We start from the raw sequence: 112,666 nt of genomic DNA, 5'->3' as shown, positions 1-112,666 counted from the left end.
TGCAGGCATGTGGCGGAAGCTGCCGCGAGCGGCGTCCAGCACCGCCACGCCATCGCTGCCCGCCACCCAAACCTCGCCTTGCGGCGCCAGCATCAGCGTTTCGATGTCGCCGCTGCCCAAGCCGTGCGCCGCATCGGCGGGGATGTCGCGCAGCACGCGGCCACTTGCAGGGTCGCGCTGTTGCACCCCGCCGCCGGGCGCGGACAGCCACAAGCTGCCATCGGCCGCAATCCGCAGCTGGTCGACCTGCCCGCCGGGCGCCGCATCCCGCACATCGCCGACACCCCATTCGTCGATCGCGCCGTCATTGCCGATCCGGATCAGCCCGTTGCGATGCCCCAGCCACAGGCGGCCATCGCGATCCTCGGCGATGGCCAGCACCTTGATGCCGCGCAGGCGCTCGACGCTGTCTTCATCGAGCCCGTCGATGCCGCCGTCCGCGGCGAGGCGCTGCACCACGCCGTTGTAGCCGCCCAGCCAGAATCCGCCACTGTGCGAAGGCGCGAGCGCGCGATACATCGCGCCCTGCAAGCCGTCCGCAACACCCGAAAACTGCGCCAGCTGTCGCCAGTCGGGACGCAAGTAACCCAAGCCGAGGCCCGCGACCGGGGTCCACAACGCCCCGTCCGGATCCAGCTGCAATGCGTTGATGGGCCGCGGGATATCCGGCCCACCCAAGCGTACCGGCGCCGGCGGATCGGCGCCCTGTTGTCGCCACAAACCGCGCTGGCTGGCGATCCAGGAGGCGCCGTTGCGATCGTGGCTGATGGCGTTCATCGCATTCGGGCGCTGGAACATCGGCGACCAGTCCGGCTGCGACCACTCGCCGCCTGGATCGTGCCGCCACACCCCAGCCGCGGTGCCCACCCACAAGCCTTCGGCCTGCACTGTCAGCGAATACACCAGGGGCGCGGCGTCGGTGCCGGGCAACCGCACGCGTTCGATGCGGTCGCCCTGCAGGCGAGCAAGCCCGGCATCGGTCCCGATCCACAGCACACCGCCCGCGTCCACCGCCAGCGCGAGCACGGTATCGGATGGAAGTCCGTCCTGCGCCATCGTGTAGCGGCGAATGCGTCCCTTCAGGTCCATCCGATGCAAGCCGCCGTCGTAGGTGCCGAACCAGACCGCGTCGCCTTGGGACGCGAACGACCAGATATCGTCGCTGCCCAATTCCGGGCGGGTGGCCTTGCGGTAGTGGGTGAACGCCTGCCGCTGCGCATCGAGCACACTGATCCCGCCGCCCTCGGTCGCCACCCACACGCGGTCGTCGCTGCCGACCATCAGCGCCTGCACGTTGTTGCCGGGCAGCCCTTGCGGATCGCCCGGCTGGTGTCGCCAGACGCGCATGCCGAGGCCGTCGTACCGGGCCAGCCCGTCGGCGGTGGCGATCCACAGGTAGCCAGCGCGGTCGCGCGCGAGCGCCTTGATCTCGGTCGATGGCAGGCCCTGGGTCGCGCCGACGATGCGCAAACGCGGCCGCTCGGGCACCGCCGCCAGCGCGCAGGCGCACAGCAGCCACAGCCCGAGCAATGCACCCCATTGGCGAAGCATGCGGACCCTCCCCACCCGCATGCTGGCAACGCAACGTTGCGCGCGCAAGCGTCCGCGTTCATCCGGATCGGCCTAGAATCCCGGCATGCCTGCTTTCGTGCACCCGCACCTGCCCATGGCCACGGCCCTCGCGGTGCTCTGCGCCTGCCCGGCGGCGGGCGCCGGCGAACCCGTGCGCTACGCGATCGACCCGGTGCATACGCGGGTCCTGTTCGAGATCGACCATGCCGGTTTCTCCAAGGCCATCGGCACGGTTTCCGGCAGCGAGGGCAGCCTGCTGTTCGATGCCGACGACTGGAGCACCGCCAGGCTCGACGTGGTGGTGCCGATGCAGCGCCTGGACATGGGCGATTCCGGCTGGTCGGCATCGGTGTTCGCGCCGCGCTTCCTCGACGTCAAGCGCTATCCGCAGGCGCGCTTCGTCGCCGACAGGGTGACCCGCGGCGAAGGCAACCGCGGCAGCGCCTGCGGCCGGCTCACCCTGCACGGCACCACCCGCCCGTTCTGCATGGCACTGGCGCTCAACCGCATCGCGCGCTATCCATTGCCCCCGTTCCGCCGCACCGCGGGGTTCTCCGCGACGGCCACGCTCAAGCGCAGCGATTTCGGCATGAAGTCGTGGCGCTCGCTGGTCGGCGACGAAGTCCTGCTGCGCATCGAAGCCGAGCTGGTTCGCCGCGATGGCGACGACGGGAAGCCGGACAGCGCGCCCACCGAAACGACGGCGGCGGATGCCGAAGCCGCGACCACCGAACCCTAGCCACGAGGATCGATATGCCGTTCAAGAACACGCGCGCGGAATGGGGCAGCGTCAGCAAGCTGCTGCACTGGCTGGTGGTCGTCCTGATCCTGGTGATGGCCTGGATCGGCCTGCGCATGGGCGACATGCCGAACGGCCCGGACAAGATCGCCACCTATGCGATGCACAAGTCGATCGGCATCAGCATCCTGGCGCTGGTCTTGCTGCGCCTGTCGTGGCGCCTGTATGCGGGCGCGCCGGCGGCCGTGCCGGGCACGCCCGCATGGCAGGAACGCCTGGCGTCGCTCACGCACTGGGCGCTGTACGCCCTGCTGCTGGCGATCCCGCTGAGTGGCTGGGTGCTGAACTCCGCATCCGGATTCCCCCTGCAGTGGTTCGGCCTGTTCAACCTGCCGGCGATCGTCGGGCGCGACCACGGCTTGCACGAGCTCGCCGAAGAGGTCCACGAATGGCTGTTCTGGGCGATGGTCGCCCTGGCCGTGGCGCACGCGGCGGCGGCCTTCTACCACCATCTGTTCCAGCGCGACGCCACCCTTGCCCGCATGGTGCCGCGTGGCTGGTTGCGCACGGACGCATCCTCGGAGAACCAGGATGTCGCGTAACGCCATCGCCCTCGCCATCGCGCTGTTCGCGGCGCCTGCCTTCGCCGCCGACTACACGCAGGCGCCGGGTTCCAGCCTCGCCTTCGCCGGCAAGTACCAGGGCGAAGTGTTCACCGGCAAGTTCCCGGGCTTCGTCACCAAATTCTCGTTCGATCCCAAGCAGCTGGCCGCATCGAAACTGGACGTGACCATTCCGCTGGCCACCGCCGGCACCGGCAACGCCGACTACGACGGCGAACTGCGTGGCGCGGCGTTCTTCGACAGCGCGAAATTCCCGCAGGCGAAGTACAGCGCCAGCAAGTTCCGCGCGCTGGGCGGCAACCGCTACGCGGCCGACGGCGTCCTGTCGCTGCATGGCGCGAACAAGCCGGTCACGCTCGAATTCACCTGGACGCCGGGGGCCAAGCCGGTGCTCACCGGCAAGGCGACGGTGAAGCGGCTGGACTTCGGCGTGGGCGGCGGCGACTGGGCCGATACCGCGCTGATTCCCGATGCCATCGCGATCAGCACCAAGGTCGTGCTGGTCCCGGCGAAATAGTCAGCGCGCGGGCAGGAAAGCCCGCAGCTTCGCGGCATCGAACGGCCAATCGAGTTCGTCGCCGCTGGCGTCGTCGCGCAGCACCGGGACGCGCAGGCCGTAGCGATCCTCCAGCGCGTCGTCGCCGTCGATGAACACGCTCTCGAAGTCCGGCGTGCGCGCCGCGGCCAGCACTTCGAGCGCGAGGTCGCACAGATGGCAGTGGTCGCGCTGGTACAGGATCAGGGCCATACGCCTGCGTCGTTCGCCTGGGGACAGTTGCCCTAGAATAGTCGCCCCGCCCCCAAGGCAGCGCCGCATGGCCGTCTCCACCTTCGACCTCTACAAGATCGGCATCGGCCCGAGCTCCTCGCACACGGTCGGGCCGATGCGCGCCGCCGCGCGCTTCGTCGAGCACCATCTGGCCGAGGCCGGCCGCCTGCAGGACGTGGCGCGCATCCGCGCCGAGGTGTTCGGCTCGCTGGCCCTGACCGGCCGCGGCCACGGCACCGACAAGGCGGTGCTGATGGGACTGGAAGGCCACTGGCCGAACAAGATCGACCCGGACATCATCCCGGCCGCGCTGGAACGCATCCGCGGCGAGAAGAAGATCCGCCTGCATGGCCAGCACGAGATCGGCTTCAACGAGAAGACCGACCTGATCATGAACAAGCGGCAGAAGCTGCCGTTCCACACCAACGGCATGCGCTTCGCCGCCTACGACGCCGTCGGCAACGAGATCGCCACCCGCGACTACTACTCGGTGGGCGGCGGCTTCGTGGTCAACCAGGACGAGGCCGCGGAAGACCGCATCGTCGCCGACACCACCCCGGTCGCGCATCCGTTCGCCAGCGGCGACGAACTGCTGGCGCACTGCACGCGCTCCGGCCTGTCGATCTCGCAGCTGATGCTTGCGAACGAACGCGCCTGGCGCAGCGACGACGAGGTCCGCGCCGGCCTGCGCGAGCTGTGGCAGGCGATGCAGGACTGCGTGGCGCGCGGCATCCGCGAGACCGGCACCCTGCCCGGCGGCCTGCACGTGTCGCGGCGCGCGCCGTCGCTGCACGCGGAGCTGGCGGCCAAGCCGGAAGCGGCGATGCGCGATCCGCTGACCGTGCTCGACTGGGTCAACCTCTATGCCTTGGCGGTCAACGAGGAAAACGCCGCCGGCGGCCGCGTGGTCACCGCGCCCACCAATGGCGCGGCCGGGATCATCCCGGCGGTGCTGCACTACTACGACCGCTTCTGCCCCGGCGCCAACGAGGCGGGCGTGTTCGATTTCCTGCTCACCGCGGCGGCGGTCGGCATCCTCTACAAGGAAAACGCCTCGATCTCCGGCGCCGAAGTCGGTTGCCAGGGCGAAGTCGGGGTGGCCTGCTCGATGGCCGCCGCCGGCCTGACCGCCGCGCTGGGCGGCAGCCCGGGCCAGGTCGAGAACGCCGCGGAGATCGGCATGGAGCACAACCTGGGCCTGACCTGCGACCCGATCGGCGGCTTGGTGCAGATCCCCTGCATCGAGCGCAACGCGATGGGCGCGGTCAAGGCGATCAACGCCAGCCGCATGGCCCTGCGCGGCGACGGCAAGCACAAGGTATCGCTGGACAAGGTGATCAAGACCATGCGCGACACCGGCCGCGACATGCAGGACAAGTACAAGGAAACCAGCCGCGGCGGGCTGGCGGTCAACGTCATCGAGTGCTGAAAACGGCAAGCGGCGAGTAGTCGCGATGTAAGCGTTTTCGTCATAGACTCACCGCATGCAAGCCGGCATGGCAAGCGTGCTACGGGGGCACTGCTGACCGGCCTGTACCTGGCCGGAGCGGTGATCGCGGTGTTTTACCTGCGCACTCCGGCCGACGTCACCCTGTTCTGGCCGGCCTCCGGCATCGGCTTCGCGGCGACGGTCCGCTACGGATTGCGCTATGTCCTGATCGTCCCCATCGCGACCCTGTTGCTGCACTTGGCGGTGGTGCCGGTGCCGGCCGCGTTCCTGCCCTATTCGATCGGCAGCAATACCATCGCCACCCTGGTCGCGGCCTGGTACGTGCGCAGGCGCGCAGGCGGCCGCATCCACCTGCGCACCAGCGATGGCCTGCTGTTGTTGCGCGGCGGCATCCTGCTCAGCATCGTCAGTTCGAGCATCGGCACCATCGGCATGCTGCAGTCGGGGATGGCGCCGGCCGGCGATGCGCCACGGATCGCGCTGCAATGGGCGTTCGGCGACCTGCTCGGGGTGACCTGCATGGGTCCGCTGCTGCTGTACCTGTTCTTCGCCGACCAGGCCAGCCGGCGATTGCAGCGGGTCGCCGTGAGCCGGCTGGAAATGGCCCTGTGGGCGGTGTCGGTCGTGTTCACCCTGGCCGTGGTGTACATGATCGGCAAGCTGGGCAGCCAGTATCCCCTGGCCCTGGCCAGCCTGCCGCTGGCGCTGTTGCTGTGGTCGGCGGTGCGCTATCCGCCGCTGGTGACCCTGCTCTCGACCGCCTTGGTCATCGTCTGCGTGAGCCTGATCACCGGGCTGGGCATGGGCGGGTTCGATCGCCCGCAGACATTGCACGACAGCATGCTGATGATGGTGATGCTGGTGGTCTATTCGGTCACCCCGGTATTGCTGCTGGCTTCGCGCCAGGAGCATGCGCACGCCACTGCCGCGCTGCACCAGCGCGCAACCCGCGACACCCTGACCGGCCTGCTCAACCGCGATGCGTTCGAGGAGCAGGCGCGCGCCCTGATCGCCGGCAACAAGGACACGCTGACCCTGCTGTACGCGGACCTCGACCATTTCAAGCTGGTCAACGATTCCGCCAGCCACGTCGCCGGCGACGAGATGATCCGCGGCGTGGCCGGGCTGGTGCGCGACGTGTTCGGCGAGGACGCGCTGATCGCGCGCACCGGCGGCGACGAATTCGCGGTGCTGGCGGAGATGGACGAACGCACCGCCAGCGCGCGCGCGCGCCGCCTGCTGGACAACATCGAGCGCCTGCGGGTGGCCTGGCAGGGCCAGAACCTGGGCACCACCGCCAGCATCGGCCTGGCCACCAGCCAGGCGCCGCACCCGGCCTTCGACGAAATGCTGTCGCAAACCGACGCCGCCTGTTTCGCGGCCAAGGAACTCGGCGGCAACCGTTCGTTCGCCGCGGCCTCCAATCCCGACGAGATCCGCCAGCGCACCCGCGCGATGCACTCGGCCATCGCCGCGCGCGAGGCGCTCGACCAGCGTCGCTTCGCGCTGTGGTGCCAGCCGATCGTCGACCTGCGCAACCCGGGCCCGCCGCAGTCGCACTTCGAAGTGCTGACGCGCTGGCTGGACAACGAAGGCAAGCTGCGGCCGCCGGCCGAACTGGTCGCCGCCGCCGAACGCTACCGGCTCGGCCCGCGCCTGGACCGCTACGTGCTGGACGCGACCCTCACCTGGCTGGAACAGCACCCGGAAGCCGCCGCACAAGTCGAGCAGTGCAGCATCAACATCGGCGGCACCACCCTGGTCGACGAGGATTTCGGTGACTACTTCGCCGCCCGCCTGCGCCGCGGCCCGCTGCGGCCGGAACAGCTGTGCCTGGAGATCACCGAGACCAGCGTGGTGCGCGACATGACCCGGGCGCGCCGCTTCATCGGCCGCATGCGCGACCTCGGCTGCCGCTTCGCGCTGGACGACTTCGGCACCGGCTTCTGCTCGTTCGGCTACCTGCGCGACCTCGACGTGGATTACCTCAAGATCGACGGCAGCTTCGTGCGCGACCTCGACGACAGCCGCGACAACGGCGGCGGCCTGTCCGAAGCGGTGGTGCGCTCGATCACCGAGATCGCCCACGTGCTCGGCAAGCGCGCGGTGGCCGAGCAGGCCGAAACCGAACTGCAGCTGCAGCACCTGCGCGACCTCGGCGTGGACTACGCGCAGGGCTACGTGTTCCAGCGCCCGAAGCCGATCGATGAATTCTTCGCCGGGGCAACGGCCTAGGCTTCGCGGGCGATGCGCAGCGCGTCGTCCAGCAGCGCCGCCGCGGTGACGCCCGCGCCCGCGCCCGGCCCCTGGATCAGCAACGGCTGTTCGCGGTAACGGTCCGACCAGATCGCGACGCGGTTGTCGGTGCCGGCGCCGCCGGCCAGCGGATGATCCGCCGCCAACGCCTCCAGCCCGACCGTGGCCGGGCCGTCGGCCTGCAGGCGCGCGATGAAGCGCAGTTTCTCGCCGTTCTTGTACGCCGCGGCATAGCGTTCGCGCAGCGGCGCATCCAGCGACGGCAGCGCGCCATCGACATCGTCCGCAGCCAGCGCGGCCAGCGCCTCCGGGACCAGCGAATCGACTTGCACCGCATCGGCCTCCAATGCGTGGCCGGCGGCGCGCGACAGGATCAGCAGCTTGCGGCGCACGTCCTCGCCGGACAGGTCGTCGCGCGGATCGGGCTCGGTGTAGCCGGCATCGCGCGCGGCGCGCACGAAGTTCGAGAACGGGCGCAGTCCGTCGTAGTGGTTGAACAGCCAGGCCAGCGAACCGGACAGCACGCCGGCGACGGCATGGATGCGGTCGCCGCCGGCCTGCAGTTCGCGCAAGCTGCGCAACAGCGGCAGGCCCGCACCGACGGTGGCGCTGTCGCCATATCGGGTGCCGCCGCGCGCGCGGGCCGCCTGGATCGCGCGCCAGCGCGCCAGCGTGGTGCCCTGGCCCAGCTTGCAGGCGGTCACCACGTGGATGCCGCCAGCCAGCCACGAGGCATGCCGTTCCGCCACGGTTTCCGATGCGGTGGCGTCGATCACGATGCGGGTGCCGCTTCCCGACAAGGCATCGCCCACCGCATCCAGCGAACTGGCGCGCGGCGCGTTGCGCAACAGCAGTTCGCGGGTGTCGGCGGGAACGCCATTGCGGTTGCTGATCGCGAACCGCGAATTCGCCACGTGCACCAGCGACAACCGGCCATCCAGCGGCGTGTCCGCCCACGACGCCAACCGCGCCCAGGCGGCGCTGCCGACGGTGCCGGTACCCAGCAGGGCGACCCGCGCCGGCTGCGGCGCATGGCTGCGCAGCGGCGCGATGCGTGCATTCATCGCGCGGCCTGGCGTTTGCAGCCCGCCGCGTCCTGCGCGCGCTGCAATGCCGCCCGCAGGTCCGCGACCAGGTCGTCCGCGTGTTCGATGCCGACCGACAGCCGCAGCAGCCCATCGGTGATGCCGGCGGCGGCACGCGCCTCCGCCGTCATCGCCGCATGGGTCATGGTCGCCGGGTGCGCGACCAGGCTTTCCACGCCGCCCAGCGATTCGGCCAGGGTGAAGTACTGCAGGCCCTCGACGAAGGCGCGCACCTCGGCTTCGCCGCCTTCCAGTTCGACGCTGAGCATCGCGCCGAAGCCGTGCTGCTGGCGTGCGGCCAGCGCATGCCCCGGATGCGAGGCAAGTCCCGGGTAATGCAGCGCGCGCACCGCCGGATGGCCGTCGAGCAGCCCGACCAGCGCCTGGGTGTTCTCCTGGTGCACGCGCAGGCGCGCATCCAGCGTGCGCAGGCCGCGCAGGGTCAGGAAGCTGTCGAACGGCGAGCCGGTCAGGCCCAGGCAGTTCGCCCACCAGGCCAGCAATTCGTGTTGCGCCTGCTCCCTGGCGACCACCGCGCCGCCGACCACGTCGCTGTGGCCGTTGATGTACTTGGTGGTCGAATGCACCACGATGTCCGCGTCGAAATCGGCGATCGGGCGCTGCAGCGCCGGCGACAGGAAGGTGTTGTCGACCACCGCCAGCGCGCCGGCCTTGTGCGCGGCCTCGATCACGAAGCGCAGGTCGGTGATCCGCAGCAACGGGTTGCTCGGCGTCTCGATCCACACCAGGGTCGGCGCGTGTTCCAGCGCCTCGGCCAGCGCGCGCGGATCGGTGAGGTCGCAGGTGATCAGGTCGAACGCGTTCTTCTTCGCCAGCGCGTTGAACAGGCGCCAGCTGCCGCCGTAGCAGTCGTGCGGCACCACCAGCTTGTCGCCGGGCTGCAGCAGCGCGTTCAGCACCAGGGTGATCGCGCCCATGCCGGTGGCGGTGACCACGCCGCCGGCGCCGCCCTCCAGCTCCGCCAGCGCCTCGCCCAGCAGGTCGCGGGTGGGATTGCCGCTGCGGGTGTAGTCGTATTGCCGCTTCTGCGCGAAGCCGGCGAAGCTGAAGTTCGAGGACAGCACCAGCGGCGGCGTCACCGCGCCGAAGGCGGTATCGCGGTCGATGCCGGCACGCACCGCGCGGGTGGCGCGACCTGCGCCGCGATCGTTGGAGGCGGTGGGGGCAAGGCTCATACGGAAACTCCAATGCTGTCGGTGCTGAAATTCGGAATCGGTTCGGAAGCCGGCCTCGGGCGAAGCTCGGCGGCGAGCATGGCGTCGATGCGGTCGGTTTCCTTGAGGAAGGCGTCGTGCCCGTACTGCGAGCGCAGCACGCGCAGGCGGCCGTTCAGGCCCAGCCCCTCGACCAGCGACACCGCATCGGACAGCGGCACCAGGCGATCGCCTTCGACCGCGATCACCAGCGTCGGCACCGCGACCTGCGCCGGGTCGACCGCATGCAGGTCGATGGATTCGGACAGCCGCAACCAGGCGGTGGCCGGGATGCGCGCGACGAACTTGGCGCCGGCGGCATCCAGGTAGTCTTCGGCGGCAACGCGCACGTGCCCATTGCTCAGCGTCGGCGCGGCATCGAAGCGTTCGCCGAATTCCTCCGGCGTGCGGTAGCTGAGCATCGCGAACTGGCGCGCCAGCGACAGGCCCTGCTCGTCCGCGCATTGCAGCTGGCCCAGCGCGACCGCCTTGCGCTGCAGCGCGCGCCAGGCGGAGGCATACGGATGCGGGCGATGCGCGCCGCTGACCGCGACCAGCTTGCGCAAGCGCTGCGGATGGCGGGTGGCGAGCTGCAGGCCGACCAGCGCACCATAGGAATAGCCGACGAACGCCTCCAGCCTGTCGATGCCGAGCGCGTCCAGCAGCAGCGCGACGGCATCGGCCTGGTCGGCGGTGTCGATCGGCGCGTCGATGCCGCCGCAGGCGCCGACGTAGTCGAAGGCGAGGATGCGGGTGCACGACGGGTCCAGCGCGCGGCCGGCCGCGACCAGGCCCTCGGCCCAGCCGTTGCCGGCGTCCAGCGCATTCGCCGCCACGTGCCGGTGCGCGGAAATGCCGCCGGCGACGAACACCACCGGCGCATCCGCCGGGCCGACCAGTTCGTAGTTCAGGCGCAGCTTGCGGGTGCCCGCATGGCGGCTGGCGAGCACCGCATCGATGCTGCCGCGGCGTGCATGGTCCACATCAGAGCCCGCCGCTCGCGCCACGCGTTCCGCCTTCCCGGCCGGGGGAGGCGATGGACAGGCGAGGGCGGTGCGTTCGGCAAGGCTCACGGCGGGGCTCCGATGGGTGCGATGCCATCGGATCGTGCGGGGGTGCCGGAAGGGCCGACGCGCGTCGGCGGATGCGGGGCCCGCGGACTGCGCGGGTTCGCAACCATCTTCCGGTGGACGCCCAGGTCCCCGCAGGATTTGGCACCGCGAGGGAGCAGGCCGCGATTGCGGCGCGCTCCATCAGGTTGCCCCGGCTTCTTCGGGCCTGTCCCTCAGCCGGTCTCGATGGATGGCGCCAGTCTGGGCACGCGCCGGAATCGTGTCAATCGCTTTATCCGGATAAAGCGATCAAATAACCAATCGCCATAAGCCGGCGCGATCGGGAATACTTCCCGGCATCGCAGCTACAAGTCCCGGCATGCAGATTCGTCGCTTGAACACCTTGCGCGGCCTGGCCGCCCTGATCGTGCTGGTCGGCCATTACAGCAACAAGGCGCGGCTGTGGGATGCGCTCCTCGGCACGCGCGCGCCCCAGCTCGGGGTGATGCTGTTCTTCCTGCTCAGCGCCTTCCTGATGACGATCCTGTACCTGGATCGCGAACCCGCCCGGCAGGCGATGCGCGGCTACGGCGCGGCGCGGGTCGCGCGCATCCTGCCCCTGTATGCCGCGGTGGTCGTGCTGTCCTGGCTGGGCCAGCAATCGGGCCTGCCGTGGCTGATGAAGGTGCTGTACGACATCCCCACCGCCAAGTCGCTGGCCTCGCACCTGGCCACCCTGTACGGCGTGCAGGTGCTGTGGACGATCCCGGCCGAGCTGCACTTCTACCTGGTGTTCGCCGCGCTGTGGTGGTTGCGGCCGCGGTTCGCGTGGGCGATCCCCGCGTTCTGCGCGATCGTGCTGGGAACCTATGTCTCCGGGCACTGGCCGCTGGGGCCGAAGCAGCCGGTGCTGGGATTCCCGGTCGACCTGCCGCTGTTGCGCGGCCTGCCCTACTTCACCGTCGGCATGATGATCGGCATGCTCTACAACCGATGGCGCCCGCCCGCGCGCATCCGCCACCACGCCTTCGCGCTGGCACTGCCGCTGATCCTGCTGCTGTATCCGGCCATCATCGGCAAATTGACCGGCTGGACCTACGGGCAAGGCCCCGGCGAGAGCCCGATGTGGTTCCTGCCGCTGCTGCTGCTCGCGGTATCGGCCATCTTCTTCGTCCTGGTCTTCCTGGTTCCGGACGGCAATCCCGTGCTGGAAAACCGGGCGGGCGACTACCTCGGCAAGATCTCCTACTCGCTGTACCTGCTGCACTTCCCGGTGCTGCTGGCGCTGACCCAGGCGGGCCTGGCGAAGGGCGTGGGCGGACTGGCCCTGTTCCTTGCGCTCACGATCCTGGCCGCTTCCGCCAGCTACCGCTTCTACGAATTGCCGATGCGCTTGCGCATTCGTGCGATGGGAGCGCAGGGCAACGGCGGCAACCGCGCGCAATGAGCCTGCGCATGCGCGCATTGAGCGTCGCCTGCACGGCCATGCTGGCCGCCGCCGGCAATGCGCTGCCGGCGCCGGTGGAGCCCGCCCCGCTGGCGCGGCTGCGCATCGAACCCGCCGATGGCGAGTACCTGGCATGGGCGGACAACACACTGTCCGGGCCGGTCGAGGTGATGTTGCGCAGCACCGGCGGCAAGGCATTGCCGAGCGACCCGCCGCTACCCGCGCGCGCAAGCGTGCCGGCCGAAAGCAGCGTGCTGGTGGCGCGCCTGCGTCCAGCCGGCAGCGGCAACCTGCCGCTCAGCCTGGTCGGCGTTCCCGGCAGTTCCAACGCCCGCCCGCGCGACATCGACTACCTGCCGCCGTTGCAGCAGGCCCGCACCCGCATCGACCAGGGCTTCGAGGGCGGCTTCAGCCATGCCGACGAGGAAAACCGTTACGCGCTGGATTTCGCCGCCGATACCGGCACGCCGGTGACCGCGGCGCGCGCCGGTGTGGTGATGCAGGTCGAGGCGGGCTTCCGCGGCTCTGGGCTGGCATACGGCGAATACGCCAGGCGCGCCAACCTCGTCCGCATCCTCCACGACGACGGCACGATGGCGCTGTACGCGCACCTCGCCGCCGACGGCGTGCTGGTGCGCCAGGGCCAGCGGGTGCAGGCCGGGCAGCGCATCGGCCTGTCCGGCAATACCGGCTACAGCACGGCGCCGCACCTGCATTTCGCGGTGCAGGTCAATCGCGGCATGCGGCTGGTGTCGATTCCGTTCCGCATGCGCGGGGTGGCCGCTCCCCCGTGATCGTGGGGTGGGCAGGCCGCGCGAGGCGGGCGAGCATGGCCATGTCCGCCAGGGAGGCAGGGAGGGCGGACAGCCGGCCCCGATCGCCGGCAGCTGGCAGTGGCGCATCCCCGGGTCGCGAACCAGGCGCGGCTCAGGGAGCGACCAATCCGCGCCGCGCGGCCTCCAACGCGGCTTCGGCGCGCGTGCCCACGCTCAGCTTGCGGTAGATGTCCTTCAGGTAGCCGGACACGGTATGCCGGGAGATGCCCAGCGCCGCGGCCACCTCGTTCAAGGTCAGCCCCTTGGCGGTCAGCCGCAGCACTTCGGTTTCGCGCGGGGTCAGCGGCGCGCCCTCGTCCGCCTGCAACGGCATGGGCTGGAAATGGCGCAACAGGCGGCGCGCGATCGAGGACGACAGCGGCGGCTGGCCGACGGCGATGCCGCGCAGCATGTCGGCCAGGGTGGCGCGATCCCGGTCCTTCAGCACATAGCCCTGCGCGCCCGCGCGCAGCGCCGGGAACAGGTGGGCGTCGTCGTCGAACACGGTGGCGACGATGCACAGCGTGCCGGCGTCGCGCCTGCGCAGGGCTTCGATCAACCGCGTCCCGCTGCCGTCCGGCAAGCCGAGGTCGATCAACGCGATCTGCGGCGGCGCCTCGATCTTCGCCATCGCCTCCCCAAGGCTCCCGGCAAGTTCCACTTCGATTCCGGGGAAGGCCTCGCGCAGCGCATCCGCCAGCCAGGCGCGCACATCCGCAAGGTCGTCCACCACCAGCGCGCGGGAAAAAACGCCGGCGGCGCTCACGCTTCCGCATCCAGCGGCATGCGCAGCAAGACCTTGGCCCCGCCTTCGGTGCCCGGCACCCAGTCGATGCGGCCGTCGAGTTCGCCGGCGCGCGTGCGCATGTTGCGCATGCCGCTGCCGGCCAGCACTGCCGCGGGAACACCGCTGCCGTCGTCGGTGAGCTCGAGCAGGAGTTCGCCCGCGGCCGCACGTACCCGCACGCGCAAGTGCCGCGCCTGCGCATGGCGGATGGTGTTGCTGATCGCCTCGCGCACGATGCGGTGCAGGTGCAAGGCATGCCCGTTGTCCAGCATCGGATCCGGCAGGTCGTCGGCTTCGTCCCAGGCCAGGCCGATGCCCACCGCCGCCAGCCGCTGCGCGGCTTCGCCGCGGATGTCGGCCAGCACGTCGCCCAGCGTGCCCGGCGTGCCGCGCGAACGCGTCACCACGTCGCGCAGGTCCTGCAGGATCGCGCGCGCCAGGTCGGCCTGCACCGGCGATTCGGCGCGATAGACCAGCGACAGCAACTTCGCCCCGAGGTCGTCGTGCAGGTCGGAATAGATGCGTTCGCGTTCTTGCGATGCCGCCTGTTCGCGCACCTGCGCATCATGCGCGCGGGAACCGGCATCGGCCTGTGCAGCGCGCGTGCCCAGTTTCGCACGCAGCCCGCGCACCTGCAGCGCCAGCACGACACACGTCGTCGCGATGAGCAGCAGCGCAATGGCCAGCCACGTCGCCATGCCGGTGCGCTACTTCGCCTCGGCCGGGAATTCGCTGCGCAAGGCCGCCGCCTGGTCGCGCATGCCGAGCCGCTCATAGGTTTCGGCCAGGCGCTGCGCGGCTTCGCGCGTGCGTGGATGCTTCGGCCCCTGCTTGCCCTTCAGCGCGGCCAGCGCGGGCTCCAGCTTGCGCCGCGCGCCCTGCAAGTCGCCCAGCGCCAGGTCGGCATTGGCCGAACCGGCCAGGATCGCGGCGTAGTTCGGATGTTCGGTACCCATCGCCGTGGGTGCCAGCGCCAGCGCCTCGTCCCAGACGGCTTTTGCGTCGCGAACGCGGCCGGCCTTGAACATAGCGGTGGCCTTGGCATTGCGCGCGGCCACGGTGTCGCGGCTGGGTTTGCCGTGCTCCTGCGCGATGGCCGCATCGGCGGTGGCGATCGCTTCGTCGTAGCGGCCCAGCTTCTCCAGGGTGGTGGCCAATATCACTCGATCGACCAGCGCTTCCAGCGAATCGTCCTCGCCGCGTGCCTTGTGCGCAGCAAGCGATCGACGCAGCAATGGCTCGGCTTCGGCCGGACGATTCAGCGTGTTGTACGCGGACGCGAGCTGCCCGCCGGAGCCCAGGGTCAACGGATGGTCATCGCCATAACGCTTGCGGCGTTTTTCGTAGACCTCGGCATACAACACGACCGCCTCGTCCAGCCGGCCCTGGCGATGCAGCGACTGCCCCAGCGCCTTCTTGGTGTAGAGCGTCTGTGGGTGATCGGGGCCAATGCGTTTCGATTCCGACGCCAGCGTTTGCCGCAGTAGCGCCTCGGCCTCGGTAAAGCCGCCGGAGTTGTTCAGTGTGTAGGCCAGGTTGTGGCGCAGGGTGTCGGTCAGTTCGTCGGCTTGCTGCAACGCAGGCAGTGCCGGGTCGGCCAGCAACTCGCGGTCGAGCTTGATCGCCGCGTCCACGTCGCCGGACTCTTCCAGCGCCTGCGCGCGCAGTACCCGCGACTTGAACGTCAGCGCCTTCGCCCAGCCGGCATCGCTCGCCGACAAGCGCTTCTCCAGCACAGTCGCCCCGGCCAAAGCCTTGTCGGGTTCGCTGGCCCGCGCGAAATCCTCCATGCGGGTGTAGAGAACTTCCATCGCTTCCGGGCTGTCCGTGCCGAATCCCGCATCGAGCCAGTGTTGCGAACGATCCAGCAGCCCCTGCGCCCTCGCGCTTTCGCCCAAGCCGCTCCAGGCGCGGGCCAGCAGCAGGGCCACCTGGCCCTGGGTGCGCGTCGATCCCTTGCCGTCCGCCAAGGTCAGTTCGGCGCGCTCCAGCACTTCGCGCATCGGCATCTCGGCGGAACCACCGGCATCGGGATCCGCCTCGGTCAGCATGGTTTCGACGAAACCGTTCACCGCGGCCAGTTCGCTGGCGCGCGCCTGCGCCTCGGCCAACGCCGCGCGTGCGCGCTGCGCCGCCAGCGTGCTGACGACGGTCGCGGACAGCAATGCCGCGAACACGATGCCGGCCGCGATGCTCAGCGCGCGATGCCTGCGCACGAAGCGCGCAGCGCGGTACGCCAGCGTCGGCGCGCGCGCGCGGATCGGCCGATGTCCCAGCACAGCATCGAGATCGTCGGCGAAGTCGGCCGCGCTGGCGTAGCGCTGCACGGGCTCCGCGGCCAGCGCCTTCATCACCACCGTGCTGAGGTCGCCGCGCGCGCCGGGGGCCAGGCGTTCCAGTGTCGGCGGGTCTTCCCGGCGGACGATGTCCAGCGCCTCGAACAGGGTCGAGGTCGACAGCCGCGGGTGCGGCAGGCGGCCGGAAATCAGCTCGTAGCCGATCGCGCCCAGCGCATACACATCGCTGCGCGCATCGGCTTCACGGCCCTGTCCCGACAACTGCTCCGGGCTCATGTACGGCAAGGTGCCGACCACCTGCCCGGCCTGGGTCATGTCGCCGCCGGCTTCGCCGTGCAGGCGGGCGATGCCGAAATCGAGGATCTTCGGCTGGCCGTGTTCGTCCACCAGCACGTTCGACGGCTTGAGGTCGCGATGCACGATGCCGCGCTGGTGGGCGAAATGCGCCGCGCGCGCCAGCTTCGACAGCAGGGCGACGCGCGCGCGCAGGTCGGGCTGCGCGCGTTCCAGGTAACCGCGCAGGTCCGGGCCGCGCACCACTTCCAGCGCGAACCACGGCGACGGCAGACCGCCGACCGTGTCCTCGCCCGCGGCATACAGGCGGACGATGCCGGGGTGCTCCAGCTGGCCCAGCAACGCGACCTCGCGGCGGAAGCGTTCCAGCGTGGCCGAGGACACCCCGCGCACCACCTTCAAGGCGACGTCGCGCGGCGGATTGGCCTCGCGCGCCAGGTAGACGCGGCCCATGCCGCCCTCGCCCAGCAGACCGAGGATGCGATACGGGCCGATCGACCCCGGCAAGCTGGCAGCCGCCTGGGCCGCTTCGTCGAGCGCGTGCGTGGCTTCGTCGTGCATTTCGTCGCAGTCCCCCTGACTGCGGCCATGCTGCCCGCGCCGGTATAATTCCGCAATGTCAGAAGTCCGGCTCCCAGATATCTCGATCGAAGCCGCGCGCCGCCGCACCTTCGCCATCATTTCCCACCCCGACGCCGGCAAGACCACGCTCACCGAGAAGCTGCTGCTGTTCGGCGGCGCGATCCAGATGGCCGGTTCGGTCAAGGGCCGCAAGGCCGCGCGTCACGCCACCTCCGACTGGATGGCGCTGGAGAAGGAACGCGGGATCTCGGTGACCAGCTCGGTGATGCAGTTCCCGTACGAGGGCCGCATCGTCAACCTGCTCGACACCCCCGGCCACGCCGACTTCGGCGAGGACACCTACCGCGTGCTCACCGCGGTCGACAGCGCGTTGATGGTGATCGACGTCGCCAAGGGCGTCGAGGAGCGCACGATCAAGCTGATGGAGGTGTGCCGCCTGCGCGACACCCCGATCATGACCTTCGTCAACAAGCTCGACCGCGAGGGCAAGGACCCGATCGAGCTGCTCGACGAGATCGAATCGGTGCTCGGCATCCAGTGCGCGCCGGTGACCTGGCCGATCGGCATGGGCCAGCGCCTGAAGGGCGTGGTCCACCTGGTCACCGGCGAGGTGCACCTGTACGAACCCGGCCGCAACTTCACCCGCCAGGACTCGACGATCTTCCCCTCGCTGGATGCGCCCGGCGTGGAGGAGCGCATCGGCGCCGACATGCTGGCCGAATTGCGCGACCAGCTGGAACTGGTGCAGGGCGCCAGCCATCCGTTCAACCGCGAGGCCTACCTCGAGGGCATGCAGTCGCCGGTGTTCTTCGGCTCCGGCGTCAACAACTTCGGCGTGCAGCCGCTGCTGGATTTCTTCGTCGAACACGCGCCCTCGCCGCAGGCACGCGCGACCACCACGCGCCTGGTCGAGGCCGCCGAACCCAGGCTCACCGGCTTCGTGTTCAAGATCCAGGCCAACATGGACCCGATGCACCGCGACCGCGTGGCGTTCATGCGCGTCTGCTCCGGCAAGTTCGAAGCCGGGATGAAGGCCTACCACCCGCGCACCGGCAAGGAACTCAAGCTTGCGAACGCGCTGACCTTCATGGCGTCGGATCGCGAGATCGCCGAATCCGCATTCCCCGGCGACGTGATCGGCATCCACAACCACGGCACCATCTCGATCGGCGATACCTTCACCGAAGGCGAGAAGATCAGCTTCACCGGCATCCCCAACTTCGCCCCGGAACTGTTCCGCCGCGCGCGCCTGCGCGATCCGCTCAAGCTCAAGCAGCTGCAGAAGGGCCTCGCGCAGCTGTCCGAGGAAGGCGCGACCCAGTTCTTCCGCCCGCTGATGAGCAACGACCTGATCCTGGGCGCGGTCGGCGTGCTGCAGTTCGACGTGGTCGCCTATCGCCTGAAGGACGAATACGGCGTGGAAGCCAGCTTCGAGCAGGTCGCGGTCGCCACCGCGCGCTGGATCAAGTGCGACGACGCCAAGAAGCTCGAGGAGTTCCGCGAGAAGAACGCGATGAATCTCGCGCTCGACGCCGCCGGCCACCTGGTCTATCTCGCGCCGACCCGGGTCAACCTGCAACTGGCGCAGGAACGCGCGCCGGCGGTGGAGTTCCTGGCCACCCGCGAGCATGCGCAGGCGGTGGAACTGCCGTGACCGCCGCGGCGGCCGAGCATTTGCTCCACCCGCCGCGGCGATGCTGCGGCCATGCCTGAATCTCCGCCCGCCGCAACAGCGACCGCCGACCTGCGCGAAGAGCTGGCCAGCGCACTCACCCACGGCCTGGGCGCGACCGCGGCGCTGGCCGGCGGCGCGGTCCTGATCACCCTCGCCGCGTTGTACGGCGATGGCTGGCAATTGGCCGGCGCCATCGTCTTCGGCATCGCCCTGCTGCTGCTGTATGTCGCCTCGACCCTGTACCACGCGATCCAGCATCCGGTCGCCAAGGGCCGGCTCAAGGTGTTCGATCATTGCGCGATCTACGTGCTGATCGCCGGCACCTATACGCCGTTCACCCTGGTCGGCCTGCGCGGGCCGGTCGGCTGGTGGCTGTTCGCCGCGATCTGGACGCTGGCCCTGGGCGGCGTGGTGTTCAAGCTGTTCTACACCGGCCGCTTCAAGCGCCTGTCGACCCTGATCTACATCGCCATGGGCTGGCTGATCGTGGTCGCGGCCAAGCCGATGCTGGCCGCGCTGGATGCCTGGACGCTGGGTTGGCTGCTGGCCGGCGGCCTGTCCTATACCTTGGGCACCGTGTTCTACCACCGCCCGCAAATGCGCTACTCGCACGCGGTCTGGCACCTGTTCGTGCTCGGCGGCAGCCTCTGCCACTACGTCGCGGTGATGGCGCAGGTGCTGCCCCGGCGCTGAGTTCCGCGTTCCGCGTTACGACGCGATGTAACGCTGCAGGTGGTCCAGTTCCTGTCGCTGCTCCGCGATCACCGCCTTGACCAGGTCGCCGATCGACACCACGCCGATCACCTGCCCATCATCGACCACCGGCAGGTGGCGGATGCGGCTGTCCGTGACCAGTTGCATGCAGTGGTCGGTCGAATCCTGCGGGCCGACGCTGATCACCTCGGCGGTCATGATGTCGCGCACCGGCGTGTCCTTCGACGAACGCCCCTGCAGCACCACCTTGCGCGCGTAATCGCGCTCGGACAGGATCCCGGCCAGGCGCGGGCCCTCCATCACCAGCAGCGCGCCGATCCGGCGTTCGGCCATCAGCCGGATCGCATCGATCACCGGCGCGCCGGGCGCGATCGAATGGATCTCAGGCGACTTGGTTTCCAGCAGCTGCCTTACCGTGCGCATGGCTTGCTCCTTGCGGGATCGGGTGCCGTTGCGAGGATACTCCGGTCGCGGGCAGCCAGCTGTCGACGAGGTACAGCGGGCGCTGCTTGGACTCCTCGTACAGCCGGCCCAGGTATTCGCCGATCAGGCCCAGCGCGACCAGCTGCACGCCGCCCAGGAACAGGATCACCGCCATCATGGTCGGCCAGCCGGCGACCGGGTCGCCCCACAGCAGGGCCTTGGCGATGACCCAGGCGCCGTACACGAAGGCGACGAACGCGGTGGCGATGCCGAGGTAGGTCGCCGCCCGCAGCGGCGCGGTGCTGAAGCTGGTGATGCCCTCCAGCGCGAAGTTCCACAGCTTCCAGAAACCGAACTTGCTGCGCCCTGCCAGGCGCGCCTCGCGGTGGTAGGGAATCGCCACCTGGTTGAAGCCGATCCAGCCGAACAGGCCCTTCATGAAGCGGTGGCGTTCGCGCAGTTCGCGCAACGCGGCCAGCGCGCGCGGCGAGAGCAGGCGGAAATCGCCGGTATCGCGCGGGACCGGCGTCTTCGACAACATCCCCATCACGCGGTAGAAGCCGTGCGCGGTCGCCCGCTTGAGCAGGCCTTCGCCGTCGCGCTCGAGGCGGGTGCCGTGCACGTCGTCGAAACCTTCGCGCCACTTGGCGATGAACTGCGGCAGCAATTCCGGCGGATCCTGGCCGTCGGCATCGAGGATCAGCGCGGCGCCGCGTTCGATCCGGTCCAGCCCCGCGGTGAGCGCGGCCTCCTTGCCGAAATTGCGCGACAAGCGCAGCAGGCCGATCCGCGGGTCGCGCGCGGCGAGCCCGCGCAGCACGTCCCAGGTGGCGTCGCGGCTGCCGTCGTCGATGTACAGCACGCGCGCTTCCAGTCCTTCGCTTTCGGCCAGGTCCAGCGCGGCGGCGATCCGCGGCTGCAATGCAGGCAGCGCATCCGCCTCGTTGTACGCGGCGATCACCAGGGTCAGGCAGTCGTGTTGCGGCGCGATGTCCTGCATGCGGCGATGGTATGCCAGCTTGGGCCGACGATGTTCAGTCCAGCGTGCGCAGGTAACCGCTGCCGCCCATGTAGCGCATCTGCCGCTGGATGGCGCTGGTGCGGCGTTGCACGTAGGGGCCGGGACGCGCCGCGTCGTAGCGCTTCGGGCTGGGCAGCACCGCCGCCAGCCGCGCCGCCTCGGCCGCCGAGAGTCCAGAGGCGTCCTTGCGGAAGAAGCTGCGCGCCGCCGCCTGCGCGCCATAGATGCCGTCGCCGAACTCGGCGATGTTGGCGTACACCTCCAGGATCCGCCGCTTCGGCCACAGCAGTTCGATCAGCGCGGTGTACCAGACCTCCAATCCCTTGCGCAGCCAGCGGGTGGGGCCGACGCCCTGCCACAGGAACAGGTTCTTGGCGGTCTGCTGGCTGATCGTGCTGGCCCCGCGCAGGCGGCGCACCGGCTTGCCGCGCTTCTCCGCGCGCTCGATCATCTTCTCGTTGTGCGCCTGCGCCTTCTCGATCGCGGCGAAGTCGAAGCCGTTGTGCCTGGCGAAGTTCTGGTCTTCCGATGCCACCAGCGCCAGCGGCAGGTTCGGCGAGATCCGGTCGAGGTCGCGCCAGTCGTGGGCGATGCGGAAAGCGAAATCGCCGGCAAGCGCCGCGTCCAGCTGGCGGGCGGCCATGAACATCGAGAACGGCGGGTCGACGACGCGCAGCACCAGCACCTGCAACACGCTGAAGGCGATGAAGGCCAAGGGCAGCTTCCACAACCACGCACGCCAGCGCCTGCGTCGCGGCGCCACCACGGCTTCGTTCATGCGTCCATCGCCTTGCGAACCCCGCCTTCGCGCCCCATATCGCCGATCATCCCCATTCCTCCCGCTGGCCCGCGCATTATCCGCAGGCCGGGCGACTTACGGTATTCGACATGACCCAGAACCACGACATCCAGCTCCGTTTCCTGTTGCCGACCGCCGGCGTGCGCGGCGTGGCGGTGCGCCTGGACGACACCTGGCAGGCGATGGCCGCGCGCGCGGCCTATCCGCAGGCCGTGGCCGAACTGCTCGGCGAGGCCACCGCCGCCGCCGCGCTGTTCACCGGCCATGCCAAGGTCGAGGGCCGCCTGTCCGTGCAACTGCGCGGCCAGGGCGTGCTGCGCACCCTGTTCGCCGAATGCACGGCCGCCGGCACCCTGCGCGGCATCGCCCAGCTCGACGAGGACATGCTGGAAGGCGGCGGCAGGCCGCCTGCGCGCGACCTGCGCAGCCTCGGCGACGACAGCATGCTGGCGATCACCATCGAGAATCCGTCGCTGGGCGGTCGCGAACCGATCCGCTACCAGGGCCTGGTCGAACTCGATGCCGACAACCTCGGCGAAGCCTTCGAGGGCTATTTCCGCCGCTCCGAACAGCTGCCGACCCGCCTGCTGCTGGCCTGCGACGGCGGCCACGCGGCCGGTCTGATGCTGCAGAAACTGCCCGGCGACGAAGGCGACGAAGACGGCTGGAACCGGATCGGCGCACTGTTCGAGACCCTGGGCAGCGACGAATTGCTGGCGCTGGCTCCGGACGAGCTGGTCCATCGCCTGTTCCACGAGGAATCGCCCGAATCCATGGGGACGAAGCCCTTGCGCTTCGGCTGCTCCTGCTCGCGCGAACGGGTGGCGGCGATGATCGTCTCGCTGGGCCGGGATGAGGCCTCGGCCGCGATCGAAGCCGGCGGCGGCGAGGCACGGATCCGCTGCGAGTTCTGCGGCCAGGATTACCGTTTCGATGCGGGCGAAGTCGCCGCCCTGTTCCGCGAAGCCGGGGCCGAACTCCCCGCCGCGCCGGGCATCCAGTGATGCTTGCGCAGGCACGCCATCCTGCAGCTTCGGCCAAAGTGCGTATTGTTAAAGAATCATAAATCGACTAGACTCGGCTGACCCGGGGAAAGGAACTTCGCGTCTCGCGACCTGTCTTTAGATCCGACACGCCCGATCACACGCCATGCGCACGCGCCTCACGCCCATTGCTGCTGCCGTACTCGCCCTGGCCTTCGCCAGCGGCGCCGCGCATGCGCAATCCAAGGCCAAGCGCGATGCCGCATTGGTGCCGGTGTTGAACAAGGACAGCGGCAAGCTTGAAGCCTTCCTGTTGTTGGAACCGGCCACCACCGGAACCGGCGCAGGCGCCCGCTGGCGCTTCGGCAGCACCACCCTGGAAGCGACCTACGGCGTGCAGGCCGGTGACTCGCTCGCACTCGTCTGCGATCGCCAGAGCGGGATCTCCTCCGCCATCGGCCAACTCGCAGACAACTGCGTGATGGCCACCGTGAACGGCGATAACAGCGGCAACATCAGTCGCCACAGCAGCGCAGGCGCCAGCATCAGCCGCGGCGGCGGCAAGCTGGGCGTGGCGATCGGCAACGGCCGCGACACCCTGCCCGCCTGGCTGTCGCCGAACCTGCGTTCCGGCAAGGTCGAGTCCAGCGATTTCTCGCTGCTCGCCGAAAAGAACATCGGCCGCGAGGCCTACGTCAGCGTCGGCGGCACGGTCGCCCGCGCGCGCCTGGTCACGGCCGCGGAAGTGCCGCAGATCGCCGACCAGTGGAACACCCGCAGCCTGAGCATCGGCGGCGGCTTCGGTTCGTTCGGCGCGAACATCGTCGGCCGCGTCGTCAACGTGCCGGGCGAGAGCAACGTCTGGAAGGGCCTGGGCCTGGGCCTGACCTGGCGCACGCCGTGGAGCGGCCAGCTCAGCGTGGGCGCCGACAACGTGGTGACCAGTGGCAAGAACCCGTTCTCGGCCACCGGCACCCAGGATGGCGAAGGCACCGTGCCGTACGTGCGCTACCAGCAGGACCTGTAAGCCCTGCCCATCGCCGCAAACGAAAGGCCGCATCATCGATGCGGCCTTCGTGCTTTCGGGTCGGGGAATCGGGGCGCTGCGCTATTGCAGCCGCAGCGTCGCATCGCCGGAGAAGGTCTCGATCCGCACCTCGCCCTTGCCCGCACCGTAGCGGGTATGGAAGCTGGAACCGGGACCGAATTCCTCGCGCTCGATCTTCGCGCCCGGCGCGCTCAGTTCGCCGCTGAAGCTTTCGCCGGAGACCTCCGCGGACAGGTCGCGCGGCGCGACCAGGGTGAGGTCGCCACTGACGCTTTCCATGCTGACCTCGCCATCCGGGGCCAGCCCGAGCTTCAGTTCGACGTCGCCGGACACGGTGCTCGCGGACAACTTGCGCAGGCGCTCGCCCTTGCTGTCCACGCGCATGTTGCCGGACACGGTCTCCACCGATACCTCGCCGTTGAGGCGACCGCTCAGGCTCAGGTCGCCGCTGACCGCGCTGGCATCCACGTCGCCGCTGTTGAAGGTCAGCACCACGTCGCCGCTCACCGATTCCACCGAGGCGCGGCGCGGCGCGCCGTTGGCGACGATGTCGCCGCTCACCGATTCCAGCGACAGTTCGCGCGGGGCCACGCCGTGCACGTCGATGTTCGCCGAGACCGTGCTGACTTCCAGTTCCGCCTGCAGCGGCACCTGCACCACCAGGACGGTCGGCTCGGCGTTGTTCGAGCGGTTCGGGTACTTCACTTCGATGTGCAGCGCGCCCTTGTCGCCGTCCACCGAGAATTTCTCGACGCCGACGCCGAGGCTGCCGGTGATCTTCACTTCCGGCCGGTCCCAGGCACGCACTTCGACGCGCCCCTTCAGGTTGTCGATCTCAACGCGGCCGCGCGGATCCAGCGGGCGGCTCTGGTTGATCGGGGTGGCGGCAAGCGCCGGGAATGCGGCGATGCAGGCCAGGGCCAGGATCGACGCGCTGAGGATCGGGCGTTTGAACGACGGGGACATCTTCGGCTCCTTCAGGCGTAGAGCGCGCGGCGCGACAGGGCGAGCCGGCGGGTGTAGGTATCGCGCAACCGCTGCAGCAGCAGGCGCGAGTTCGGGTCGCGTCGCAGCGCGACGCGGATCTCGGCGGCGCTGCGGTCCAGCGCCTCCAGGCCAGGCTGCCAGCCGGCAGGCACCGCATGCGCGTCGAGCTCGCGCAGCGCCGCCTGGTACTGCACGGTCAGGGTGTCGGCCTCGCGCTGCACCAGCGGCGCCTTCTTCCCCGCCGCGGCGGCGGTCGTGGCGATGGCGGCGCCGGACACCGCCGGCGACGGAACATCCGGCTGCGTCTTCCAGCTCAGGCCGACGGCGAGCAGCAGCGATGCCGCAGTCGCCAGCGGCCACAACCAGCGCCGTTCGGGCCGCGCCGGCGCCGCTTGCGCAGGCCGCGGCAATGCCGCGATGCGCGCCGCGATGCCGGGCCACAAGTCGCTGCCGGGTTCGGCATCCCGGCGCAGGCCGCGCAGGGCCATCCGCAGCTCCGCTTCGCCGATGGGGTGCGGGGCCTGGTCGATCTGTTCGTTCATGCCGATTCTCCGATCCGCGTGCGCAGCAAGCCGCGCGCGCGATGCAACTGCGCCTTGGAACTGCCGACCGCCATGCCCAGTTCCTCGGCGATTTCCTCGTGCTTCCAGCCTTCCACGTCGTGCAGCACCAGCACCGCGCGGGCGCGCGGCGGCAGGCTCGCGACCGCACGCTCGAGGTCGCGGCCGAGCACGGCGCGGCCGGCGGTGTCCGGCATCGACAGCGATTCCAGCGCGTCCTCGTCGTCGTCCGCCAGCGGGCGGCTGCGACGCGCGCGCAACTCCATCAGCGCGGTGTTCACCGCCAGCCGGTGCAACCAGGTCGAGACCGCGCTCTCGAAGCGGAAACTCGGCAGCGCCTGCCAGGCGCGCACGAAGGCTTCCTGGGTCAGGTCCTCAGCCCGCGCGCTGGCCTGGCCGACCAGGCGCAGGATCACGCCATGCACGCGACGATGGTGGCGGCGGTACAAGGCCTCGAAAGCGGTGACGTCCGCCGAGGCCGCCCGACGCACCAGGATGGCGTCCTCGCCCGCATCGAACGGGGCGATGTCGCTTTCGACAGGGGGCGGCATCGGCATGGTCTGCATCAGCATATCCAGTCCGATGCGGGGCCGGGGCGAAGGGTTTAAGCGGGGATATCCGGAACCTCGATCCCGCCCTGCCGCAAGGCCGCTATCAGCGGCTGCAGGTGCTTCGCATACGGCGCCCACTTCGGGACTTCGCGGCGTACCACCCTGTCGCGCACCTGCACCGCGCTGGCGGTGGACACCGCGCGCGAGCTGCTGCGCGGATCGCTCATCGCATCGAGGTAGTCGATGCCGCAGAACGCCGCGACCCTGCGCATCACGGCCTCCGGGTCGCGGGTCAATTCCGCGTAATCCACGTCGAGGATCCGCCCCGGGTAGGCCGCATGCCAGTGCGCCATCAGGCGGCGGTACTGGATGAAGAAATCGGCGAGTTCCAGTTGGTCGTACGAATACGGATTTGCCTCGGAGAACAACTCGCGCAGGTTGGAGAAACAGGTCTCGAGCGGATCGCGGACCATGTGCAGGATCCGCGCCTGCGGCAACGCCTGGCAGATGAAGCCGATGTTGAGGAAGTTGGAGGGCAGCTTGTCGGTGAAGAAGCGCTCGCCGCCAAGTCGCCATGCCATGCCGTCCAGGTAGCGCCGGCCGGCATCGGCGAAATCGACGTCCGTAGCACGCTCGACGACGGTGCGATCGATCACGCCCTTGCAATGGTGGTCGGTCGCGTAGCGCATCGCGCTGGTGAAGTCGTAAAGCTCGCCGACGCCCTGCACCTGCGGGCTGCCGTCCAGCAATTGCTCCAGCAGGGTGGTGCCGGAACGGTGCATGCCGACGATGAAGACCGGAACATGCGCAGGCGCATCGAGCGCCGGCGCCGGAATCGCCGTGGGCAGCGCAATCAGGCCATCGACCAGCGAGCGGCTGTCGGCGGATGCGTACTTCAAGGTGGCGCGCTTGGTTTTGCAGGCTTGTTCGAGCGCCTGCCATGCGCCATCGATGTCGCCAAGATCATCGAGTTCCTTGTGCAGGGCGCTGGCAAGGTATGTCTGATCCAGCGGCTTCCGGCCCGGTTGCGCCAGCAGGCCGCGGATGGCGTCGACATGGTTCGAATCCACGGACTGCCGGCGGAGATTGGCCAGCAATGACCAGCCCAACGCGATCTGCGGGGCACGACGCTGACTGCGCACGACTTCGCGCTCCGCCTCTTCGAACCTGCCGAGGTAAGTGAGGATTTGCGCGCGCGCGATCAGGGTCGTGGGGAAATCCGGATCGGCGCGCCTTGCTTCGTCCAGCAAGGCAAGCGCCGAAGACTGGTCATTGAGATAGCTGAACTGCGCGGCAGCTGCCAGCAACAACGGGATCGGCATCCTCGATGGCGGACCGATCAGGCCAAGGTAATCGCGAAGCACTCTCACTTCATTGAAAGTCCGCAGGCGCGCGATGACGTCGGCGGCGACACTGGCCGTGGCCGCCCTGCTGCCGGCCGCCGAGAGCGCCGCTTCACGGGCATCGCGATACTTGCCCCGGAACGATTCTGCATACGAGAGTTGGATCCACGCCCCCGCATCAGCCGGGAAGCGCCTCAGCAACTCCCGCAAACCCAGCGTGGCCGCGTCCCAATCCTGGCGCTGCAGCGCCGCTTGCACTTCCGCGCGCAAGCCATCCGTTCCCGGATATTGCGTATCGCGGCCACTTGACGGTGGTCGATCATGCGTGGACATCTCAGTCGACCTCGATGCCGAGTTCCGTCAGCCTGGCGGCGAGCGGCTGCAGGTACTGCCGATAGCGACGCCATGCGCCCAGCCCGCGCCGGTTCAATGGCTCGCGGACCTGGGCGCTGCTTGCGGTGGAGACCGGCGATTTGTTGCGGGTGATGTCGACATATGCGGGGTCGAAATCCAGCCCGCAAAAATGCATGGCCCGTTCGAGTTCGCGCTCGGGATCGTCGACCAGAGCTTCGTAATCGACGACGTGGAATTGCCCGGGCAGTTGCCGTCGCCAGCATGCCACCAGCATCCGGAACCTCGCGAAGTGCTCGGCGAGTTCGCGCTGGTCATAGCTGTATCCGTAGGAAGCCGGGGCAAACAGTTCTTTCATGTTGGAGAAACACGCGTCCATCGGGTTGCGCGACAGGCACAGTATCCGCGCCTGGGGTATCGCCTTGGCGATGTAGCCAGCGTTGTAGATATTCTGGGGATTCTTGTCGAGCAAGTACGGTTTGTCCGGATGCCGTGCCGAGGTGGCCTCGACATAGCCCGTCCCGACTGCCTTCCAATCGCAATCGCGTGCGCGCCGCGCAATGCCCTCGCTCGGCGGCGGCTCGTAATAGGCGTCGATCTCCCAGCTCAGGCTGCGCGAGAACGAATTCAATTCACCGGCGGAACCGACCAGCGGATGGTTGCCGAACATGCGGTCGAGCAAGGTCGTGCCCGATCGCGGCAATCCGACGATGAAGACATGGCAGCGTCTCGACCCGACCGGCGCCCGATCCCCTGGCAATGGCGGCGCGTCCGCGAACGACTCGATGAGGGCCTCGAGGTTGCGCTGTTCCGCTGCGCCATCGAAAGCCACGATAGCGCGCTGCATGCGCGCGCCGGACTCGAGCGCGAGCCATGCGGCATCGATGTCGCCAGCTGCATCCTGCTCATGGAACATGGCGTAATCGAGCGTAATGCCGTCCTTCTCGGTGGATGCCGCGGCACGCGCAGCGCGGATTCGCCCAACGCGTGCGCCCGGCACCTTCGAGCGCCGGTTCTGCACCAGGGACAGATAGGCGTATGGATACGCAGGTTCGAGTTCCAGGCAACGCAGGTATTCGGTTTCGGCTTCCTCGAACCGGCCCAGGTGATTCAATACCTCTCCGCGCGCGCTGTGCAGCCGGAAGTTCGCGGGCTGGGAAGGCATCGCCCTGTCGAGCAGAGCCAATGCCGTCGCGGCATCATCCGCAAGCCAAAGACGTTGCGCCAGCACCGCCGCCTGGGCCAGCACCGCATCATCTTCCCAGTCCGCGGATGCGACCAAGCTGGAGACGAGTGCCCGCTCGTCGAAATGCAGCAATTGCATGGTGACATGGGGCAAGGCGCGCCAGCGCCGCGACAGCGATATCGCTTCCGCAGCGCGGAGCGCTGCGTTGCGCGCGTCGCGATACGAGCCATCGTGCAGTGACAACTGCGAAAGCTTCAACCAGGCCGCTGGCTGCAGCGGATCGATCTCGACGATCCGCTCGTAGACGCGACGGATGCGTTGCGGGTCCCGCTCCTGCTCGATCGCACGCGCCAGCACCCACAGGCGGCTGACTTCGTCTTGTAATGCGGACATCGCTCCCCTCGGTTTCGGTCGGGTGAAAACACGACGGCCGCCCGAAGGCGGCCGTCGCTTCAAGCTAGCTTCCGATTAAATCAGAAGTCGTACTGAACCATGAAGCGAACCTGACGCGGGGCCTGGAACGCGGTCGGGAGCAGATACGTATCCAGCGGCAAGCCGCTGACCGCGTCCTCGGCGACTTCGTTGACCGAAACCACCTTCTGGCGGTTGAACACATTGAAAATGTCGATCTTGAACTGCAGGCCCTCGGCCCACATCGGCTTGTAGGCCACGTTCAGGTCGAGGTTGCTGGTCCACGGCAGGCGACCGGCGGTGCCGCGCGGACGAGCCACGACGGTCGCGTCGTTGGTGGCACCGGCAGGCGTGGTGCCGCAACGCAGGAACGACGAACCGTACGGATGCAGGTTCAGACCTGGGCCCGGATTGCGATCGAGCACGCCGAAGCAGTTGAGCGGACGGCCGGACTGGACCAGCACGTTGGCGCCCAACGACCACTCATCGGTCATTTCCCAGTTGCCGAACAGCTTGAGGGTGTGGCGACGATCATTCGGCAGGTAACCGTAGGTATCGACCGTCAGCTCGAGGTAATCGAAGTCCTGGGTCGTGTTGGTGTTCTGCTGGCCGATATCCGACTTCACGCCACCTTCGGTGTTGCCGATGCTCTTGGCGAAGGTGTACGAGCCCTGCAGGAAGAACTTGTCCCAGCTGCCTTCGAAGAAGAATTCGAGCGCGGTGTACTTGCGCTTGGCCGGCGGCGACAGCGTCGCACCCGGCACCGTCACTTCGGTCAGCGTGCCGTTGTCGAGGAAATCGGTCAGGTAGACGGCGTCTTCACCCGGGTTGAAGATGCGGCAGTACGGGAAGCCGGAGCCTGGGATGACCGCGTGCTGGCCAGCACCGTTGATCCAGCCCTCGTCGGCATCGTAGTGGAAACCACCAGCCGCCATGATCGGCGTGTAATCGCAGTTGTCGTCGATCGCAGCCTTAAGGTCGCGATGGATGCCACGCACGCCCAATGTGAAGTTCTCGTTGAGCGCCTTCTGGAAGCCCAGGATGAATTCGTCCTGGTACATCGGCTTCAGGTTGGTCGCCGCGACGGTGGCCGGGTTCTTGGCATCGCCGAATTCACCATTGATGTATTGCAACACGCCGGTCGAGCCGACGCGCGGGGTCAGGCCCAGCGGAGCGCCGGTGACCGGATCCACGCCGGTGAAGGTGAACTGCTGGCGCGTGAACAGCGACGCGGACGCGGCGCGGGTGGCGACGTCGGCGGTCAGCGGCAGCGCGTAACGGCCGGCGTTGCCGAAGACCTTGAAGCTGGAGTCGCCGTACACGTCCCAGCTGAAGCCCAGGCGCGGGCCGAACTGGTTGTTGATCTTCACGAAGCTGTTGCCGAAACCGTCGCGGTTATCGAAGGTGTCCCAACGGCCGCCGACGTAGGCGATGAAGTTGTCGGTGATGTTCCAGCTGTCCTGGATGTACAGCGCGCGCTGTTTGACCTCGTTGGTCGAGCCCTGGTTCACGATCTGCTCGCGGACCACGTCGGTACCGTTGGCCAGCGTGGTGTAACGCCACACGCGGCCGCCTTCGGTGGAGGTGCCGTCCACCGACTCGAAGTTGTCGGTGTCGATGCCGAAGCGCAGCAAGTGGTCGCCCAGCTGCCATTCCGCGTCGATGCGGAACTGGTCGCGCTTGTCGCCGGAGTCTTCGCGCGCGATCGCGCCACCGGAGATGTTGCACTGGCTGGTGTAGAGGCCGGTCGCCTGGATGCGGGCGGCGGAACGCAGGTCGGTGATCACCGGGCAGCCGGTGGCCGGGTGGTTCAGATCGCCACCGTAGCGCACGTCGACGCCACCCGCGGTCAGCAGGTGCTGCGCGCGCGAGAAATCGCTACGGCCATACAGGGCGGACAGGGTGAAGTTGTCGGTGATGAAGCCGGTGTACTTCAGGACGTAGTTGTTGCCGCCCTGTTCCTGGAAGTTGGTGCCGATCAAGCCGAGGCGATCAAGCTTGCCGACATCCCGCTGCGCCCTCGGGTAAGTCGTATTGCGGTACACCTGGGTCTCGGTCTTCTGCTTGTCCGAGAACGCAGTGAACTCGAGGCGATGGTTGTCGGTGATTTCCCAGTCCATCTTCAACAGCCACGTCGGGGTCTTGATCGACGTGTTCACGTTGGTGTTGGCCACCACGCTACCCCAGGTGTCCTGCTCCTGCTTGCCGTACTGGATCAGGCCGTAGGCGAACAGGCGATCCTTGATCAGCGCGCCGCTGGCCCAGACGCTGCCGACCAAGTTGTCGGCGGTATCCTGGGTGTTGTCCTGGCGCAGTTCACCGATGTTGCAGTCGGTGAACGGAGCCGCACCGCAGGCCAGGGGGTTGGAGTAATAGGTGTTCTTGACGTCTTCGCGCAACGACTTCGGCGCATAGAAGATGTTGCCGCCGGCATGGAACTCGTTGGTACCGCGCTTGGTGATCTGGTTGATCACGCCGCCCAGCGAACGGCCGAACTCGGCGCCATAACCACCGGTCTTGATCTGCTGCTCCTGCACCGCTTCGAACGGCACTTGGGCGAAGTTCAGGCCGCGGAACGAGTTGGTGATGTTGAAGCCGTTGATGTAGTACTGGTTCTCGGCCACCGAGGCGCCGCCGAACGAAGCCAGGTTGCCGAACGCGGCGTCGCCACGCACGGTACCCGGTGCCAGCAGGGCAACGCTGGTCGCATCGCGCGCCACCGGGATCTTGGCGATCTGCTCGGCGGTCATGATGGTGGTCGATTCGACGGAGGACACGTCGATCGGGTTGATCGCGCCGGAACCGACGACGGTCACGGTGTCGAGGGTGGTCGCGTCGCCGCCTGCGTTCACGAAGTCGACGTTGGCCGCAGTGCCGACATTGACGGTCGCCGTGCGGGCGTTGGCGCCGTTACGGGTCACGGTGTACTGGCCGATCGGCACCTGCGAGAAGCGGTAGCCGCCGTCGCCACCGACAGTGACGGTGCGCGAATAACCGGTCGCGGAATTGGTGATGGTGATGGTGTCGCCAGCAGAAGCCCGACCATTCACCGCACCAGCGGTATTGGTCTGCGCTTGCACGCCACCGACGAAGCACAGACCGAGCGCAACGGTCAGCGCGCTTCGCTTCAGGCCTTTGGCAAGGTAATTAGAAGCCATGTTGTGTAACCCCCATAGGGACAGTTGTGACCAGTGATGTACATGTACGCCCGGCCTGGACCGGCCTGACTTCCCGACTATAGAACATGCAACGAATCCTTAACAAGTACCCTGCCGCTGCATTTTCGCGATCCGGCATCGCCGCACTGGAGCACGCCCCGCGTGCTGGCGGGCGCTGACCGGGAGCCCGGCATCGTTCGCAAATCCCGCCGCCAAACATCACAATCATCCGGCACGTCCCGCAGGATCCGAGATGGCTTGCTCCCCGTTTTTACCCGGATCTTTCTTTGCACCGCGTACTATCGGCGCCCTCTGTCTTGAATACTGATTTCGCAAGCCTCTGGCAGCAAGCCTCGCTCGCCCATGAGGCCGGCGACCATGCCCGTGCCCGGCAAATCTGCGAGCACCTGCTCGGCGACCCCGCGTCGGCACTGCGGGCACGTTGGCTGTTGGCGAACATCGCCCTGGGCGGGCGCGACATCGCTGCTGCATTGCAGCACGCGAAGCAGGCGGCATCCATCGCCAGCGCGTCTCCCGTCCACCAACGCGTGGCCATCAGCCGGTTGATGATCACCATGGGTGAATTCGAAGGCGCTTCGCACCTGCTGGACCGCATGCGTGCCGAAGCCCCGGCGGACGGCGTCTTGATCGCGATCGGGGAGCAGTTGTCGATGCTCGAACGGCATCAGGAAGCGCTGGATACCCTGAGGCTTGCGCAGGCGACCGGGCTACGGCATCCGATGTTGAGTTTCCTGCTGTCTTCCACCTTCCGCTACCTGGGTGATTTCGAAGGCGCGATCGAAGCCGCCGAGGAAACGCTGCGCTTGCAACCGCATTTCGCGCATGCGCACTGGGCGATGTCCCAGCTCGGCGGCATGGACGGCGCACCGCATCGCATCGACAGGATCCGCCTCTCGATCGCCGCGCTGCGCGATCGCCACGATGCGAGCACACCGCAGATGCAATCGGCCCTCTCGATGCTCTGGCACGCCCTGTTCCGGGAGCTGGATGCGATGGACGATCGCCGCGCGGCCTGGCCGGCGCTGTCGCGAGGCCTCGAGATCAAGCATGCAGTGCAACCGCATGATCGCGTCGCCGAGGACGGGTTGTTCGATCGGCTCTCGGAAACATACACGGAGGACTTCGTGCGGCCGCGGCCCCTGCGCGCCGAACGCACGACCACGCCGGTGTTCGTCGTCGGACTGCCGCGTACCGGGACCACCTTGGTCGAGCGCATCATCACCAACCATAGCCAGGTCGCCGCATGCGGCGAGCTCAATGAGCTGCAGCTGCTGACGAAGCGACGTACCGGCCGCTGGTCTCAGGAGTTCATCGATGCCGAGATCGTCGACCGGCTCGCAACCGCCGACCTGGATACCCTCGGCGAGGAATACCTCGATTCCGTCGCTTGGCGCGCGCGCGGCGCGCGCTTCATGGTCGACAAGCATCAGAGCAACTTCCTGCTGGCGGGCTTGATCCTGCGTTGCCTGCCGGAGGCAAGGCTCATCCATGTCAGGCGCGATCCGGTCGACGCGTGCTTCTCCAACCTGAAGGAGCCGTTCGCCGCGCATGCCTACGGTTACAGCAATACCCAACGGGATGTCGCCAACCACTACCGGAATTACGATCGACTGATGCGGCGCCTGCATGGGGTGGCCGGTGAACGCATCCTCGAGGTGCGCTACGAAGAGCTGGTGCGGGACCGGGAGGGGCAAGCCCGGAGGATGCTCGACTTCATCGGCCTCCCGATGGAGTCGGGACTCGAGGACATCAGCGGGAACCGGACGCCCGTCGCCAGCGCAAGCAGCGTCCAGGTACGCGCGCCCATTCACGACCGCAACATCGGAAGTTGGCGACGCTATGCGGCCGAGCTGGGAGAACTGCAGCAGGCGCTGGGCGGCTCGTAGACCCGGCCCATGGCCCGGATCGCGCTGGACGCGCGATCCGCAAAAAAAAACGGCCACCCGAAGGTGGCCGTTTCATGGGCTTGCAACCGATCCTTGGCTTAGAACTCGTAACGGACGGTGAAACGCACCGAACGCGGGGTCTGGAACGAAGTCGGGTTGCCGTAGTTCGGATTCAACTTGTTGCCGGTCGGCTGGTTCGTCGTCGCACGCGAGTAGTCGCGCACTTCGTTGTACTCGGTGACCGTGTCGCTGTTCAGCAGGTTGAAGATGTCGGCCTGCAGCGTCACCTTGCCGTCGAACACCTGCGGCATGTAGGCAATGGATGCATTGAGGGTCGTTGCCCACGGGGTCCGGCCCAGGGTGCCACGCGGAGTCAGCACGCTGGTACCAGCGTCGTTGAGGCAGTAGAAGCTCGATGCACTGCTGTAGGAGCCAGCGCCGCCCAGGCCATCGATCGATCCGAAGTCCGGCACGGAGCTCGGCACGTAGCCTTGGCAGTTGCGGGGACGACCCGACTGGATGATCAGGTTGCTGCCGACACGCCATTCATCGGTCAACTTGTAGGTGCCGAACAGCTTGAGCACGTGGCGGCGATCGTTCGGCAGGTAGCCGTACGTGCCGTCCTGGAACGAGGCGTAGTCGAACTCCTGGGTCAGGCCCGGATCTTCCTGGTTCAGGGTCGAGTTCACGTAGCCTTCGACGTTGCCGATGCTCTTCGAGAACGTGTAGGACCCCTGCATGCTCCAGTTTTCGCTGGCCTTCTCGAAGAAGAACTCAAGCGCGTGGTACTTGCGGGTGTACACCGGCAGGTTCCAGTAGCTGGCCGGGATCGTGACATTTTCGAAGTTGCCGGTACCGGTCAGGTCCACGGCGACGGTCACGTCGCGACCCGGGTTCAGGATCAAGCACGGCGCGGCGGAGTACACGTCATAGTTGGTGTAGCCGTGGTCCTGCGCATAGTTGTAGATGGCATACGGACTGCAGTAGTCGTCCATGCCGTCCTTGACCTGGCGGCTGATCGCACGCAGACCACCCGTCCAGCCATCACCCAGCGACATTTGCGCGCCCAGGATGAATTCGTCCTGGTACATCGGGTTCAGGTTCTGGTCGGCGATGGTGCGCGAGTCGGGCGTGGTGCCGGCCGTGGTGATGACGCGCGGGCCCAGCTGGGTCAAGGTGCCGGTCGGCGCACCGGTGACCGGATCCTTGCCACCGAAGGTGTAGTACTCGGTGTAGAAGGTTTCGGCCGAGGAGGCGCGGATGTTGGTGTTCGACGCAACCGGGATGTAGTAGCGGCCGGCGTTGCCGAAGACCTTCACGGTGCCATCGCCCTTCACGTCCCAGGAGAAGCCGAGGCGCGGGGCGATCAGCTTCTTGGCCTCGATGAAAGTGTCACCGTCGGCATTGGTGTTCTTGAAGGTCTCGTTGCGGAGGCCGGCGTACACCAACCAGTTGTCGTTCACCTGCCAGCTGTCTTCGATGTAGGCGGCGGTGTTCTCGACGCTGAAGCTGCCGGTGGTGGTCTGGTAGATGCGCTTGCGCACGTACTGGGCGGTGCCCACCGGGATGGTGCCGCCATTCACGCTGCCCGACGCCGGACGTGCGAAATAGCGCCAGTACACGCCGCCGGAATAGCTCTGGCCAGCGTTGTAGGACGTGTACTTCTCGGTGTCGTAGCCAGCGCGCAGGGTGTGGCTGCCGATGTGCCATTCGACATCCAGGCGGCCGGACTTGCGCTTGTCGTTATTGTCGTCCGCGAACGGATCCTGCACGGTGAAGTGGTTGACATCCCAGCAGCCGACGTAGGTCAGGCCGGGCGTGTCATAGACCGCCGGGCACTGCTGCGCCGCCAGGTCGCCACCCGTGGTCTTGCCGGTCAGGTTCTTCACCTCGCCGTACTGCGCCGACACCGTCAGGTTGTCGGTGAGGTAGCCGGTGTACTTGCCGATGTAGACGCTGCCGCCGGACTCGAACTCGCTTTCAGTCCCGGTGCCGTCGTGGTTGGTGCTGTAATCGGTGGCATTGGTGTAGGTCAGCGTCTTCTGCTTGACCTTGTTGCGGATGCCAGTGAATTCCAGGGTGTGGTTGTCCGTGATGTTCCAGTCGAGCTTCAGCATGCCGCTCGGCGTGCGATCGGTCGTCTTGAAGCTGCTGTTCTGGCCATAGGTGTCGAACTGATCACGCTTGGCTTCGAGCAGGCCGAACACGAACAGGCGATCCTTGATGATCGGGCCGCCGGCATACAGGTTCATGCTCAGCTGGTCGGTCTCGTTGGCGGACACGAAGCGGGTGTAGTTACCGGCATTGTCCGGATCGCGGTCGAGCACGTCCTTGCCCTCGGAGCGCAGCGAATCCGGGTTCCAGTAGAGCGATGCGCCGCCCTTCCATTCATTGGTACCGCGCTTCGTGACCAAGCTGATCACGCCGCCCAGCGAACGGCCGTACTCCGCACCGTAACCGCCCGTCTTGACCTGCTGCTCGCCGATCGCATCGAACGGGAGGTCGGCATACGACAGCAGGTTACGCAGGTTGGTGACGTCGAAGCCGTTGATGTAGTAGCCGTTCTCGGCCACGGACGCGCCGCCGAACGAAGCCAGGTTGCCGGCGCCGAGGCCGCTATCGCCGCGCACGGTGCCCGGGGCAAGCAGGGCGACTTCGTTGACATTCCGGCCCACCGGCAGCGCCTGGATCTGCTGCTGCGTGAAAACGGTGGTGGATTCGACCGACGAAACGTCGATCGGGTTGATCGCGTTGGACCCCCTGACGGTCACGGTGCCCAAGTTGGTGGCATCGCCATCAGCTGCGGTCAAGGCAACCTGGGAGCCGGTGCCGACCTTGACCTGCACTTCCCGCGAAACGCCGCCGGAGGTCACGCGATAGCGACCCGGAGCCAATTGCGAAAACGTGAAGTGGCCGGACGCATCCGAGGTAATCGAACGCGATGCACCCGTATCCAGGTTTTCGATGGTGACCGAGGCGCTGGCCGAGGTGTCACCGAAGATGGAGCCGACCGAACTCTGCGCCTGCACGCCGCCTGCGAAGCACAGACCAAGTGCAACGGTCAGGGCACTGCGCTTCAGGCCTTTGTTGAAATTAGAAGCCATGTTATTGAAACCCCCGTCTGGGACAGTTGACAAAATTGTGTAGACATAAGTCACAGCCCATGGGCTAGACGCCCCGATTGTAGTCAGAGAACAAATCCTTAACAAGCACATCAAATCAGGCTAACTAACGGCCCGCATTCATATTTCGGTCATTTGGCGATACCGGTAACGATGCGTTGCTGTTCGCTTTTTAAAGCTTCCGGCATCCGCGGCCCGTATTCATCCAGATAGTCACCGATGCTGGCGAACTCGGCCTGCCAGCCAGCCCGGTCGTAGCCGAACAGTCTGGCCCGCGCTTCATCGGACAGGTCGACGCCGTCCAGGTTGAGGTCGCTCTCGGCGGGCAGCTGGCCGATCGGGGTTTCCACCGCATCCGCCCTGCCCTCGACGCGCTTGATCATCCACTCCAGCACCCGCAGGTTGTCGCCGAAGCCGGGCCACAGGAACTTGCCGTCGTCGCCCTTGCGGAACCAGTTGACGTGGAAGATCTTCGGTAGCTTGGCGCCTTCGGTGTCGAACGACAGCCAGTGGGCGAAGTAGTCGGCGAAGTTGTAGCCGCAGAAGGGCTTCATCGCCATCGGGTCGCGGCGCATCACGCCCACCGCGCCGGTCGCGGCGGCGGTGGTTTCCGAGCCCATCGCGGCACCGACCAGCACGCCGTGGGTCCAGTCGCGGGCCTCGAACACCAGCGGCACCAGCGAGGCGCGACGACCGCCGAACACGATGGCGCTGATCGGCACGCCCTGAGCGTCCTCGGCCATCGGCGAATAGCTCGGGCACTGCTTCGCGCTGACGGTGAACCGCGAGTTCGGGTGCGCGGCCGGTCGCTTGGCCGGATCGTAGGGTTCGCCGCGCCAGTCGGTGGTGGGCTGCTGGCCGTTGTCGATGCCTTCCCACCAAGGCTGGTTGTCGGCGGTCAGGCCCACATTTGTGAAGATGGTGTCGGACTGGATCGAGGCCAATGCGTTCGGGTTGGATTTCTCCGAGGTGCCCGGGGCCACGCCGAAGAAGCCGGCTTCCGGGTTGATCGCGTACAGGCGGCCGTCGGCGCCGGGGCGCATCCAGCAGATGTCGTCGCCGATCGTCCACACCTTCCAGCCATCGCGGCGATAGCCTTCCGGCGGGATCAGCATCGCCAGGTTGGTCTTGCCGCAGGCGCTCGGGAACGCGGCGGCGATGTAGTGCGTCTCGCCCTGCGGGTTTTCCAGGCCGAGGATCAGCATGTGTTCGGCCAGCCAGCCTTCCTTGCGCGCCTGGTGCGACGCGATGCGCAGGGCGTGGCACTTCTTGCCGAGCAGCGCATTGCCGCCGTAGCCGGAACCGTACGACTTGATCGTGAGCTCCTCGGGGAAATGCATGATGTAGCGGCGGTTCGGGTCGAGCTCGCCGGTGGAGTGCAGGCCTTTCACGAAGGTGCCTTCGCGTTCGATGCGCGCCAAAGCGGCCGCGCCCATGCGGGTCATGATCCGCATGTTGGCGACCACGTACGGCGAGTCTGTGATCTCCACGCCGCAGCGCGACAGCGGCGAGTCGATCGGCCCCATGCAATAGGGAATCACGTACATGGTGCGGCCGGCCATGCAGCCGTCGAACAGGCCGTCCATCTGCGCGTGGCCGTCGGCCGGCGACATCCAGTGGTTGTTCGGGCCGGCATCGTCCTGTTCGGGCGTGCAGACGAAGGTCAGGTGTTCGACGCGCGCCACGTCGTCCGGATGCGAGCGGTGCAGCCAGCTGCGCGGATTCGTGTCCGGGTTGAGCGGAAGCAAGGTGCCGTCGGCCTGCATCTTCGCGATCAGTGCGTCGTTCTCGCTGTCGCTGCCGTCGCACCACTGGATCGCGGCGGGCCGGGTCAGCAGGGCGACGCTGGCGACCCAGTCGTTCAGTGCATCGAGGGCGCTGCGGGCGGCCATCGCGGCATGGTTCTGGAAGCTCTCGTTCGGAAGTGCGTTCATGGGATTCGGCCTTGGCCCGCGCGGGCAACGACGGAACGCGGGGCCATGCCCGCGCGCCCCGGTATCGGAAATCAGGGTTTCGGGATCAGCGTCGTCATCATGTGTTCGATGTAGCCATCGAAGCCGTCGACCGGCTGGCGCGCCTGGAACTTCGGCAACTCCAACTGGAGGAAGCCGACATAGACCGCATAGGTCATGCGGGCGCGGTTGAGCGCGTCCTTCTGGCTCAGGCCGGCCTGGCGGAAGGACCCGAACAGGAAGCCGATGCGGCGCTCCAGCACGTGGTCCAGCACGGCCTGCACGGCCGGGTGGTCGACCGCCTTCAGCAGTTCGGAATAGATGACGTGGGTCTTGTTGTGGTGCGCGATCAGGTGGAACAGCGCGCGCAGGCGCTCGGTCGGATCCGGGATCGACTCGAGCGCGCCGTAGGCGGTCTGTTCGTCCTGCTCCCAGCGTTCCAGCGCCGCCTGCAGCAAGGCGTCGCGCGAGGGGAAATGCCAGTAGAAGCTGCCCTTGGTGACTCCGAGGCGGCGCGCCAAGGGTTCCACCGCCACCGAGGAAACGCCGGCGTCGGCAATCTGCTCGAGCGCTTCGCGGGCCCAGTCGTCGGCGCTGAGGCGCCCGCTGCGTGGTGGGGCTTCGGTGGTCATCCTGATCCTGCGTCCATACGCTTGCGTGTGCGACAGTATGCTGAGTTTTTGCTCGCTTTTGCCGATTGACAGCGGAAATGCGAACGCCATACTTAGCCGTATGGTACGCGGCACTGCAATCGTATGCAATGCCGCTTGGTCTAGAACGCGTGATCGAACATCGCGGCACCCGGAGCCTGTCATGAGCGTCCTGCTTCCCTTCCTCGCCTTCCTCGTCGCCGGCGCCTTCGCCGCCTACCACCGCCTGCGCCTGGCCGTCTGGGCCGCATTGACCGGCACCTTGCTGGTCGCCTGCTGGCTGCTTGGCGCCAACCCGGCCGCGACCATCGCCGCCGCAGTGGTGGTGGCGCTGATCGCGGTACCGCTGCTGTTGCCGCAGATCCGCAAGCCGTTCATCACCGCACCGCTGCTGAAGTTCTACACCAAGCTGCTGCCGCCGCTGTCCGATACCGAGCGCACCGCGCTGGAATCGGGCACCGTCGGTTTCGAGGGCCAGCTGTTCTCCGGCAAGCCGGACTGGGACCAGTTGCTGGCGCTGCAGAAGCCGCAGCTGACCGCCGAGGAACAGGCCTTCCTCGACGGCCCCTGCGAAGAGCTGTGCAAGATGGCGGACGACTGGGACATCTGCCACGTCCGCGCCGACCTGCCGCCGGAGCTGTGGGAGTACATCAAGCGCAACAAGTTCTTCGGCCTGAACATCCCGAAGGAATACGGCGGGCTGGGCTTCTCCGCGCTGATGAACCACAAGGTGATCCAGAAGCTGGCCTCGATCAGCACCGTGCTCAGCTCCACCGTGGGCGTGCCGAATTCGCTGGGCCCGGCCGAACTGCTGATGCACTACGGCACCGACGAGCAGAAGCAGCAGTACCTGCCGCGCCTGGCCGACGGCCGCGAGGTGCCCTGCTTCGCCCTGACCGGCCCGTTCGCCGGCTCCGACGCCACCTCGATCCCGGACTACGGGATCGTCTGCATGGGCGAGTGGAACGGCATCAACGTGCTCGGCATCCGGCTGACCCTCAACAAGCGCTACATCACCCTGGCGCCGGTGGCCTCCCTGATCGGCGTCGCCTTCCGCATGTACGACCCGGACGGATTGCTCGGCGACAAGAAGGACATCGGCATCTCGCTGGCGCTGGTGCCGCGCGATACCCCCGGCCTGGACATCGGCCGTCGCCACTTCCCGCTCAACTCGCCGTTCCAGAACGGCCCGATCCACGGCAAGGACGTGTTCGTGCCGCTGTCGCAGCTGATCGGCGGCGAGGACTACGCCGGCCAGGGCTGGCGGATGCTGATGGAATGCCTGTCGATCGGGCGTTCGATCACCCTGCCCTCCACCGCCAGCGGCGGTTCCAAGATGGCCGCGGTCGCGGTGGGCAGCTACGCGCGCATCCGCAAGCAGTTCGGCCTGTCGGTCGGACGTTTCGAGGGCGTCGAGGAAGCGCTGGCGCGCATCGCCGGCAATGCCTATGCCTGCAGCGCCTTGAGCGAAGCCACCGCGGCCGCGGTCGCGCGCGGCGAGAACCCGGCGGTGCCGTCGACCATCTCCAAGTACCACTGCACCGAGATGGGCCGCAAGGCGGCGATGGACAGCATGGACATCCTCGGCGGCAAGGGCATCATCCTCGGCCCGCGCAACTTCGCCGGGCGGGCGTGGCAGGCATCGCCGATCGCGATCACCGTGGAAGGCGCCAACATCATGACCCGCAGCCTGATGATCTTCGGCCAGGGCGCGATCCTCTGCCATCCGTGGGTGATGAAGGAGATGAAGGCCGCGCAGCTGGAAGACGCCGGCGAACGCATCGACAAGTTCGATGCCGCGCTGTTCGGCCACATCGGCTTCGCCATCTCCAACGCGGTGCGCAGCTGGTGGTACGGGCTGACCGCGTCGAAGGTCGGCGCCGCGCCGGGCGACGACGACACCCGCCGCTACTTCCGCAAGCTCAACCGCTATTCCGCCGCGCTGGCGGTGATGGCCGACACCTCGATGCTGCTGCTCGGCGGCAAGCTGAAGTTCAAGGAATCGCTGTCCGGCCGGCTCGGCGACGTGCTCAGCCAGCTGTACATCATCAGCTCGATGCTGAAGCGCCACCAGGACGCGGGCAGCCCGGCCGGCGACCAGCCGTTGCTGGCCTATGCGATCCACGACGGCGTCAACCGGATCGAGACCGCGCTGTCCGGCGCGCTGCGCAACTTCCCGATCCGCCCGGTCGGCTGGCTGCTGTGGGCGCTGATCTTCCCGCTGGGCCGCCGCGCGCAGGCGCCGAGCGATCGCCTCGGCCACAAGGTCGCGTCGCTGCTGATGACGCCCTGCGACGCCCGCGACCGCCTGGCCAATGGCGTGTTCACCACGCCCTGCGCCAACAACCCGGCCGGCCGCATCGTCGGCTACCTGCCGAAGGTGGTGCTGGCCGAACCGGTGGAGCGCAAGTTCCTCAAGGCGCTCAAGAACAGCGACATCGAGGCGCTCGAATTCGACGCGCAACTCGACGAGGGGGTGCGCGAGGGCTGGATCAGCGCCGACGAACGCAGGCAGCTGGAGGAACTGCGCGCGATGACCCTGGACGCGATCATGGTCGACGACTTCGATCCGGAAGAACTGCGTTCCGCCAGCTACGCGGAACTGCACGGCCGCCTCGCCCCGCGCGCGGCGGCGTAAGCCATGCACCTGCTCGATGCCTACCATCGCCTGACCCGCTGGCCGGGCGGGCGCTGGCTGTTCTCGCGGCTGGTGTGCTGGAAGGCGCCGTACTTCGCCAGCATCGTGCCGCGCATCGAATCGCTGGAGCCCGGGCGCGGCGTCGCGTCCATCGCGCATCGGCGCAAGGTCACCAACCACATCGGCACCGTGCACGCGATCGCGCTGTGCAACCTCGCCGAGTTCGTCGGCGGACTGACCTGCGAAGTCAGCATCCCGCGCGACATGCGCTGGATCCCCAAGGGCATGGACGTGCGCTACCTGAAGAAGGCCGTGGGCCGAATGCGCGCGGTGGCCACGCCCGCGTTCCCGCCGCATGCCGCCGATGCCGGCTACGAGCTGCCGTTCGAGGTGGTGGTCGAGGACCCGCAGGGCGACGCGGTGATGCGCGCGGTCATCGCGATGTGGGTGACGCCGAAGGCGTCGGGCTGATTCAGAGGCAGCACACCGCCGCCAGCGCGAGCAGCGCCGGCACCGCCTGCACGAAGAAGATCCGCTTGTTGACCGACCACGCGCCGTAGGCGCCGGCCACCGCCACGCAGGCGAGGAAGAACAGCGCGAACTCGCGCGAGCCGGTCGCCGCCGCGTACAGCAGGCCGGCCGCCAGGAAGCCGTTGTACAAGCCCTGGTTGGCGGCCAGCACGCGGGTGGCCTGCGCCTTCTCCGGCGTATTGCGGAAGGTCTTGAGGCCGAGCGGCCTGGTCCACAGGAACATTTCCAGCACCAGGAAATACAGGTGCAGCAATGCGACCAGCAGGATCAGCGCCAGCGCGATCGTCGACATGGTTGGTCTCCCCGTGGATGCCGGCACGTTGTCACGACTGCCGGCGCCATGCAACGCCGGCAGGGTGCGCATGCATGCCCGTTCGCCGGGCTTCGCGCGTTCCGCCCCTTGCTGGCGCCCGGCGGCATGCGCGGCGCATGATGGCGGCGGAGGCGATGCCATGCACGACAGCGACGACAGCGGAGCCAGCGGGCCGGCGCAGGTCTTCCTCAGCGTCGGCCTGACCGCGCATCGCGACCTGGTGCCCGCCGAGGAACCGCGGCTGCGCGCGCAGGTGCGTTCCTTCCTGCAGCGCCTGCAGGGCGAATTCCCCGACCTGCCGCTGCGGGTGATCTCGGCGCTCGCCATTGGCGGCGACCAGCTGGTGGCGGAGGAAACGCTGGCGCTCGGCATCGAGCTGATGGTGCCGCTGCCGATGCCGCAGGCCGAATACGAGGCAGATTTCCACGATGCGGAATCGCTCGCCCGCTTCCGCGGCTTGCTCGCCCGCGCCCGCGTGCGCACCCTGCCGCTGGCCCCGGGCAACGACATCGAGGCCGTGCGCGGCCGCGGCGAGGCGCGCAACCGCCAGTACGCGCAACTCGGGATGTTCGTGTCCTCGCATTGCCAGGTGCTGCTCGCGCTGTGGGACGGCCAGCCGAGCGAGGCCACCGGCGGCACCGCGCAAGTCATCGAATACCACCTGCGCAACAGCATGCGCGGCTTCAACGCCGAGGATGCCGCGCCCAACCTGCTGGCCGACGACGAGAGCGACCTGGTCTACCACGTGCCCTGCACGCGCCGGATCGCCCGCGCGGGCGAAACGGCCGCGGGCAGCGCGGCCAGCGCGCGCGCCGCCGGCGAAGCGCCGCGCTGGCTCACCGCGGACAGCGGCCATCCGGGCGACGCGCCGATGCCGGCGCATTACCGCCACGTGTTCGCGCAGATGCAGGACTTCAACCGCGATGTGCAACGCTACGCCGCGCAGATCGCCCGCGACGCGGTGTCGCTGCTGGACGGCGCGACACCGGCGCCGGCGGCCGCCACCGCGCGCGAACTGGATGCCCTGTTCGCGGCATCCGACTGGCTGGCGGTGCATTTCCGGCGGCGGGTGCGGATCAGCCTGCTGTGCACGCATGCGTTGGCGGCGGCGATGGGCCTGGCCTTCATCCTGTACTCGGACGTGCAGGCGAACCGCATCTACGTGGCGATATTCCTGCTGGTGTTCGTGCTCGGCCTTGCGATCCGCTGGGTCGGCGAACGCCGCGAATGGCAGCGCAAGTACCTCGATTACCGCGGCCTCGCCGAGGGCATGCGCGTGCAGTTCTACTGGTGGCTCGCGGGCATCGACATACCGCCCGGCAGCAGCCTCGGCTACGACAGTTTCCTGCAGAAGCAGGACGTCGACCTGAGCTGGATCCGCCATGCGATGCGCACCACCGGCCTGCTGCGCCACGAAGCGTTCAACACCGATGCGAACTGGCTGCAATGGGTGATCGCGCGCTGGGTCGGCGCGCGCGGCTCGGCCGGCGCGGACGCGACGGGCCAGCTGGCCTATTACCAGCAAGGCAGCCTGCATCGCGAACGCGCCTATCGACTGACCACCCGGCTCGGCGACGTCGCGCTGGCGGTGGGCCTGGTCGGCGCCCTCGCCCTGCTGGTCGGCGGGGAGCGCATGGGCCCGGCGCTGCAGTCGAAGCTGGTGCTGGCCATGGGCCTGATGCCGCTGCTGGCCGGGATCCGCGAGGCCTACTCGTACAAGAAGGCGGACAAGGAACTGATCAAGCAGTTCCGTTTCATGAGCCGGCTGTTCGACGGCTGCCGCGCGCGCCTGGACCGCGCCCGCGACGATGCGCAGCTGCGCCAGCTGTTGCGCGCACTCGGCTGCGCCTGCCTAGAAGAACATGCCGAATGGATCCTGCTGCACCGCGAGCGGCCGCTCGAGGCGAACGCCCTGTCCGGATAGGACGAGGCCGTGGCCGGGCGCCCGGCAGCGACCCGCTCACGGATGCAGCGGCGCGGGTCGCCCGGTCGGGGCGGCGACGGCGCGCAACGTCAGCCGCGAGATTTCCGGAGGCACGCCCAAGCGCATCGGCAGGATGCTGGTGCCGATGCCGGGAGTGACGAACAACGTGCGCCCGCCTTCGCTGTAAGCCCCCCGCAGCGCATGCGAATCCGCGCGGAAGCGGCGCGGGCTGAACATGCCGAACGGATTGATCTGCCCGCCGTGGGTATGCCCGGCGATGGTCAGCGCGGCCGCTGCCGGCAGCTTCGGCCACAGCGCGGGCTCGTGGGTAAGCGCGACCACCGCGGCGCCGGCCGGGATGCCGGCGAAGACGCCGCCCACGTCCGGCCGTCCTTCCATCAGGTCGCCGAGACCGGCCAGCCAGAACCGGCAACCCGCCACGTCCACCGGCAACGCGCGGTTGTCGACCATGCGCACGCCGGCCGCGGAGAATGCGCGCGCCACCGCGCTTCCGTTTTTCCACCAGTCGTGGTTGCCCAGCACCGCGTACACCGGCTTGCGTGCGGTCAACGGCTTCAGGTGCTGGGCGATGGTGTCCGGCGGCACGTAGCTGCCGGCCAGCACGCTGAGGATCACGTAATCGCCGGCCATCAGCACGAGCGGCGCATCGCTGGCGGCGAGTTCGCGCACCCAGCGATCGAGGTGGTCGATGCCATTGCGCGGCGAACCCGTGTGGGTGTCGCTGACCACGTCGATGCGCAAGCCGTCGCATGCCGCCGGCAGCCCGCGCACGGCAAGCGTGTAATCGCGCGCGACCAGGCGTCCCGGCTCGATGACGAAGCCGTAGACCGCCACCGCCAGCGCGGCGAGGAACACGCCCCACGCCAGCCGCTGCCTGCGCGAACGCAGCAGGTGCCGGATCAGGCCGATGCGTCGCCCCCGCGCGCCCTGCCGTCATCGGGAAGCTTGTTCGCCTCGCGCAATACGCCGATCGCGCCCATCGTCATCCCGCATGCGACCAGCAGGCCGGCGCCGAACACCGCCTGCGAGCCGAACGCGGACAGGAACTTGTGCACCCAGACGAAGGTGAGGTCGCCGCCGCGGTAGATGACGGTGTCGATCGCCGCCCCGGCCTTGTAGCGCCACTCGCGCCCGACCCGGGTATAGACGGTTTCGCGCGCCGGTTTGGCCAGCGAGAATTCGCTGGCGCGGGTCGCCACCTGCACCGTGGCGACCAGCAGCGGCAGCGGCGACGCGGCCAGCGCGGCATAGCCGACGATGATGGCGACGCCGGGGATCAGCAGCGCCGGCGCGATCCCGAAGCGCGAGAGCAGCGCGCGGGTCACCAGCAACTGCACGAGCAAGGTCAGCGCGTTCACCGCCAGGTCGATGTTGGCGTAGTAGGCGGTCGCGTGGCCGGGATCCGGGTAGAACTGGCGCACGATCGCCGCCTGTTCGTTGTAGAGCAGCGTGCCCACGCCCACCCCGAACACGGTCAGCACCGCCATCCAGCGCAGCAGCGGCTCGCGCGCGATCAGCTTCAGCCCGGCCAGGACCTGCCCGCCCATCGGCACCTCGCCGCTGACCAGCCTGCGCGCGGCCTCGCGGCGCACGGCATGCTGCCGCAGCTGCAGGATGCAGAGCATGCACAATGCCAGGAACCCGGCCGAGACCAGCATCAGGTTGGCGATGCCGAGCCGCTCCACCAGCATGCGGGTGAGGAACGGCCCGAGGAACGCGCCGAGGGTGCCAGCCGCGCCGATGTAGCCGTAGTAGCGCCTGGCCTCGGCGTTGTCGTACACGTCCGCCATGAAGCTCCAGAACACCGCCACCGCGAACAGGTTGAACACGGTGATCCACAGGAAGAACGCCATGCCGCGGCCGGGCACGCCGCTGTCGAACATCGCGTAGAAGACCAGCAGGGTCGCGATGAAGAAGCCGTAGACCGCCGGCAGGAACACCCGCCGCGGCCAGCGGCTGACCAGCCAGCCGTACACCGGCTGCAGCACCAGCATGATCAGGAAGGTGCAGGTGAACAGCACCTGCAGCTGCAGTTCCTTCAGCGCGATGCCGCGCTCGGCGAAGAACCCGATCATCGCCGCCGGGAACAGCGCCGAGATGTCCGCGGACGCGCCCATCGCCTCGCGCACGGGCCGCAGCACGTAATAGCCGCTGAGCAGGCAGAAGAAATACAGGAAGGACCAGAGCAGCGGCGGCGATTCGCCGAGGGCTGCGCGGAAACGGCCGATGCGTCCGCTGGTGGAGATGGCTTCCGTCATCTGCGTGCATCGAACCCGGGCGCGGCGATGCGCAACGGTAACCGCAGTCGCCGGCATCCGCCAGCGTATGCCACCGAGCATTTGCTCTAGCGATGGCGAATAGCGTCGCCGGGTCACTGCAGCAGGGCGGCACCGGCTTTTGGACAGCATGTTCGACTACATCATCATCGGCGCCGGCTCCGCCGGCTGCGTGCTCGCCAACCGCCTGTCCGAAGACCCCGCCACCAAGGTGCTGCTGCTGGAAGCCGGCCCGCGCGACTGGCATCCCTTCATCCACATGCCCGCGGGCCTGGCCAAGCTGGTCGGCAAGAAGGGCGTGAACTGGGACTACGAGACCGCACCGGTGCCGCAGCTCGGCAACCGCCGCCTGTGGTGGCCGCGCGGCAAGGTGCTGGGCGGTTCCAGCTCGATCAACGCGATGTGCTACATCCGCGGCGCCGCCCGCGATTACGACGAGTGGGCGCAGGCCGCCTCCGGCTGGGGCTGGGATGCGGTGCTGCCCTACTTCAAGCGCGCGGAAGGCAACGGCCGCGGCGGCGATGCCCTGCATGGCGCCGATGGCCCGCTCAGCGTCAACGACCTGCGCCACCACAACCCGCTGTCGCAGGTCTTCATCGAAGCCGCCACCCAGGCCGGCATCCCCGGCAACGGCGACTTCAACGGCGCGCGGCAGGAAGGCGTCGGCCTGTACCAGGTGACCCAGCGCGACGGCGCGCGTTGCTCCTCCGCGGTCGCCTACCTCAACCCGGCGAAGTCGCGGCCCAACCTCTCCGTGCATACCGGCGCGATGGTCGAGCGGATCGGTTTCGATGGCCGCCGCGCCAGCGGCGTGCGTTATGCACTGCACGGCAAGCCGGCGCGGGCCTCGGCCGCGCGCGAAGTGATCCTGTGCGGCGGCGCGATCAACTCGCCGCAGACCCTGATGCTGTCCGGCATCGGCCCCGCCGACCAGCTGCGCAGCCTCGGCATCGACGTGCTGCACGATGCGGCCGGCGTCGGCGGCAACCTGCAGGACCACCTCGACATCTGCACCCTGCAGCACTCGACCCGGCGCATCACCTACGACCGCATCAACGAACCGAAGATGGCGTTCGACTACTTCCTGCGCGGCCACCGCGGCGCCGGCAGCAGCAACATCGCCGAAGCCGGCGGCTTCTTCCGCTCGCCGCTGGCGCCGGACGAGCGCGCCGACATCCAGTTCCATTTCGTGCCGGCGATGCTGGACGACCACGGCCGCAACCGCCTGCCCGGCGACGGCTACACCCTGCACGCCTGCTTCCTGCGCCCGCGCAGCCGCGGCCGGCTGTCGCTGGCCAGCGCCCGCGCCGGCGACAAGCCGCGCATCGAACCGAACTACCTCGGCGACGCCGAAGGTTTCGACCTCAGGATGATGCTCGAATGCGCGAAGATCTCGCGCTCGATCTTCGCCCAGCGCGCGTTCGATCCCTATCGCGGCACGCCGATCTTCCCCAAGCGCGGCGACCTGTCGGATGCCGAGCTGGTCGAGTTCATCCGCGCCAAGGCCGAATCCGTGTACCACCCGGTCGGCACCTGCCGGATGGGCGACGACGACGCCTCGGTGGTCGATGCGTCGCTGCGGGTGCGCGGCGTCGAGGGCCTGCGCGTGGTCGACGCCTCGGTGATGCCGACCCTGCCGGGCGGCAACACCAACGCGCCGACGATCATGATCGCGGAGCGCGCGGCGGACCTGATCAAGGCGGCTTGATCAGCGCGTTTCCTGCGCACCGATACGCGTCAGCTCCCGCTCGGAACGCAATTTCCAGTCGCCGGTGCCGAATTCGCGGTAGACGATTGCGGCGCCGGTGTTCACCAGCAATCCGAAACTGTTCCCATCGCCGGATGCATCGGCATCGAGAACCTCGCGAACCGGCGTCATCAACGTCCGGTAGCCACTCCCATCAGGCAGCACGATCGCCGGTTGCACCAAATCGCTCCTGTCGATGAGACGATTACCGTCGGTATCGCGGTTGCGTACTTCCAGGTAGATGGCGAATACGGGTTTCCCGTCCTGGACTTCACAAGCGCACAGTTTTTCGATGCGCCCGATCAATGCCCTGTTGTCCGCGAACAGCCACCGCGCCTCGCCATAGCCGGGATCGAGGAAAATCAGGTTGCGCGTTGCGGAGGCGTCATAGCTGCCAGAGAACGAACTGCCGCGTCCCTCCTGCTCCGCAATGACCCGGACCATGTGGGTGTTCGGGCCAGCGATTGTTTCGAGATCGGCGAAACGCAATTTCTCCGTGGACGGAACACCGGACTCATCCCGTTTCGGCACCTCCACTGTTCGATTGTTTCTCCATCGCGCGCTGTCCGCATACACGTTGTAGGCCACGTATCCGATCAGCAATGCGAGCGCCAATCCAGCCATCGCGAGCAGGCGGTATACCCAGCGGAAAAACGAACTGGTTTCGTTCATGTCGGCCTCATGCTCTTTCCAGCATCGGCGGCAGCGGGCAATGCAGCACCCCGCAGATGGTGCGCAGCAGTTCCGCCTCGGCCACGCTGACCCGGCCGTCGTGGCTCACCGCGGCGGTGATCGCCTCCACCATCGCCTGCTTGGCCAGCGGATCCAGCGCGTCCAGCGGCTCCCACACCGCGTCCAGCGCCAGCACGCCATTGGCAGGCGGCGCATAGGGCAGGTGGTCGCGCGGCAACACGCGCTGCAGTCCGGCGAGGTAGGCGCGCTGCGCGGAGGCCGCGTCCTCGTGCCCGGCCTGCGCCACCACCGCCAGCAGGGTGGCGAATTCGTTGCGCACGTTGCCGGGCTTGCGCCGGCCGAAGCGTGCGTAGCGCGAGGGATCGAGCGATTCGATCACCTGCACCGTCAACAGCCGGCCCAGGCAGTACTCGAACAGCGACACCTGCCCGTCCGCGTTGACCACGGCGAACACGCAGTCGAGGAAACGCTCGAGGTCCGGGCGCGGCCGCAGGCGCAGCACCGGGAACGCCAGCGCCGCAAGCGGCAGGCGCAGCATCGGGTGCAGGTCGGCGAGCAGTTGCTGGTGGATGCGCGCGGCGTAATCGGCCGCGCCTTCGCCCATGCGCGCGGCGATCTCGCCGCGCTGGCGATCGGCGAGGGCTTCGTCGTCGGCCAGCAGCAGGCCCAGCAGCAGGGGCATCACCGCATCGCGTTGCTTGGCGAGGTCGCGCAAGGCATCGGGGATGGTGCTGGCGATGGCGTCGGCGCGCCTGTAGTCGTCCGCGGCGGGCGCGGCGACCTGCGCGGCGACCATCGGCGGGGCGACGGCGATCTCCTGCATGGCGCCCGGCAGGCGCGAACCGCTGCCGGCATCCAGCCCCATCGCGAGGTCTTCCTGCATCCCGTCCGGCGGGGACGCGAACCACTTCGCCTGCAGGCGCTCCAGTTCCTCGCCGCTGAACGACGGCTCCAGCGCCTGGATGCGCTTGAGCAGCGGCGGATGGGTGGCGAACAGGCCGGAGAAGCCGACGCCGTCGCCGAACAGCATGTGGCTGACTTCCTCGGCATCGCCGCGATCGTTCAACTTCGCGCCTTCGTGCAGCCCGCCGATCTTCTTCAACGCGCCGCTCAGCCCCTGCGTCTGCCGGGTGAACTGCACCGCGCTGGCGTCGGCCAGGGTCTCGCGCGAACGGCTCACGCCGGCCTTGATCATGCGCCCGAAGAACAGGCCGACGTAGCCGACGGCCATCGCCACGAGCGCCGCGCCCAGCACGGCGACGGCGCCCCGGTCGCGCCCGCCGAAACGCGAATGCACGAGGATCTTGCGGCCGATCAGGCCGATCATCAGGATCCCGAACAGCACCCCGATCAGGCGGATGTTGAGGCGCATGTCGCCGTTGAGGATGTGGCTGAACTCGTGGGCGATCACGCCCTGCAGCTCGTCGCGGTTGAGCCGCTCGAGCGCACCGCGGGTGACCGCGACCACCGCGTCCGAGGTCGAATAGCCGGCGGCGAAGGCGTTGATCGCGGCTTCGTGCTCCAGCACGTAGACCTTCGGCACCGGCACGCCGGAGGCGATCGCGATTTCCTCGACCACGTTGCGCAGCCGGCGCAGGTTGGGATCGGTGGTGTCCTCGGGCACCGGCACCCCGCCCATCTGCAGCGCGACCGGCTCGCCGCCGCCGCGCAGGCTGGCGATGCGGTACATCGAGCCGAAGCCGATCACCGCCAGGGTGGCGAGCGTGGCGAACAGCAGCGCATTGGCCGAGCCGGTGGCGACGTAGGCGGCGGCGTCCACCGCGATCACGATGCCGGCCACCGCCAGTGCGAACAGGATCACCAGCCGCGATGAAACGCGCCGTGCGGCGGCCTGTCGCTCGAAGAAATTCATGCGCCCCTGCCCCGGCCCGCGACCACCCTCTTCCACGAGGGAAGAGGGAACGGCGGGATCAGAAGGACACCTTCGGCGCTTCGCGCGCCTGGTCGCGCTTGTCGACCGGGATTTCGAGCAAGGTGGCAGCGGCGAAACCGAACATGCCGGCGAAGAGGTTGCCCGGGAACGCCTCGCGCCTGTTGTTGTAGCCCATCACCGAATCGTTGAACGCCTGGCGCGCGAACGCGACCTTGTTCTCGGTGCTGGTCAGCTCTTCGGTGAGCTGCAGCATGTTCTGGTTGGCCTTGAGGTCCGGATAGGCCTCCGCCACCGCCAGCAGGCGGCCGAGCCCTGCATTGAGCTGGCCCTGCGCGGCGGCGAGTTGCGCCATCGCGTCCGGATCGCCCGGGTTCGCCTTGGCTGCGGACAGGCCGGACTGCGCGGCGGAACGCGCGGCGACCACCGCCTCCAGCGTCTCGCGTTCGTGCGCCATGTATTTCTTCGCCACCTCGACCAGGTTCGGGATCAGGTCGAAGCGGCGCTGCAGCTGCACGTCGATCTGCGCGAAGGCGTTCCTGTATGCATTCCGCGCGGTCACCAGCCCGTTGTAGATGCCCACGCCCCAGAATGCGACGGCGGCCACAATCACCAGCAATATCAGCAGCGTAAGCATCAAAGCTCCCCTCATTCATGCAATCGTGGAAACAGGCGCTAGAATCGGGCGCCAATGAAGCATACGCAGGGGGCAAGGCCGATGAAAGACAGCAGCACTCGGCAGGCCTGGCGCATCGGACTGGTCGCCGCGCTGCTGCCCATGGCCCTCGGTTCGGCCGCGCAGGGCGGACTGAAATGGCAGGGAACCGCAACGCCGTCGCCTGCCATCGCGCAAGCCGCGCCGTCGGGAATCCCGGCCGCGACGCCGCCGCTGGACGTGCGCAATTTCGAAGCCATTGCCCAGCAGCTGGTCGCCGGCGGACGCATCCCCGGGCTGGCGGTCGCCATCGTGCAGAACGGCCGCGTGCTCAGCGCGCGCGGTTACGGCGTCACCGACGCGCGCAACGGCGAGCCGGTGGACGCGCATACCGTGTTCCGCCTCGCATCCCTGTCCAAGTCCTTCGCCGGCACCGTCACCGGCATGCTGGTCAACGATGGCGTGCTGCGCTGGGACAGCCGGCTCACCGACTACGTGCCGAGCTTCAGGCTGTCGTCGCCGGACGCCGCCCAGCAGGTCACCGTCGCCGACCTGCTCAGCCACCGCACCGGCCTGACCCACAACGCCTACGACCGCGACCTGGAAGGCAACGCGGATTTCCATGCACTGACCATGAAGATGGCCACGGCGCCGATGACCTGCGCGCCGGGCGAGTGCTACGCCTACCAGAACGTGGCCTTCAGCCTGGTCGGCGACGTGGTGTTCGCCGCCACCGGCCAGTTCTACAGCGAGGAAGTGGCGCGCCGCATCTTCAAGCCGCTGGGCATGCACGACGCCAGCTACGGCCTAGAAGGCATCGAGGCGAGCGCACGCTGGGCCAAGCCGCACGTGCGCGGCGGCGGCGGCTGGGTGCCGCTGATGCCCAAGCCCAATTACTACCGGGTCGCGCCGGCCGCAGGCGTGAACGCCAGCATCAGCGACATGGCGCAGTACCTGATCGCGCAAACCGGGCATCGCCCGGACGTGTTGCCGGCACCGCTGCTGGCCACCCTGCATGCGCCCTTGATCGCGACGCCCGGCGAACTGCGCGGTGCGGCCTGGCGGCGCACCCGCCTGAGTTCCGCCGGCTACGCGCTCGGCTGGCGGGTGTTCGACTACGCCGGCCACGACCTGGTCTTCCACGGCGGTGCCGTGCAGGGCTATCGCGGCGCGATGGCCCTGTTGCCGGACCGCGACCTCGGCATCGCGATCCTGTGGAACAGCGAAAGCGCCCTGCCTTCCGGCCTGTTGCCGACCATCATCGACAGCGCCCTCGGCCTTGCGGGCGGCCAATGGCTGGACGAGGAAGTGGTGGCCCCGGAACCGACGATGTATGCCAACCAGCCCGCGACCCCCGCGGGCGTCGATGCTTCGGCGGCGAGCGCATCTCCGGAATAAGCCGGCAGGCAGCTCGAAGGTTCGCCCTGCCGGGCCGGACTGCGCTTCGAATCCGCAACCGCGATCCATCGCAGGCGCAGCCCGCTGCCCGGCGTGCGCAACGCGCGCTGGCCGTGCCTCGCCACAAAAAAGAAACCCCTCCCGCCTGGGCAACGGGAAGGGCCTTCAGGGTGCAGCGACTGCCTGGCCGGATGTCCCGGCCAGTGCGTCTTACATCATCGGAGCGGGCATCGCCGGCATAGCGACCGGCTTGGCCTTCTTCGCAGCCTTCTTGGCGGCAGGCTTCTTCGCAGCCTTCTTGGCGGCAGGCTTCTTCGCGGCCTTCTTGGCGGCGGGCTTCTTCGCAGCCTTCTTGGCGGCGGGCTTCTTCGCGACCTTCTTGGCAGCCTTCTTCGCAGCAGGCTTCTTCGCGACCTTCTTCGCAGCCTTCTTGGCGGCGGGCTTCTTCGCGACCTTCTTCACGGCCTTCTTGGCGGCCGGCTTCTTCTTGGCAACCTTCTTCGCAGCCTTCTTCGCAGCAGGCTTCTTCGCGACCTTCTTCGCCGCCTTCTTGGCGGCCGGCTTCTTCGCAGCCTTCTTTGCAGCTTTCTTAACGGCCATGGTATGGCTCCTCGTCAATGGGTATATCGGTAAAGCCCAGTTTCAAAAGACACCACGGGTATCGGACCCGCGATCGACCGCCGACGCGCCAGGCGCACCGGTCGGATGGATTGGCGGCCTGCGATCCATCGCAATGCCGCCCTAGACGTCCCGCGCCCAACAAAAAACCCGCGGCGATGGACGCAGCAGGTTTCGACCATGGGCGCTTCCTGATTCGGCGGAGGATGCGATGCCGACGTCCACCGTTTGATGATGCGGGTGGAGGTGCGTGTCGTGCCGCCGATGATCGCGTTGTGTTTTATCACTCGCTTCTGCAGGAAACATCTGCTGGGCGAAACCTAATCACGGTTTTTTCAACTGTCAACAACCTGTCGCAAAAAAAAATCCGCGCCCGCGACACGAGCGCGGCGACCGCATCCGCCCGGTGCGCGCGGCAAGGCGTTCGCGACGCGCGCGCGATTCGACGCATGGATCATCCGCATCGCGAAAAATATCGGGAAAACGAATGTTTTCTCGATGCGGCAAGCGCGCGAACGCACGCGCCGCGCACGCAACCCGCGACGCCGGAACGGCACTCGGGCACCGGCCGCGCGGAAACGGAACGCTGCGCGACGAAGCTGCGGCATCGCCGCGCTTTGCGCGTCGCACAAGCCGGTTTGCGCGAAAAATGCGCGAACTTTTCCGCGCCGATCGTCCTTCGCGGATCGCGCGCATCCGGAAACGAAGAACCCGCGGCGTTTCCGCCGCGGGTTCCGATGCATCGAAGCTGGCCGCGAGGACGCGTCAGTGGTCTTCGTCTTCCAGCAGTTCGGCGTAGTCGTCCGGGCTCAGCAACTCGTTGAGCTGCTCGGCATCGTCGATCGCCAGGGTGAACAACCAGCCGTCGCCGTAGGCGTCTTCGTTGATCGTCTCCGGCTTGTCGGCCAGCGCGCTGTTGACCTCGACCACCGTGCCGCTGACCGGCGCGTACACGTCGGACGCGGCCTTCACCGACTCCACCACGGCGCAGGCGTTGCCGGCCTGGACGGTGTCGCCGACGTTCGGCAGTTCGACGTAGACCAGGTCGCCGAGCAGGCCCTGCGCGTGGTCGGAGATGCCGATGGTGACCTTGCCGTCGCCTTCGACGCGGGCCCATTCGTGGGACTTGAGGAACTTGAGGTCGCCGGGGATCTCGCTCATTGCTGGCTCCAGTCGAGCTGTGTGTAGGGGGAATGTGGAAAGTCTAGCGAAGCTTGGGGCGGAAATTCACCTGCGGCGTTCACAGGATGCCGTCCTGCACCTTGCCTTCCCTGACGAACGGGAACTTGACCACGCGCACCGGGATTTCCTTGCCGCGGATGTCCACGCGCACGTCGCCGGGTTCGCCGGCCGGCACGCGGGCGAAGGCGATCGCCTTGCCGATGCTGGGCGAGAACGTGCCCGACAGGATCTCGCCGTCGCCGTTCGCGGTCAGCACCTTCTGGCCGTGGCGCAGCACGCCCTTCTCGTCCATCACCAGGCCGATCATCTGCCGCGGCACGCCCGCCGCCTGCTGCGCTTCCAGCGCGGCGCGGCCGATGAAGGCGCGCGGCTCCCCATCGGCATTGCCGTCCAGCGCGACGGTCCAGGCCAGCGCGGCCTCGAACGGCGAGACGGTGTCGTCCATGTCCTGGCCGTACAGGTTCATGCCGGCCTCCAGGCGCAGGGTGTCGCGCGCGCCGAGCCCGGCGGGCTTCACTCCGGCGGCGAGCAGTTCGTTCCAGAACGCGACGGTCTGCGCTTCCGGCACGATCACCTCGAAGCCGTCCTCGCCGGTGTAGCCGGTGCGGGCGACGAACACCTCGACGCCGCCGACGGTCTTTGCCTCGCGCGCGGAGAAGCGCAGCAGCTTCGATACCGGCGCGCGGTCTTCCTCGCGCAGCAGGCCAATCACCTTTTCGCGCGCGGTCGGGCCCTGCACCGCGACCATGCCGAACTCCGGGCGCTCCTTCACTTCGACGCCGAAGGCCGCAGCCTGGGCGGTGATCCACGCGAGGTCCTTGTCGCGGGTGGCGGCGTTCACCACCAGCCGGAACCAGTCCTCGGACATGAAGTAGACGATCAGGTCGTCGATCACCCCGCCCTGCGGGTTGAGCATCGCGGTGTACAGCGCCTTGCCCGGCTTCTGCAGCTTGTCGACCGAGTTGGCGACGAGGTGGCGGAGGAATTCGCGGGTGCGCGCGCCGGTCAGGTCGACCACGGTCATGTGCGAGACGTCGAACATGCCGGCGTCGCGACGCACCAGGTGGTGCTCGTCGAGTTGCGAGCCGTAGTGGATCGGCATGTCCCAGCCGCCGAAATCGACCATCTTCGCGCCGAGCGCGCGGTGGGTCTCGTTGAGTACGGTCTTGCGGGTCATCGGGCTGCCTGCCTGCGGGGGGCGGGCATTATCCCAGACGCCGCCCGCCCTACGCGCGGGTATGCGGCGCGCCCGGGCCGGTCAGGCCTGCTCGACCTGCAGGGTCATCGCATCGCCGCCGACGATCCGCACCGCCGCGCCTTCGGGCAGTTCCGGGCCGGTCACTTCCCAGTAGGCGTCGGCGATCTGCACGCGGCCACGGCCATCGACGATCGCCCGCTCCAGCGACACCACCCGCCCGACCAGCGCCGCGCTGCGACGGTTCAGCGCCGGCTGGTCGCTCTCGCGCTCGCGGCCGCGGAACCACTTGCGGTAGACCTGGATCGAGGCGAAGCCCAGCAGCACGAACGCGGCGGCCTGCGCCAGCACCGGGATCTGCACCGGCACCAGCAGCACGACCAGGAACACCGCCGCAGCGGCGAAGCCCAGCCACAGCATGAAGGCACCGGGCGCCAGCGCCTCCGCGGCGAACAGCAGCAGCGCGAACGCCGCCCATGCGAACACGTCCCAGCGCATGGCTCAGCCCCCTGCCTTCGGGCGTTCCATCGCTTCCTTGGCCAGCTCGGCGATGCCGCCCAGCGAGCCGATCACGCCCGTCGATTCCATCGGCATCATCACGAACTTCTGGTTCGGCGCCTCGGCCAGCGACTTGAACGCCTCGATGTACTTCTGCGCCACGAAGTAGTTGATCGCCTGCACGTTGCCGCCGGAGATCGCGTCGGAGACCAGTTGCGTCGCCTTGGCTTCGGCCTCGGCCAGGCGCTCGCGCGCCTCGGCGGCGCGGAACGCGGCTTCCTTGCTGCCCTCGGCTTCCAGGATCACCGACTGCTTCTCGCCCTCGGCCTTGAGGATCGCGGCCTGGCGGAAGCCCTCGGCCTCGAGGATGTTGGCGCGCTTCTCGCGTTCGGCCTTCATCTGCCGCGCCATCGAATCGACCAGGTCGCGCGGCGGCTGGATGTCCTTCAGTTCGATGCGGTTGACCTTCAACCCCCACGGATGGGTGGCCTGGTCGACCGCGACCAGCACCTTGGCGTTGATCTCGTCGCGCTTGGACAGCGACTCGTCCAGGTCCATCGAGCCGATCGCGGTGCGGATGTTGGTCATCACCAGGTTGAGGATGGCGACTTCCAGCTGGGCGACCTCGTAGGCCGCCTTGGCCGCGTCCAGCACCTGGAAGAACACGATGCCGTCGACCTTGACCACCGCGTTGTCCTTGGTGATCACGTCCTGGCTGGGGACGTCGAGCACCTGCTCCATCATGTTGATCTTGCGGCCGACGCCGTACACCACCGGCATCAGGAAGTGCAGGCCGGGGCTCATGGTGTGGGTGTACTTGCCGAAGCGCTCCACCGTCCATTCGTAACCCTGCGGCACCATGCGCACGGTCTTGAACAGGATCACGATGCCGGCGAACAGCACGACCAGCGCGAGTATCGAGCCCATGGAACGTCCTCCCCGAAGAATGGGTCGAGTATAGGCACGCCCGCCGGCGGACGATATTCCACACCCGCTGCGACCCTTTCCCGCGTTGCGGCATCCAGACAGGTACATGGCCACCGGTTCGAGCTTCGCGATCGACGTCCCGCCATCCCTGCTCGCCCGTGCGCGGGCCGGGGAGCGGGCCGCGTTCGAGCAGCTCTACCGCCGCTTCGAGCGGCCTGTGTTCACCCTGGCGCTGCGCATCTGCGGCAGCCGCAACGAGGCCGACGAGGTCCTGCAGGAGACGATGTTGAAACTGTGGTCGGGCATCGGCGGATTCCGCGGCGACGGCGGCAGCCCGTTCTGGGGCTGGCTGCGCCAGGTCGCGGTGAACGAGGCATTGCAGCGGCTGCGCCGCGAACGCCGGCTGGCATCGGAACTGGACGGCGTCGATGCCGATGCGACCGCCGAAGACCGCGCGCCGCCGCCACCGGCCGCCGCCGACGCCGCCCTGCTGCAACGCGCCCTGGGCGAGTTGCCGGACGCCACCCGCAGCGTGCTCTGGCTGTACCACGGCGAGGGCTACACCCATGAGGAGATCGCCGCGGCGATGCAGCGCAGCGTGAGCTTCAGCAAATCGCAACTCGCGCGCGGAACCCGCCGCCTGCGGGTGCTGTTGCAGGTGCCGGAACCGGTCGCTTCAACGCATGCCTACAAGAAGGAGCAGGCCCATGCCTGATGCCGGCGACTTCGAGCGCGCCACCGACAGCGGCTGGGGCGACGCCTTCGCCGCCCTGCCGCAGGAAGCGCCGGAGCCAGGCGGCTGGCAACGCGTGCAGGCGCGGCTGCCCGTGCCGGCAGCACGCACGCGCACGCGCTGGCCACTGTGGCTGGCGAGCGCGGCATCGCTGCTGCTCGCCGTCGCGATTCCCTTGCGGATGCTGCCGTCGGCGCAACCTGGGGGCGCCACCGCCGCATCCGTGCCGCGGACTTCGGCCACGCCGGCATCGATCGAGCGCCCGGCTGCCGCGACCAGGCCGGCAACTCCCGCGGTTGCCGGCGATGCCCACCCCGATCTGGCGGCAACGGACGCCCATCCCGGCCGCCCGACCCGCATGCCATCGCCGCCACGCCCGGCTCGCGCGAGCGCGCCAGCGGCCGATGCGGCGCGCATCGCGGCCAGCGGCGCCGCGGCGCATGCCGACCTGGAACCGCTGTACGCGCAGTCCGCGCAACTGGAAAGCCTGCTGGCGCTGGCCCGCGACGAGCGCGTCGCCAGCGGCGCCAGCGCCGCGTTGAGCGACGCGCTGGATACCCGGGTCGCCGCCATCGACGCCACCCTGATCCAGCCCGGGCTCAGCGACGCGCAACGCGCCGACCTCTGGAGCCAGCGCGTGGATGCGCTGCAGCAGCTGGTCGGGATCGAAACCACCAACCGTTTGTATGCCGCGCGCGGCCAGCGCTACGACGCCGCGCTGGTCAGCATCGACTGACGCCAGCCGAACGCCCCATCACCCGCACCATCGCCACGAGGCCCGCATGAACATCCCGAACAAAAGCAGCTCAATCAAGCCAACCGCGCTTGCGCTGGCACTTGGCCTGGCCGTGGCCGGCGCCGCCATCGCCCAGACCGCGCCGACGCCGGCGCAACAGAAGGAACTCGACGAAGCCCGCGCCGAGCTGGACAAGGCCGCGCAGCGCTTCGCCGAACTGCACCGCAGGTACGGCGGCGCCGACGCACCGGTCCGGATCGAGAAGCGCGTGTTGCGCAAGCCGGTGATCGGCGTGCTGCTCGCCCCCGATGAAGGATCCGGCGTGCGCATCGCCGGGGTCACCCCGGACAGCGCCGCCGCCGCTGGCGGGCTGAAGGGCGGCGACCGCATCGTCAGCATCGACGGCAAGGCGCTCGCGGCCACCAGCGGCGCGGCGCGCGTCGACGAAGTGCGCGAGCGGCTGGCCGCGCTGGATGCGAAGACTCCGGTGAAGCTGGGCTACGAACGCGACGGCAAGATCCAGGTGGTGGCGTTGACGCCCAGGGTCGGCGACCGCCTGATGGTCTTGCCCGGTCTCGGCGATGCGCCGGACTTCGCGGGCGACGTGCGCATCATCGAAGGCCCAGGAGGCCGCATCGACATCGATGCCGAGCGGATCGAAGGCATGCCGCCGCGCGGGGAACGCCGCATGCGCATCGCCGCCCCCGGCGGCAAGGACCGCGCCGACTGGGTGATGGTCGCGCCGGACGTGCGCACCGAAGTGATCCGCCTGGGCAGCGACTGCAAGGGCGAGGACTGCAAGCTGCCGGTGCTGGCCGAGGCCTTCCGCTGGAACGGCCTGAACCTGGCCTCGGTGGATGCCGGGCTGGGCCGTTATTTCGGCAGCGACCATGGCGTGCTGGTATTGAGCGCCGGCAAGGATCTGGATGGCCTGCAGGCCGGCGACGTGATCCTGCAGATCGCCGGCAAGCCGGTAGGCAATCCGCGCGAGGCGATGGAGCTGCTGCGCGCGCAGCCTGCCGACACCAAGGTGGCGGTGGAGTACCTGCGCGACCGCAACCGCGCCACCGCGCAAGTCAACGTGCCGAAGGCGTTGCCGTTCTCGCTGCCGCGGGTGGCGATGGCGCCGCACGCACCCGGCATGCCGGGCGCCATCGAGCGCCGCAAGATGGTGCTGGTCGACAAGGACGGCAAGGCGCAGGTGTGGAACGACGACGGCAAGCCACCGCCGGCCTGGGTGCAGGCGATGCCGAAGGACGGCCAGCGCATCGAGAAGCGCAAGTACGTGATGGTCGACAAGGACGGCAAGCGCCGCGAGTGGGAGGGCGATGCCGGCGATGCGCCGCCGGCCTGGGTGCAGGCGATGCCGAAGGACGGCCAGCGCATCGAGCAGCGCGTGCAGGTGATCGTGGACGACAAGGGCAACAAGACCGTGATCGGGGACGACGGACTCCCGCCACCGCCACCGATTCCGGCCCCGCCTCCGCCGCCGAAGGTCGACTGACCACGAACCACGAAGCCCCGCGATGCGGGGCTTCTGTTTGTCGCAACCGTTATTTGGTCAGGATCAACTTGTCGTTGCGGGTGTGGCGCAGGCGATAGGTTTCGTTGCCGTGGCGGATCAGCACTTCGCTGCGCCCTTGCAGCAGGCGCTGGCTGTCCACGGCACTTCCGGCAGGCGCCGCAACCGGCGCAGCCGGCTGCATGGAAGGCAGCGAAATGCGCGGGCGGTGCTGGACGATCACGGACATGGCGGCGCTCCTGTGGCGTTCGGCATTGATGATAATGATTCTCATTATCTAGTCAAGCAGTCACGCCACGGATTGCGCCACCCGCTCCCAGAGCGCATCGTCGAATCGCCGCGTGGCCTCCAGCGCCTCGAAGTTCTGCAGCAACTGCGACAGTTTCGACGCGCCCAGCATCACCGTCGACACGTTCGGGTTGCGCAGGCACCAGGCGATCGCCAGCGTGGATGGCGCCACGCCGAGTTCCGCCGCCAACGCGGCGTACCGCCGCAGCGCATCGATGCGCTCGCCGCGCAGGCCGCGCTGCAGCCAGGTCAGGCCTTCCTGCGCCAACCGCGAATCGGCCGGGATGCCGTCGTTGTACTTGCCGGTCAGCAGGCCGGAGGCCAGCGGCGAGAAGATCGTCGTGCCCATGCCGTAGTCGGCGTACAGCGGCGCGTATTCGGTTTCCACGCGCGCGCGGTCCAGCAGGTTGTACTGCGGCTGCTCCATGCTCGGCGCGACCAGGTTGTGCGCCCGGGCGACGCGATGCGCCTCGCGGATCTCGTCGGCACTCCATTCGGAGGTGCCCCAGTACAGCACCTTGCCTTGCCGGACCAGTCCGTCCATCGCCCACACGGTTTCCGCGATCGGCGTTTCGGGATCGGGGCGGTGGCAGAAATACAGGTCGAGGTAGTCCACCCGCAGCCGCTTCAGCGCGGCATGGCAGGCATCGTGCACATGCTTGCGCGACAGGCCTTTCTGCGTTGGCCGCGGATCGACCGCCGAACCGAAGAACACCTTGCTCGACACGCACCAGCCATCGCGCGGCAGGCGCAGGTCGGCCAGCACGTCGCCCATCACCTTCTCCGCCTCGCCGTTGGCATAGCCCTCGGCGTTGTCGAAGAAGTTGATGCCGTGGTCCCAGGCCGCGGCGATCATCTCGCGCGCGGCGCCGCGCCCGACCTGGTTGCCGAAGGTGACCCAGGCGCCGAACGACAGCGCGGACAGTTGCAGGCCGGAACTTCCGAGGCGGCGGTATTGCATGGCGATGCCCATCATGACGATGCGCGCATTCTAGGCATGCGCGATGCGGCCCCGGCCGCGCATACGTTTACAATAGGCACACCCCTCCTCCGGGGAGTAGCCCGCCGCGGTGCGATGTCGCGGCCCGCGCGTCAACACACTTGGTCGGCAGGCCATGGCGCGCGATTCCGGCCTTGCTGCCGGCAGGGCAAGACCGAAGGCAGGCGCCGCGCACCCGGCCGGGCGACGCGGCGTTTGCTTTCGCGTCGAACCACACCACGCCCGGCCCCGGAGTTCCCATGTTGGATGCACTGCTCGTCTCCGCCGGCACCGTGGCGCTCGCCGAGATCGGCGACAAGACCCAGTTGCTGGCCCTGCTGCTGGCCGCGCGCTTCCGCAAGCCGCTGCCGATCATCGCCGGGATCCTGGTCGCCACCCTGCTCAACCATGCGCTGGCGGCGTGGGTCGGCCAGCTGGCCGCGAGCTGGCTGACCCCGCAGACGCTGCGCTGGATCGTCGCCGCCAGCTTCATCGGCATCGCGCTGTGGACGCTCAAGCCGGACAAGCTCGATGAGGGCGAGACGCTGCCGGCGCACGGCGCCTTCATCGCGACGACGATCGCGTTCTTCATCGCCGAGATCGGCGACAAGACCCAGGTCGCCACCGTGCTGCTGGCGGCGAAGTACCCGTCGCTGTTGCAAGTGGTGGCCGGCACCACCCTCGGCATGCTGCTGGCGAACGTGCCGGTGGTCGCGCTGGGCAGCCGCTTCGCCGCGAAATTGCCGCTGAAGGCGGCGCGGATTGCCGCGGCCTGCGTGTTCCTGGCGCTTGGCCTGTGGGCGGCGCTTGCCGGCATAGGCCAATGATGCCGCGCCGGCGCGCTATGCTGCGCGGGCATGGGGGCGAACATCACTGACGCGACTTCCGGTCTGCGCAATTTCCTGCGGCGCCTGCTGGCGCGGCCGGATGCGCTGATGCTGGAACTCGGCGCCGGCGGCGAACTGCTGGTGTCGCAGATGCGCGCGGTGCTGTCGATGCTGTTGCTGTTGCTGCCGTTGATCAACGTGCTGGGCGGCGGCAAGCTCGAGGAATCGATGATCGGCCTGCTCGGCGCGGTGTTCGCCATCGTCATGTCGCAGGTCTGGCTGGCGTTGGCGCGGCAGCGCGGCCGCTACCGCTGGCTGCCCTGGGTGACCGCCACCTACGACGTCACCAGCACCACCCTGGTGCTGGCGCTGCTGGCCTGGAGTTCGCCGGTCATCGGCCTCAACAGCATGGTGGTGTGGGCGTTCTACCTGGTCGGGATCTGCATGACCGCGCTGCGCAACGACGGCCGCCTGACCCTGTACACCGGCATGCTGGCGGTGCTGCAGTACGGGTTGCTGTCGGCGTGCATCTTCGCGCTGGTGGACAGCCCGGACCAGCTGGCCTCGATCGACTACGGCACCGCCACGCCCGGCAACCAGGTGCAGCGGTTGGTGCTGATGGCGATGGTCACCGGCATCGCCGCGACCATCGTGTACCGCATGCAGCGGCTGGTGGACATGTCCGGCACCGACGGCCTGACCGGGCTGCCCAACCGCACCTGGCTGGTGCACCACTTCCCGACCATGCTCGACGCCACCCGCGGCCAGGGCGGTTCGCTCTCGGTCTGCCTGATCGACCTGGACTACTTCAAGCGGATCAACGACGAAGTCGGCCATCTCGCCGGCGACCGCGCCTTGCGCCACGTGGTCGATGCGCTGAACCAGAAGATGGAGGACGGCGACTGGCTGGCGCGGCTGGGCGGCGAGGAATTCGCCCTGCTGCTGCCGCGGCCGATCGGCCGCGCCTGGGAGCGGCTGGAAACCATGCGCCGGGCGGTGGCCTCGCAACCGTTCTCGCCCGAGCACGGCGCGGAACCGATGCGGCTGACCTTCAGCGCCGGCATCGCCAGCTGGCCGCAGGACGGCGCCGACCTCTCGCAACTGCTGCGCCGGGCCGACCTGCGCCTGCGCCACGCCAAGCAGGAAGGCCGCAACCGGGTGCTGGCGCGCGATCCCTGAACCGCCGCGCTTGCCGGGTCGCGGGGCCTGACCTACCCTGCACCCACTCTTATATGTAAATGCAGGCGGGGATTCGGATGGAAGCTCTCGGGCGGATCGGCTTCGGCCTGTTCGGCCTTGCGGTGCTGCTCGGCATCGCATGGCTGTTTTCCAGCAACAAGCGCGCGGTCGACTGGAAGCTGGTCGCCACCGGCGTGACCCTGCAGGTCGGCTTCGCCGCATTGGTGTTGCTGGTTCCCGGCGGGCGCGAAGTGTTCGATGCGCTGGGCCGCGGCTTCGTCAAGATCCTCAGCTTCGTCGCCGCGGGCTCGAACTTCATCTTCGGCAGCCTGATGGACACCAGCAAGTTCGGTTTCATCTTCGCTTTCCAGGTATTGCCGACCATCATCTTCTTCGCCGCGCTGATGGGCGTGCTGTACCACCTCGGGGTGATGCAGTTCGTCGTCCGCATCATGGCGTGGGCGATCACCAAGGTGATGCGGGTGTCCGGCGCCGAGACCACCAGCGTCTGCGCCAGCGTGTTCATCGGCCAGACCGAGGCGCCGCTGACGGTGCGCCCGTACATCGCGCGGATGACCAATTCCGAGCTGATCACGATGATGATCGGCGGCATGGCGCACATCGCCGGCGGCGTGCTCGCCGCGTATGTCGGCATGCTCGGCGGCGGCGATCCGGAGCAGCAGGCGTTCTACGCCAAGCACCTGCTGGCCGCCTCGATCATGGCCGCGCCGGCGACGCTGGTGGTCGCCAAGCTGCTGATCCCGGAAACCGGCGAACCGCTGACCCGCGGCACGGTGAAGATGGAAGTCGAGAAGACCGCCAGCAACATCATCGACGCCGCGGCCGGCGGCGCGGCGGACGGCCTCAAGCTGTCGCTCAACATCGCCGCCATGCTGCTGGCCTTCATCGCCCTGATCGCGATGTTCAACGCACCGCTGACCTGGTTCGGCGAAGTCAGCGGCCTGCAGGCCATGCTGGGCAAGCCCACCGACCTCGCCGCGATCTTCGGCTGGGTGCTGGCGCCGCTGGCCTGGGTGATCGGCGTGCCGTGGCAGGACGCGAGCACGGTCGGTTCGCTGATCGGGCAGAAGGTGGTGATCAACGAATTCGTCGCCTACCTGCAGCTGGCCGACATCGTCAACGGCAAGGTCGCCGGGGTGGCGCTGACCGACCAGGGCCGGCTGATCGCGACCTACGCGCTGTGCGGCTTCGCCAACTTCAGCTCGATCGCCATCCAGATCGGCGGCATCGGCGGGCTTGCCCCGGAACGCCGCGGCGACCTGGCCAAGTTCGGCCTGCGCGCGGTGCTCGGCGGCTCGATCGCCACCTTCATGACCGCGACCATCGCCGGCGTGCTGAGCTCGTTCGGCGGCTGACCCGATGCCCCGCGTCGCCATCGTCGGTTCGTTCAACGTCGACCACGTCTGGCGGGTGGCCTCGTTGCCGCAACCCGGCGCGACGCTAAGCGGCGAGTACATGTCCGGCCCGGGCGGCAAGGGCTTCAACCAGGCGATGGCCGCGCGCCGCGCCGGCGCCGATGCCAGCTTCATCTGCGCGCTCGGCGGCGACCTCGGCGCGCAACTCGCGCGCTCGCTGTGCACGGCCGAAGGCATCGACCTGCGCGATGCCGAAAGCAGCGCGCCCACCGGCACCGCCGGGATCTACGTGGACGCCGCCGGCCGCAACTGCATCGTGATCGGCGCCGGCGCGAACGCCGCGCTGGAAACCGGCTTCGTCGCCTGCGCGCTGGACGAACTCGACGACATGGCGGTCGTGCTGGTGCAGCTGGAATCGCCATCGGAGGCCATCGCCTGCGCGCTGGGACATGGCCGTGCCACGGGCGCGACCACGATCCTCAACCCCGCCCCGGCCAATGCCGCGGTCGCGGGCTACCTGCTCGAGCTCGCCGACATCCTGACCCCGAACGAAACCGAATTCGCCGCGCTGCTCGGCCGCCACGTCGGCGAGCGGATCGAGGCCGACGCGGTCGGCAACCTCGACCAGGGCCGCCTGCATGCGTTGTGCCGCCAGCTCGGCCACCGCAGCACGGTGATCGTGACCATGGGCGCGAGCGGGTGCTTCGTCTCGCACCCGGAAGCGAACCTGCGCGGCGACGAAACCGCCTGCTACCGCATCGCCGCCGAAGCGGTGAGCGTGGTCGACACCACCGGCGCCGGCGATGCCTTCAACGGCGCGCTGGCGGCCTCGCTGGCGCAACGCCGCGATGCCGCGTTCGCGGAGCACGTGCGCTTCGCCGGCCGCTACGCCAGCCTGTCCACCGAGACCAAGGGCGCCGCGCTGGCGATGCCGCGCCTCGCCGTTTCCTGAGGCTTCCGGCGCGCGCCGTACAATGCGCGCATGCAGATCGGGCCGCATCGCATCCAGCCGAAGGTGATCCTCGCGCCCATGGCGGGCGTGACCGACAAGCCGTTCCGGCTGCTGTGCAAGCGGCTGGGCGCGGGCCTGGCGGTCTCGGAAATGACGATCTCCGATCCGCGCTTCTGGAACACCGCGAAGTCGCTGCACCGGATGGATCATGCCGGCGAGCCGGACCCGGTCAGCGTGCAGATCGCCGGCACCGTGCCGGCCATCATGGCCGAGGCCGCGCGCCACAACGTCGGGCATGGCGCGCAGCTGATCGACATCAACATGGGTTGCCCGGCGAAGAAGGTCTGCAACGCGTGGGCGGGATCGGCGCTGATGCGCGAACCGCTGCTGGTGGCGCGCATCGTCGAGGCGGTGGTCAAGGCCGTCGACGTGCCGGTGACGCTGAAGATCCGCACCGGCTGGGATGCGGACAACAGGAATGCGCCCGAGATCGCCCGCATCGCCGAGGACGCCGGCATCGCCGCGCTGGCCGTGCACGGCCGCACCCGCGACCAGCAATACAGCGGCGTCGCCGAGTACCGGACCATCGCCGCGATCAAGGCGATGCTGCGGATCCCGGTGATCGCCAACGGCGACATCGATTCTCCGGCGAAGGCGAAGCAGGTGCTCGATGCCACCGGCTGCGACGCGGTGATGATCGGCCGCGCCGCGCAGGGACGGCCGTGGATCTTCGGCCAGGTCGCGCATTTCCTCGCCGGCGGCGAACTGCTGCCGGAACCGGAAACGGCCGAAGTGCGCGACATCCTGCTCGCCCACCTGGAACACCTGCATGCGTTCTACGGCGAAACCTCGGGCGTCCGCATCGCGCGCAAGCACCTGGGCTGGTACGCGAAGGACCGCCCGGAAAATGCCGCATTCCGCGACGTCGTCAACCGCGCGCAAAGCGCGGAAGAGCAGTTGCGCCTGACCCGCGACTATTTCGACGCGCTTGCCGCGGGCGTGGCGCCGGGGATCGCTGCTGCGGCCTGAGAAACGCCTTGCCGGGCACGCCGCCCAATCCCGCCAAGGTCCGCATGCAATGCCGTTGGTCGCTGTTACCAGAAGCACTGGCTGCATCCGCAGCACGCGCCGATCATCCTCGGCGGATGCACGCCGCGCAGGTGCATGGCGGACGCGCCATCCTCCCCCCAACCAGGAGGTACGTGTCGATGAAACTTTCTTCATTCGCATTGGCGCTGCTGTCCGTAGCGGCCACACCCGCCTTCGCCGCTACCGCGGCGGATCCGCAAGAAACCGACCTGCAACCGGTCCGCGCCGAGATCGAAACGGCCGCGCCGATCGGCGGTTACGACGCATTGAAGCTGCTCGCACTGGAAACCGACGTGACCGCGCGCGATGTGCGCCTGGTGCTGGCCACCGAAGCCAGGAACGAACGCTATGACGTCCGCTTCCAGCGCGACATGGCGCGCCGCTTCGCGGCTTCGCTCGGCCCCGCGCGCTATTCGGACCTGATCGCCGGCCGCCCGATCGCGCTGCATTCGCCGGCCGTGCTGGAAGCGGCGCGCAACATGACGGCGGCAACGGGCGATGCAGGCCGCGGTTCGCAGCCGGCCACGCTGGTCGCGATGGTGGCGCTCGCGCGTCCGTGAGCCGCCAGCGGCAACACCACTCCGGCCGACGCCGTCCGGGCTGGATCGGGCGGCGTCGGCAACGGGGACGAACCGCGGTCGAGCAACAGCCGGCGACCGCGGCCATCCGGCCGGATCACGCCGCGCGTGGCAGCAGCGCGTCCGCCAGCAGGCGCAGGCGGGAGGGAATCCCGGCCAGCACTTCGCCGCCATGCACGAGCAGGCTCAGGCTGCCATCCGCTTCCTCGACCAGCGCGCTCAGGCTCTCCACCCAGTCGCCGTCGTCGGCATAGACCAGCCCGTCGCGCAGCAGCGGCGCATCGGCGGCCAGCGTGCCGACGCGGATCTGCTTGCCGTCGCTGGTCGCGCCCAGCGAACGCATCGCTGCGATGCCGGCGCGCACCGCGGCGGGATCGACTGCGTCGGCAATCGGTTCCGGACCGGCGTCGATGGCCGGCATCGCACGTTCGCGGCGCGTGCCGAGCGCGTACAACTCGCCACGGATGTCGCGCAGCAGGGCATCGCCATCGACATCGGTAGGCACCTTGCGCACGCTGCCGACGCACAACGAAATCCCGCGCGCACGTCGGGCGAACACCTCGCGCGCCAGCAGCGCGGTGCCGGCGGGCTTGAACAACGCCGAGGCGCCATAGAACAGCGCCGAGTTGCGCGCCTGGATCCGTACCGGCAGCACCGGCGCATGGCAGGCGCGCGCGAAGCGCAGGAAGCCGCGCCGCCAGCGGGTATCGCGCACGCCGCGCGGCCCGAGCCGCGACACTTCGCCGGCCGGGAACACGATCACGCATTCGCCGCGCGCCAGCGCCGCATCCACCGCGCGCAGGCTGTCCGCGCTGGGCCGCCCGCCGAGGATGCGCACCGGCAGCAGCAACTCGCCGATGTTGTCCAGCGCCAAGAGGACATCGTTGGCGACGATGCGCACGTCGCGCCGCACCTTGCCGACGGCATCGAGCAAGGCCAGCGCATCCAGCGCGCCGCCGGGATGGTTGGCGACGACCAGCAGGCGGCCGCTCGCGGGAATCCGCGCCAGCGCGGCTGCGTCCACCGTGTAGCGGGCACCGAGGAATTGCAGCGCCGCCGCGACGAAGGCGAAGCCGCGCACATGGCGATTGGCGGCCAGGAAGGCGTCGATCACGTCCAGCCGCGACCAGCGCTCGATCCCGCGCAGCAGCGGCCGGGCGATGGCGGCGCGACGGCCGCGGAACCAGTGCGGGAAGCGCTGCTGCAGGCGTCGTTCGAGCTGGATCATCGGGGCATGGCGTGCCGGGTTGGCCGCCAGCCTGCGCGGCCCGCGCGACAGCCCGGTTGCGCCCGGATTGCGCGTGGATGACAGCTCCCGCTTAACGCCAGATCAACACCGCTGGACGCCGTTATGGCGCAAGATGCACGCCTGCCCGCAAGCCTGTATCATGCGCGGCCATCTTTTCATCCGAATACAAGGATATAAAGCCGATGTCCAGCTATCTCTTCACCTCCGAATCGGTCTCCGAAGGCCATCCGGACAAGATCGCCGACCAGATCTCGGACGCGGTCCTCGACGCCATCCTGGCGCAGGACAAGCGCGCCCGCGTGGCCTGCGAAACCATGGTGAAGACCGGCGCCGCGATCGTCGCCGGCGAAGTCACCACCTCCGCGTGGGTGGACATCGAGTCGCTGGCGCGCAACGTCATCAACGGCATCGGCTACGACAATTCCAACGTCGGCTTCGACGGCCACACCTGCGCCATCATCAACATGCTGGGCAAGCAGTCGCCGGACATCGCCGCCGGCGTGGACGGCAGCAAGAAGAAGGCCAAGAAGCCGGAAGAAATGGGCGCGGGCGACCAGGGCCTGATGTTCGGCTACGCCTGCGACGAAGCCCCGGAATTCATGCCGGCGCCGCTGTACTACAGCCACCGCCTGGTCGAGCAGCAGGCCAAGGTGCGCAAGAACGGCAAGCTGAAGTGGCTGCGCCCGGACGCGAAGTCGCAAGTCACCCTGCGCTACACCGAGAGCGGCCACCAGATCGAAGGCCTGGACGCGGTGGTGCTGTCGACCCAGCACGACCCGGACATCAAGCAGAAGGACCTGATCGAGGCGGTGCGCGAGCACATCCTCAAGCCGGTGCTGCCGAAGAAGTGGTACGAGTCGCTGCCGAAGAACAAGGTGCACATCAACCCGACCGGCATCTTCGTGATCGGCGGCCCGGTGGGCGACTGCGGCCTGACCGGCCGCAAGATCATCGTCGACAGCTACGGCGGCATGGCCCGCCACGGCGGCGGCGCGTTCTCCGGCAAGGATCCGTCCAAGGTCGACCGTTCGGCCGCCTATGCCGCGCGCTACGTGGCCAAGAACATCGTCGCCGCGGGCCTGGCGTCCAAGTGCGAAGTGCAGGTCAGCTATGCGATCGGCGTGGCCGAACCGACTTCGATCTCGGTCACCACCTTCGGCACCGGCAAGATCCCGGACGCGCAGATCGAGAAGCTGATTCGCGCCAACTTCGACCTGCGCCCGTACGGCATCATCAAGATGCTCGACCTGATCCACCCGATCTACCAGCAGACCGCCGCCTACGGCCACTTCGGCCGCAAGCCGAAGGAAGTCAGCTACACCGACGGCGCCGGCAAGCAGCAGACCGCCACCGCCTTCTCCTGGGAGAAGACCGACAAGGCCGACGACCTGCGCAAGGCCGCGAAGCTGAAGTAAGCGATACGAAATCGGGCGCGCGGTGCAATGCCGCGCGCCCTGCGCCATCGAGGGGCGCTGCAAGCCCGGCACGCGATGCAAGGGAACAGGCTCGATGGATGCGAACGATGCAACGGCGCCCGTGACTGCGGATCGCAACCGGCGATCCACGACAACGGAGCAACACCCATGAACGCGCAATTGAAGACCTTCTCGCAGGATGGCGACTACAAGGTCGCCGACATCACCCTGGCCGACTGGGGCCGCAAGGAACTGGACATCGCCGAGCACGAGATGCCGGGCCTGATGTCGATCCGCAAGAAGCACGCCGCCACCAAGCCGCTCAAGGGCGTGCGCGTGACCGGCTCGCTGCACATGACCATCCAGACCGCGGTGCTGATCGAAACTCTGAAGGACATCGGCGCCGACGTGCGCTGGGCCTCGTGCAACATCTTCAGCACCCAGGACCACGCCGCCGCCGCGATCGCCGCCACCGGCACCCCGGTGTTCGCGTGGAAGGGCGAGACGCTGGAAGAGTATTGGGACTGCACGCTGGATGCGCTGACCTTCACCCTGGCCGACGGCACCCAGACCGGGCCGGAACTGGTGGTCGACGACGGCGGCGACGTCACCCTGCTGATCCACAAGGGCTACGAACTGGAACAGGGCGACGCGAGCTGGGTGAACAGCGCGTCGGGCAGCCATGAAGAGCAGATCATCAAGAACCTGCTGAAGCGCGTGGCCGCCGAGCGCCCCGGCTTCTGGACCCGCGTGGTCAAGGACTGGAAGGGCGTCTCCGAGGAAACCACCACCGGCGTGCACCGCCTGTACCAGATCGCCGAGCAGGGCAAGCTGCTGGTGCCCGCGATCAACGTCAACGACTCGGTGACCAAGTCGAAGTTCGACAACCTGTACGGCTGCCGCGAATCGCTGGCCGACGGCCTCAAGCGCGCGCTCGACGTGATGCTGGCCGGCAAGGTCGCGGTGGTCTGCGGCTACGGCGACGTCGGCAAGGGCTCGGCGGCCTCGCTGCGCGCCTACGGCGCCCGCGTGATCGTCACCGAGATCGACCCGATCTGCGCGCTGCAGGCGGCGATGGAAGGGTACGAGGTCACCACCATCGAGGACACCCTCGGCCGCGCCGACATCTACGTCACCACCACCGGCAACAAGGACATCATCACCCTGCAGCACATGCAGGCGATGAAGGACCAGGCCATCGTCTGCAACATCGGCCACTTCGACAACGAGATCCAGGTCGATGCGCTGTACGCCAGCGGCGCGGTCAAGACCAACATCAAGCCGCAGGTCGACAAGTTCACCTTCGCGGGCGGCAACAGCATCTTCCTGCTCGCCGAAGGCCGCCTGGTGAACCTGGGCTGCGCCACCGGCCACCCCAGCTTCGTGATGAGCAACAGCTTCTCCAACCAGACCTTGGCGCAGATCGACCTGTGGGCGAACAAGGACGTGTACGAAGCCAAGGTCTACATCCTGCCCAAGCAGCTGGACGAGGAAGTGGCGCGCCTGCACCTGGAGAAGATCGGGGTGAAGCTCACCAAGCTGACCCAGGCACAGGCCGATTACCTCGGCGTCGCGGTCGAAGGCCCCTACAAGCCGGAGCATTACCGCTACTGATCGCCCGGTTCGATGGCGAGACGACGACGGGCGCCGCAAGGCGCCCGTTCTCGTTCAGGCGACGGCGAATTCGTCTTCCGCCACCAGCACGGTATTGCGCCCGGCCGCCTTGGCGCGGTACAGCGCGCCGTCGGCCGCGCGATAGAGTGCGCTGCCATCGGCATCGCGCGCGGGATCGAAGGCGGCCACGCCGATGCTCACGGTGATCTGCAGCGCGCCTTCGCCCACTGCCGACGCATGCCCGGCGAATGCCTGGCGGAACGCATCCGCGCGCCGCGCGGCTTCGCCCGATGTGCAATCGCGCAGCAGCACGCCGAATTCCTCGCCGCCCAGGCGCGCCACCAACTCGCCCTGCGCCGGGAACGCCTGCTGCAGCTGTTCGGCGAATTCGCGCAGGCAGGTGTCGCCGGCGGCATGCCCGTGGCGATCGTTGACCGACTTGAAATGGTCCAGGTCGAGGATCAGCAGCGCCAGCGGCGAGCCGCCGCTGCGCGCCTTCGCCACCCAATCCGCCAGCGCGCCGGAGAAGCGGCGCCGGTTCGCCAGCCCGGTCAGGCCATCGCGGCGGCTCTGCCGTTCGAGCAGGTCGCGCTGCTCGCGCAGCTCGTCCTCGAGGTCGAGGCGCTGCCGGTATTCGGCATGGCTGCGGCGCAGCGCGAGCGAGACGTACAGCAGGTAGAGGACGCTCACCGCCACCAGCTCGAACCGCGAGCCGTTGGCGATCAGCGCGGCCAGCGTCGACAGGTACAGCAGGCCGAGCGCCACGAAGGCGGAACGCAGCCGCATCGGGAAGTTGTGCGCGAACGCAGTGGCGAACGCATAGGAACTGATCGATGCGACCGTCCGCGCGCTTTCGTTCGGCGTGACCATCAACAGCCACGCCACCGCGACCGCCCACAGCGCCGAATTGGCGAGCAACAGGGTCCAGATCCAGTCCAGGCGCCGGCGCACCGCCAGCGCACTCGCGCCTTCCGCCAGGCCGCGCACGCGGAAGCGCAACACGTTCAGGCCGATGAAGCCCAGCGTCACCAGCAGGAATGGCCAGCGGGCGCGCTCCCACAGGCCGCTGGCGGTTCCCGACAGCAGCCACAACAGGATGTAGAACGGCCCGCCCAGGCGCAGGCGCTGCAAGGTCTCGCCCAGTTCCTGCATCTGGCGCGGTGCGGCCTTTTCCCCCGCTGGCGCGTCGTTCGCGGTATCGCGCATCCGGTCGTCCCCCCGCCGCACAGTGCGGCACAGCCGTTTGGCGGTCAAGGCGGAACGAGCACCCGTCCATCATTGATTCTTTCATCCGGATAAAGAGATGGATACAATGCCCGCATCGACGACACGGGCATCCACATGCTGCCGATCAGCTTCGAGTTCTACCCGCCCAAGACCGACGAACAACGCGCGCAGCTCGACCGCAGCGTGCAGCGGCTGAAGGCGCATGCGCCGCAGTTCATGTCGGTGACCTTCGGCGCCGGCGGCTCGACCCTCAGCCACACCCCCGAGACCGTGCAGCGCCTACGCAGCGAACACGGCGTGGCCGGCGTGCCGCACCTCACCTGCGTCGGCGGCAGCCGCGAGGAAATCCGCCAGCTGCTCAAGCTGTACCGGGCGCTGGGCTGCGACCGGGTGGTCGCGCTGCGCGGCGACACCCCCTCCGGCATGGTCCGCAGCGGCGACCTGCGCTACGCCAGCGAACTGGTCGAACTGATCCGCGCCGAGCATGGCGACCATTTCCACGTCGAGGTCGCGGCGTATCCGGAAACCCATCCGCAGGCCGAGGACGCGCACGTCGACCTGCGCAACTTCAAGACCAAGGTCGATGCCGGCGCCAACGGCGCGATCACCCAGTACTTCTACAACACCGACGCCTATTTCCGCTTCGTCGACGATGCGCGCGCGCTCGGCATCGAAGTGCCGATCGTGCCCGGGATCATGCCGATCTCCAACTTCAGCCAGCTCAAGCGCTTCTCCGAAGCCTGCGGCGCGGAAATCCCGCGCTGGATCGGCCAGCGCATGCGCGCCTATGGCGACGATGCCGACAGCATCCGCGAATTCGCCGCCGACTTCGTCGCCCAGTTGTGCCGGCGCCTGGTCGCCGGCGGCGCGCCCGCGCTGCACTTCTACACGCTCAACCTCGCGAAGCCGACGCTCAACGTGCTCGAACGCCTGCGCTGAACAATCGACGCGGCGGCATCCGCCCCGCACTTCCTTCGCCGATGCCGCCCGCGTAGGCTGGCGCGCATGCCGCGCCTCGCCTTCACCTGCCTGCTCCTGCTCGCCTGCGCATGGCTGCCGCGACATGCCGATGCGCAGGTACGGCAGTGCATCGGCGGCGACGGCACGCTGGTCTATACCGACCGCAAGTGCGAGGACATCGGCGGGCGCGAACAGCCCGCATCGCAGGCAGCGGCCGGCATCGGCGGTGCGCGCATGTCCCGCGGCGGTTGCGCGCGCAGCGTGCAGGACCTGGTGTATTCGCTGAGCAGCGCGATCCAGTCCGGCGACGCCAACCAGATCGCCGGGGTGTACGACTGGGCGGGCATGTCGACCGCGAACGGCTACCGGCTGTTCGCGCGGCTGGAAGCCATCGCCAAGCGGCCGCTGGTGGACGTGCAACCGATGTACGCCGGCGGCACCAACGAATACGGTTACGACGTGGTCGAATTCGACGAAGCCACCGGCGAGGTGGTCAGCAAGCCGCCGCGCAAACCGCACCTGGTCGGGCTGCGCGTGGAGCAGACGCTGGCGAACGGCAGCACGCCGGCACGCACCGTGTTCGGGCTGCGCAAGAACCTGGGGTGCTGGTGGGTGCGCCTGTAAGGCGCGCCGCGATGGCCGTTATCGCAGCCTGACCAGCCAGCCGTGGCGATCGGGCACGCGGCCGTACTGGATATCGGTCAGTTCCTTGCGGATCGCCATGGTGACCTCGCCTGCCGGCGCATCGATGTCGCCCACCGCGAAATCCTTGCCCTTCAACTGCCCGATCGGGGTGATCACCGCCGCGGTGCCGCAGGCGAACACCTCGCTGATCTCGCCCGAAACCACGCCATCCTTCCACTCGTCGACGGACACCTTGCGCTCCTCCACCTGCAGGCCGCGGTCGCGGGCCAGTTGCAGGATGCTTTCGCGGGTGATGCCCTCGAGGATGCTGCCCGACAACGCCGGGGTGACGATGCGGCCGTCCCTGTAGACCAGGAACACGTTCATGCCGCCGAGTTCCTCCAGGTACTTGCCTTCCACCGGATCCAGGAACAGCACCTGCGAGCAGCCCAGCGCCTGCGCTTCCATCTGCGGCAGCAGCGAAGCGGCGTAGTTGCCGCCGCACTTGGCCGCACCGGTGCCGCCCTTGGCCGCGCGTGCGTAATCCTCCGACAGCCAGATCGACACCGGCGCCACGCCCTTGGCGAAATACGCGCCGGCCGGGCTGGCGATGACGTAGTAGGCCGCAGCCTGCGCCGCGCGCATGCCGAGGAAGGCCTCGGTGGCGATCATGAAGGGACGGAAATACAGGCTGCTTTCCGCCGCCGACGGCACCCAGGCATGGTCGACCGCGATCAGCTGGCGCAACGATTCGGTGAACTCGGCCACCGGCAGTTGCGGCAAGGTCAGGCGCGCGGCGGAACGCTGCAGGCGCGCGCCGTTGGCATCGGGGCGGAAGGTCCAGATCGAGCCGTCGGCATGGCGATAGGCCTTGATGCCCTCGAAGATCTCCTGCCCGTAATGCAGCACCGATGCGGCCGGATCCAGCGCCAGCGGGCCGTAGGCATGGACCCGCGCATCGTGCCAGCCGTTCGCCTTGTCCCACTGGATGGCGACCATGTGGTCGGTGAAGTGCCGGCCGAAGCCGAGTTCGCCGGCGAGGATGGCCGCGCGTTGCTCTGCGCTGCGGGCATGGTCGGACAGCGCGACCTGGTAGGCCAACGGTGCGGCGGCGGGGGCATTCATGGGGGGAATCCTTCGGAAAATCGTGCACGACATTATGCCGCCGAAGCCGCTGGCGTTGTCGCGGAGGACTTCAGCCGAAGGTGAGCGTCGCCACCACGCCCTGCGTCTCGCCCGGCCGCACCCGCACATCCCAGCCGTACAGCGCGCACAACCGGCGCACGATCGACAAGCCGATGCCGCCGCCCTGCGAATGCCCGGCGTGGGTGCCGCGATAGCCGCGCTCGAACAGCTTGGCGGCGTCTTCCGCGCTGAGGCCCGGTCCCGAATCGACCACGTCGACGGCACGGTCGTGCAGGCGCACGATCACGCCGCCGCTCTGGGTGTACTTGACCGCGTTGCCGATCAGGTTGCCCAGCGCCACCGACACCGCCGACTCCGGCGCATCCACCACCAGCCGCGTCGCCCCTTCCAGGCGCAGTTCCAGCGGCTTGCCGCCGAGCTGGGCGCGATGGCTGTCCAGCAACTGCTGCGCCACCTTCGCCACGTCGCACTCGCCGACCGCGCGTTCGTTGCGCGACAGCAGCAGCAGGGCGCTGATCAGGTCGGTGCATTGCTGTTCGGAACGCTGGATGCGCTGCAGGCGCGCGCGCGTGCGCTCATCCAGTTCCGGTTTCGACAGCAACAGCTCGACCGCACCGCGGATCACCGCCAGCGGCGTGCGCAACTCGTGGCTGACGTCGGCGTTGAACTCGCGGTCGCGCTGCACGACGTCGGTCAGCCGATCGGAATAATCGTCCAGCGCCTTCGCCAGCTCGCCCACTTCGTCGCCGGCGAAGTACGGCGCCAGCGCCTCCGGATCCGAACTGGTGCCGCTGCGGCGCAGCCGCCGCGCGAGTTCCGACACCGGCGCCATCACCCGCGAGGCCGACCACCAGCCGAGCAGCAGCGAGAACAGGGTGAACACCGGCACCACGATGTACAGCGCGCGCTCGAATTTCTCGGTGCGGCGCACGCTTTCCTGCATGTCGTAGGCGAGGAAGAACCAGGTATCCGGCGTCTTGCGCACCGCCAGCTTGTAGCTGAAAGGAGTGCCGTCCTCGTTGCGGCCGCTCATCGGGTGGATGCCGTCGCCGAAGCCGTACCACTCGGGATATTCCTTCTTGAGCGTCTCGAACTTGTCCCTGCCGACCACGCGTCCGTACATCTGCTGCACCGGCAAGCCGATGTCGCGGCCGCCGCTGGCGTAAAAACGCTCCGCGTAGGCATTGATGTTGCGGTCCATCAGGTCGGTGATCATGTCCTCCTCGACCCGGCCGCGGACCCAGTTGGTCGCGAACGCGAGCAGCAGGGTCAGGCCCAGCCCGAGCAGGGCGAACGACAGGATGATGCGGGTGCGCAGCCGCCTGCGCGCGCGCGGCGCAGGGCGAGGCGCGGCGCGCGGTTCGGGCGGAACGTCAGCTTTCGGCATCGGGCGGCGCGATCCGGTAGCCGATGCCGTGGCGGGTCTGGATCATCGGCACGGCGAACGGCTTGTCCACCATCGCGCGCAGGCCGTGGATATGCACCCGCAGCGAATCCGAATCCGGCAGCTCCTCGCCCCAGACCCGGGTTTCCAGGTCCTGCCGGGTCACCACCGCCGGCGCGGCTTCCATCAGCGCCTGCAGGATCTTCAGCGCGGTCGGATTGAGCTGCAGCAGCTTGCCCTCGCGGCGCACTTCCAGGGTATCGAGGTTGAATTCCAGTTCGCCGACATTGAGCACGCGCGCCTGCGGACCGCGGCCACGGCGGCCGAGCGCGCTCAGGCGCACATCCACTTCCTGCAGCGCGAACGGCTTGATCAGGTAATCGTCGGCGCCGGAATCGAAGCCGGCCAGCTTGTTCTCCAGCGAATCGCGCGCGGTCAGCATCAGCACCGGGGTTTGCTTGCGCGCTTCGTTGCGCAGCTTGCGGCAGACCTCCAGGCCGTCCATGCCGGGCAGGTTGAGGTCGAGCACGATCGCGTCGAAGTCGTGCACCACCGCCAGGTGCAGGCCGGTCACGCCGTCGGCGGCGAAGTCCACGGTGTGCCCGCGGTCCTCGAGGTAGTCGCCGAGGTTGGCGGCGATGTCGGGGTTGTCTTCGATCACCAGGATGCGCATGCGGTTGTTCCTGCTTGGCGGCGGCACGTCCGGATGTGACCGGCACGCCTGTTCATGGTTCCGCGATTCTGGCACAGCGGGCCGGCTCCGATTCATCGGCGCCGGCGCGCGCACGCAGATCCACGCATGAAAAAGCCCGGGGCGTTTCCCGACCACGCGCAGCGTTGCCCCGAGGGGTGGCTGCCATGGGCGGCGAGCACAAACGAAGGCCCAGGCGGGGGACGCCTGGGCCGTGAAGTCTCACAATGGTCACTGCTGCCCTGCACGACATCGCCCCGGGGGAAGTGAGGCGGCATCGCAGCACCGACATTACCCAGCCTTCGATTAAGAATCCGTCAAATCCGCGTTGCGGGGATGTTTGCGCACGGGTACGCCGCCGCCGGCCACGTGCTCGATGATGCGGCCGGCGACATCCACGCCCGTCGCCGCCTCGATCCCCTCCAGCCCCGGCGAGGAATTCACCTCCAGCACCAGCGGCCCGCGCTTGCTGCGGATCAGGTCGACGCCGGCCACGCCCAGGCCCAGCACTTTCGCGGCGCGCACCGCGGTCTCGATCTCGGCCTTGCTGGCCTTGACCGCCTTGGCCGTGCCGCCGCGATGCAGGTTGGAACGGAAATCGCCCTTCGGCGCCTGCCGGCGCATCGCCGCGACCACCTGGTTGCCGACCACGAAGCAGCGCAGGTCCGCGCCCTTCGCTTCGCCGATGAATTCCTGCACCAGGAAATGCGCGTACAGGCCGCGCAGGGTCTCGATCACCCCGCGCGAGGCAGACAGCTTCTCGGTCAGCATCACCCCCGCGCCCTGGGTGCCTTCGTTGAGCTTGATCACGTGCGGCGGCGGACCGAGCATCGACAGCAGGTCGACGGTGTCGTCCGGGTTGTCGCCGAACACGGTCACCGGCAGGCCGATCCCCTGCGCCGCCAGCAACTGGTGGCAGCGCAGCTTGTCGCGCGCGCGCGCGATCGCCGCCGCGCTGTTCGGCGTGTAGCTGCCCATCAGCTCGAACTGGCGCAGCACCGCGCAACCGTAGCGGGTGACCGACGCGCCGATGCGCGGCACCACCGCGTGGTAGCCGGCGATCTGCGCGCCCTTGTAGTGCATCTCGAAGCCTTCGGTGCTGATCCGCATGTAGCAGCGCAGCGGATCCAGCACCCGCACGCTGTGCCCGCGTTCGCGCGCGGCCTCGACCAGGCGACGGGTCGAATACAGCTTGCCGTTGCGGGACAGGATCGCCAGTTTCATGGGTGCAGCCTTTGCATGGGTGCGCTCGCCTGCTGCTTCAAACGTCGCGCGGTGTTTCGGGGGGACGCCGCATGCGGCGGCGGCGATGCAGGAACGATCCCGCGGGGTCGACCACGAATGCGTCCGCCAGCGCGGTGCGCCCCAGCAGCAGCGGGAACCGCATCCCGCAACGATCCGCCAGGTTCATTTCGATTTCGCGTTCGATCCCGGCCAACCGCAGCTTGGTGCGGACGAACACGCGCGAAGTTCGATGGCCGCCGGAATCGGTCACCATCCTTTCATCGACGATGGCCGCGGCGGCCTCGACTTCGCCCGCATGCAGGCGAGCCACCAGCGCGAAACCGACCCACGGCGCCCCGGCCTCGACGAAGCGCCATTGCCGTTCCACGTGCAGGGCGGAGCTGCGCGCGCCGGTATCGAGCTTGGCCCGCAGCCGCGGCAGGCCCAGTTCCGGCAGGGCCGCCCACTCGCGCCAACCGACCGCAATCGCCGCCATCCTTCGCTCCATCGCCGCGAGAAAGAAACGGCGGCATTCCCGAAGGGGAACACCGCCGTTGCCGTCGCTTGCCGAATCATGGAGCGGGTGATGGGAATCGAACCCACGCTAGCAGCTTGGGAAGCTGCAGTTCTACCATTGAACTACACCCGCGTTCGGCGGCAAGTCTATGCCGCGCGCCGCCGGTGGCGCAACGCATGCGTGCGGGGCATGCGTCGCGCGCTCAGCTCGCGCCGATCAGAACTTGCTGCCGATGCTCAGGAACAGCGCGATGTCGTTGCCGCCCTTCTGGCCGACGGTGACGCTGCCGCCGATATTGGCGTCCAGGCCCACCAGACTGGTGCGCACGCCGGCCACGACGGTGCCGTAGGTTTCGTCGAAGGCCAGGCCGGGCACCGCATACGGCAGCGAACCCGGGATCGACTGCGCCTGCGCGAAGGCCTGCGCCGGCGCATCCTCGAACTCGCGGTCGTAGGTCAGCTTGGCGTAGGGCTGCACATGGTCGTTGATCGCATAGCTGAACTGCCAGCCGACGCTGCCGATCAGCGAATCGAAGTCCTGCTGCGGATAGGCCAGCGAGGTGGACAGGGTCGGATCGGTTTCGGCATAGCCGTCGACCGAGATCTTCTGCGACAGCACCGCCAGCACCGGGCCGTGGCGGAATGCGCCATCGCCGAAGTTCCAGCCGGCGCTGGCGCCGAGGCTCAGGTTGTCGCCATCCGGCGAGCCGCTGTGGACGCGGGTGGCCGGGCCGAGGTGGACGGTGCGGTCCACGTCGTAGCTGACCTTGGTCCAGCCGAGTTGGCCATTGGCCCAGAATGCGCCGCTGCGCCAGCCGACGAAGCCGCCCAAGCCGGCATCGGTCTGCTTGAATTCGCCGCGATCCTCGCCGAAATCGCTGTTCTGGCGGCCGTAGCCGGCGAATGCGCCGTACACCAGGTTGCCGCTGGTCCAGCCGATGCCGAACGAGGCGGCCGGGCCGACGCTGTCATAGTCGAACGGCGCGTCGTAAGCCTGCTGGTTGCCGCGCACGTCGGCCCACCAGCGCATGCCGTCTTCCTTGCCGAGGCCGGCGACCGCGCCATCGACCATCTGCGCGCGCGAACGGCCGATCACCGCTTCCGAATGCGGCAGGACCGCGATCTGGCGCGGGCCTTCGATCACCGAGACGGCGAAATCGGCCAGCGCCTTGTGCGCGGCGGTGGTCGGGTGCACGCCATCGGCGAACAGGTAACTGGCGCCGCCGGGCACCATCGAGGCCGGGCTGCAGAACAGCGAGGAACCGCCGGCCGGGGCCGGCTGGGTCACGCAGGCCTTGCCGGTGGCATTGGAAATCCCGTAGGCGGAAGGATTGGCCACCACTTCCTGCAGGAAGTGGAAGGTATCCATCGGGATCACCCGCAGGTTGGCCGAGGCCAGGCCGCCGAACAGCGCGGTGTTGTAGGTATTCGCCAGCGCGGTACCCTGGGCCATGCCGACCGCGCCACCGGCGCGCGCATCCGGGGTCAGGCCGAGGTCGGGCAGGGTCGGCACCAGGATGTATTGCGCGCCGGCCTGGGTCAGCGCACCGACCAGGCCGACCTGCGCGGTCACCGCGGCGCCGATGATGGCCTGCGCCTGCGCCGGGTTGGCCTGCACCGCGAACATGTCGTTGGCGCCGCCCCACACGGTGTACAGCGCGCCCGGATCGACATGGTGGCCGGAAGCCAGGTAGGCCTGGTATTGCGCGGTCAGCGACGGCGTGTAGCCCAGGCCACCGACGGTGCTGGTGCCGACGCGCGCACCGCCGACCGCCCAGTTGTTGCCCGCGGCCTGGGTCGGGGTGGCGGTGGCGTTGCCGGTCCAGGCCGGCGCTGCATTGCTGCCGTAGTAGTCGGCCAGGTACTGCGACCAGACGTAGCCGGGGTTGTTGGTGAACTGGCCGATGATCGCGCCGTTCGGACCCACCATCTGGATCAGCACCGGGCGGAAATAGCCGCCGTCGGTCAGGCTGTCGCCGAAGAAGACGGTCTGGGTGAACGGCGAATCGGCCGCCTGCACGACGGTCGGAAGGGCGGCCAGCGCCAAGGCAGCGGCCAGCAGGGATTGGCGGATCTTGGCTTTCATCAGGAGTCCTCGGGTAGGCGCCGACAATACGACAGCGAATGGCGCGGATGGTTTCACGAAAATGTAACGGCAACAAGTTGCGCCGCCGCACGCCGCGACCGTGTCGAATCGGGTGAAAATGCCGGCATGCGCATCCAGTTGAACGGCGAACCCCGCCATCTCGAACCCGACGCCACCATCGCCGCCCTGCTCGATGCCGAAGGCCTGGGCCAGCGCCGGGTGGCGGTCGAGGTCAACGGCGAGATCGTCCCGCGCGGCCGGCATCCGCAACATGCCCTGCGCGATGGCGACCGGGTCGAGATCGTCCACGCGCTGGGTGGCGGCTAAACTAGCGGGATGACCGCATCGCCGAATCCCGACACCCTCCTCATCGCCGGCAAGCCGTACGCCTCGCGCCTGCTCACCGGCACCGGCAAGTTCAAGGACCTGGACGAGACCCGCCGCGCCACCGAGGCCGCCGGCGCGCAGATCGTCACCGTCGCCATCCGCCGCACCAACATCGGCCAGAACCCGGGCGAGCCCAACCTGCTCGACGTGTTGCCGCCGGACCAGTACACGATCCTGCCCAACACCGCCGGCTGCTACACCGCCGACGAGGCGGTGCGCACCTGCCGCCTCGCGCGCGAACTGCTCGATGGCCACAACCTGGTCAAGCTCGAAGTCCTCGGCGACCAGAAGACGCTGTATCCCGATGTGGTCGCCACGCTCGCCGCCGCGGAAACGCTGGTCAAGGACGGCTTCGAAGTCATGGTCTATACCAGCGACGATCCGATCCTGTGCAAGCGCCTGGAGGAGATCGGCTGCGTGGCGGTGATGCCGCTGGCCGCGCCGATCGGCTCCGGGCTCGGCATCCAGAACAGGTACAACCTGATCGAGATCGTCGAAAGCGCGAAGGTGCCGATCATCGTCGATGCCGGCGTCGGCACCGCGTCCGACGCCGCGATCGCGATGGAGCTCGGCTGCGACGGCGTGCTGATGAACACCGCGATCGCCGGGGCGAAGGATCCGGTGCTGATGGCGCATGCGATGAAGCTGGCGGTGGAAGCCGGCCGCGCCGCGTTCAAGGCCGGGCGCATCCCGCGCAAGCGCTTCGCCTCGGCGTCGTCGCCGGTCGACGGCTTGATCGGTTGAGATGACCGATCCGTTCGCAAGCGACGGCCGCAAGGCCCCGCCCAAGCCCTTCACCGTCACCGACGGCGTGCGCAAGGTGCGCAGCTTCGTGCTGCGCCAGGGCCGCTTCACCGAGGCGCAGCAGCGCGCGTTCGACGCCCTGTGGCCGCGCTACGGCCTCGACTACGCCGGCGCGCCGCGCGATTTCGATGCCGCGTTCGGGCGCAAGGCCAGGCGCATCCTCGAGATCGGCTTCGGCAACGGCGAGGCCTTCCGCTATTCCGCGCAGCGCGACCCGGATCGCGACCACATCGGCATCGAAGTGCATGCGCCCGGCGTCGGCCGCCTGCTCAATGCGCTGGGCGACGACGGTGCCGGCAATGCGAAGCTCTACCACCACGACGCGGTGGAAGTGCTGGAGAACGAAGTCGCCGACGCTGCGCTGGACGAGATCCGCATCTACTTCCCCGATCCCTGGCACAAGAAGCGCCACAACAAGCGCAGGCTGGTGAATCCCGAATTCGCCGCGTTGCTGGTGCGCAAGCTGGCCGCCGACGGCCGCTTGCACCTCGCCACCGATTGGCAGGACTATGCCGAGCAGATGTGGGACGTGCTGGATGCCACGCCCGGCATCGCCAATCGCGCGGGATTGCGCGGCAGCGTGCCGCGGCCGGACTGGCGTCCGCAGACGCATTTCGAGACCCGCGGCCAGAAACTGGGCCACGGCGTCTGGGACCTGCTGTACGACCGCTGCTGAGACCGAAGGAACCCACGGCGCGAAATGGACACCACGCTGACGCTCACCACCGACATGGAGCTGGTGCTCGGGCTGGTGTTCTTCACGATGGCGATGTTCCTGTTCGAGCGCATCCGCGCCGACGTGGTCGCGCTGGTGGTGCTGGTGGTGCTGGGCCTGACCGGGCTGGTGCCGCGCGAGGACCTGTTCGGCGGCTTCGCCGGCAACGCGGTGATGAGCATCATCGCCACCATGATCCTGGGCGCGGGACTGGATCGCACCGGCGCGCTCAACCGCCTGTCGGGCTGGTTGCTGCGGCGCGCGCACGGCATCGAATCGCGGCTGCTGCTGCTGACCACCGGCATGGCCGGCCTGACCAGTTCGATCATGCAGAACCCGTCGGTGATGTCGCTGTTCCTGCCGGTCGCCTCGCGGTTGTCGTCGCGCACCGGCCTCACCCTGTCGCGCATGCTGCTGCCGCTGGCGGCGGCGATCGTGATGGGCGGCGGCCTGACCATGGTCGGCAACTCGCCGCTGATCCTGCTCAACGACTTGCTGGTCGCGGCCAACGCCAACATGCCCTCCGGCGCAGCCACGCTGGAACCGCTCAACATGTTCGCGCCGATGCCGATCGGCCTGTGCCTGCTCGCCGCCTCGCTCGCCTACTTCCACTTCTTCGGCAGCAAGCTGCTGCGCGAGGACGAGGACGAGGCGGTCACCCCGGCGCGCACGCAAAGCTATTTCGCCCGCGCCTACGGCATCGACGGCGACGTCTACGAGCTCACGGTCAGCGCCGACAGCCCGCTGGTCGGCATGAGCGTGGGCGATACCGAAGCCCTGCACGGCGCGCCGCTGCTGCTCGCCCTGCGCACCGGCGAGGACTCGCGGCTATCGCCGCCGGCGGACGCGCGGATCTGGGTCGGCAGCGTGCTCGGCATGATGGGCGCGAAGGAACAGGTGGCCGATTTCGCCCAGAACAACTTCCTGCGCCTGTCCGCGCGCCTGCGCACCTTCGGCGACCTGTTCAATCCCAGCCGCGCCGGCATCTCCGAGGCCGTGGTGCCGCCGACTTCCAGCTTCATCGGCAAGACCTCGGCGCAGCTGCGCCTGCGCAAGCAACTCGGGATCAGCCTGCTGGCGATCAACCGCGACAAGGAGGTGCTGCGCGCGGACGTGCGCGGCACGCCGATCCGCGCCGGCGACATGCTGGTGCTGCACAGCATCTGGACCGACCTGGCGCAGGCGGCCAAGGGCAAGGACCTGGTGGTGGTCACCGACTACCCGAAGGGCGAGCAGCGCCCGCACAAGTTCAAGATCGCGATGACGATCTTCGCGGTCTCGATGCTGCTCGCGCTGAGCTCGAAGATCCCGGTGCCGATCGCCTTGATGACCGGCGTGGCCGGGATGCTGGTCGCCGGCGTGATCAACATCGACGAAGCCTACGCCGCGATCAGCTGGAAGACGGTGTTCCTGATGGCCTGCCTGATCCCGCTGGGCTGGGCGATGGATTCCAGCGGCGCCGCCGCATGGCTGGCCGGACACACCCTGGAGCAGTTGCCCGAAGGCTTCCCGCTGTGGCTGCTGCAGATCCTGATCGGGCTGCTGACCACCGCCTTCTCGCTGGCGATCAGCCACGTCGGCGCCACCATCATCATGGTCCCGATCGCGATCAACATCGCGCTGGCCGCCGGCGGCGATCCCACCGCGTTCGCGCTGATCGTGGCGCTGTCGGCATCGAACAACCTGATGACCGCATCGAACCCGGTGATGTCGATGATCACCGGCCCCGCCAACTACACAGGCCGCGACCTGTGGCGGGTCGGCGGACCCTTGTCGCTGGTCTACCTGGCGATCATCGTGATCGCGATCAACCTGCTGTACTAGGCGGCGCGCCCAGCCGCACCTCGCCATCCGCGCAATGCACCGCGACTTCGCGCAGCGCCTCGCCGCGGCACGGCCCGGCCACGCATTCGCCGCCCTGCAACTCGAAGCTCGCGCCATGCACCGCGCACACCAGCAGGCCGTCCTTGCTGCGCAGGAACTGGCCCGGGGCCCAGTCGAGGCGGCGCCCCGCGTGCGGGCAGACGTTCAGCCACGCGCGCGCGCGGCCCGCGGCATCGCGGTGCAGGATCAAAGACTCGGCATCGCCGTCCACCACGGCTTCGACCTCGTGCAGGCTGTCCGGGGCCATGGCGTCCAGCCGCATCAGGGCCGGGGCATCGCCATCATCGCGATTTAACGAAGTGCTCACAACTCGGATTCGCAGTGCCCGGATACTTGCCGCCATTGTGTCATGGCGCTGCTGCGCCGCAGGATCCCGACCACGATGCGCGCATTCCATCGCAGCTTCAGATTCAACCCGCACATGTTCAACCGTTTCACCGCACCCCGTCGCCCACGCCATCGCTGGCTGCGCGTCGTGCTCGGCATCGCCGGCATCGGCCTGCTGCTGGCGCTGCTGTTCGTCAGCGTGTTCGTCGGCATCGCCATGCTGGCCGCGGGCATGCTGTGGCGGCTGTGGAAGCAGCGCGGCAAGCCTGTCGCGCACGGCACCCGCGCGAACAGCATCGATGGCGATTTCCGCGTCGTCGGCAAGGCGCAACTGCCGCTGGCACGCTGAGTGGGCGAAGCCGGCGCGCACGACCTGGTTCCCGCCGCGGCCACGCCGCGCATCCCCGTCCGCAACCGCGCCGGCGACCCGCTCGGCGAGTTCCCGGTGCGCCGCATCTACTGCGTCGGCCGCAACTTCGCCGATCATGCGCGCGAAATGGGCGCGGCCGCGCCGGCATCGAAGGCGGAACGCGGCACCCCGGTATTCTTCATGAAGCCGGCCGATGCCATCGTCGTCGATGGCGTGGTGCCCTATCCGCCCGGCACCAACGAACTGCACCATGAAGTGGAACTGGTGGTCGCGCTCGGACGCGATGCGCCGGATGGCGAGCTCGATGCCGGCAGCGCGATGGCGCTGGTGTTCGGCTTCGGCGTCGGCCTCGACCTCACCCGCCGCGACCTGCAGGCCGCGGCCAAGGCCAAGGGCCTGCCCTGGGATACCGGCAAGGGCTTCGATCACTCCGCGCCGGTCAGCGCCTTGCTGCCCGCGGGCGAGGCCGGCGACCTCGCCACGATGTCGCTCGCGCTCGACGTCAATGGCGAGCGCCGCCAGCACGGCGCGCTGCACGACCTGATCTGGGACGTGCCCGATATCCTCCACGAGCTGTCCAGGCTGTATGCCCTGCGCGCCGGCGACCTGGTGTTCATGGGCACGCCCGCGGGCGTGGGCCCGCTGCACCCCGGCGATCGCTTCGAAGCGACCCTGGCTCCGGCCGGCGCGGTGTTGCGAGGCAACATTTCCGTCACGCGCTGAGCGGTTAAGCTGCATCGCCGCACAGGCGCGGCACCCGGCCACGACGAGGAGAGCCATTCGATGGGCATGATCAGCGAGTTCAAGGAATTCATCGCCAAGGGCAACGTGCTCGACCTCGCGGTCGGCGTGGTGATCGGCGCGGCATTCGGCAAGATCGTGAGCGGCCTGGTGGACGGCATCATCATGCCGATCATCAGCATGCTCACCGGCGGGGTCGACGTCTCCGGCTGGAAGCACGTGATCAACCCGGCGCAGATCGGCGCCGACGGCAAGGAAATCGCCGCCGAAGTCGCGATCAAGTACGGCGACTTCATCCAATCGATCATCAATTTCCTGATCGTGGCGTTCGTGATCTTCCTGGTGGTCAAGGCCTACAACCGCATGCGCAAGCCGGCCGCGGAAGCGCCGGCCGCCACGCCGGAAGACGTGCTGCTGCTGCGCGAGATCCGCGATTCGCTGAAGAAGTAGGCGCGACGGGACTTTCGTCACCCTGCACCGGAGCCGCGGGCTGCTAGGCTCGCGGCTTCGTCGTTCCTGGCCCCGGAGATCGCTCGATGCGCCGCACCGCCCTTGCCTTCGCACTCGCCCTGACCATCGCCCTGCCGCTGCAGGCGCAGCAACCGACGCGCATGCCGGACGCGGCGATGGCGCAAGCCGCGGCCCTGCGCGACAGGGCGCTGCAGGACGACACCGGCTGGAAGGTGCTGGAATCGCTGACCACCGAAGTCGGTCCGCGCCTGGCCGGCAGCGATGCCGACGCGCGTGCGGTGGAATGGGCGAAGGCGAAATTCAGGCAGCTCGGCTACGACAAAGTGTGGACCGAGCCGGTGACCTTCCCGAAATGGGTGCGCCGCAGCGAACATGGCGAAGTCCTCGGCCCGCATGCGCAGAAGCTGGTGCTGACCGCGCTCGGCGGCAGCGCCGGCGGCACCGTCGAAGGCGAGGTGGTGCGCTTCCCCGACCTGGCCGCGTTGCAGGCCGCGCCGGACGGTTCGCTGGCCGGCAAGATCGCCTTCGTCGACTACCAGATGAAAGCCGCGCGCGACGGCAACGACTACCGCAACGGCGGCGGCATCCGCGGCGGCGGCCCGTCGGTGGCGATCCGCAAGGGCGCGATCGGCTTCCTGATGCGTTCGGCCGGCACCGAGACCTCGCGCTCGCCGCATACCGGCAACACGCGCTACGAACAGGGACTGACGCCGATTCCCGCCGCGGCGCTGTCGACCATCGATGCCGCGCAACTGGCGCGGCTGGTCGCGCTCGGCCCGACCCGGGTCAAGCTGGCGCTGGATTGCGGGTTCGACGGCGAATACACCTCGCAGAACGTCATCGGCGAAATCACCGGGCGCAAGCATCCGGACGAAATCGTGCTGATCGGCGGCCACCTGGATTCCTGGGACCACGGCACCGGCGCGATCGACGATGGCGCCGGCATCGCCATCAGCATGGCCGCGGGCGCGCTGGTCAAGCCGCTGAAGCCGGCGCGGACGATCCGCGTGGTAGCCTTCGCCAACGAGGAACAGGGCCTGTTCGGCGGCCGCAAGTATGCGGACGACCATGCCAAGGACGTGGCCAAGCACGTGATCGCCGCCGAGAGCGATTTCGGCGCCGGCCATGTCTACGCGTTCGACAGCAGCGCGCGCGACGCGCAGCCGCAGGCGATGCAGCAGTTCATGCAGGTGCTGGCGCCGCTCGGCATCGAATGGCAGCCCGGCCAGGGCGGGCCGGAATCCGACATCGGCGCGATGGCCGCGCGGGGCATGGCATGGGCATCGCTGGCGCACGACGGCACCCATTACTTCGACCTGCACCACAACGCGGACGACACCCTCGACAAGGTCGATCCGAAGGATCTCGCGCAGAACGTCGCCGCCTACGCGGCGTTCACCTGGCTGGCATCGGAGGCGCAGGGCGGGTTCGGCAGCGCGCCGAAGGCGCCCGACGCGAAGCACTGACCACGGCTACAGCGCGCCGCGCCAACTCGCCAGCAGCACCGCGGTCGCGGCGGCCACGTTGAGGCTTTCCACCGCGCCGCTGCCGGGGATCGACAGCCTCATGTCGCAGGCGGCGGCCAGTTCCGGCGATATGCCCTCGCCTTCCGCACCCAGCACGTAGACCAGTCGTTGCGGCAGCTTCGCCGCGAACAGGTCGCTGCCGCCGCGCACCACGGTCGCGGCCAGCTGGAAGCCGGTGCCGCGCAATTGCGCGATCGCGTTGTCCTCGCGGCCCAGGCGCACGAACCGCACCGCTTCCGCGCCGCCTTCGGCGACGCGCGCGGCGGCGCCGGACAACGCCAGCGTCGACTGCTTCGGCAACAGCACCGCGCCCACGCCGAAATGCGCGGCGCTGCGCAGGATCGCGCCCAGGTTGTGCGGATTGCCGACGCCGTCCAGCCACAGCGCGCATTGCGCGCCTGCCGGCAGCTCGCGCAGCCATGCGGTGAGCGATTGCGGTTCCTCGCGCAGCACGTCGGCGACCACGCCTTCGTGGTGCGCACTGGCGGCGAGTTTCTGCAGGTCGCCTTCTTCCACCACGCGGTAGCCGACGCGGTTGGCGACGCACCATTTCAACAGCGGCTGCAGTTGCGGGATGCGCGCCTCGAGCAGGTACAGCTTGCGCAGCGCCTGCGGGCGTTTCGCGAACAGCGCGCGCACCGCATTGATGCCGTAGATGCGCAGTTCCGCATCGCGGCGCTCGCGCGCGGGATGCGACGATGCGGTTTCATCCGCCTGCAACGGGTTGCGGGGAGCGCGTGGTTTCCACGGCGAACCAGGATCACGCATGGCCGCCGGCCTCCGGGGTGGTGGATTCGAGTTTATCGAGTTCGTGCGCCAATGCCTCAGGCGAATGGGTGTACTTCGCCAGCAGCGCATAGAACGCCGGCACCACGAACAGCGAGAGCAAGGTCGAGAACGCCACGCCGAACACGACCACGGTGCCGATGGTGGCGCGGCTGGCCGAGCCCGGCCCGCCGAAGATCACCAGCGGCAGCGCGCCCATGATCGTCGCGATCGAGGTCATCAGGATCGGGCGCAGGCGCACGCCGGCGGCCTCGACGATGGCCTCGTGCACGCTGCGGCCGGCATCGCGCAATTGATTCGCGAATTCGACGATCAGGATGCCGTTCTTCGCCGCCAGGCCGACCAGCATCACGATGCCGATCTGCGAGAACAGGTTCATGGTGCCCTTGGTCAACCACAGCCCGATCAGCGCGCCGAGCACGCCCAGCGGCACGGTCAGCATGATCACCAGCGGGTGCAGGAAGCTTTCGAACTGCGCGGCCAGCGCGAGGTAGACGATCAGCAAGGCCAGCGCGAAGGTGATCAGCACCTCGCCGCCGGACTGCTGCAGCTCGCGCGATTCGCCCTTCCAGCCGACCTGCGCGTAGTCGGGCAGGCTCTGCTCGGCGGCCTGCTGCGCCCACGCGACGGCTTCGCCCAGCGGATAGCCTTCCGCCAGGCGCGCGCTCAAGGTGATCGAGCGCAGGCGGTTGAAACGGTTGTAGGTGCCGGGTTCGGCGATTTCCTTCAGCGTCACCAGGTTCGACAGCGGCACCAGCGCACCGTTGCGCGCGCGCACCTGCAGCGCGTCGAGATCGGCGGTGGAGGCGCGGCCCCGGCGGTCGGCCTGCAGCATCACGTCGTATTCCTCGCCGTTGTCGACGAAGGTGGTGACGCGGCGCCCGCCCATCATCGTCTCCAGCGCGGTGCCGATCGCGGTGGCGGATACGCCGAGGTCGGCGGCGCGCGCCTTGTCGACCACCACGCGCATCTGCGGGCGGGTTTCCTTGTAATCCGAATCCGGGCCAACGAAGCCGGGGTTGTCCGCCATCTTGGCCAGCATGATGTCGCGCCAGCGCGCCAGCTCGGCGTAATCGGGGCCGCCCAGCACCATCTGGAACGGCTGGCCGCGGGTGCGCACCAGGCCGCCGCCCACTTGCGTGCGCACGCGCACGCCGGTCAGGCCGGCGAACTTCTTCTCGAGGTCGGCGGCGACCTGTGCGGTGCTCTGCGTGCGCTTGTCCCAGTCCACCAGGAAGACGCTGGCGCGGCCGGTGTGCATTTCCTCACTGGCGCCGAAGCTGCCCGGCACGCGCGGGTTGGCGCGCTCGATCAGCTTGTCCGGGCCGATCTCGCCGGCCAGGATCGCTTCCACCTGCTTCATCTGCGCGACGGTGTAGTCGAAGCCCGCGCCTTCCGGGCCTTCCATCGTGAGCTGGAACGAACCGCGATCCTCGGCGGGCGCCAGTTCGCTGGGCAGCAGCTTGAACAGCAGCACCAGCGCGACCATCGCCGCCAGCATCAATCCGCCGAACAGCCAGATGCGGTGCACGTTGCGCTCCAGCACGCCGCGGTAAGCGCCGGCGAACCGCTCGAAGCGCGCGTTGAGCCATTCGCTGACCCGGTTGCCGTGCACCGCGTGCGGGCCGGTATGCGGGCGCAACAGCTTGCTCGCCATCATCGGCGTGAGGCTCAGCGCGACGAAGGCGGAGATGACCACCGCCGCCGCCAGCGCCACCGACAATTCGCGGAACAGGCGGCCGGTATTGCCCTGCAGGAAACCGACCGGCAGGAACACCGCGACCAGCACCGCGGTGGTCGCCAGCACCGCGAACGCGACCTGCGCGGTGCCGCGGCGCGCGGCGACCAGCGGCGGTTCGCCGAGATCGACGCGGCGCTGGATGTTCTCCACCACCACGATCGCGTCGTCCACCACCAGGCCGATGCACAACACCAGCGCGAGCAGGGTCAGCAGGTTGATCGAGAAGCCGAACGCGTACAGCGCGATGAACGAGGCGATCACGCAGACCGGCACGGTCACCGCCGGGATCAGCGCGGCGCGCACGCTGCCGAGGAACAGCCAGATCACCACCAGCACCAGCACCACCGCTTCCAGCAGGGTCTCGTACACGCGGTCGACCGAGGCGGAGATGAAGGTGGTGCTGTCGAAGGCGGTGTAGATGTCGGTGCCCTTGGGCAGGGTCGGGCGGATCCGCTCGGCCTCGGCCTTGGCTTCGGCGGCCACGTCCAGGCTGTTCGCGGTGGACGTCTTGACGATGCCGATGCCGAGCGCGGGTTCGCCGTTGCTGTGGTAGTACGCGCGGCGTTCGGAGGATTCCAGCGCCACCCTGGCCACGTCGCCCAGGCGCACCACGTAGCCGTCCGCGCCCTTGCCCACCGGCATCTGCGCGAACGCCTCGGCGGTGGTGTAGTCGCGCGCCACCCGCAGGATGAAATCGCGGTCCTTGGATTCGATGCGGCCGGCGCCGAGCTCGACGTTCTCCGCGCGCATCGCGCTCTCGATGTCGCCGGTGGTCAGGCCGCGCGCGGCCATCGCGTCGCCGTCGAGCCAGACCCGCATCGCATAGCGCTGGCTGCCGCCCAGGCGCACCTGCGCCACGCCCTGCAGGCTGGAGAAGCGATCGACCAGGTAGCGCTGCGCGTAATCGGACAGCTGCAGCTGGTCCATGTTCGCCGAGCGCAGGTTGAGCCAGATGATCGGGTCGGAATCGCTTTCGACCTTGCTGATCTCGGGCGCGTCGGCTTCTTCCGGCATGCGGTCGGCGACCCGGCTGACCGCGTTGCGCACGTCGTTGGCGGCGGCCTCGATGTCGCGGCTGGCGTAGAACTCGATGCTGATCCGCGACGCGCCGTTCTGGCTGCTGGAATCGATGGTGTTGATGCCTTCGATGCCGGACAGCGCGTCCTCCAGCGTCTGCGTGATCCGCGTTTCCACCACGCTGGCGGAGGCGCCCGGATAATCCACCTGCACCGAGACGATCGGCGGATCGATCGCCGGCAGCTCGCGCAGGGTCAGGCGCAGGAACGACATCGTGCCGAGCACGATCAGCAGCAGGCTCATCACCACGGCCAGCACCGGCCGCTTGATCGACAGATCGGAGAGCTTCATCGCTTACTTCGCGGCGCCGGCAGGCGCGGCATCGGCCCGGCCTGCGGCGATCTTCGCGCCGGCCTGCAGCTTGCCCACGCCCTCGGTGACGATGCGCTCGCCGGCTTTCACGCCGTCCTTGAGCATGACCTTGCCCGGCACGCGGCCACCGACCACCACGTTCGCCTTCTCCACGCTGTCATCGGCCTTCACGCGCCAGACGAAGGTCTCGCTGCCGATCTGCTGCACCGCGATCTCCGGCACCACCAGCGCCGGCCGGATGCCGCGGGCGAGGCTCACTTCGACCAGCATGCCCGGCTTCAGCGCGCGCTCCGGATTGGCGAAATCGCCGCGCACGGTGGCGGCGCGCGAGACGGCATCGAGCCGCGCGGACACCGTATCGACCGTGCCATCGAACACGCGATCGCCGTAAGTACCGACGCGACCGGTCAGCGCCTGCCCCGGCGCGACCTCGGCCAGTTCGGTTTCCGGCACCGGGAAATCGACGTAGACGCGGGCGATGTCGTCGAGGGTGGCGATCGCCGTGCCCGGCGTGACCAGCGCGCCCGGGCTGACCTGGCGGATGCCGAGCACGCCGGCGAACGGCGCGCGGATCACCCGGTCGGACAGGTTGGCGCGGATCTGCGCGACCTGCGCGCGCGCCGCATCGCGGGTGGCGCGTTGCGCATCCAGCGAGGCGCGCGCGATCAGCTGCTGGTTCGCCAGCTGTGCCTGCCGCGCGTAGAGCTGCTCGGCTTCCTTCAAGGCCGCCTCGGCGGAGGCCAGCGCGGCCAGTTGCTGCTGTCCGCTCAGGGTCACCAGCGGCGCGCCGCGCGCGACCTGCTGCCCGCTGTCGAAATGCACCTGCTGCACGGTCTCGCTGACCTTGGCGGTGACCGTCACCGCCTCGCGCGCATGCACGGTGCCGAGCGCGCGCAGGCTGTCGGTCCAGTCCTGCTCGCGCACGGTTTCCACCACCACCGGCACCGGCCCGCTGTTGCGTCCGCCCGGGCCGCCCTGCTTCGCCGCCTCGTCCTTGCCGCAAGCGGAGATCAACGCGGCAACCAGCAGGCACAGGGGCAGCGAACGGCGAAGGCTCGACATCATCGGGCGAAGCTCGGCATGGGGGAAATCGATTTTCACAACCGGCGATTCTAGCGGGCGGGGATGACCGGCCCGTGTGCCATCGGCTGGGACGCTGTGCCGGCGGTCACGGTCAACCGATGGCGCCGCCGCGCGTTGCGCGTATCCGTCAGGCCGTTGCGCCGAAGCCGATCCAGGCCACCGCCAGGACCAGCACCACGGCCACCAGCAGCCAGCGCAACTGCCCGGGCGGATCGCCCATCACGACCGTCGGCTGGCGACGCGACTGCACCGGCATCGCCGGCTTGCCATCCCCCGCGGAAGCCTCGCCCGCGGCAGCGGAACGGGCCTGCGCCTGCATCCGCTCCATCACCGCTTTCGCCCGCGCCAGGTCGAGGCCCGGGTTGGCCGTGCGGATCAGCTTGATCGCCTCGATCACGCGCCCCTGCTGCAACGCCAGCACCGCCACGTCCGGCAGGACCAGGCCGGCATTCGCCGCCGCGTCCTGCACCTGCTGGCGATCGGGCTTGCGGCGTTGAGATGGCGGGGGAATCGTGATCATGCGGGCAGCATACGCCGCAATGGCCGCCTCCCGGAACGCGAAACGCCGGCTCGGGGCCGGCGCTGCGTTCGATCGATCCGCGCTGTCGTGCTCAGCGCCCCGGCCCGCGCACCCGTGCGCGGGCGTTCGCACCGGCAACCGTTGCCTGATGGCAACGGTCAGACGCGGTCACCCACCCCACTGCCCCAGCGCGGCCAGGCCATTGGCCTTGGCGCGCTCGAACACGGTCTGCTGCGCCTTGGCGTAATTGCCGGCCATGTCCTGCGCCCACAGCTTGAGCGCGGCCTGCTGCATGGCGCGGCCGTAGCTGAAGCTCAGCGGCCACGGGTTCGGGCCCATCCGGTTCATCGCGTCGAGGTGCGCGGTGGCGTCCTCGTCGCTCTGCCCACCGGACAGGAACACGATGCCCGGCAGGATCGCCGGCACCGCCGACTTCAGGCACATCAGGGTGGATTCGGCCACTTCCTCGACGCTGGCCTGCTCCTCGCAGCCCTTGCCCGGCACGACCATCGAGGCCTTGAGGATGGTGCCTTCCAGCATCACGTTCTGGTTGTACAGCGCGTCGAACAGCGAGCGCAGCACCACTTCGGTGACCTCGTAGCAGGTCTCGATGTCGTGGTCGCCGTCCATGATCACTTCGGGTTCGACCATCGGCACCAGGCCCTGCTCCTGGCACAGCGCGGCATAGCGCGCCAGCGCATGGCTGTTGGCCTCGATGCAGGTGCCGGACGGAATGTCCTCGCCGATGTTGATCACCGCGCGCCACTTGGCGAAGCGCGCGCCGAGCTTGTAGTACTCGGCCAGGCGGTCGCGCAGGCCGTCCAGGCCCTCGGTCACCACCTCGCCCGGGAAGCCGGCCAGCGCGTGGGTGCCCTTGTCGACCTTGATGCCCGGGATCATGCCGTTGTCGGCCATGTACTTGGCGAACGGGACGCCGGACCTGGTCGACTGGCGGATGGTCTCGTCGAACAGGATCGCGCCGGACAGGTACTGGTTGGCGTTCGGCGCGGTCAGCAGCAGCTCGCGGTAGGCGCGGCGGTTTTCTTCGGTGTTCTCGATGCCGACCCCGGCGAAGCGCTTGGCGCAGGTCGCGGACGATTCGTCGATGGCGATGATGCCCTTGCCCGGGGCGACCATGGCACGGGCGGTTTCGGCGAGTTGTTCGATGCTCATGGGAATCCCGGGGGCTGGCGGCGGAAAGGCGGAATTATAGCCGGCCGCGGCCCCCTGAAATCGTAGTCAAGCCGGACGCTAGATGTGATCTCTCGGTAGGTTGTTCATCCGGGGCATCTCTGGAAGATGGGGGTTGCGAAGCCAACCCAGCCCCCAGGAGCCCCGGATGAACCTGCATAAACATGCCCGTTTGAGCCCGCGCGGTCGAGCCCTGCTCGTGGACCGCATCCTTGTTCAGGGCCTTCGCGTCGAAGAAGCAGCGCATGCGGCCGGTGTCAGCGTCCGCACGGCCTACAAGTGGCTCAGACGGTTCAAGGAGGAAGGTCCGCAAGGCTTGGTCGACCGGTCCTCTCGGCCACGCTCCTGCCCGCATGCCACGCCACAGGAGATTGTGCAGCACGTCATCGAGCGGCGCCGCTCACGGCAGACGTATCGGCAGATCGCCGGGCAACTGCCTGTTGCCCCGAGCACCATCGCCCGGCTGCTGCGTCGCGCCGGCCTGCACCGCTTGGCCGAACTGCAGCCGGCAGCGCCGGAGAACCGCTACGAATACGCCTTGCCCGGCCAGCTGCTGCATCTGGACATCAAGAAGCTTGCTCGTTTCCGACAGCCGGGGCATCGGGTCACCGGCAATCGCCAAGTCAACTCCGATGGCATCGGCTGGGAATACGTCCATCTGGCCATCGATGACCACTCCCGCGTGGCGTTCGGCTCCATCGAGCCGGACGAGCGCGGTAGTAGCGCGTGCAGGGCGCTGTTGCGGACGGTGCGCTACTACCGACGCTTGGGCGTGCAATTCGAGCGCGTCCTGACCGACAACGGCGCCTGCTACAGATCGCGTAGCTTCCGGCGTCTGGTCCGTCGGTTGGGCATGCGCCACCTGCGCACGCGCCCCTACACCCCACGCACCAACGGCAAGGCTGAGCGGCTGGTGCAGACCAGCCTGCGCGAATGGGCCTACGCCCGCTCATACGCCAACTCCGAACAGCGAGCCCACGCGCTGCAGGGCTGGCTTCATCACTACAACTGGCATCGACCACATGCCAGCCTTGGCTACAGGCCACCCATCACCCGAATCCCACTGAACAACGTGGTGGGTTTACACAGCTAGAGCTCCCCAAGCCCCTCCGCCCGCCCGTCCACGCCGATTTCCAGCAGGCGCAGGGTATTGGTCGCGCCGCGGGTTTCCATGTGCTCGCCGCTGGTGAACACCACGCGGTCGCCGGGTTCCAGCCAACCGGCCTCGACCAGCATGCGGATGCTGCCGCGCGCGGCTTCGCGCGGGGTCTGGCCGCGGCTGTCGTAGTCCATCGGGAACACGTCGCGCATCAGCGCCATCTTGCGGCGCGCCGGCGCATGCCGGGAGAACGCGTAGATCGGTACCGCCGAGCGGAAGCGCGACAGGAAGCGCGCGGTGCCGCCGGACTCGGTCATCGCCACCACCCCGCGCACGCCGATGTGCTCGGACAGGAACATGGTCGCCATCGCGATCGCCTGGTCGGCGCGTTCCAGCCCGCGCCGCGCCTGTTCGAAGTCGGTATCGGCGACGAACTGCTTCTCGGCGCCGACGCAGATCCGCGCCATCGCCTCGACCGCCTTCACCGGCCAACTGCCGGCGGCGGATTCCTGCGACAGCATCACCGCATCGGTGCCGTCGATCACCGCATTGGCCACGTCCAGCACCTCGGCGCGGGTCGGGATCGGGCTGTCGACCATCGACTGCAGCATCTGGGTCGCGGTGATCACCACTTTTTCGCGCGCCACCGCTTCGCGGATGATCTTCTTCTGCAGGCCGGGCAGTTCGGCATCGCCGATCTCAACGCCGAGGTCGCCGCGCGCCACCATCACCACGTCGCTGGCGTCGACGATCTCGGCCAGGTTCTCGATCGCCTCGGCTCGCTCGATCTTCGACACCAGCGCGGCATTGCTGCCGTGCGCCTTGGCCACGCGACGCGCCTCGTGCATGTCCTCGGCGTTGCGGCAGAACGAGACCGCGATGAAGTCGACTTCCATCCCGGCGGCGATCGCGATCAGCTCGCGATCCTTCTCGGTGATCGCGCCCAGCGACAGGCCGCCGCCCTGCTTGTTCAGGCCCTTGCGGTTGGACAGCACGCAATCGTTGAGCACGGTGGTGACGATGCGCTCGCCCTGCACCGCGTCGACCTGCAGCTGCACGATGCCGTCGTCGAGCAGCAGCACGTCGCCCGGCTTCACGTCGCCGGTCAGTTCGAGGTAGCTGACGCCGACCTGGGTCTCGTCGCCGGGCGGCGCGTCGAGGCTGGCGACCAGGTCGAAGCGGTTCCCAGCCTTCAGCTGCACCTTGCCCGCGGCGAAGGTCTCCACGCGGATCTTCGGCCCCGGCAGGTCGGCGAGGATGCCGACCTCGCGGCCGATCTTCGCGGCCATCGCGCGCACCGCCTCGCCGCGCGCGACCTGCGCCGACGGATCGCCATGCGAGAAATTCAGGCGCACCACGTCCACGCCGGCGCGCAGCACCGCTTCCAGCACCTCCGGCGGATCGGTGGCCGGGCCGAGGGTGGCGACGATGCGGGTGCGGCGGTGGTGCGGCTGGGTCATGGGTGCGGGCTCCTGTTGCCCGCACGCTAGCACAGCGCAACGACCCGCGATGGCTCGCGGGACATTGCAATCGACTTCAGGCGGCGCGCGCCTTCAGTGCCGCGACCGCCGGCAGTTCCTTGCCTTCGAGGAATTCGAGGAAGGCGCCGCCGCCGGTCGAGATATACGAGACATCGGCTTCGATGCCGTACTTGTCGACCGCCGCGAGGGTGTCGCCGCCGCCGGCGATGGAGAAGGCGGGCGAGGCCGCGATCGCGCGTGCCACCGCTTCGGTGCCGTGGCCGAACGCATCGAACTCGAACACGCCGACCGGGCCGTTCCACACCACGGTGCCGGCCTTGGCGATCAGCGCGGCATAGGCCTGCGCGGTCTGCGGGCCGATGTCGAGGATCATGTCGTCGGCGCCGACCTCGTCGATGCGCTTGATGGTGGCCGGCGCGTCGGCGGCGAACGCCGGCGCGACGACGACGTCGGTCGGCAGCGGGATGTCGGCGCCGCGCGCCTTGGCATCGGCCATGATCTTCTTTGCCGTGTCGATGAGATCCATTTCGACCAGCGACTTGCCGACGCCGTAACCGAGTGCGGCAATGAAGGTATTGGCGATGCCGCCGCCGACGATCAGCTGGTCGACCTTCGACACCAGCGAAGAAAGCAATTCGAGTTTGGTCGACACCTTGCTGCCGGCGACGATGGCCAGCAGCGGCCGCGCCGGGTTGTCCAACGCCTTGGCCAGCGCATCCAGTTCGGCCATCAGCAGCGGGCCACCGGCAGCGACCTTGGCGAAGCGGATCGCGCCATGGGTCGAGGCCTGCGCGCGGTGCGCGGTGCCGAACGCATCCATCACGAACACGTCGCACAGCGCCGCGTACTGCTTCGACAGGGTTTCATCGTCCTTGCCTTCGCCGACGTTCATGCGGCAGTTTTCCAGCAGCACCAGCTTGCCCGGCGCGACATCGACGCCATCGAGGTAGTCCCGCACCAGCGGCACGTCGAAGCCCAGCAGTTCCGACAGACGCGCGGCGACCGGCGCCAGCGAATCGGCCTCGCTCCACGTGCCTTCCTTCGGCCGCCCGAGGTGCGAGGTCACCATCACCGCCGCCCCCTTCTCCAGCGCCAGCTTGATGGTCGGGATCGACGCGGTGATGCGCTGGTCGGAGCTGACCTTGCCGTCGGCGACCGGCACGTTGAGGTCCTGGCGGATCAGCACGCGCTTGCCGGCGAGGTCGAGGTCGGTCATGCGGACGATGGTCATGGGCATTCCTGCGATGCAAAGGAGCCTATTGTCCGGGCCGCGCGCGGCCGCCGCAAACCGCGCTCAGGCCGCCGGCTTGCTGCGCAACAGGCTGAAGGCGAAGCCGGCCACCACCAGCGCGCCCAGCGCCAGCACCGCCCACAGCAGCCACGACTTCCAGTCGTAGGCGGGCTCTAGAGCGGCGTTGCCGGCCAGCGGCTTCGCCGCGCCGAGATAGGCGGGCGCCGGCTGCCAGTCCGCCCCACGTTGGCGACGCAGTTCGGCGACCAGTTGCGGGATCGGCGCGGCGGCGCGTAGTGCGCGGGCGCTGCCCGCAGCCAACGCATACGGCGCCGAGCCTTGCGCGAGGAACACCACCGCCTCCGGCCGATAACCGAGGCGCAAGGTCGGCACATCGGCCACCTCGGCGTTCGCGCGCAGCCGCCAATGGCGATCGCGCACGATGGCGTCGAGTTCGCGCGCAGGCGACGCGCTGCCGCCACCCACGGCATCCACGCGATACGCCATCCACGGCCCCGCGCGCAGCCGCCACGGCGCATCGCCATCGTCGCGGCTTTCCAGCCGCCACTCGACCGCATGGTTGCCGGCCAGCGCGACATCGGCCAGCTGCACCGGGAACCGCCCATCGAGATCGAATTCGAAGGCCACTTCGTTGCCGCGGTTCATGCGCTTGCCGGCCAGTTCGACCCATGCCGGTTGCGGCAGCGCGCGCGCGGCCGCGAGCTCGACGGACACGCCGCTGATCGCGATGGGCTGGTCACTGCGATCCGGGCTGAGCCGCAGGTAGCGCGCCTTCTGGTACTGCGGCAGCAGGCCGTACAACTCGATGCGCCGGTGCAGCAGGCGGCGACCGTCGCGCTGCAGGTCGATCATGCGGCCGCGCGTGGCCAGCGGCTGCCACTGTTCGAGGTCGTCGCTGGCCTCGAGCCGATAGCCGAGGTCGAGCGCTTCGACCGGCTGCCATTGCAGTTCCAACGCGACGATCGCCTCGCGTACGCGGCTCACATCGACCAGCAGGGCATTGCGCGGCAGCGCCGCCGCCGACGGCTGGGTGATGCGCGCCTCGACCCGGCGCAGGCGACCGTCGGCATCGGCCTGGCTGACCAGTTCCCAGCCTTGCGCACCGCCATCGACCGCCGCGGCCGGCAGCGCGAACCATGGCACGGCGATGCGTTGCGCCGGCTTCGCCACGGCATCCTGCTGCGCGAACAGGCCGGCCGGCACTTCGGCGCGATCTCGGTTGAGCACCACCAGGTCGCGCAGTTGTGGATCCTGCAATTGCCGATACACCGTTTCATCGAGGACGACGCGGTACGCGCCATCGCCGTCGCGGCCGAGAGTCAGCGGCCATTGCGTCGCATAGTCGGTCGCGGTGCCGGCAGATGCGGCCAGCGTCGCCGTCATCGCCGCGAGGAAGACCAATCCCTTGCCGACGCCCTTCATGCAGCTGCCCTTCATGCGGATGCTCCACTCGGCTCGCCATCGCTTTCCGGCGCACGCGGCGGCGCCGGCGCGAAATACCCGACCACCGTGCACAGCAGGCCATAGGCGATGAACGAACCGATGCCGAGCAGGTTGCCCAGGTGCTGGCGATCCACCAGCACCAGCTTGGCCAGCACCACGCCCATCAGCACCGCGCCGGCCAGCCACAGCATGCGCTGGCCGCGCCTGGAGCCCAGCACCCAGCCGAGCACGCCCAGCACGCTCCAGACCACCGTCAGGCTGGTCTGCGCCAGGCTGGTCGACAGGATGGCGTCGCCCCATGGCGCGCCGCCCCAGTGATGCACCGCATGCAGCACCACCGAGGTGACCCAGACGAAGGCCAGCGCCGCCAGCAGCACGATCCGCCGCGGCGGCAAGGTGCGGCCGCCACCCATCTGCCAGCGCAAGGCCAGCACCAGCGCGGCGAGTTGCGCCAGCTCCATCGGGTTCAGCAGCGGCAGCCACGGCAGCGGCGCGGCGGCGCCGGCTTCGAACAGCGAGACCAGCCACCACAGCCCGAGCACCGCGAACAGCACCGCCAGCAGGCGTCCGCGCCAGCCGTCGAAGCGTTCGCCCAGCGGCATCGACAGCCAGCGCCAGCGGAACAGCGCCAATGCGGCGACCAGCAACCACGGCAACGCGACCAGCGCCGCCTGCCAGCCATCGCCCAAGGCCTCGACCTGTTCGGGCAGCCATGACAGCAACAGGCTGGCCACCAGCGGCCACACCAGCCACCAGGTGAACTGCGCGGCGGCGGCGGTCGGCCTGTCCCCGCCCTCGCGCAGGCACAGCAGGCTGCGGATGCCCAGCGCCGCATAGGCCAGCCACGCCCACAGGCCATGGGCGGCGAACGGTTGCGCATGCGCATTGCTTTGCCAGATCGCCAACGGTGCGGCGGACGCCAGCGCGGCCAGCGACGTCCATGCCAGCGCGCCGGCCGGGCGACGGCGATGCACCTCCGCCGCCAGCCAACCGCTCAGCGCGGCGAAGGCCAGCAGGGCATCGGGTTCGTCGCGGTTGCCGAGGAAGCGGCCGATTTCGTGGATGCCGTTGCCGGCCCACCACGCCAAACCCCAGCCGTAGTACAGCAGCGCGATGCCGTCGCGGTTGTCGTCGCCGCCGCTGCGTGCGTGGCGATAGGCCCAGGCGCTGGCGAAGCCGGCCAGCGCGATCAGCAGCGCGCTCATGAAACCGGCATTGGCGAACATCGCGGCGGCAGGCATTGCGCCCGCCATGCCGATGGCGAACGCATACGCGGCCGCGAGCTGCAGGCCCGCAGCGGTGAACTGCGGCAAGCGCCGTTGCTGGCGCAGGCCCAGCCACGCCAGCGCCGCGCCTTCCAGCGCGAACACGCAGGCGGTCGCCTGCGCCGACAGGGCCAGCGGCACCGCCAGCGTGGCGAAGCCGACCGCCAGCAGCGCATACGACCGCGCCAGCACGTCGTAGTCCCGGCGCCGCCGCAGCCACCACACCAACGCCGCATACAACACGCCCAACCCGAGCGCGCAGAACGCCAGCGGCATGCGTCTGCCTTCCAGCAGCCCCGCCTGCAGCGAGAACGCCACCAGCGGCATGCCGAACACCAGGCAGCCATCGATCAGGTCGCGACGACCTGCCGGGCGCCGGCGCGCGAACAGCAACGGGATCGCCAGATAGAAGGCGAAGAACAGCGCGAGGAACGGCTGCGTGCTGGCGTACTTGTGCGGCGCATAGTCGAACGCGCCCCACGCGGTACCGATGCCGAAGGTGAACACGAAGCCGAGCAGGTTGAGCAGCCGCCACGACTTGTACCAGGCGATGCCGACGATCGCCGCGTTCAACACCGCGTAATACGAGAACAACGCGACATGGTTGCCGCTGCCGGTCGACAGCCAGATCGGCGCGAGGAAGCCGGCGAGCAGCGCGAACACCGCCAGCGCCTTCGCGTCCTGCAACACCGCCAGCATGCCCGCGCCGGCGACCAGCACCACGCTCAATGCGAATGCCGCACCGGCCGGCAACAGCCCGAAACTCTTGAACGCGGCGAACACCACCAGCAGCAGCACGCCGATCGCCCCGCCCTGCAGGCTCAGCGCGAAGGTGCGGTTGCTGTCGCGCTTGCGCCAGGCGAATACCAGCGCACCGAGCGCGGCGGCGGCGATGCCCGCCAGCCGCAATGCCGGCGGCAGGGTCAGCCAGCCCTCGTCCGAGGCGTACTTGAGCAGCGCGGCGACGCCGGCGAACAGCACCAGCATGCCGATCTTCACCGGCACGTTGCCGACGGTGAACCAGCGCTTCACCGCACGCACGACGACGGTGACGATGTCCGGCCGCGTGGGCTTGGGCGGCGAAGTCCGCTTGGGCGATGGTGGTGGTGGCGGCAGCGGATCCGCCGCCGGCGTTTGCGCCACTCGTGGTGCCGGCGAAGCGGCAGCCGGCACCGCCGCGGGGGCTGGCGTGCCCGCCCCCGCGACAGGCGTTGCAATCGGCGCCGCCATGGACTGCGCCGTGGAAGCCTGCTGCATCAATTCGCCCAAGGTCGGCTCCGCCGCCGTCGATGCCTGCGCTGGCGCGCGCGCCTGTTCGGCGCGCGCGCGGCGCTGCAACGTATCGACCTGGACTTCCAGCGCCGCGATCCGCGCTTTCAGCCCGGACACCGACACCAGCGCCATGACCAGCAACACCGGCACCGCCAGCACCGCCAACACCAGCAAGACGATCAAGCCTTCCATCCGCGCCCTTCGTTCGCCCGTGCCGGCAGCCTCTGCGATGGGCGTGCGTTTTGCAAGGCGCCCCCGGCCGGGCCATCAGGACGCGGATACTCGAAGCCCCGCATCAGCGGGGCTTCGGCAGGACATCGATGCAACGCGGCTTACTTCGCCGCGACCACCTTGACCATCTCCAGGCACTTGTTGCTGTAGCCCCATTCGTTGTCGTACCAGCTGACCAGCTTGACGAAGGTCGAATCCAGCGCGATGCCGGCTTCGGCATCGAAGATCGAGGTGCGCGCGTCGCCGCGGAAATCGGTGGCGACCACCTTCTCGTCGGTGTAGCCGAGGATGCCCTTCAGCGCGCCTTCGCTCTGCGCCTTCATCTCCGCGCAGATCTCGGCGTAGCTCGCCGGGTTCTCGAGTTCCACGGTCAGGTCGACCACCGAGACGTCCGAGGTCGGCACGCGGAAGCTCATGCCGGTCAGCTTGCCCTTCAGCTGCGGCAGCACCACGCCCACCGCCTTGGCCGCGCCGGTGGCGGACGGAATGATGTTCTCGAGGATGCCGCGGCCGCCGCGCCAGTCCTTGTTGGACGGGCCATCGACGGTCTTCTGGGTCGCGGTGGCGGCGTGCACGGTAGTCATCAGGCCGCGCTTGATGCCCCACTTGTCGTCCAGCACCTTGGCCAGCGGGGCCAGGCAGTTGGTGGTGCACGACGCATTGCTGATGATCGCCTGGCCGGCGTAGCTGCCGCAGTTCACGCCATGCACGAACATCGGGGTGTCGTCCTTGGACGGTGCCGACAGGATCACCTTCTTGGCGCCGGCGGCGAGATGCTTTCCCGCGCTGTCTTTGTCCAGGAACAGGCCGGTCGATTCCAGCACGATGTCTGCGCCGATCTCGTCCCACTTCAGGTTGGCCGGGTCGCGCTCGGCGGTCAGGCGGATGGTCTTGCCGTTGACGACCAGCTGGCCGTTCTCGACCTTGACGTCGCCCTTGAAGCGGCCGTGCACCGAGTCGTAGCGCAGCATGTATGCCAGGTAGTCCGGCTCCAGCAGATCGTTGATGCCGACGATCTCGATCTCGTCGCCGAAGTTCTGCACCGCCGCGCGGAACACGCAACGCCCGATGCGCCCGAAACCGTTGATGCCTACCTTGATCGCCATGGGAATCCTGTCAAACGGGGGTGGGGAAAGTCCGCTATTTTAGCGGTTCGTCCCCTTCCCTGCCCGGCCCCATGCGTCCTGTCCATCGCAACCCCTTCGCCGTCCTGCTGTCCACCGCGCTCCTCACCCTGGCCCTTGCCGGCCCGGCCGGCGCATGGGCCGGTTTGGGACACCGCATGGTCGGCGAACTGGCCCAGCGCCACCTGGACCCGGCCGCGCAGGCCGAAGTCGCCCGCCTGCTGGCCGGGGAACCGGATCCGAGCCTGGCCGGGGTGGCGACCTGGGCCGACGACCTGCGCAACGACGACCCGGAACGCTTCAAGGCGACCTCGCGCTGGCATTACATCAATGCGCAAGGCGGCGGCTGCGCCTTCGACGTCGCGCGCGACTGCCCCGACGGCAACTGCGTGGTGGCCGCGATCGAAGCGCAGCGCGCGATCCTGGCCGACCGCAAGCAGCCGCTGGAAGCACGCCGCGACGCGCTGAAGTTCATCGTGCACCTGGTCGGCGACGCGCACCAGCCGATGCACGCCGGCAACCGCACCGACAGCGGCGGCAACAAGTTCCAGGTCAGCCTGCGCACGCCGATGCAACCCGAGGAGTACGCGAAGAAGTACTACGTCGACGGGGTGATGGGCACCAACCTGCATTCGGTCTGGGACTACTACATCCTCGGCAGCCGCGGCCTGAAGCTGGGCGCCTACAGCGACCGCCTCGACAAGCTGCCGTGGCCGTCGTTCCCGGCGCCGTCGAAGTACGACGTGATGCCGCTGGCCTGGGCCGGCGAATCCTGCCGGCTGATCGATGCGCGCGGCCTGTACCCGCCGGAAGACAACCACGCGATGGATCACGCCTACCTGGATGCGATGCGCCCGCTGGCCGAACAGCGCGTGCGCCAGGCGGCGTGGCGGCTGGCGCAGTTGCTGAACCAGACGATCGGCGAAGGCTGATCAGGGCTGCGCGGACGCATCCAGCAGTTCGCGCACGCGCGCCTCGGCGCCGGTCATCCCGGCGGCGCGCCCGAGCGCCAGCGCCTCGTCGACGGGCACGCCGGCATCCGCCGCGCCCAGCGCGATCAAGGCCCCGACCCGGTTGCCGCTGGCGCAATGGACCAGCACCGGGCCGTTTGCCGCGGCCAGCAGTGAGCGCAACGCGCGTGCCTTGTCGAGGGTGATGCCGGCCGCGCCATCCACCGGGATCGCGTGGTAGGCCATGCCTGCCGCGGACACCTCCGCCGCTTCGTCGCGTCCCGCCATTTCCGCGGCCGGGCGCAGGTTGACGACGGTGGCGACCCCGCGCCGCGCCAGCACGGTCCATGCCACGGCCTCGGGTTGGCCGCCGGTGACCAGCCCCGCGCGCGGCACGTGCAGTTGCGGAACGGGCAGGTCGTGCATGGCGGCGGTCTCCGGGACTACGGCGGGTTCGGGCGTGGCGCAGGCGGCGCAGGCCAGCAGGATCGGCAGCAACAACGGCAATTCCATCTTCATCGGGCGTCTCCGCAGTAGATGTCGTGCAGGGTGCGCATCAATGGCCGCACCGGGCCTTCGGCGAGGGCATAGAACGCCTGCACGCCTTCGCGCCGCACCGTGACCAGGCCGGCTTCGCGCAACAGCGCCAGGTGCTGCGACAGCGCCGATTGCGACAACGCCATCCGCTGCAGCAGCGTGCCGACGCCCACTTCGCCGCCCACCAGTTCGCACAGGATCAGCAGGCGTTGCGGATTGCCGACCGAACGCAGCAGGCCGGCGGCCTCCTGCGCGTGGCTGCGCATGCGGGCCAGGTCGGGGGCTTGGGCGATGGCGGTGCGGGGCATCTCGGCTTTGCGGGCGGGAACGCTTGCCATATTATTAGATTTTGCTAATTTAGCAAAACCTGATTTCGATGCCGCCCCGGAATGCCGCCATGACGCCCATCGTCCAGCCGTTCTTCCACGCCGACAGCAACACCTGGAGCTACGTGGTCCACGCCGCCGGCGCGGCGGACGCCGCGATCATCGACGCGGTGCTCGACTTCGACGCCAAGTCCGCGCGCACCTCCACCACCTCCGCGCAGGCGCTGGTCGACTACGTCGCCGCGCACGGCCTGCAGCCGCGCTGGCTGCTGGAGACCCATGCGCACGCCGACCACCTCAGCGCCGCGCACTGGCTCAAGGCCACGCACTGGCCGCAGGCCCGGCTCGCCATCGGCGGTGGCATCCGCAGCGTGCAGAAGACCTTCCGCCCGATCTTCAACCTGGGCGAGCATTTCCCGGTGGACGGTTCGCAGTTCGACCATTTGTTCGCGGACGACGAAACCTTCGCCATCGGCGACCTGCCGGCGCGGGTCATCGCCGTGCCGGGCCACACCAGCGACAGCAATGCCTACCTCATCGGCGATGCGCTGTTCGTCGGCGATTCCCTGTTCATGCCCGACGGCGGCACCGCGCGTTGCGATTTCCCCGGCGGGGACGCCGCCACGCTGTACCGCTCGATCCAGCGGATGTACCAACTGCCCGACGCCACCCGCGTGTTCGTCTGCCACGACTACGGCCCGGGCGGCCGCGCGGTCGCCTGCGAAACCAGCATCGGCGAACAGAAGCGCGGCAACATCCACGTGCGCGACGGCGTGGACGAGGCCGCCTTCGTGCAGCTGCGCGAAGCGCGCGACGCCACCCTGGCGATGCCGGCGCTGATCCTGCCGGCGGTGCAGGTGAACATCCGCGCGGGCGCGCTGCCGGAGCCCGAAGGCAATGGCGTGCGCTACCTGAAGCTGCCGGTGGACACGCTGTGACCATGTCCACCGAATTCACGCCGGGCTCCGCGCTGCTGGGCGGCATGCTGATCGGCCTGGCCGCCAGCTTGCTGTATGCCGGGATCGGCCGCATCGCCGGCATCAGCGGCATCCTCAACGCCGCGATCGAGCAACCCGCGGAGCGCGGTTGGCGGATCGCGTTCCTGCTGGGCCTGGTCGCGGCCGCCGGCCTGTGGTTCGCCGGCAACGGCATCGCACCGCGCAGCGGTTTCCCGCTGGGGTGGTTGCTGCTCGCCGGCGTGCTGGTCGGTTTCGGCACGCGGCTCGGCAACGGCTGCACCAGCGGGCACGGCATCTGCGGCCTGGCACGGCTGTCGAAGCGTTCGCTGCTGGCGGTACTGGCGTTCATGGGCAGCGGCATCGGCACCGTCTTCCTGCTGCGCCATGCACTGGCGGTGTTGCCATGAAGCGCATCGCCATCGCCCTGCTGGCGGGCGCGTTGTTCGGGCTGGGACTTGCGGTGTCCGGCATGACCAACCCGGACAAGGTGCTGAACTTCCTCGATGTCGCCGGCCGCTGGGATCCGTCGCTGGCGCTGGTGATGGGGGGCGCCTTGCTGGTCGCCACGCCGGGCTTCGCATTGGCGCGCAAGCGCGGCGATTGCGCCTGTGGCGATCCCTTGCCCGCCGCCGCGACCGCGCGCATCGACACGCGCCTGCTGGCCGGCAGCGCGCTGTTCGGCATCGGCTGGGGCATCGCCGGCTATTGCCCGGGCCCCGCGCTGGCGAACCTGGGCCACGGCGGCGAAGCGATTGCCTTCGTCATCGCGATGCTGGCAGGCTCGCAATTCGCCCGCCTGCTGCCGAGATCGCCGTAAGCCCGATTCCGTTCGTCGCGGCGCTGTTGTGCGACGCAAGCCGGACCAGGCATCGCGCTCGAAGGCGCGGCTCACATCTCGCGCGCATCATGCGCGTAACCGCACGCAGCTGGGCTTGAAGTGGCTGCGGTGCGCGGGTTGCGCTACGCGTTGGCGATCGTGCCGCTGATCGCGTCGGGCACGCCGGTCTTCGCCTGAGGTGCCATCGCCGGATTCAGCCGCGACCGCCGAATTCGACGACTGCGCGTCCGTTCACCTGCCGGAAGGTGAAGCGATAGTCCTGCGTGAACGGCAGTCGTTCGACCCGAGCGCCGGTGATGCGCTTCAGCGGAATGAACGTCCAGCCCCTGACCGCCGACAACACCGCCTCGGCGAACGCCGCTTCCCCGCTGCTGCCGTCGACGAGCTCGGCGCGCGCCACCGCGCCGGTTTCATCCACCACGATGCGCACCACCACGGTCGCCTCCGGCAGTCGTCGCGCAAGCAGGTCCGGCGGATATTGCGGAGGCGCGTTCTCGCGGATCGGTAGCGGATTGAGGTACACACTGCCCGCCATCGGTTGGTAGCGCGCGCTATCCGGCCGATCCACGATGTCCGCGCTCACCGCACCGTCGGCGAGATAGCCTTCGCGCGCCTCGACCCGGTGCGTCGGCGACGCGCAACCGGCCAATGCGATGCATGCCGCCGGCATCGCGACGCCCCAACGCCAACGCGCCGGCATCAGCATTCGTCGGCAGGCGGCGCCGGCTTTTCCCAGCGCGCGTTCAACGAATGCACCATCTTGTCGTAACTGCTCCAGCCATTCGCGGCCGCCTGCTTGGTCAATACGGCGCGGGCATCCTCCACCGGCGCCGCGTGGTCGCCATCGAGGGCGAACTCGACCGGCACGCGCACCCGACCCGGTACCGGCTTGCCATCCTTCATCGCGGGCTCGAACTTCCATTGCTTCACCGCGTCGAGTGCAGCCGCGTCCAGACGCGCATCGCCCGCCGAGCGATCGATCTTCGCCGCGGATACGCTGCCATCCGTCGCGACATCGACGATCAGCACCACCTTGCCGGTCACGCCCTGCTTCAGGACATCGACGGGGTAGACGGGCGGCGGCATCGAATGCGATGCGGTTGCGACCGGCTGCGTCGCCGAATCGGTCAGGGTGATGTCCACGCGAATGCCCTTGAACGTCGTGCGCCCGTCTTCGCCACGGATTTCCTCGCCCATCTGGACGGCGCCGGCCTTGCCATCGCGCAATACGACCTTCGGCGCCGCGACCTGCTTGCCGTCTTCGACAATCCGCATCTCCAGCGCCAGCGCCGGCTGGCCGTCATGTTGCACGCGCGTCACCGTGCCTTCGATCGCCATTTGCTTGCCGCTTTCGTCGCTGCGCACCGAGAACGGCCGCCCTGGCAGGGTCAGCAGCCGCATGTTCATCGGTTTGCCATCGTCGACGCGCAGCACCATGTCGGCGGCGACCTGGCCTGCCGGCACCACGACGGGCACATCCGGCTGCGCGGCCCAGGCGGCATAGCCGGACGCCAGCAGGATCGCGATGACCATGCCGCGCCCGGCGACGCTGCGCAGGGTCGAAGGAAGCGGTCGCTTGAGCATTTCGATTCTCTCCTTGAGCGGATGGGACTGTCCCCAGTGGCAGCCGAGCGGAAGCATCGCGGTCGCCATCTGGGTCTTGAGCATGGCCTCGCCGTAGGCGCGGCGGGCCTGCGGATGACGCGCGATCACGCGGGCATCGCAGGCCAGTTCCTGGTCGTGGCGGAACCTGCGCGCGGCGAAATGCACGAGCGGGTTGAACCAGAACAGGCAGCGCAAGACCGCGACGAAGGCATTCGCCAACAGGTCGCCGCGGGCGATGTGCTCGCGCTCGTGCGCCAGCATCAGGCCGCGCTCGACCGTGTCGTAGCGCGACATGGCATCGGCCGGCATCACGATGCGCGCATTCCAGACGCCGACCGCCGCAGGCAGGCCCGCGACCGCGTCGGCCAGCAGCAAGCCATCGCCACGCTCCGCAATGTCGCCGAGCCCGCGCACGAAGCGGCGCTGCTGCCACCACAGGAACGCGGCGAACGCCACGCAGCCGCACAACCATGCGATGCAGGTCCACGCCGCGATGTCCGGCATGGTGCTGGGTGGCGCTTCCGCGGCCAGCATCCGGATCGGCGCGCGGATCGCGGCAAGCGGCGCCGCTGGCGCATCCGCCTCGGCCGCGGGCAACAAGGTGGCAAGCAAGGCGACGGGCACCGCGCTCCATGCCGCATGGCACGCCCCGGCGCCGAACGCGGCGCGCAGCAGCTTGCGCAACGCCAGCACGGCAAGCGCCGCCGCACTGCTGACCAGGGTCGCCTCGATCAACCACGCATACAGGTCAGCGATCGCCATCGTCGAGCTCCTCCAGCAATTTGCGCAGCTCGGCAATGTCCTTGCGGCTCAGCTTGCGCTGCTCGCTGAAATGCGCGACCAGCGGCGCCACCCGGCCATCGAACAGGCGGTCGAGCAGGCCGCGGCTTTCCTCCAGCACCCATGCCTCGCGCTTGAGCAAGGGCGAATACAGGTAGCGGCGGCCGTCGCGTTCGGCGGCGATCGCGCCCTTGTTGAGCAAGCGGTTGAGCAGGGTCTTGATGGTGGCTTCCTGCCAGTGCCGGCTGTCGGCCAGCTCGGCCACCACGTCCTCGGCGCCCAGCGGATGCCGGCGCCAGAGCACGTCCATCACCACCGATTCGGCTTCGCTGATCTGCATCGTTTACATCCGTAATTTCTTTCGAGATTACGCCTGTAATCGACGATGTCAAGCCTCGGTCCGCACGCCCAAAAAGAAGGGCGCCCGCAGGCGCCCTTCTGGTTTCGCAACGATGGCGATGCTTACAGCGACTGCGCCGCCGCGACCACCTTGTCCACGGTGAAGCCGAAATGCGGCATCAGCGCCTCGATCGGCGCGGAGGCGCCGAAGGTATCGATGCCGACCACCGCGCCGTCCAGGCCCACGTACTTGCGCCAGAAATCGCTGACGCCGGCTTCGATGGCGACGCGCTTGCGCACCGCCTTCGGCAGCACCGCTTCGCGATAGGCCGCGTCCTGGCGATCGAACACGTCGGTCGAGGGCATCGACACCACGCGCACGTGCTTGCCGAGGCGCTCCGCCGCCTGCATCGCCAACCCGACTTCGGAGCCGGTGGCGATCAGGATGATTTCGGGCGTGCCCACGCTGTCCTTCAGCACGTAACCGCCGCGGGCGATGTCGGCC

At 68.6% G+C, this 112,666-nt stretch carries 102 protein-coding genes, 1 tRNA gene and 2 riboswitches (2 of these 105 cut by a window edge); of the genes, 43 read left to right on the top strand and 60 right to left on the bottom strand.

Annotation, left to right across the window (positions count from 1 at the left end; all coding sequences use genetic code 11):
- Positions 1-1,551, bottom strand: partial view of a hybrid sensor histidine kinase/response regulator gene (locus tag FHQ07_RS11670; RefSeq protein WP_168191553.1) — the beginning only. The gene continues 1,965 nt to the left of window position 1, outside the view; only the first 1,551 of its 3,516 coding nucleotides appear in the window; its start codon is at positions 1,549-1,551; its stop codon lies off the left edge, out of view.
- Positions 1,552-1,636: 85 nt separating this feature from the next.
- On the opposite strand from FHQ07_RS11670, the gene FHQ07_RS11665 reads away from it, so the two are divergent.
- Genes FHQ07_RS11665 through FHQ07_RS11655 form a run of 3 tightly spaced genes read left to right on the top strand, consistent with a single transcriptional unit; the run spans position 1,637 to position 3,451 of the window.
- Positions 1,637-2,311 (top strand): YceI family protein, encoded by a 675-nt coding sequence (locus FHQ07_RS11665; protein WP_240703484.1) that lies wholly within the window; start codon positions 1,637-1,639, stop codon positions 2,309-2,311.
- A gap of 14 nt (positions 2,312-2,325) precedes the next feature.
- Positions 2,326-2,913, top strand: coding sequence for a cytochrome b (locus FHQ07_RS11660; protein WP_139716968.1), 588 nt, complete (start codon positions 2,326-2,328; stop codon positions 2,911-2,913).
- Entirely contained in the window at positions 2,903-3,451 is a 549-nt protein-coding gene (locus FHQ07_RS11655) for a YceI family protein (RefSeq protein ID WP_139716967.1), read from the top strand. Before FHQ07_RS11660 ends, FHQ07_RS11655 begins: the two co-directional genes overlap by 11 nt.
- On the opposite strand, the gene FHQ07_RS11650 is transcribed toward FHQ07_RS11655, so the two are convergent.
- A complete protein-coding gene (locus tag FHQ07_RS11650) occupies positions 3,452-3,682 on the bottom strand; it encodes a glutaredoxin family protein (protein ID WP_139716966.1) in 231 nt (76 codons plus the stop codon).
- Positions 3,683-3,749: 67 nt separating this feature from the next.
- Between FHQ07_RS11650 and FHQ07_RS11645 the strand changes: the two genes are divergently transcribed.
- Both FHQ07_RS11645 and FHQ07_RS11640 read left to right on the top strand, forming a co-directional pair.
- On the top strand, positions 3,750-5,132 hold the full coding sequence (locus tag FHQ07_RS11645) for an L-serine ammonia-lyase (protein ID WP_139716965.1): 1,383 nt from the start codon (positions 3,750-3,752) through the stop codon (positions 5,130-5,132).
- Between the two features lie 120 nt (positions 5,133-5,252).
- Complete coding sequence (locus tag FHQ07_RS11640) at positions 5,253-7,388, top strand: putative bifunctional diguanylate cyclase/phosphodiesterase (RefSeq protein WP_139716964.1); 2,136 nt, start codon at positions 5,253-5,255, stop codon at positions 7,386-7,388.
- On the opposite strand, the gene FHQ07_RS11635 is transcribed toward FHQ07_RS11640, so the two are convergent.
- From FHQ07_RS11635 to metX, 3 genes are read right to left on the bottom strand one after another with little or no spacing between them, the layout of a single operon-like run.
- On the bottom strand, positions 7,385-8,473 hold the full coding sequence (locus FHQ07_RS11635; RefSeq protein ID WP_139716963.1) for a homoserine dehydrogenase family protein: 1,089 nt from the start codon (positions 8,471-8,473) through the stop codon (positions 7,385-7,387). The genes FHQ07_RS11640 and FHQ07_RS11635 overlap by 4 nt on opposite strands.
- Positions 8,470-9,690, bottom strand: a complete 1,221-nt coding sequence (locus tag FHQ07_RS11630; RefSeq protein WP_139716962.1) for an O-succinylhomoserine (thiol)-lyase — start codon at positions 9,688-9,690, stop codon at positions 8,470-8,472. Before FHQ07_RS11630 ends, FHQ07_RS11635 begins: the two co-directional genes overlap by 4 nt.
- A complete protein-coding gene (gene metX, locus FHQ07_RS11625) occupies positions 9,687-10,715 on the bottom strand; it encodes a homoserine O-succinyltransferase MetX (protein ID WP_139716961.1) in 1,029 nt (342 codons plus the stop codon). Before metX ends, FHQ07_RS11630 begins: the two co-directional genes overlap by 4 nt.
- A 166-nt stretch (positions 10,716-10,881) precedes the next feature.
- Positions 10,882-11,013, bottom strand: a riboswitch (SAM riboswitch).
- Between the two features lie 126 nt (positions 11,014-11,139).
- Between metX and FHQ07_RS11620 the strand changes: the two genes are divergently transcribed.
- Positions 11,140-12,207, top strand: a complete 1,068-nt coding sequence (locus FHQ07_RS11620; protein WP_139716960.1) for an acyltransferase family protein — start codon at positions 11,140-11,142, stop codon at positions 12,205-12,207.
- Between the two features lie 8 nt (positions 12,208-12,215).
- A complete protein-coding gene (locus FHQ07_RS11615) occupies positions 12,216-13,001 on the top strand; it encodes a M23 family metallopeptidase (RefSeq protein ID WP_240703482.1) in 786 nt (261 codons plus the stop codon).
- Positions 13,002-13,134: 133 nt separating this feature from the next.
- Here the strand turns inward: FHQ07_RS11615 and FHQ07_RS11610 are convergent, their stop codons facing one another.
- Genes FHQ07_RS11610 through FHQ07_RS11600 form a run of 3 tightly spaced genes read right to left on the bottom strand, consistent with a single transcriptional unit; the run spans position 13,135 to position 16,961 of the window.
- Entirely contained in the window at positions 13,135-13,788 is a 654-nt protein-coding gene (locus tag FHQ07_RS11610) for a response regulator transcription factor (RefSeq protein WP_139716958.1), read from the bottom strand.
- Positions 13,785-14,507: a sensor histidine kinase gene (locus FHQ07_RS11605; protein WP_139716957.1), complete on the bottom strand. Its 723-nt coding sequence runs from the start codon at positions 14,505-14,507 to the stop codon at positions 13,785-13,787. The genes FHQ07_RS11610 and FHQ07_RS11605 overlap by 4 nt, the downstream gene beginning before the upstream one ends.
- A 9-nt stretch (positions 14,508-14,516) precedes the next feature.
- Entirely contained in the window at positions 14,517-16,961 is a 2,445-nt protein-coding gene (locus tag FHQ07_RS11600) for a serine/threonine-protein kinase (protein WP_168191552.1), read from the bottom strand.
- A 55-nt stretch (positions 16,962-17,016) separates the two neighbouring features.
- On the opposite strand from FHQ07_RS11600, the gene FHQ07_RS11595 reads away from it, so the two are divergent.
- Positions 17,017-18,636, top strand: coding sequence for a peptide chain release factor 3 (locus FHQ07_RS11595; protein WP_139716955.1), 1,620 nt, complete (start codon positions 17,017-17,019; stop codon positions 18,634-18,636).
- Positions 18,637-18,687: 51 nt separating this feature from the next.
- Positions 18,688-19,350, top strand: a complete 663-nt coding sequence (gene trhA, locus FHQ07_RS11590; protein WP_139716954.1) for a PAQR family membrane homeostasis protein TrhA — start codon at positions 18,688-18,690, stop codon at positions 19,348-19,350.
- Positions 19,351-19,365: 15 nt separating this feature from the next.
- Here trhA and FHQ07_RS11585 read toward each other — a convergent pair whose 3' ends face one another.
- The 3 genes from FHQ07_RS11585 to mtgA are packed head-to-tail and all read right to left on the bottom strand — an operon-like array spanning position 19,366 to position 21,593.
- Entirely contained in the window at positions 19,366-19,794 is a 429-nt protein-coding gene (locus FHQ07_RS11585) for a CBS domain-containing protein (RefSeq protein ID WP_139716953.1), read from the bottom strand.
- Positions 19,754-20,794 (bottom strand): glycosyltransferase family 2 protein, encoded by a 1,041-nt coding sequence (locus FHQ07_RS11580; RefSeq protein ID WP_139716952.1) that lies wholly within the window; start codon positions 20,792-20,794, stop codon positions 19,754-19,756. Before FHQ07_RS11580 ends, FHQ07_RS11585 begins: the two co-directional genes overlap by 41 nt.
- Positions 20,795-20,828: 34 nt before the next feature.
- A complete protein-coding gene (gene mtgA / locus FHQ07_RS11575; protein ID WP_139716951.1) occupies positions 20,829-21,593 on the bottom strand; it encodes a monofunctional biosynthetic peptidoglycan transglycosylase in 765 nt (254 codons plus the stop codon).
- A 110-nt stretch (positions 21,594-21,703) separates the two neighbouring features.
- Here mtgA and hslO point away from each other — a divergent pair, with 110 nt between their 5' ends.
- Both hslO and FHQ07_RS11565 read left to right on the top strand, forming a co-directional pair.
- On the top strand, positions 21,704-22,618 hold the full coding sequence (gene hslO, locus FHQ07_RS11570; protein WP_139716950.1) for an Hsp33 family molecular chaperone HslO: 915 nt from the start codon (positions 21,704-21,706) through the stop codon (positions 22,616-22,618).
- A gap of 145 nt (positions 22,619-22,763) precedes the next feature.
- Complete coding sequence (locus FHQ07_RS11565; RefSeq protein ID WP_139716949.1) at positions 22,764-23,624, top strand: XOO1806 family protein; 861 nt, start codon at positions 22,764-22,766, stop codon at positions 23,622-23,624.
- 81 nt (positions 23,625-23,705) lie between these two features.
- Here FHQ07_RS11565 and FHQ07_RS11560 read toward each other — a convergent pair whose 3' ends face one another.
- The 6 genes from FHQ07_RS11560 to FHQ07_RS11535 all read right to left on the bottom strand — a co-directional run bounded on the left by FHQ07_RS11560 (position 23,706) and on the right by FHQ07_RS11535 (position 32,192).
- Positions 23,706-24,611, bottom strand: coding sequence for a DUF4097 family beta strand repeat-containing protein (locus FHQ07_RS11560; RefSeq protein WP_139716948.1), 906 nt, complete (start codon positions 24,609-24,611; stop codon positions 23,706-23,708).
- An 11-nt stretch (positions 24,612-24,622) separates the two neighbouring features.
- Positions 24,623-25,174, bottom strand: a complete 552-nt coding sequence (locus tag FHQ07_RS11555) for a hypothetical protein (RefSeq protein ID WP_139716947.1) — start codon at positions 25,172-25,174, stop codon at positions 24,623-24,625.
- Complete coding sequence (locus FHQ07_RS11550) at positions 25,171-25,764, bottom strand: sigma-70 family RNA polymerase sigma factor (protein ID WP_139716946.1); 594 nt, start codon at positions 25,762-25,764, stop codon at positions 25,171-25,173. The genes FHQ07_RS11555 and FHQ07_RS11550 overlap by 4 nt, the downstream gene beginning before the upstream one ends.
- Positions 25,765-25,796: 32 nt before the next feature.
- A complete protein-coding gene (locus FHQ07_RS11545) occupies positions 25,797-27,065 on the bottom strand; it encodes a tetratricopeptide repeat-containing sulfotransferase family protein (RefSeq protein WP_168191551.1) in 1,269 nt (422 codons plus the stop codon).
- Positions 27,066-27,420: 355 nt separating this feature from the next.
- Positions 27,421-29,016 (bottom strand): sulfotransferase family protein, encoded by a 1,596-nt coding sequence (locus FHQ07_RS11540; RefSeq protein WP_139716944.1) that lies wholly within the window; start codon positions 29,014-29,016, stop codon positions 27,421-27,423.
- A gap of 80 nt (positions 29,017-29,096) precedes the next feature.
- Entirely contained in the window at positions 29,097-32,192 is a 3,096-nt protein-coding gene (locus tag FHQ07_RS11535; protein WP_139716943.1) for a TonB-dependent receptor, read from the bottom strand.
- Between the two features lie 317 nt (positions 32,193-32,509).
- Here FHQ07_RS11535 and FHQ07_RS11530 point away from each other — a divergent pair, with 317 nt between their 5' ends.
- Positions 32,510-34,099, top strand: coding sequence for a tetratricopeptide repeat-containing sulfotransferase family protein (locus tag FHQ07_RS11530; protein WP_139716942.1), 1,590 nt, complete (start codon positions 32,510-32,512; stop codon positions 34,097-34,099).
- A gap of 98 nt (positions 34,100-34,197) precedes the next feature.
- On the opposite strand, the gene FHQ07_RS11525 is transcribed toward FHQ07_RS11530, so the two are convergent.
- From FHQ07_RS11525 to FHQ07_RS11515, 3 genes are all read right to left on the bottom strand, one after another.
- Positions 34,198-37,203 (bottom strand): TonB-dependent receptor, encoded by a 3,006-nt coding sequence (locus FHQ07_RS11525; protein WP_139716941.1) that lies wholly within the window; start codon positions 37,201-37,203, stop codon positions 34,198-34,200.
- 149 nt (positions 37,204-37,352) lie between these two features.
- Positions 37,353-39,155: a phosphoenolpyruvate carboxykinase (GTP) gene (locus FHQ07_RS11520; RefSeq protein ID WP_240703481.1), complete on the bottom strand. Its 1,803-nt coding sequence runs from the start codon at positions 39,153-39,155 to the stop codon at positions 37,353-37,355.
- A 71-nt stretch (positions 39,156-39,226) separates the two neighbouring features.
- Entirely contained in the window at positions 39,227-39,811 is a 585-nt protein-coding gene (locus FHQ07_RS11515; RefSeq protein ID WP_425476969.1) for a TetR/AcrR family transcriptional regulator, read from the bottom strand.
- Positions 39,812-39,986: 175 nt separating this feature from the next.
- Here FHQ07_RS11515 and FHQ07_RS11510 point away from each other — a divergent pair, with 175 nt between their 5' ends.
- Together FHQ07_RS11510 and FHQ07_RS11505 are read left to right on the top strand one after the other, a co-directional pair.
- Positions 39,987-42,461, top strand: coding sequence for an acyl-CoA dehydrogenase (locus tag FHQ07_RS11510; protein WP_139716939.1), 2,475 nt, complete (start codon positions 39,987-39,989; stop codon positions 42,459-42,461).
- Positions 42,462-42,464: 3 nt separating this feature from the next.
- Entirely contained in the window at positions 42,465-42,932 is a 468-nt protein-coding gene (locus FHQ07_RS11505; protein ID WP_139716938.1) for a hotdog fold domain-containing protein, read from the top strand.
- Between the two features lies 1 nt (position 42,933).
- Here the strand turns inward: FHQ07_RS11505 and FHQ07_RS11500 are convergent, their stop codons facing one another.
- Complete coding sequence (locus tag FHQ07_RS11500; protein WP_139716937.1) at positions 42,934-43,284, bottom strand: DUF1304 domain-containing protein; 351 nt, start codon at positions 43,282-43,284, stop codon at positions 42,934-42,936.
- 160 nt (positions 43,285-43,444) lie between these two features.
- On the opposite strand from FHQ07_RS11500, the gene FHQ07_RS11495 reads away from it, so the two are divergent.
- A complete protein-coding gene (locus FHQ07_RS11495; protein ID WP_139716936.1) occupies positions 43,445-45,229 on the top strand; it encodes a hypothetical protein in 1,785 nt (594 codons plus the stop codon).
- A gap of 36 nt (positions 45,230-45,265) precedes the next feature.
- Here FHQ07_RS11495 and FHQ07_RS11490 read toward each other — a convergent pair whose 3' ends face one another.
- Together FHQ07_RS11490 and FHQ07_RS11485 are read right to left on the bottom strand one after the other, a co-directional pair.
- Positions 45,266-46,105, bottom strand: a complete 840-nt coding sequence (locus FHQ07_RS11490; protein WP_168191550.1) for a metallophosphoesterase — start codon at positions 46,103-46,105, stop codon at positions 45,266-45,268.
- Between the two features lie 44 nt (positions 46,106-46,149).
- Positions 46,150-47,508 (bottom strand): NTP/NDP exchange transporter, encoded by a 1,359-nt coding sequence (locus tag FHQ07_RS11485; protein ID WP_139716934.1) that lies wholly within the window; start codon positions 47,506-47,508, stop codon positions 46,150-46,152.
- 148 nt (positions 47,509-47,656) lie between these two features.
- Here FHQ07_RS11485 and FHQ07_RS11480 point away from each other — a divergent pair, with 148 nt between their 5' ends.
- The gene (locus FHQ07_RS11480; RefSeq protein ID WP_139716933.1) at positions 47,657-49,234 is read left to right on the top strand and encodes a GMC family oxidoreductase; all 1,578 of its coding nucleotides are present in this window, start codon (positions 47,657-47,659) and stop codon (positions 49,232-49,234) included.
- On the opposite strand, the gene FHQ07_RS11475 is transcribed toward FHQ07_RS11480, so the two are convergent.
- The 3 genes from FHQ07_RS11475 to FHQ07_RS11465 are packed head-to-tail and all read right to left on the bottom strand — an operon-like array spanning position 49,235 to position 52,494.
- Complete coding sequence (locus FHQ07_RS11475; RefSeq protein ID WP_139716932.1) at positions 49,235-49,945, bottom strand: hypothetical protein; 711 nt, start codon at positions 49,943-49,945, stop codon at positions 49,235-49,237. It abuts the gene before it with no gap.
- A gap of 7 nt (positions 49,946-49,952) precedes the next feature.
- Positions 49,953-51,839: a M48 family metallopeptidase gene (locus FHQ07_RS11470; RefSeq protein WP_139716931.1), complete on the bottom strand. Its 1,887-nt coding sequence runs from the start codon at positions 51,837-51,839 to the stop codon at positions 49,953-49,955.
- A gap of 58 nt (positions 51,840-51,897) precedes the next feature.
- A complete protein-coding gene (locus FHQ07_RS11465) occupies positions 51,898-52,494 on the bottom strand; it encodes a LemA family protein (RefSeq protein ID WP_240703480.1) in 597 nt (198 codons plus the stop codon).
- Between the two features lie 81 nt (positions 52,495-52,575).
- On the opposite strand from FHQ07_RS11465, the gene FHQ07_RS11460 reads away from it, so the two are divergent.
- On the top strand, positions 52,576-53,910 hold the full coding sequence (locus tag FHQ07_RS11460) for a serine hydrolase domain-containing protein (RefSeq protein ID WP_139716929.1): 1,335 nt from the start codon (positions 52,576-52,578) through the stop codon (positions 53,908-53,910).
- Between the two features lie 210 nt (positions 53,911-54,120).
- Here the strand turns inward: FHQ07_RS11460 and FHQ07_RS11455 are convergent, their stop codons facing one another.
- The 6 genes from FHQ07_RS11455 to FHQ07_RS11430 all read right to left on the bottom strand — a co-directional run bounded on the left by FHQ07_RS11455 (position 54,121) and on the right by FHQ07_RS11430 (position 58,330).
- Positions 54,121-54,528 (bottom strand): hypothetical protein, encoded by a 408-nt coding sequence (locus FHQ07_RS11455; protein WP_206202383.1) that lies wholly within the window; start codon positions 54,526-54,528, stop codon positions 54,121-54,123.
- Between the two features lie 335 nt (positions 54,529-54,863).
- Positions 54,864-55,271: a hypothetical protein gene (locus FHQ07_RS11450; RefSeq protein ID WP_139716928.1), complete on the bottom strand. Its 408-nt coding sequence runs from the start codon at positions 55,269-55,271 to the stop codon at positions 54,864-54,866.
- 22 nt (positions 55,272-55,293) lie between these two features.
- Positions 55,294-55,689 (bottom strand): glycine cleavage system protein GcvH, encoded by a 396-nt coding sequence (gcvH, locus tag FHQ07_RS11445; RefSeq protein WP_139716927.1) that lies wholly within the window; start codon positions 55,687-55,689, stop codon positions 55,294-55,296.
- A 79-nt stretch (positions 55,690-55,768) separates the two neighbouring features.
- Positions 55,769-56,887 carry a glycine cleavage system aminomethyltransferase GcvT gene (gene gcvT / locus FHQ07_RS11440; protein WP_139716926.1) on the bottom strand — a complete coding sequence of 373 codons (1,119 nt, stop codon included), beginning with the start codon at positions 56,885-56,887 and terminating at the stop codon, positions 55,769-55,771.
- Positions 56,888-56,968: 81 nt separating this feature from the next.
- Positions 56,969-57,403 carry an NfeD family protein gene (locus FHQ07_RS11435; RefSeq protein ID WP_139716925.1) on the bottom strand — a complete coding sequence of 145 codons (435 nt, stop codon included), beginning with the start codon at positions 57,401-57,403 and terminating at the stop codon, positions 56,969-56,971.
- Positions 57,404-57,406: 3 nt separating this feature from the next.
- The gene (locus tag FHQ07_RS11430; RefSeq protein WP_139716924.1) at positions 57,407-58,330 is read right to left on the bottom strand and encodes an SPFH domain-containing protein; all 924 of its coding nucleotides are present in this window, start codon (positions 58,328-58,330) and stop codon (positions 57,407-57,409) included.
- Positions 58,331-58,436: 106 nt separating this feature from the next.
- Between FHQ07_RS11430 and FHQ07_RS11425 the strand changes: the two genes are divergently transcribed.
- Genes FHQ07_RS11425 through FHQ07_RS11415 form a run of 3 tightly spaced genes read left to right on the top strand, consistent with a single transcriptional unit; the run spans position 58,437 to position 61,303 of the window.
- Entirely contained in the window at positions 58,437-59,045 is a 609-nt protein-coding gene (locus FHQ07_RS11425) for an RNA polymerase sigma factor (RefSeq protein ID WP_139716923.1), read from the top strand.
- Positions 59,038-59,799: a hypothetical protein gene (locus FHQ07_RS11420; RefSeq protein ID WP_139716922.1), complete on the top strand. Its 762-nt coding sequence runs from the start codon at positions 59,038-59,040 to the stop codon at positions 59,797-59,799. Before FHQ07_RS11425 ends, FHQ07_RS11420 begins: the two co-directional genes overlap by 8 nt.
- A gap of 46 nt (positions 59,800-59,845) precedes the next feature.
- On the top strand, positions 59,846-61,303 hold the full coding sequence (locus tag FHQ07_RS11415; RefSeq protein WP_168191549.1) for a PDZ domain-containing protein: 1,458 nt from the start codon (positions 59,846-59,848) through the stop codon (positions 61,301-61,303).
- 49 nt (positions 61,304-61,352) lie between these two features.
- Here FHQ07_RS11415 and FHQ07_RS11410 read toward each other — a convergent pair whose 3' ends face one another.
- Both FHQ07_RS11410 and FHQ07_RS11405 read right to left on the bottom strand, forming a co-directional pair.
- Positions 61,353-61,550 (bottom strand): hemin uptake protein HemP, encoded by a 198-nt coding sequence (locus FHQ07_RS11410; protein WP_139716920.1) that lies wholly within the window; start codon positions 61,548-61,550, stop codon positions 61,353-61,355.
- A gap of 60 nt (positions 61,551-61,610) precedes the next feature.
- On the bottom strand, positions 61,611-62,570 hold the full coding sequence (locus FHQ07_RS11405) for an aldo/keto reductase (RefSeq protein WP_139718043.1): 960 nt from the start codon (positions 62,568-62,570) through the stop codon (positions 61,611-61,613).
- A gap of 278 nt (positions 62,571-62,848) precedes the next feature.
- Here FHQ07_RS11405 and FHQ07_RS11400 point away from each other — a divergent pair, with 278 nt between their 5' ends.
- The 6 genes from FHQ07_RS11400 (at position 62,849) to FHQ07_RS11375 (ending at position 68,571) form a co-directional block, all read left to right on the top strand.
- Complete coding sequence (locus FHQ07_RS11400) at positions 62,849-63,415, top strand: TMEM165/GDT1 family protein (protein WP_240703479.1); 567 nt, start codon at positions 62,849-62,851, stop codon at positions 63,413-63,415.
- Between the two features lie 30 nt (positions 63,416-63,445).
- Positions 63,446-64,594 carry a GGDEF domain-containing protein gene (locus FHQ07_RS11395; RefSeq protein WP_139716919.1) on the top strand — a complete coding sequence of 383 codons (1,149 nt, stop codon included), beginning with the start codon at positions 63,446-63,448 and terminating at the stop codon, positions 64,592-64,594.
- 77 nt (positions 64,595-64,671) lie between these two features.
- Positions 64,672-65,970: a NupC/NupG family nucleoside CNT transporter gene (locus tag FHQ07_RS11390; protein ID WP_139716918.1), complete on the top strand. Its 1,299-nt coding sequence runs from the start codon at positions 64,672-64,674 to the stop codon at positions 65,968-65,970.
- A 4-nt stretch (positions 65,971-65,974) separates the two neighbouring features.
- Positions 65,975-66,922 (top strand): ribokinase, encoded by a 948-nt coding sequence (locus tag FHQ07_RS11385; RefSeq protein WP_139716917.1) that lies wholly within the window; start codon positions 65,975-65,977, stop codon positions 66,920-66,922.
- Positions 66,923-66,952: 30 nt separating this feature from the next.
- Positions 66,953-67,951 carry a tRNA dihydrouridine synthase DusB gene (gene dusB, locus FHQ07_RS11380; protein WP_139716916.1) on the top strand — a complete coding sequence of 333 codons (999 nt, stop codon included), beginning with the start codon at positions 66,953-66,955 and terminating at the stop codon, positions 67,949-67,951.
- Between the two features lie 8 nt (positions 67,952-67,959).
- Complete coding sequence (locus FHQ07_RS11375; protein WP_139716915.1) at positions 67,960-68,571, top strand: hypothetical protein; 612 nt, start codon at positions 67,960-67,962, stop codon at positions 68,569-68,571.
- Positions 68,572-68,686: 115 nt separating this feature from the next.
- On the opposite strand, the gene FHQ07_RS11370 is transcribed toward FHQ07_RS11375, so the two are convergent.
- A complete protein-coding gene (locus tag FHQ07_RS11370; RefSeq protein WP_139716914.1) occupies positions 68,687-69,817 on the bottom strand; it encodes a 1-acyl-sn-glycerol-3-phosphate acyltransferase in 1,131 nt (376 codons plus the stop codon).
- A 203-nt stretch (positions 69,818-70,020) separates the two neighbouring features.
- Between FHQ07_RS11370 and metK the strand changes: the two genes are divergently transcribed.
- Positions 70,021-71,253: a methionine adenosyltransferase gene (gene metK / locus FHQ07_RS11365; protein WP_139716913.1), complete on the top strand. Its 1,233-nt coding sequence runs from the start codon at positions 70,021-70,023 to the stop codon at positions 71,251-71,253.
- A 43-nt stretch (positions 71,254-71,296) separates the two neighbouring features.
- Positions 71,297-71,381: riboswitch (S-adenosyl-L-homocysteine riboswitch) on the top strand.
- A gap of 40 nt (positions 71,382-71,421) precedes the next feature.
- Positions 71,422-72,867, top strand: a complete 1,446-nt coding sequence (gene ahcY / locus FHQ07_RS11360) for an adenosylhomocysteinase (protein WP_139716912.1) — start codon at positions 71,422-71,424, stop codon at positions 72,865-72,867.
- 54 nt (positions 72,868-72,921) lie between these two features.
- On the opposite strand, the gene FHQ07_RS11355 is transcribed toward ahcY, so the two are convergent.
- The gene (locus FHQ07_RS11355) at positions 72,922-74,073 is read right to left on the bottom strand and encodes a GGDEF domain-containing protein (RefSeq protein WP_139716911.1); all 1,152 of its coding nucleotides are present in this window, start codon (positions 74,071-74,073) and stop codon (positions 72,922-72,924) included.
- A 135-nt stretch (positions 74,074-74,208) separates the two neighbouring features.
- Here FHQ07_RS11355 and metF point away from each other — a divergent pair, with 135 nt between their 5' ends.
- On the top strand, positions 74,209-75,033 hold the full coding sequence (gene metF, locus FHQ07_RS11350; RefSeq protein ID WP_139716910.1) for a methylenetetrahydrofolate reductase [NAD(P)H]: 825 nt from the start codon (positions 74,209-74,211) through the stop codon (positions 75,031-75,033).
- A gap of 66 nt (positions 75,034-75,099) precedes the next feature.
- On the top strand, positions 75,100-75,678 hold the full coding sequence (locus tag FHQ07_RS11345; RefSeq protein WP_139716909.1) for a hypothetical protein: 579 nt from the start codon (positions 75,100-75,102) through the stop codon (positions 75,676-75,678).
- A gap of 18 nt (positions 75,679-75,696) precedes the next feature.
- Here the strand turns inward: FHQ07_RS11345 and FHQ07_RS11340 are convergent, their stop codons facing one another.
- The 7 genes from FHQ07_RS11340 to FHQ07_RS11310 form a co-directional block, all read right to left on the bottom strand.
- Positions 75,697-76,803: a branched-chain amino acid aminotransferase gene (locus FHQ07_RS11340; RefSeq protein WP_139716908.1), complete on the bottom strand. Its 1,107-nt coding sequence runs from the start codon at positions 76,801-76,803 to the stop codon at positions 75,697-75,699.
- A 70-nt stretch (positions 76,804-76,873) separates the two neighbouring features.
- The gene (locus tag FHQ07_RS11335; RefSeq protein WP_139716907.1) at positions 76,874-78,211 is read right to left on the bottom strand and encodes a sensor histidine kinase; all 1,338 of its coding nucleotides are present in this window, start codon (positions 78,209-78,211) and stop codon (positions 76,874-76,876) included.
- Positions 78,198-78,881, bottom strand: a complete 684-nt coding sequence (locus FHQ07_RS11330) for a response regulator transcription factor (protein WP_139716906.1) — start codon at positions 78,879-78,881, stop codon at positions 78,198-78,200. The genes FHQ07_RS11335 and FHQ07_RS11330 overlap by 14 nt, the downstream gene beginning before the upstream one ends.
- Before the next feature lie 324 nt (positions 78,882-79,205).
- Entirely contained in the window at positions 79,206-80,123 is a 918-nt protein-coding gene (rimK, locus tag FHQ07_RS11325; RefSeq protein ID WP_139716905.1) for a 30S ribosomal protein S6--L-glutamate ligase, read from the bottom strand.
- A gap of 37 nt (positions 80,124-80,160) precedes the next feature.
- Positions 80,161-80,619, bottom strand: a complete 459-nt coding sequence (locus FHQ07_RS11320) for an ATP-dependent zinc protease family protein (RefSeq protein ID WP_139716904.1) — start codon at positions 80,617-80,619, stop codon at positions 80,161-80,163.
- A 79-nt stretch (positions 80,620-80,698) separates the two neighbouring features.
- Positions 80,699-80,772 (bottom strand) — tRNA-Gly (locus FHQ07_RS11315).
- A gap of 84 nt (positions 80,773-80,856) precedes the next feature.
- Positions 80,857-82,698 (bottom strand): autotransporter domain-containing protein, encoded by a 1,842-nt coding sequence (locus tag FHQ07_RS11310; protein ID WP_168191599.1) that lies wholly within the window; start codon positions 82,696-82,698, stop codon positions 80,857-80,859.
- A gap of 153 nt (positions 82,699-82,851) precedes the next feature.
- Here FHQ07_RS11310 and thiS point away from each other — a divergent pair, with 153 nt between their 5' ends.
- The 4 genes from thiS to FHQ07_RS11290 are packed head-to-tail and all read left to right on the top strand — an operon-like array spanning position 82,852 to position 86,455.
- Positions 82,852-83,052, top strand: coding sequence for a sulfur carrier protein ThiS (gene thiS, locus FHQ07_RS11305; RefSeq protein ID WP_139716902.1), 201 nt, complete (start codon positions 82,852-82,854; stop codon positions 83,050-83,052).
- A gap of 9 nt (positions 83,053-83,061) precedes the next feature.
- The gene (locus tag FHQ07_RS11300) at positions 83,062-83,856 is read left to right on the top strand and encodes a thiazole synthase (RefSeq protein ID WP_139716901.1); all 795 of its coding nucleotides are present in this window, start codon (positions 83,062-83,064) and stop codon (positions 83,854-83,856) included.
- Position 83,857: 1 nt separating this feature from the next.
- Entirely contained in the window at positions 83,858-84,592 is a 735-nt protein-coding gene (trmB, locus tag FHQ07_RS11295; RefSeq protein ID WP_139716900.1) for a tRNA (guanosine(46)-N7)-methyltransferase TrmB, read from the top strand.
- A 24-nt stretch (positions 84,593-84,616) separates the two neighbouring features.
- Complete coding sequence (locus FHQ07_RS11290) at positions 84,617-86,455, top strand: SLC13 family permease (RefSeq protein ID WP_139716899.1); 1,839 nt, start codon at positions 84,617-84,619, stop codon at positions 86,453-86,455.
- Here the strand turns inward: FHQ07_RS11290 and FHQ07_RS11285 are convergent.
- Entirely contained in the window at positions 86,439-86,777 is a 339-nt protein-coding gene (locus FHQ07_RS11285) for a Rieske (2Fe-2S) protein (RefSeq protein WP_240703606.1), read from the bottom strand. The two genes, FHQ07_RS11290 and FHQ07_RS11285, sit on opposite strands and share 17 nt — an antisense overlap.
- Before the next feature lie 87 nt (positions 86,778-86,864).
- Between FHQ07_RS11285 and FHQ07_RS11280 the strand changes: the two genes are divergently transcribed.
- The 4 genes from FHQ07_RS11280 to FHQ07_RS11265 all read left to right on the top strand — a co-directional run bounded on the left by FHQ07_RS11280 (position 86,865) and on the right by FHQ07_RS11265 (position 89,890).
- Positions 86,865-87,191 (top strand): hypothetical protein, encoded by a 327-nt coding sequence (locus FHQ07_RS11280; RefSeq protein WP_240703478.1) that lies wholly within the window; start codon positions 86,865-86,867, stop codon positions 87,189-87,191.
- On the top strand, positions 87,192-87,935 hold the full coding sequence (locus tag FHQ07_RS11275) for a fumarylacetoacetate hydrolase family protein (protein WP_139716897.1): 744 nt from the start codon (positions 87,192-87,194) through the stop codon (positions 87,933-87,935).
- A 60-nt stretch (positions 87,936-87,995) separates the two neighbouring features.
- Positions 87,996-88,403 (top strand): large conductance mechanosensitive channel protein MscL, encoded by a 408-nt coding sequence (gene mscL / locus FHQ07_RS11270; RefSeq protein ID WP_139716896.1) that lies wholly within the window; start codon positions 87,996-87,998, stop codon positions 88,401-88,403.
- A gap of 86 nt (positions 88,404-88,489) precedes the next feature.
- On the top strand, positions 88,490-89,890 hold the full coding sequence (locus tag FHQ07_RS11265; protein WP_139716895.1) for a M28 family peptidase: 1,401 nt from the start codon (positions 88,490-88,492) through the stop codon (positions 89,888-89,890).
- 6 nt (positions 89,891-89,896) lie between these two features.
- Here FHQ07_RS11265 and FHQ07_RS11260 read toward each other — a convergent pair whose 3' ends face one another.
- The 5 genes from FHQ07_RS11260 to FHQ07_RS11240 all read right to left on the bottom strand — a co-directional run bounded on the left by FHQ07_RS11260 (position 89,897) and on the right by FHQ07_RS11240 (position 96,642).
- The gene (locus FHQ07_RS11260; RefSeq protein ID WP_139716894.1) at positions 89,897-90,718 is read right to left on the bottom strand and encodes a TrmH family RNA methyltransferase; all 822 of its coding nucleotides are present in this window, start codon (positions 90,716-90,718) and stop codon (positions 89,897-89,899) included.
- Positions 90,711-93,845, bottom strand: coding sequence for an efflux RND transporter permease subunit (locus tag FHQ07_RS11255; protein ID WP_139716893.1), 3,135 nt, complete (start codon positions 93,843-93,845; stop codon positions 90,711-90,713). Before FHQ07_RS11255 ends, FHQ07_RS11260 begins: the two co-directional genes overlap by 8 nt.
- Before the next feature lie 3 nt (positions 93,846-93,848).
- A complete protein-coding gene (locus tag FHQ07_RS11250) occupies positions 93,849-94,931 on the bottom strand; it encodes an efflux RND transporter periplasmic adaptor subunit (RefSeq protein ID WP_139716892.1) in 1,083 nt (360 codons plus the stop codon).
- Between the two features lie 145 nt (positions 94,932-95,076).
- Positions 95,077-95,469, bottom strand: a complete 393-nt coding sequence (locus FHQ07_RS11245; RefSeq protein WP_139716891.1) for a hypothetical protein — start codon at positions 95,467-95,469, stop codon at positions 95,077-95,079.
- Between the two features lie 168 nt (positions 95,470-95,637).
- Positions 95,638-96,642 carry a class I fructose-bisphosphate aldolase gene (locus tag FHQ07_RS11240; RefSeq protein ID WP_139716890.1) on the bottom strand — a complete coding sequence of 335 codons (1,005 nt, stop codon included), beginning with the start codon at positions 96,640-96,642 and terminating at the stop codon, positions 95,638-95,640.
- Positions 96,643-96,808: 166 nt separating this feature from the next.
- Here FHQ07_RS11240 and FHQ07_RS11235 point away from each other — a divergent pair, with 166 nt between their 5' ends.
- The gene (locus FHQ07_RS11235; RefSeq protein WP_054665630.1) at positions 96,809-97,753 is read left to right on the top strand and encodes an IS481 family transposase; all 945 of its coding nucleotides are present in this window, start codon (positions 96,809-96,811) and stop codon (positions 97,751-97,753) included.
- Here the strand turns inward: FHQ07_RS11235 and pyk are convergent.
- The 5 genes from pyk to gap form a co-directional block, all read right to left on the bottom strand.
- Entirely contained in the window at positions 97,750-99,219 is a 1,470-nt protein-coding gene (gene pyk, locus FHQ07_RS11230) for a pyruvate kinase (protein ID WP_139716889.1), read from the bottom strand. The two genes, FHQ07_RS11235 and pyk, sit on opposite strands and share 4 nt — an antisense overlap.
- A gap of 76 nt (positions 99,220-99,295) precedes the next feature.
- Positions 99,296-100,471, bottom strand: a complete 1,176-nt coding sequence (locus tag FHQ07_RS11225; RefSeq protein WP_139716888.1) for a phosphoglycerate kinase — start codon at positions 100,469-100,471, stop codon at positions 99,296-99,298.
- A 63-nt stretch (positions 100,472-100,534) separates the two neighbouring features.
- A complete protein-coding gene (locus tag FHQ07_RS11220; protein ID WP_240703477.1) occupies positions 100,535-101,929 on the bottom strand; it encodes a DUF3999 domain-containing protein in 1,395 nt (464 codons plus the stop codon).
- A complete protein-coding gene (locus FHQ07_RS11215; protein ID WP_139716887.1) occupies positions 101,926-104,664 on the bottom strand; it encodes a DUF2339 domain-containing protein in 2,739 nt (912 codons plus the stop codon). Before FHQ07_RS11215 ends, FHQ07_RS11220 begins: the two co-directional genes overlap by 4 nt.
- Before the next feature lie 140 nt (positions 104,665-104,804).
- Positions 104,805-105,809 carry a type I glyceraldehyde-3-phosphate dehydrogenase gene (gene gap, locus FHQ07_RS11210; RefSeq protein ID WP_139716886.1) on the bottom strand — a complete coding sequence of 335 codons (1,005 nt, stop codon included), beginning with the start codon at positions 105,807-105,809 and terminating at the stop codon, positions 104,805-104,807.
- Between the two features lie 71 nt (positions 105,810-105,880).
- Between gap and FHQ07_RS11205 the strand changes: the two genes are divergently transcribed.
- Positions 105,881-106,759, top strand: coding sequence for a S1/P1 nuclease (locus FHQ07_RS11205; protein ID WP_139716885.1), 879 nt, complete (start codon positions 105,881-105,883; stop codon positions 106,757-106,759).
- Here the strand turns inward: FHQ07_RS11205 and FHQ07_RS11200 are convergent, their stop codons facing one another.
- Both FHQ07_RS11200 and FHQ07_RS11195 read right to left on the bottom strand, forming a co-directional pair.
- Positions 106,760-107,296, bottom strand: coding sequence for a protein tyrosine phosphatase family protein (locus FHQ07_RS11200; protein ID WP_139716884.1), 537 nt, complete (start codon positions 107,294-107,296; stop codon positions 106,760-106,762).
- A complete protein-coding gene (locus FHQ07_RS11195) occupies positions 107,293-107,622 on the bottom strand; it encodes an ArsR/SmtB family transcription factor (RefSeq protein ID WP_139716883.1) in 330 nt (109 codons plus the stop codon). The genes FHQ07_RS11200 and FHQ07_RS11195 overlap by 4 nt, the downstream gene beginning before the upstream one ends.
- An 89-nt stretch (positions 107,623-107,711) precedes the next feature.
- Between FHQ07_RS11195 and FHQ07_RS11190 the strand changes: the two genes are divergently transcribed.
- From FHQ07_RS11190 to FHQ07_RS11180, 3 genes are read left to right on the top strand one after another with little or no spacing between them, the layout of a single operon-like run.
- Positions 107,712-108,578 (top strand): MBL fold metallo-hydrolase, encoded by an 867-nt coding sequence (locus FHQ07_RS11190; RefSeq protein WP_139716882.1) that lies wholly within the window; start codon positions 107,712-107,714, stop codon positions 108,576-108,578.
- A 2-nt stretch (positions 108,579-108,580) separates the two neighbouring features.
- The gene (locus FHQ07_RS11185; RefSeq protein ID WP_139716881.1) at positions 108,581-109,006 is read left to right on the top strand and encodes a YeeE/YedE family protein; all 426 of its coding nucleotides are present in this window, start codon (positions 108,581-108,583) and stop codon (positions 109,004-109,006) included.
- Complete coding sequence (locus FHQ07_RS11180; RefSeq protein WP_139716880.1) at positions 109,003-109,416, top strand: DUF6691 family protein; 414 nt, start codon at positions 109,003-109,005, stop codon at positions 109,414-109,416. The genes FHQ07_RS11185 and FHQ07_RS11180 overlap by 4 nt, the downstream gene beginning before the upstream one ends.
- A 214-nt stretch (positions 109,417-109,630) precedes the next feature.
- On the opposite strand, the gene FHQ07_RS11175 is transcribed toward FHQ07_RS11180, so the two are convergent.
- The 4 genes from FHQ07_RS11175 to tkt all read right to left on the bottom strand — a co-directional run.
- The gene (locus tag FHQ07_RS11175; protein ID WP_168191548.1) at positions 109,631-110,137 is read right to left on the bottom strand and encodes an energy transducer TonB; all 507 of its coding nucleotides are present in this window, start codon (positions 110,135-110,137) and stop codon (positions 109,631-109,633) included.
- Complete coding sequence (locus FHQ07_RS11170; RefSeq protein WP_139716878.1) at positions 110,137-111,804, bottom strand: TonB family protein; 1,668 nt, start codon at positions 111,802-111,804, stop codon at positions 110,137-110,139. The genes FHQ07_RS11175 and FHQ07_RS11170 overlap by 1 nt, the downstream gene beginning before the upstream one ends.
- Complete coding sequence (locus tag FHQ07_RS11165) at positions 111,791-112,162, bottom strand: BlaI/MecI/CopY family transcriptional regulator (protein WP_139716877.1); 372 nt, start codon at positions 112,160-112,162, stop codon at positions 111,791-111,793. Before FHQ07_RS11165 ends, FHQ07_RS11170 begins: the two co-directional genes overlap by 14 nt.
- Positions 112,163-112,284: 122 nt before the next feature.
- Positions 112,285-112,666, bottom strand: partial view of a transketolase gene (gene tkt / locus FHQ07_RS11160; protein WP_139716876.1) — the end only. Its footprint extends 1,604 nt past the window's final position; 382 of the gene's 1,986 nt are visible here — the last part of the coding sequence; the start codon falls outside the window, past its right edge — the gene reads right to left on this strand; the stop codon is at positions 112,285-112,287.

This window comes from Thermomonas aquatica (genome assembly GCF_006337105.1).
Taxonomy (GTDB): domain Bacteria; phylum Pseudomonadota; class Gammaproteobacteria; order Xanthomonadales; family Xanthomonadaceae; genus Thermomonas; species Thermomonas aquatica.
This window is presented reverse-complemented; position numbering and strand designations above follow the sequence as displayed.

Bases quoted from the DNA above. Each gene is read 5' to 3' on its own strand.
- FHQ07_RS11665 (WP_240703484.1), top strand. From the start codon at position 1,637: ATGCCTGCTTTCGTGCACCCGCACCTGCCCATGGCCACGGCCCTCGCG.
- FHQ07_RS11660 (WP_139716968.1), top strand. From the start codon at position 2,326: ATGCCGTTCAAGAACACGCGCGCGGAATGGGGCAGCGTCAGCAAGCTG.
- FHQ07_RS11655 (WP_139716967.1), top strand. From the start codon at position 2,903: ATGTCGCGTAACGCCATCGCCCTCGCCATCGCGCTGTTCGCGGCGCCT.
- FHQ07_RS11650 (WP_139716966.1), bottom strand. From the start codon at position 3,682: ATGGCCCTGATCCTGTACCAGCGCGACCACTGCCATCTGTGCGACCTC.
- FHQ07_RS11645 (WP_139716965.1), top strand. From the start codon at position 3,750: ATGGCCGTCTCCACCTTCGACCTCTACAAGATCGGCATCGGCCCGAGC.
- FHQ07_RS11635 (WP_139716963.1), bottom strand. From the start codon at position 8,473: ATGAATGCACGCATCGCGCCGCTGCGCAGCCATGCGCCGCAGCCGGCG.
- FHQ07_RS11630 (WP_139716962.1), bottom strand. From the start codon at position 9,690: ATGAGCCTTGCCCCCACCGCCTCCAACGATCGCGGCGCAGGTCGCGCC.
- FHQ07_RS11620 (WP_139716960.1), top strand. From the start codon at position 11,140: ATGCAGATTCGTCGCTTGAACACCTTGCGCGGCCTGGCCGCCCTGATC.
- FHQ07_RS11615 (WP_240703482.1), top strand. From the start codon at position 12,216: ATGCGCGCATTGAGCGTCGCCTGCACGGCCATGCTGGCCGCCGCCGGC.
- FHQ07_RS11605 (WP_139716957.1), bottom strand. From the start codon at position 14,507: ATGGCGACGTGGCTGGCCATTGCGCTGCTGCTCATCGCGACGACGTGT.
- FHQ07_RS11600 (WP_168191552.1), bottom strand. From the start codon at position 16,961: ATGCACGACGAAGCCACGCACGCGCTCGACGAAGCGGCCCAGGCGGCT.
- FHQ07_RS11595 (WP_139716955.1), top strand. From the start codon at position 17,017: ATGTCAGAAGTCCGGCTCCCAGATATCTCGATCGAAGCCGCGCGCCGC.
- trhA (WP_139716954.1), top strand. From the start codon at position 18,688: ATGCCTGAATCTCCGCCCGCCGCAACAGCGACCGCCGACCTGCGCGAA.
- FHQ07_RS11585 (WP_139716953.1), bottom strand. From the start codon at position 19,794: ATGCGCACGGTAAGGCAGCTGCTGGAAACCAAGTCGCCTGAGATCCAT.
- FHQ07_RS11580 (WP_139716952.1), bottom strand. From the start codon at position 20,794: ATGCAGGACATCGCGCCGCAACACGACTGCCTGACCCTGGTGATCGCC.
- mtgA (WP_139716951.1), bottom strand. From the start codon at position 21,593: ATGAACGAAGCCGTGGTGGCGCCGCGACGCAGGCGCTGGCGTGCGTGG.
- hslO (WP_139716950.1), top strand. From the start codon at position 21,704: ATGACCCAGAACCACGACATCCAGCTCCGTTTCCTGTTGCCGACCGCC.
- FHQ07_RS11565 (WP_139716949.1), top strand. From the start codon at position 22,764: ATGCGCACGCGCCTCACGCCCATTGCTGCTGCCGTACTCGCCCTGGCC.
- FHQ07_RS11560 (WP_139716948.1), bottom strand. From the start codon at position 24,611: ATGTCCCCGTCGTTCAAACGCCCGATCCTCAGCGCGTCGATCCTGGCC.
- FHQ07_RS11555 (WP_139716947.1), bottom strand. From the start codon at position 25,174: ATGAACGAACAGATCGACCAGGCCCCGCACCCCATCGGCGAAGCGGAG.
- FHQ07_RS11550 (WP_139716946.1), bottom strand. From the start codon at position 25,764: ATGCTGATGCAGACCATGCCGATGCCGCCCCCTGTCGAAAGCGACATC.
- FHQ07_RS11545 (WP_168191551.1), bottom strand. From the start codon at position 27,065: ATGCCGATCCCGTTGTTGCTGGCAGCTGCCGCGCAGTTCAGCTATCTC.
- FHQ07_RS11540 (WP_139716944.1), bottom strand. From the start codon at position 29,016: ATGTCCGCATTACAAGACGAAGTCAGCCGCCTGTGGGTGCTGGCGCGT.
- FHQ07_RS11535 (WP_139716943.1), bottom strand. From the start codon at position 32,192: ATGGCTTCTAATTACCTTGCCAAAGGCCTGAAGCGAAGCGCGCTGACC.
- FHQ07_RS11525 (WP_139716941.1), bottom strand. From the start codon at position 37,203: ATGGCTTCTAATTTCAACAAAGGCCTGAAGCGCAGTGCCCTGACCGTT.
- FHQ07_RS11520 (WP_240703481.1), bottom strand. From the start codon at position 39,155: ATGAACGCACTTCCGAACGAGAGCTTCCAGAACCATGCCGCGATGGCC.
- FHQ07_RS11510 (WP_139716939.1), top strand. From the start codon at position 39,987: ATGAGCGTCCTGCTTCCCTTCCTCGCCTTCCTCGTCGCCGGCGCCTTC.
- FHQ07_RS11505 (WP_139716938.1), top strand. From the start codon at position 42,465: ATGCACCTGCTCGATGCCTACCATCGCCTGACCCGCTGGCCGGGCGGG.
- FHQ07_RS11500 (WP_139716937.1), bottom strand. From the start codon at position 43,284: ATGTCGACGATCGCGCTGGCGCTGATCCTGCTGGTCGCATTGCTGCAC.
- FHQ07_RS11495 (WP_139716936.1), top strand. From the start codon at position 43,445: ATGCACGACAGCGACGACAGCGGAGCCAGCGGGCCGGCGCAGGTCTTC.
- FHQ07_RS11485 (WP_139716934.1), bottom strand. From the start codon at position 47,508: ATGACGGAAGCCATCTCCACCAGCGGACGCATCGGCCGTTTCCGCGCA.
- FHQ07_RS11480 (WP_139716933.1), top strand. From the start codon at position 47,657: ATGTTCGACTACATCATCATCGGCGCCGGCTCCGCCGGCTGCGTGCTC.
- FHQ07_RS11475 (WP_139716932.1), bottom strand. From the start codon at position 49,945: ATGAACGAAACCAGTTCGTTTTTCCGCTGGGTATACCGCCTGCTCGCG.
- FHQ07_RS11470 (WP_139716931.1), bottom strand. From the start codon at position 51,839: ATGAATTTCTTCGAGCGACAGGCCGCCGCACGGCGCGTTTCATCGCGG.
- FHQ07_RS11465 (WP_240703480.1), bottom strand. From the start codon at position 52,494: ATGCTTACGCTGCTGATATTGCTGGTGATTGTGGCCGCCGTCGCATTC.
- FHQ07_RS11460 (WP_139716929.1), top strand. From the start codon at position 52,576: ATGAAAGACAGCAGCACTCGGCAGGCCTGGCGCATCGGACTGGTCGCC.
- FHQ07_RS11450 (WP_139716928.1), bottom strand. From the start codon at position 55,271: ATGCATCGGAACCCGCGGCGGAAACGCCGCGGGTTCTTCGTTTCCGGA.
- gcvH (WP_139716927.1), bottom strand. From the start codon at position 55,689: ATGAGCGAGATCCCCGGCGACCTCAAGTTCCTCAAGTCCCACGAATGG.
- gcvT (WP_139716926.1), bottom strand. From the start codon at position 56,887: ATGACCCGCAAGACCGTACTCAACGAGACCCACCGCGCGCTCGGCGCG.
- FHQ07_RS11435 (WP_139716925.1), bottom strand. From the start codon at position 57,403: ATGCGCTGGGACGTGTTCGCATGGGCGGCGTTCGCGCTGCTGCTGTTC.
- FHQ07_RS11430 (WP_139716924.1), bottom strand. From the start codon at position 58,330: ATGGGCTCGATACTCGCGCTGGTCGTGCTGTTCGCCGGCATCGTGATC.
- FHQ07_RS11425 (WP_139716923.1), top strand. From the start codon at position 58,437: ATGGCCACCGGTTCGAGCTTCGCGATCGACGTCCCGCCATCCCTGCTC.
- FHQ07_RS11420 (WP_139716922.1), top strand. From the start codon at position 59,038: ATGCCTGATGCCGGCGACTTCGAGCGCGCCACCGACAGCGGCTGGGGC.
- FHQ07_RS11415 (WP_168191549.1), top strand. From the start codon at position 59,846: ATGAACATCCCGAACAAAAGCAGCTCAATCAAGCCAACCGCGCTTGCG.
- FHQ07_RS11410 (WP_139716920.1), bottom strand. From the start codon at position 61,550: ATGTCCGTGATCGTCCAGCACCGCCCGCGCATTTCGCTGCCTTCCATG.
- FHQ07_RS11405 (WP_139718043.1), bottom strand. From the start codon at position 62,570: ATGCAATACCGCCGCCTCGGAAGTTCCGGCCTGCAACTGTCCGCGCTG.
- FHQ07_RS11400 (WP_240703479.1), top strand. From the start codon at position 62,849: ATGTTGGATGCACTGCTCGTCTCCGCCGGCACCGTGGCGCTCGCCGAG.
- FHQ07_RS11395 (WP_139716919.1), top strand. From the start codon at position 63,446: ATGGGGGCGAACATCACTGACGCGACTTCCGGTCTGCGCAATTTCCTG.
- FHQ07_RS11390 (WP_139716918.1), top strand. From the start codon at position 64,672: ATGGAAGCTCTCGGGCGGATCGGCTTCGGCCTGTTCGGCCTTGCGGTG.
- FHQ07_RS11385 (WP_139716917.1), top strand. From the start codon at position 65,975: ATGCCCCGCGTCGCCATCGTCGGTTCGTTCAACGTCGACCACGTCTGG.
- dusB (WP_139716916.1), top strand. From the start codon at position 66,953: ATGCAGATCGGGCCGCATCGCATCCAGCCGAAGGTGATCCTCGCGCCC.
- FHQ07_RS11370 (WP_139716914.1), bottom strand. From the start codon at position 69,817: ATGATCCAGCTCGAACGACGCCTGCAGCAGCGCTTCCCGCACTGGTTC.
- metK (WP_139716913.1), top strand. From the start codon at position 70,021: ATGTCCAGCTATCTCTTCACCTCCGAATCGGTCTCCGAAGGCCATCCG.
- ahcY (WP_139716912.1), top strand. From the start codon at position 71,422: ATGAACGCGCAATTGAAGACCTTCTCGCAGGATGGCGACTACAAGGTC.
- FHQ07_RS11355 (WP_139716911.1), bottom strand. From the start codon at position 74,073: ATGCGCGATACCGCGAACGACGCGCCAGCGGGGGAAAAGGCCGCACCG.
- metF (WP_139716910.1), top strand. From the start codon at position 74,209: ATGCTGCCGATCAGCTTCGAGTTCTACCCGCCCAAGACCGACGAACAA.
- FHQ07_RS11345 (WP_139716909.1), top strand. From the start codon at position 75,100: ATGCCGCGCCTCGCCTTCACCTGCCTGCTCCTGCTCGCCTGCGCATGG.
- FHQ07_RS11340 (WP_139716908.1), bottom strand. From the start codon at position 76,803: ATGAATGCCCCCGCCGCCGCACCGTTGGCCTACCAGGTCGCGCTGTCC.
- FHQ07_RS11335 (WP_139716907.1), bottom strand. From the start codon at position 78,211: ATGCCGAAAGCTGACGTTCCGCCCGAACCGCGCGCCGCGCCTCGCCCT.
- FHQ07_RS11330 (WP_139716906.1), bottom strand. From the start codon at position 78,881: ATGCGCATCCTGGTGATCGAAGACAACCCCGACATCGCCGCCAACCTC.
- rimK (WP_139716905.1), bottom strand. From the start codon at position 80,123: ATGAAACTGGCGATCCTGTCCCGCAACGGCAAGCTGTATTCGACCCGT.
- FHQ07_RS11320 (WP_139716904.1), bottom strand. From the start codon at position 80,619: ATGGCGGCGATTGCGGTCGGTTGGCGCGAGTGGGCGGCCCTGCCGGAA.
- thiS (WP_139716902.1), top strand. From the start codon at position 82,852: ATGCGCATCCAGTTGAACGGCGAACCCCGCCATCTCGAACCCGACGCC.
- FHQ07_RS11300 (WP_139716901.1), top strand. From the start codon at position 83,062: ATGACCGCATCGCCGAATCCCGACACCCTCCTCATCGCCGGCAAGCCG.
- trmB (WP_139716900.1), top strand. From the start codon at position 83,858: ATGACCGATCCGTTCGCAAGCGACGGCCGCAAGGCCCCGCCCAAGCCC.
- FHQ07_RS11290 (WP_139716899.1), top strand. From the start codon at position 84,617: ATGGACACCACGCTGACGCTCACCACCGACATGGAGCTGGTGCTCGGG.
- FHQ07_RS11285 (WP_240703606.1), bottom strand. From the start codon at position 86,777: ATGCGGCTGGACGCCATGGCCCCGGACAGCCTGCACGAGGTCGAAGCC.
- FHQ07_RS11280 (WP_240703478.1), top strand. From the start codon at position 86,865: ATGGCGCTGCTGCGCCGCAGGATCCCGACCACGATGCGCGCATTCCAT.
- mscL (WP_139716896.1), top strand. From the start codon at position 87,996: ATGGGCATGATCAGCGAGTTCAAGGAATTCATCGCCAAGGGCAACGTG.
- FHQ07_RS11265 (WP_139716895.1), top strand. From the start codon at position 88,490: ATGCGCCGCACCGCCCTTGCCTTCGCACTCGCCCTGACCATCGCCCTG.
- FHQ07_RS11260 (WP_139716894.1), bottom strand. From the start codon at position 90,718: ATGCGTGATCCTGGTTCGCCGTGGAAACCACGCGCTCCCCGCAACCCG.
- FHQ07_RS11255 (WP_139716893.1), bottom strand. From the start codon at position 93,845: ATGAAGCTCTCCGATCTGTCGATCAAGCGGCCGGTGCTGGCCGTGGTG.
- FHQ07_RS11250 (WP_139716892.1), bottom strand. From the start codon at position 94,931: ATGATGTCGAGCCTTCGCCGTTCGCTGCCCCTGTGCCTGCTGGTTGCC.
- FHQ07_RS11245 (WP_139716891.1), bottom strand. From the start codon at position 95,469: ATGATCACGATTCCCCCGCCATCTCAACGCCGCAAGCCCGATCGCCAG.
- FHQ07_RS11240 (WP_139716890.1), bottom strand. From the start codon at position 96,642: ATGAGCATCGAACAACTCGCCGAAACCGCCCGTGCCATGGTCGCCCCG.
- FHQ07_RS11235 (WP_054665630.1), top strand. From the start codon at position 96,809: ATGAACCTGCATAAACATGCCCGTTTGAGCCCGCGCGGTCGAGCCCTG.
- pyk (WP_139716889.1), bottom strand. From the start codon at position 99,219: ATGACCCAGCCGCACCACCGCCGCACCCGCATCGTCGCCACCCTCGGC.
- FHQ07_RS11225 (WP_139716888.1), bottom strand. From the start codon at position 100,471: ATGACCATCGTCCGCATGACCGACCTCGACCTCGCCGGCAAGCGCGTG.
- FHQ07_RS11220 (WP_240703477.1), bottom strand. From the start codon at position 101,929: ATGAAGGGCAGCTGCATGAAGGGCGTCGGCAAGGGATTGGTCTTCCTC.
- FHQ07_RS11215 (WP_139716887.1), bottom strand. From the start codon at position 104,664: ATGGAAGGCTTGATCGTCTTGCTGGTGTTGGCGGTGCTGGCGGTGCCG.
- gap (WP_139716886.1), bottom strand. From the start codon at position 105,809: ATGGCGATCAAGGTAGGCATCAACGGTTTCGGGCGCATCGGGCGTTGC.
- FHQ07_RS11205 (WP_139716885.1), top strand. From the start codon at position 105,881: ATGCGTCCTGTCCATCGCAACCCCTTCGCCGTCCTGCTGTCCACCGCG.
- FHQ07_RS11200 (WP_139716884.1), bottom strand. From the start codon at position 107,296: ATGAAGATGGAATTGCCGTTGTTGCTGCCGATCCTGCTGGCCTGCGCC.
- FHQ07_RS11195 (WP_139716883.1), bottom strand. From the start codon at position 107,622: ATGCCCCGCACCGCCATCGCCCAAGCCCCCGACCTGGCCCGCATGCGC.
- FHQ07_RS11190 (WP_139716882.1), top strand. From the start codon at position 107,712: ATGACGCCCATCGTCCAGCCGTTCTTCCACGCCGACAGCAACACCTGG.
- FHQ07_RS11185 (WP_139716881.1), top strand. From the start codon at position 108,581: ATGTCCACCGAATTCACGCCGGGCTCCGCGCTGCTGGGCGGCATGCTG.
- FHQ07_RS11180 (WP_139716880.1), top strand. From the start codon at position 109,003: ATGAAGCGCATCGCCATCGCCCTGCTGGCGGGCGCGTTGTTCGGGCTG.
- FHQ07_RS11175 (WP_168191548.1), bottom strand. From the start codon at position 110,137: ATGCCGGCGCGTTGGCGTTGGGGCGTCGCGATGCCGGCGGCATGCATC.
- FHQ07_RS11170 (WP_139716878.1), bottom strand. From the start codon at position 111,804: ATGGCGATCGCTGACCTGTATGCGTGGTTGATCGAGGCGACCCTGGTC.
- FHQ07_RS11165 (WP_139716877.1), bottom strand. From the start codon at position 112,162: ATGCAGATCAGCGAAGCCGAATCGGTGGTGATGGACGTGCTCTGGCGC.